The 115,343-nt window shown below is 42.2% G+C and carries 104 protein-coding genes, 1 tRNA gene, 3 rRNA genes, 1 pseudogene and 1 riboswitch (2 of these 110 running past the window's edge); of the genes and pseudogenes, 32 read left to right on the top strand and 77 right to left on the bottom strand.

Features of this window, described 5'->3' with window-relative positions; translation table 11 throughout:
• Positions 1-140: the end of a GGDEF domain-containing protein gene (locus AC0L4E_RS19815; protein ID WP_473681333.1), read on the top strand. Its footprint begins 1,051 nt before the window's first position; the window shows 140 of its 1,191 coding nt (coding positions 1,052-1,191); the start codon falls outside the window, past its left edge; it ends in the stop codon at positions 138-140.
• A gap of 6 nt (positions 141-146) precedes the next feature.
• On the opposite strand, the gene AC0L4E_RS19810 is transcribed toward AC0L4E_RS19815, so the two are convergent.
• The 11 genes from AC0L4E_RS19810 to moaA form a co-directional block, all read right to left on the bottom strand.
• The gene (locus tag AC0L4E_RS19810; RefSeq protein WP_473681331.1) at positions 147-818 is read right to left on the bottom strand and encodes a TIGR01621 family pseudouridine synthase; all 672 of its coding nucleotides are present in this window, start codon (positions 816-818) and stop codon (positions 147-149) included.
• Positions 819-869: 51 nt separating this feature from the next.
• Positions 870-2,108: a sensor histidine kinase gene (locus tag AC0L4E_RS19805; RefSeq protein WP_473681764.1), complete on the bottom strand. Its 1,239-nt coding sequence runs from the start codon at positions 2,106-2,108 to the stop codon at positions 870-872.
• A 67-nt stretch (positions 2,109-2,175) separates the two neighbouring features.
• Positions 2,176-2,853, bottom strand: a complete 678-nt coding sequence (locus AC0L4E_RS19800) for a response regulator transcription factor (RefSeq protein WP_220754018.1) — start codon at positions 2,851-2,853, stop codon at positions 2,176-2,178.
• Positions 2,854-2,911: 58 nt separating this feature from the next.
• The gene (locus AC0L4E_RS19795; protein ID WP_473681328.1) at positions 2,912-3,436 is read right to left on the bottom strand and encodes a PepSY domain-containing protein; all 525 of its coding nucleotides are present in this window, start codon (positions 3,434-3,436) and stop codon (positions 2,912-2,914) included.
• A gap of 83 nt (positions 3,437-3,519) precedes the next feature.
• Positions 3,520-4,626 carry an ABC transporter ATP-binding protein gene (locus AC0L4E_RS19790; protein ID WP_473681326.1) on the bottom strand — a complete coding sequence of 369 codons (1,107 nt, stop codon included), beginning with the start codon at positions 4,624-4,626 and terminating at the stop codon, positions 3,520-3,522.
• Complete coding sequence (gene modB / locus AC0L4E_RS19785; protein WP_473681325.1) at positions 4,607-5,287, bottom strand: molybdate ABC transporter permease subunit; 681 nt, start codon at positions 5,285-5,287, stop codon at positions 4,607-4,609. The genes AC0L4E_RS19790 and modB overlap by 20 nt, the downstream gene beginning before the upstream one ends.
• Before the next feature lie 3 nt (positions 5,288-5,290).
• Positions 5,291-6,241, bottom strand: a complete 951-nt coding sequence (modA, locus tag AC0L4E_RS19780; protein WP_473681323.1) for a molybdate ABC transporter substrate-binding protein — start codon at positions 6,239-6,241, stop codon at positions 5,291-5,293.
• A 91-nt stretch (positions 6,242-6,332) separates the two neighbouring features.
• A complete protein-coding gene (moaE, locus tag AC0L4E_RS19775; protein ID WP_473681321.1) occupies positions 6,333-6,818 on the bottom strand; it encodes a molybdopterin synthase catalytic subunit MoaE in 486 nt (161 codons plus the stop codon).
• Between the two features lies 1 nt (position 6,819).
• A complete protein-coding gene (moaD, locus tag AC0L4E_RS19770) occupies positions 6,820-7,068 on the bottom strand; it encodes a molybdopterin synthase sulfur carrier subunit (protein WP_102527601.1) in 249 nt (82 codons plus the stop codon).
• Between the two features lie 74 nt (positions 7,069-7,142).
• Positions 7,143-7,625: a cyclic pyranopterin monophosphate synthase MoaC gene (moaC, locus tag AC0L4E_RS19765; protein ID WP_473681319.1), complete on the bottom strand. Its 483-nt coding sequence runs from the start codon at positions 7,623-7,625 to the stop codon at positions 7,143-7,145.
• Positions 7,626-7,723: 98 nt separating this feature from the next.
• Complete coding sequence (gene moaA / locus AC0L4E_RS19760) at positions 7,724-8,704, bottom strand: GTP 3',8-cyclase MoaA (RefSeq protein ID WP_220754010.1); 981 nt, start codon at positions 8,702-8,704, stop codon at positions 7,724-7,726.
• Positions 8,692-8,825, bottom strand: a riboswitch (molybdenum cofactor riboswitch). It overlaps the preceding gene by 13 nt.
• A gap of 209 nt (positions 8,826-9,034) precedes the next feature.
• On the opposite strand from moaA, the gene AC0L4E_RS19755 reads away from it, so the two are divergent.
• Both AC0L4E_RS19755 and AC0L4E_RS19750 read left to right on the top strand, forming a co-directional pair.
• On the top strand, positions 9,035-10,684 hold the full coding sequence (locus AC0L4E_RS19755) for an electron transfer flavoprotein-ubiquinone oxidoreductase (protein WP_473681317.1): 1,650 nt from the start codon (positions 9,035-9,037) through the stop codon (positions 10,682-10,684).
• Positions 10,685-10,839: 155 nt separating this feature from the next.
• Complete coding sequence (locus tag AC0L4E_RS19750; RefSeq protein ID WP_473681316.1) at positions 10,840-12,762, top strand: methyl-accepting chemotaxis protein; 1,923 nt, start codon at positions 10,840-10,842, stop codon at positions 12,760-12,762.
• Positions 12,763-12,842: 80 nt separating this feature from the next.
• On the opposite strand, the gene AC0L4E_RS19745 is transcribed toward AC0L4E_RS19750, so the two are convergent.
• From AC0L4E_RS19745 to AC0L4E_RS19665, 17 genes are all read right to left on the bottom strand, one after another.
• A complete protein-coding gene (locus tag AC0L4E_RS19745; protein ID WP_473681314.1) occupies positions 12,843-13,193 on the bottom strand; it encodes a DUF4870 domain-containing protein in 351 nt (116 codons plus the stop codon).
• Between the two features lie 41 nt (positions 13,194-13,234).
• Entirely contained in the window at positions 13,235-13,939 is a 705-nt protein-coding gene (locus AC0L4E_RS19740) for an MOSC domain-containing protein (RefSeq protein ID WP_473681313.1), read from the bottom strand.
• 59 nt (positions 13,940-13,998) lie between these two features.
• The gene (locus AC0L4E_RS19735) at positions 13,999-15,456 is read right to left on the bottom strand and encodes a sensor domain-containing diguanylate cyclase (protein ID WP_473681311.1); all 1,458 of its coding nucleotides are present in this window, start codon (positions 15,454-15,456) and stop codon (positions 13,999-14,001) included.
• 397 nt (positions 15,457-15,853) lie between these two features.
• Positions 15,854-16,693, bottom strand: coding sequence for a PfkB family carbohydrate kinase (locus tag AC0L4E_RS19730; protein ID WP_473681309.1), 840 nt, complete (start codon positions 16,691-16,693; stop codon positions 15,854-15,856).
• 169 nt (positions 16,694-16,862) lie between these two features.
• The gene (locus AC0L4E_RS19725) at positions 16,863-18,200 is read right to left on the bottom strand and encodes a coproporphyrinogen III oxidase family protein (RefSeq protein ID WP_473681307.1); all 1,338 of its coding nucleotides are present in this window, start codon (positions 18,198-18,200) and stop codon (positions 16,863-16,865) included.
• Positions 18,201-18,511: 311 nt separating this feature from the next.
• Positions 18,512-19,501, bottom strand: coding sequence for a formate dehydrogenase subunit gamma (locus AC0L4E_RS19720; protein ID WP_473681305.1), 990 nt, complete (start codon positions 19,499-19,501; stop codon positions 18,512-18,514).
• 74 nt (positions 19,502-19,575) lie between these two features.
• Positions 19,576-20,145, bottom strand: coding sequence for a formate dehydrogenase FDH3 subunit beta (gene fdh3B, locus AC0L4E_RS19715; protein ID WP_065110515.1), 570 nt, complete (start codon positions 20,143-20,145; stop codon positions 19,576-19,578).
• Positions 20,146-20,173: 28 nt separating this feature from the next.
• Complete coding sequence (locus tag AC0L4E_RS19710; protein ID WP_473681302.1) at positions 20,174-23,029, bottom strand: formate dehydrogenase subunit alpha; 2,856 nt, start codon at positions 23,027-23,029, stop codon at positions 20,174-20,176.
• A 17-nt stretch (positions 23,030-23,046) separates the two neighbouring features.
• Positions 23,047-23,244, bottom strand: a complete 198-nt coding sequence (locus AC0L4E_RS19705) for a twin-arginine translocation signal domain-containing protein (RefSeq protein ID WP_473681300.1) — start codon at positions 23,242-23,244, stop codon at positions 23,047-23,049.
• A gap of 846 nt (positions 23,245-24,090) precedes the next feature.
• The gene (locus AC0L4E_RS19700) at positions 24,091-25,101 is read right to left on the bottom strand and encodes a formate dehydrogenase subunit gamma (RefSeq protein ID WP_473681298.1); all 1,011 of its coding nucleotides are present in this window, start codon (positions 25,099-25,101) and stop codon (positions 24,091-24,093) included.
• Between the two features lie 49 nt (positions 25,102-25,150).
• The gene (gene fdh3B / locus AC0L4E_RS19695) at positions 25,151-25,747 is read right to left on the bottom strand and encodes a formate dehydrogenase FDH3 subunit beta (protein ID WP_248985132.1); all 597 of its coding nucleotides are present in this window, start codon (positions 25,745-25,747) and stop codon (positions 25,151-25,153) included.
• Between the two features lie 26 nt (positions 25,748-25,773).
• Entirely contained in the window at positions 25,774-28,623 is a 2,850-nt protein-coding gene (locus tag AC0L4E_RS19690; protein WP_473681762.1) for a formate dehydrogenase subunit alpha, read from the bottom strand.
• A gap of 17 nt (positions 28,624-28,640) precedes the next feature.
• Positions 28,641-28,841: a twin-arginine translocation signal domain-containing protein gene (locus AC0L4E_RS19685; RefSeq protein WP_153912917.1), complete on the bottom strand. Its 201-nt coding sequence runs from the start codon at positions 28,839-28,841 to the stop codon at positions 28,641-28,643.
• 136 nt (positions 28,842-28,977) lie between these two features.
• Positions 28,978-29,667, bottom strand: a complete 690-nt coding sequence (locus AC0L4E_RS19680; RefSeq protein ID WP_473681295.1) for a TorD/DmsD family molecular chaperone — start codon at positions 29,665-29,667, stop codon at positions 28,978-28,980.
• 10 nt (positions 29,668-29,677) lie between these two features.
• On the bottom strand, positions 29,678-31,351 hold the full coding sequence (locus AC0L4E_RS19675; protein ID WP_473681293.1) for a 4Fe-4S binding protein: 1,674 nt from the start codon (positions 31,349-31,351) through the stop codon (positions 29,678-29,680).
• 161 nt (positions 31,352-31,512) lie between these two features.
• A complete protein-coding gene (locus AC0L4E_RS19670; protein ID WP_473681291.1) occupies positions 31,513-32,142 on the bottom strand; it encodes a DUF3306 domain-containing protein in 630 nt (209 codons plus the stop codon).
• Positions 32,142-32,606 carry a DUF3305 domain-containing protein gene (locus tag AC0L4E_RS19665; RefSeq protein WP_248985128.1) on the bottom strand — a complete coding sequence of 155 codons (465 nt, stop codon included), beginning with the start codon at positions 32,604-32,606 and terminating at the stop codon, positions 32,142-32,144. Before AC0L4E_RS19665 ends, AC0L4E_RS19670 begins: the two co-directional genes overlap by 1 nt.
• 414 nt (positions 32,607-33,020) lie before the next feature.
• Between AC0L4E_RS19665 and AC0L4E_RS19660 the strand changes: the two genes are divergently transcribed.
• Positions 33,021-33,869: a formate dehydrogenase accessory sulfurtransferase FdhD gene (locus tag AC0L4E_RS19660; RefSeq protein WP_473681760.1), complete on the top strand. Its 849-nt coding sequence runs from the start codon at positions 33,021-33,023 to the stop codon at positions 33,867-33,869.
• A gap of 133 nt (positions 33,870-34,002) precedes the next feature.
• On the opposite strand, the gene rlmF is transcribed toward AC0L4E_RS19660, so the two are convergent.
• Together rlmF and AC0L4E_RS19650 are read right to left on the bottom strand one after the other, a co-directional pair.
• Positions 34,003-35,124, bottom strand: a complete 1,122-nt coding sequence (rlmF, locus tag AC0L4E_RS19655; RefSeq protein ID WP_473681289.1) for a 23S rRNA (adenine(1618)-N(6))-methyltransferase RlmF — start codon at positions 35,122-35,124, stop codon at positions 34,003-34,005.
• A complete protein-coding gene (locus AC0L4E_RS19650; RefSeq protein WP_473681287.1) occupies positions 35,124-35,525 on the bottom strand; it encodes a flagellar basal body-associated protein FliL in 402 nt (133 codons plus the stop codon). The genes rlmF and AC0L4E_RS19650 overlap by 1 nt, the downstream gene beginning before the upstream one ends.
• 78 nt (positions 35,526-35,603) lie before the next feature.
• On the opposite strand from AC0L4E_RS19650, the gene AC0L4E_RS19645 reads away from it, so the two are divergent.
• The gene (locus AC0L4E_RS19645; protein WP_473681286.1) at positions 35,604-36,167 is read left to right on the top strand and encodes a chorismate--pyruvate lyase family protein; all 564 of its coding nucleotides are present in this window, start codon (positions 35,604-35,606) and stop codon (positions 36,165-36,167) included.
• 126 nt (positions 36,168-36,293) lie between these two features.
• Here the strand turns inward: AC0L4E_RS19645 and AC0L4E_RS19640 are convergent, their stop codons facing one another.
• The 3 genes from AC0L4E_RS19640 to AC0L4E_RS19630 all read right to left on the bottom strand — a co-directional run bounded on the left by AC0L4E_RS19640 (position 36,294) and on the right by AC0L4E_RS19630 (position 40,283).
• The gene (locus AC0L4E_RS19640) at positions 36,294-39,173 is read right to left on the bottom strand and encodes an immune inhibitor A domain-containing protein (RefSeq protein ID WP_473681283.1); all 2,880 of its coding nucleotides are present in this window, start codon (positions 39,171-39,173) and stop codon (positions 36,294-36,296) included.
• Between the two features lie 2 nt (positions 39,174-39,175).
• Positions 39,176-39,445, bottom strand: coding sequence for a hypothetical protein (locus tag AC0L4E_RS19635; protein WP_473681281.1), 270 nt, complete (start codon positions 39,443-39,445; stop codon positions 39,176-39,178).
• 244 nt (positions 39,446-39,689) lie between these two features.
• Positions 39,690-40,283 (bottom strand): YhgN family NAAT transporter, encoded by a 594-nt coding sequence (locus AC0L4E_RS19630; protein WP_102527576.1) that lies wholly within the window; start codon positions 40,281-40,283, stop codon positions 39,690-39,692.
• 216 nt (positions 40,284-40,499) lie between these two features.
• Between AC0L4E_RS19630 and AC0L4E_RS19625 the strand changes: the two genes are divergently transcribed.
• Both AC0L4E_RS19625 and AC0L4E_RS19620 read left to right on the top strand, forming a co-directional pair.
• Positions 40,500-42,074 carry a metal transporter gene (locus tag AC0L4E_RS19625; protein WP_473681758.1) on the top strand — a complete coding sequence of 525 codons (1,575 nt, stop codon included), beginning with the start codon at positions 40,500-40,502 and terminating at the stop codon, positions 42,072-42,074.
• Positions 42,075-42,577: 503 nt separating this feature from the next.
• Positions 42,578-43,345, top strand: coding sequence for an NRDE family protein (locus AC0L4E_RS19620; RefSeq protein ID WP_473681279.1), 768 nt, complete (start codon positions 42,578-42,580; stop codon positions 43,343-43,345).
• Positions 43,346-43,379: 34 nt separating this feature from the next.
• Here AC0L4E_RS19620 and AC0L4E_RS19615 read toward each other — a convergent pair whose 3' ends face one another.
• A complete protein-coding gene (locus AC0L4E_RS19615; protein WP_473681756.1) occupies positions 43,380-43,802 on the bottom strand; it encodes a YybH family protein in 423 nt (140 codons plus the stop codon).
• Positions 43,803-44,455: 653 nt separating this feature from the next.
• Between AC0L4E_RS19615 and AC0L4E_RS19610 the strand changes: the two genes are divergently transcribed.
• Positions 44,456-45,040 carry a lysophospholipid acyltransferase family protein gene (locus AC0L4E_RS19610; protein WP_473681277.1) on the top strand — a complete coding sequence of 195 codons (585 nt, stop codon included), beginning with the start codon at positions 44,456-44,458 and terminating at the stop codon, positions 45,038-45,040.
• A gap of 110 nt (positions 45,041-45,150) precedes the next feature.
• On the opposite strand, the gene AC0L4E_RS19605 is transcribed toward AC0L4E_RS19610, so the two are convergent.
• Complete coding sequence (locus AC0L4E_RS19605; RefSeq protein ID WP_473681275.1) at positions 45,151-46,419, bottom strand: mechanosensitive ion channel family protein; 1,269 nt, start codon at positions 46,417-46,419, stop codon at positions 45,151-45,153.
• A 233-nt stretch (positions 46,420-46,652) separates the two neighbouring features.
• On the opposite strand from AC0L4E_RS19605, the gene AC0L4E_RS19600 reads away from it, so the two are divergent.
• On the top strand, positions 46,653-47,195 hold the full coding sequence (locus tag AC0L4E_RS19600; protein ID WP_473681273.1) for a TonB-dependent receptor: 543 nt from the start codon (positions 46,653-46,655) through the stop codon (positions 47,193-47,195).
• A gap of 72 nt (positions 47,196-47,267) precedes the next feature.
• On the opposite strand, the gene hutH is transcribed toward AC0L4E_RS19600, so the two are convergent.
• From hutH to hutC, 3 genes are all read right to left on the bottom strand, one after another.
• Entirely contained in the window at positions 47,268-48,812 is a 1,545-nt protein-coding gene (gene hutH, locus AC0L4E_RS19595; RefSeq protein ID WP_473681271.1) for a histidine ammonia-lyase, read from the bottom strand.
• Positions 48,812-50,485: a urocanate hydratase gene (gene hutU, locus AC0L4E_RS19590; protein ID WP_473681269.1), complete on the bottom strand. Its 1,674-nt coding sequence runs from the start codon at positions 50,483-50,485 to the stop codon at positions 48,812-48,814. The genes hutH and hutU overlap by 1 nt, the downstream gene beginning before the upstream one ends.
• A gap of 75 nt (positions 50,486-50,560) precedes the next feature.
• Positions 50,561-51,268: a histidine utilization repressor gene (gene hutC, locus AC0L4E_RS19585; protein ID WP_473681267.1), complete on the bottom strand. Its 708-nt coding sequence runs from the start codon at positions 51,266-51,268 to the stop codon at positions 50,561-50,563.
• Between the two features lie 218 nt (positions 51,269-51,486).
• Between hutC and hutI the strand changes: the two genes are divergently transcribed.
• A complete protein-coding gene (gene hutI, locus AC0L4E_RS19580; RefSeq protein WP_473681265.1) occupies positions 51,487-52,713 on the top strand; it encodes an imidazolonepropionase in 1,227 nt (408 codons plus the stop codon).
• Positions 52,714-52,778: 65 nt separating this feature from the next.
• Here the strand turns inward: hutI and AC0L4E_RS19575 are convergent, their stop codons facing one another.
• Positions 52,779-53,267, bottom strand: coding sequence for a DUF2846 domain-containing protein (locus AC0L4E_RS19575; protein WP_473681263.1), 489 nt, complete (start codon positions 53,265-53,267; stop codon positions 52,779-52,781).
• Positions 53,268-53,861: 594 nt separating this feature from the next.
• Here AC0L4E_RS19575 and AC0L4E_RS19570 point away from each other — a divergent pair.
• Positions 53,862-54,233 carry a metalloregulator ArsR/SmtB family transcription factor gene (locus AC0L4E_RS19570; RefSeq protein WP_473681261.1) on the top strand — a complete coding sequence of 124 codons (372 nt, stop codon included), beginning with the start codon at positions 53,862-53,864 and terminating at the stop codon, positions 54,231-54,233.
• Positions 54,234-54,340: 107 nt separating this feature from the next.
• Here the strand turns inward: AC0L4E_RS19570 and arrB are convergent, their stop codons facing one another.
• The 3 genes from arrB to AC0L4E_RS19555 form a co-directional block, all read right to left on the bottom strand.
• Positions 54,341-55,045 (bottom strand): arsenate respiratory reductase iron-sulfur subunit ArrB, encoded by a 705-nt coding sequence (gene arrB / locus AC0L4E_RS19565; protein ID WP_473681259.1) that lies wholly within the window; start codon positions 55,043-55,045, stop codon positions 54,341-54,343.
• A gap of 11 nt (positions 55,046-55,056) precedes the next feature.
• Entirely contained in the window at positions 55,057-57,621 is a 2,565-nt protein-coding gene (arrA, locus tag AC0L4E_RS19560; protein WP_473681257.1) for an arsenate respiratory reductase molybdopterin-containing subunit ArrA, read from the bottom strand.
• Between the two features lie 370 nt (positions 57,622-57,991).
• Complete coding sequence (locus AC0L4E_RS19555; protein ID WP_220753977.1) at positions 57,992-58,435, bottom strand: dCMP deaminase family protein; 444 nt, start codon at positions 58,433-58,435, stop codon at positions 57,992-57,994.
• A gap of 207 nt (positions 58,436-58,642) precedes the next feature.
• Here AC0L4E_RS19555 and mtnC point away from each other — a divergent pair, with 207 nt between their 5' ends.
• Entirely contained in the window at positions 58,643-59,323 is a 681-nt protein-coding gene (gene mtnC / locus AC0L4E_RS19550) for an acireductone synthase (protein ID WP_473681255.1), read from the top strand.
• A gap of 96 nt (positions 59,324-59,419) precedes the next feature.
• Here mtnC and AC0L4E_RS19545 read toward each other — a convergent pair whose 3' ends face one another.
• Together AC0L4E_RS19545 and AC0L4E_RS19540 are read right to left on the bottom strand one after the other, a co-directional pair.
• Positions 59,420-60,418 carry a Solitary outer membrane autotransporter beta-barrel domain gene (locus AC0L4E_RS19545; RefSeq protein WP_473681253.1) on the bottom strand — a complete coding sequence of 333 codons (999 nt, stop codon included), beginning with the start codon at positions 60,416-60,418 and terminating at the stop codon, positions 59,420-59,422.
• 2 nt (positions 60,419-60,420) lie between these two features.
• Positions 60,421-61,662, bottom strand: coding sequence for a hypothetical protein (locus AC0L4E_RS19540; protein ID WP_473681251.1), 1,242 nt, complete (start codon positions 61,660-61,662; stop codon positions 60,421-60,423).
• A 153-nt stretch (positions 61,663-61,815) separates the two neighbouring features.
• On the opposite strand from AC0L4E_RS19540, the gene AC0L4E_RS19535 reads away from it, so the two are divergent.
• Positions 61,816-62,247 (top strand): acyl-CoA thioesterase, encoded by a 432-nt coding sequence (locus tag AC0L4E_RS19535; protein WP_473681249.1) that lies wholly within the window; start codon positions 61,816-61,818, stop codon positions 62,245-62,247.
• A 111-nt stretch (positions 62,248-62,358) separates the two neighbouring features.
• Here the strand turns inward: AC0L4E_RS19535 and AC0L4E_RS19530 are convergent, their stop codons facing one another.
• The 7 genes from AC0L4E_RS19530 to AC0L4E_RS19500 all read right to left on the bottom strand — a co-directional run bounded on the left by AC0L4E_RS19530 (position 62,359) and on the right by AC0L4E_RS19500 (position 69,074).
• On the bottom strand, positions 62,359-62,772 hold the full coding sequence (locus AC0L4E_RS19530; protein WP_220753972.1) for an acyl-CoA thioesterase: 414 nt from the start codon (positions 62,770-62,772) through the stop codon (positions 62,359-62,361).
• 112 nt (positions 62,773-62,884) lie between these two features.
• Positions 62,885-63,673 (bottom strand): lipase family protein, encoded by a 789-nt coding sequence (locus AC0L4E_RS19525; RefSeq protein ID WP_473681247.1) that lies wholly within the window; start codon positions 63,671-63,673, stop codon positions 62,885-62,887.
• 73 nt (positions 63,674-63,746) lie between these two features.
• The gene (locus AC0L4E_RS19520; protein WP_473681245.1) at positions 63,747-64,358 is read right to left on the bottom strand and encodes a GyrI-like domain-containing protein; all 612 of its coding nucleotides are present in this window, start codon (positions 64,356-64,358) and stop codon (positions 63,747-63,749) included.
• Between the two features lie 178 nt (positions 64,359-64,536).
• Positions 64,537-66,330 carry an AMP-dependent synthetase/ligase gene (locus tag AC0L4E_RS19515; RefSeq protein ID WP_473681243.1) on the bottom strand — a complete coding sequence of 598 codons (1,794 nt, stop codon included), beginning with the start codon at positions 66,328-66,330 and terminating at the stop codon, positions 64,537-64,539.
• Between the two features lie 116 nt (positions 66,331-66,446).
• A complete protein-coding gene (locus AC0L4E_RS19510; RefSeq protein WP_473681241.1) occupies positions 66,447-67,772 on the bottom strand; it encodes a hypothetical protein in 1,326 nt (441 codons plus the stop codon).
• Positions 67,769-68,611, bottom strand: coding sequence for an ABC transporter ATP-binding protein (locus AC0L4E_RS19505; protein WP_473681239.1), 843 nt, complete (start codon positions 68,609-68,611; stop codon positions 67,769-67,771). Before AC0L4E_RS19505 ends, AC0L4E_RS19510 begins: the two co-directional genes overlap by 4 nt.
• A gap of 88 nt (positions 68,612-68,699) precedes the next feature.
• Complete coding sequence (locus tag AC0L4E_RS19500) at positions 68,700-69,074, bottom strand: GntR family transcriptional regulator (RefSeq protein WP_285163821.1); 375 nt, start codon at positions 69,072-69,074, stop codon at positions 68,700-68,702.
• Between the two features lie 92 nt (positions 69,075-69,166).
• Between AC0L4E_RS19500 and AC0L4E_RS19495 the strand changes: the two genes are divergently transcribed.
• The 4 genes from AC0L4E_RS19495 to AC0L4E_RS19480 all read left to right on the top strand — a co-directional run bounded on the left by AC0L4E_RS19495 (position 69,167) and on the right by AC0L4E_RS19480 (position 72,899).
• A complete protein-coding gene (locus AC0L4E_RS19495) occupies positions 69,167-70,708 on the top strand; it encodes an alpha/beta hydrolase (protein ID WP_473681237.1) in 1,542 nt (513 codons plus the stop codon).
• 5 nt (positions 70,709-70,713) lie between these two features.
• The gene (locus tag AC0L4E_RS19490; RefSeq protein WP_473681235.1) at positions 70,714-71,448 is read left to right on the top strand and encodes an ABC transporter ATP-binding protein; all 735 of its coding nucleotides are present in this window, start codon (positions 70,714-70,716) and stop codon (positions 71,446-71,448) included.
• Between the two features lie 106 nt (positions 71,449-71,554).
• On the top strand, positions 71,555-72,703 hold the full coding sequence (locus AC0L4E_RS19485; protein ID WP_473681233.1) for an ABC transporter permease: 1,149 nt from the start codon (positions 71,555-71,557) through the stop codon (positions 72,701-72,703).
• 67 nt (positions 72,704-72,770) lie between these two features.
• Positions 72,771-72,899, top strand: coding sequence for a hypothetical protein (locus AC0L4E_RS19480; RefSeq protein WP_473681231.1), 129 nt, complete (start codon positions 72,771-72,773; stop codon positions 72,897-72,899).
• A gap of 134 nt (positions 72,900-73,033) precedes the next feature.
• On the opposite strand, the gene AC0L4E_RS19475 is transcribed toward AC0L4E_RS19480, so the two are convergent.
• The gene (locus AC0L4E_RS19475) at positions 73,034-74,041 is read right to left on the bottom strand and encodes a GlxA family transcriptional regulator (RefSeq protein ID WP_473681229.1); all 1,008 of its coding nucleotides are present in this window, start codon (positions 74,039-74,041) and stop codon (positions 73,034-73,036) included.
• A gap of 150 nt (positions 74,042-74,191) precedes the next feature.
• Between AC0L4E_RS19475 and AC0L4E_RS19470 the strand changes: the two genes are divergently transcribed.
• On the top strand, positions 74,192-74,368 hold the full coding sequence (locus tag AC0L4E_RS19470) for a hypothetical protein (protein ID WP_473681227.1): 177 nt from the start codon (positions 74,192-74,194) through the stop codon (positions 74,366-74,368).
• A gap of 241 nt (positions 74,369-74,609) precedes the next feature.
• Here the strand turns inward: AC0L4E_RS19470 and mog are convergent, their stop codons facing one another.
• Positions 74,610-75,143, bottom strand: coding sequence for a molybdopterin adenylyltransferase (gene mog, locus AC0L4E_RS19465; RefSeq protein ID WP_473681225.1), 534 nt, complete (start codon positions 75,141-75,143; stop codon positions 74,610-74,612).
• A gap of 203 nt (positions 75,144-75,346) precedes the next feature.
• A complete protein-coding gene (locus AC0L4E_RS19460; RefSeq protein ID WP_473681223.1) occupies positions 75,347-75,841 on the bottom strand; it encodes a C40 family peptidase in 495 nt (164 codons plus the stop codon).
• 364 nt (positions 75,842-76,205) lie between these two features.
• On the opposite strand from AC0L4E_RS19460, the gene AC0L4E_RS19455 reads away from it, so the two are divergent.
• The gene (locus AC0L4E_RS19455; protein ID WP_473681221.1) at positions 76,206-77,204 is read left to right on the top strand and encodes a LysR family transcriptional regulator; all 999 of its coding nucleotides are present in this window, start codon (positions 76,206-76,208) and stop codon (positions 77,202-77,204) included.
• 107 nt (positions 77,205-77,311) lie between these two features.
• Here AC0L4E_RS19455 and AC0L4E_RS19450 read toward each other — a convergent pair whose 3' ends face one another.
• Positions 77,312-78,277, bottom strand: a complete 966-nt coding sequence (locus AC0L4E_RS19450; protein ID WP_473681219.1) for a LysR substrate-binding domain-containing protein — start codon at positions 78,275-78,277, stop codon at positions 77,312-77,314.
• Between the two features lie 519 nt (positions 78,278-78,796).
• On the opposite strand from AC0L4E_RS19450, the gene AC0L4E_RS19445 reads away from it, so the two are divergent.
• The 5 genes from AC0L4E_RS19445 (at position 78,797) to AC0L4E_RS19425 (ending at position 81,807) form a co-directional block, all read left to right on the top strand.
• A complete protein-coding gene (locus tag AC0L4E_RS19445; protein ID WP_473681217.1) occupies positions 78,797-79,294 on the top strand; it encodes a DUF2726 domain-containing protein in 498 nt (165 codons plus the stop codon).
• Positions 79,295-79,378: 84 nt separating this feature from the next.
• Entirely contained in the window at positions 79,379-79,852 is a 474-nt protein-coding gene (locus AC0L4E_RS19440) for a nitrite reductase (RefSeq protein WP_473681215.1), read from the top strand.
• Positions 79,853-79,868: 16 nt separating this feature from the next.
• On the top strand, positions 79,869-80,558 hold the full coding sequence (locus AC0L4E_RS19435; protein ID WP_220755300.1) for a 4Fe-4S dicluster domain-containing protein: 690 nt from the start codon (positions 79,869-79,871) through the stop codon (positions 80,556-80,558).
• Complete coding sequence (gene nrfD / locus AC0L4E_RS19430; RefSeq protein WP_473681213.1) at positions 80,555-81,496, top strand: cytochrome c nitrite reductase subunit NrfD; 942 nt, start codon at positions 80,555-80,557, stop codon at positions 81,494-81,496. Before AC0L4E_RS19435 ends, nrfD begins: the two co-directional genes overlap by 4 nt.
• 20 nt (positions 81,497-81,516) lie before the next feature.
• Positions 81,517-81,807, top strand: coding sequence for a cytochrome c3 family protein (locus AC0L4E_RS19425; protein WP_473681211.1), 291 nt, complete (start codon positions 81,517-81,519; stop codon positions 81,805-81,807).
• Between the two features lie 298 nt (positions 81,808-82,105).
• Here the strand turns inward: AC0L4E_RS19425 and AC0L4E_RS19420 are convergent, their stop codons facing one another.
• The 7 genes from AC0L4E_RS19420 to AC0L4E_RS19390 form a co-directional block, all read right to left on the bottom strand.
• Positions 82,106-83,149 (bottom strand): inorganic phosphate transporter, encoded by a 1,044-nt coding sequence (locus AC0L4E_RS19420; protein ID WP_473681209.1) that lies wholly within the window; start codon positions 83,147-83,149, stop codon positions 82,106-82,108.
• A gap of 11 nt (positions 83,150-83,160) precedes the next feature.
• Complete coding sequence (locus AC0L4E_RS19415; RefSeq protein WP_473681207.1) at positions 83,161-83,829, bottom strand: DUF47 domain-containing protein; 669 nt, start codon at positions 83,827-83,829, stop codon at positions 83,161-83,163.
• Between the two features lie 111 nt (positions 83,830-83,940).
• Positions 83,941-84,765 (bottom strand): hypothetical protein, encoded by an 825-nt coding sequence (locus tag AC0L4E_RS19410; protein WP_473681206.1) that lies wholly within the window; start codon positions 84,763-84,765, stop codon positions 83,941-83,943.
• Positions 84,766-84,782: 17 nt separating this feature from the next.
• On the bottom strand, positions 84,783-86,129 hold the full coding sequence (locus AC0L4E_RS19405; protein WP_473681204.1) for an OprO/OprP family phosphate-selective porin: 1,347 nt from the start codon (positions 86,127-86,129) through the stop codon (positions 84,783-84,785).
• A gap of 331 nt (positions 86,130-86,460) precedes the next feature.
• Positions 86,461-87,783, bottom strand: coding sequence for a hypothetical protein (locus AC0L4E_RS19400; protein WP_473681202.1), 1,323 nt, complete (start codon positions 87,781-87,783; stop codon positions 86,461-86,463).
• A gap of 10 nt (positions 87,784-87,793) precedes the next feature.
• Complete coding sequence (locus tag AC0L4E_RS19395) at positions 87,794-88,264, bottom strand: CYTH domain-containing protein (protein ID WP_473681200.1); 471 nt, start codon at positions 88,262-88,264, stop codon at positions 87,794-87,796.
• Between the two features lie 53 nt (positions 88,265-88,317).
• Entirely contained in the window at positions 88,318-88,953 is a 636-nt protein-coding gene (locus AC0L4E_RS19390; RefSeq protein WP_220755291.1) for a hypothetical protein, read from the bottom strand.
• Positions 88,954-89,273: 320 nt separating this feature from the next.
• Between AC0L4E_RS19390 and AC0L4E_RS19385 the strand changes: the two genes are divergently transcribed.
• From AC0L4E_RS19385 to gltS, 3 genes and pseudogenes are all read left to right on the top strand, one after another.
• Positions 89,274-90,875, top strand: a complete 1,602-nt coding sequence (locus AC0L4E_RS19385; protein WP_473681198.1) for an SLC13 family permease — start codon at positions 89,274-89,276, stop codon at positions 90,873-90,875.
• 41 nt (positions 90,876-90,916) lie between these two features.
• A pseudogene (locus AC0L4E_RS19380) lies at positions 90,917-91,929 on the top strand (helix-turn-helix domain-containing protein).
• Between the two features lie 174 nt (positions 91,930-92,103).
• Positions 92,104-93,333: a sodium/glutamate symporter gene (gene gltS / locus AC0L4E_RS19375; protein ID WP_473681196.1), complete on the top strand. Its 1,230-nt coding sequence runs from the start codon at positions 92,104-92,106 to the stop codon at positions 93,331-93,333.
• A gap of 143 nt (positions 93,334-93,476) precedes the next feature.
• Here gltS and AC0L4E_RS19370 read toward each other — a convergent pair whose 3' ends face one another.
• The 8 genes from AC0L4E_RS19370 to AC0L4E_RS19335 form a co-directional block, all read right to left on the bottom strand.
• Positions 93,477-95,096, bottom strand: coding sequence for a methyl-accepting chemotaxis protein (locus AC0L4E_RS19370; RefSeq protein WP_473681194.1), 1,620 nt, complete (start codon positions 95,094-95,096; stop codon positions 93,477-93,479).
• 132 nt (positions 95,097-95,228) lie between these two features.
• On the bottom strand, positions 95,229-96,026 hold the full coding sequence (locus AC0L4E_RS19365) for a phytanoyl-CoA dioxygenase family protein (protein ID WP_473681192.1): 798 nt from the start codon (positions 96,024-96,026) through the stop codon (positions 95,229-95,231).
• Entirely contained in the window at positions 96,019-96,849 is an 831-nt protein-coding gene (locus AC0L4E_RS19360; protein WP_473681190.1) for a PhzF family phenazine biosynthesis protein, read from the bottom strand. Before AC0L4E_RS19360 ends, AC0L4E_RS19365 begins: the two co-directional genes overlap by 8 nt.
• 121 nt (positions 96,850-96,970) lie before the next feature.
• A complete protein-coding gene (locus AC0L4E_RS19355; protein ID WP_473681188.1) occupies positions 96,971-98,632 on the bottom strand; it encodes an ABC1 kinase family protein in 1,662 nt (553 codons plus the stop codon).
• Positions 98,633-98,997: 365 nt separating this feature from the next.
• Positions 98,998-100,182 (bottom strand): BaiN/RdsA family NAD(P)/FAD-dependent oxidoreductase, encoded by a 1,185-nt coding sequence (locus tag AC0L4E_RS19350; protein WP_473681186.1) that lies wholly within the window; start codon positions 100,180-100,182, stop codon positions 98,998-99,000.
• A gap of 145 nt (positions 100,183-100,327) precedes the next feature.
• The gene (gpsA, locus tag AC0L4E_RS19345; protein ID WP_220755283.1) at positions 100,328-101,344 is read right to left on the bottom strand and encodes an NAD(P)H-dependent glycerol-3-phosphate dehydrogenase; all 1,017 of its coding nucleotides are present in this window, start codon (positions 101,342-101,344) and stop codon (positions 100,328-100,330) included.
• 5 nt (positions 101,345-101,349) lie between these two features.
• On the bottom strand, positions 101,350-101,838 hold the full coding sequence (gene secB, locus AC0L4E_RS19340) for a protein-export chaperone SecB (protein WP_153916651.1): 489 nt from the start codon (positions 101,836-101,838) through the stop codon (positions 101,350-101,352).
• Positions 101,839-102,048: 210 nt separating this feature from the next.
• The gene (locus AC0L4E_RS19335; RefSeq protein WP_220755281.1) at positions 102,049-102,483 is read right to left on the bottom strand and encodes a rhodanese-like domain-containing protein; all 435 of its coding nucleotides are present in this window, start codon (positions 102,481-102,483) and stop codon (positions 102,049-102,051) included.
• Positions 102,484-102,846: 363 nt separating this feature from the next.
• Between AC0L4E_RS19335 and gpmM the strand changes: the two genes are divergently transcribed.
• The 4 genes from gpmM to AC0L4E_RS19315 all read left to right on the top strand — a co-directional run bounded on the left by gpmM (position 102,847) and on the right by AC0L4E_RS19315 (position 107,567).
• Positions 102,847-104,379 (top strand): 2,3-bisphosphoglycerate-independent phosphoglycerate mutase, encoded by a 1,533-nt coding sequence (gene gpmM / locus AC0L4E_RS19330; protein ID WP_473681183.1) that lies wholly within the window; start codon positions 102,847-102,849, stop codon positions 104,377-104,379.
• A 10-nt stretch (positions 104,380-104,389) separates the two neighbouring features.
• Complete coding sequence (locus AC0L4E_RS19325; RefSeq protein WP_473681181.1) at positions 104,390-105,523, top strand: murein hydrolase activator EnvC family protein; 1,134 nt, start codon at positions 104,390-104,392, stop codon at positions 105,521-105,523.
• 76 nt (positions 105,524-105,599) lie between these two features.
• Positions 105,600-106,802, top strand: coding sequence for a S41 family peptidase (locus tag AC0L4E_RS19320; protein WP_473681179.1), 1,203 nt, complete (start codon positions 105,600-105,602; stop codon positions 106,800-106,802).
• Positions 106,803-106,814: 12 nt separating this feature from the next.
• Positions 106,815-107,567, top strand: a complete 753-nt coding sequence (locus AC0L4E_RS19315; RefSeq protein ID WP_473681177.1) for a divergent polysaccharide deacetylase family protein — start codon at positions 106,815-106,817, stop codon at positions 107,565-107,567.
• On the opposite strand, the gene AC0L4E_RS19310 is transcribed toward AC0L4E_RS19315, so the two are convergent.
• The 6 genes from AC0L4E_RS19310 to AC0L4E_RS19285 all read right to left on the bottom strand — a co-directional run bounded on the left by AC0L4E_RS19310 (position 107,542) and on the right by AC0L4E_RS19285 (position 114,009).
• Positions 107,542-107,997, bottom strand: coding sequence for an Rrf2 family transcriptional regulator (locus tag AC0L4E_RS19310; RefSeq protein WP_473681175.1), 456 nt, complete (start codon positions 107,995-107,997; stop codon positions 107,542-107,544). The genes AC0L4E_RS19315 and AC0L4E_RS19310 overlap by 26 nt on opposite strands.
• Positions 107,998-108,072: 75 nt before the next feature.
• Positions 108,073-108,324, bottom strand: a complete 252-nt coding sequence (locus AC0L4E_RS19305; RefSeq protein WP_473681173.1) for a YkgJ family cysteine cluster protein — start codon at positions 108,322-108,324, stop codon at positions 108,073-108,075.
• 367 nt (positions 108,325-108,691) lie between these two features.
• Positions 108,692-108,768 (bottom strand) — tRNA-Asp (locus AC0L4E_RS19300).
• 109 nt (positions 108,769-108,877) lie between these two features.
• Positions 108,878-108,993 (bottom strand): 5S ribosomal RNA (rrf, locus tag AC0L4E_RS19295).
• A 207-nt stretch (positions 108,994-109,200) separates the two neighbouring features.
• Positions 109,201-112,092, bottom strand: a 23S ribosomal RNA gene (locus tag AC0L4E_RS19290).
• 374 nt (positions 112,093-112,466) lie between these two features.
• Positions 112,467-114,009, bottom strand: a 16S ribosomal RNA gene (locus tag AC0L4E_RS19285).
• Together the 16S, 23S and 5S rRNA genes with 1 tRNA gene alongside form the textbook arrangement of a ribosomal RNA operon.
• 590 nt (positions 114,010-114,599) lie before the next feature.
• On the opposite strand from AC0L4E_RS19285, the gene AC0L4E_RS19280 reads away from it, so the two are divergent.
• Positions 114,600-115,151 carry a gamma carbonic anhydrase family protein gene (locus tag AC0L4E_RS19280; RefSeq protein WP_220754354.1) on the top strand — a complete coding sequence of 184 codons (552 nt, stop codon included), beginning with the start codon at positions 114,600-114,602 and terminating at the stop codon, positions 115,149-115,151.
• A gap of 14 nt (positions 115,152-115,165) precedes the next feature.
• Here AC0L4E_RS19280 and AC0L4E_RS19275 read toward each other — a convergent pair whose 3' ends face one another.
• A protein-coding gene (locus AC0L4E_RS19275; RefSeq protein ID WP_473681171.1) for a DUF1488 family protein crosses the window boundary here: on the bottom strand, positions 115,166-115,343 show its 3' portion. It continues 83 nt past the right edge of the window; the window shows 178 of its 261 coding nt (coding positions 84-261); the start codon falls outside the window, past its right edge; it ends in the stop codon at positions 115,166-115,168.

The raw sequence follows: 115,343 nt of genomic DNA, 5'->3' as shown, positions 1-115,343 counted from the left end.
GTATTGGTTGCGCTACGATTCAAGAGGACTTGCCAGTGGAAGCATTATTACATTTAGCAGATAAGGCCATGTACCAAGCCAAAGCCAGTGGTCGTAATTGCATTAGAGTCGCTGATACAGCAAAACCAAATTACAACTAAAAATGGTCATTTAGGCCAAGGTAAATCTGCTGGAGTTTGCCAAGCATCTAGCAGTTGTTGTTCTACTAATGGATTTAAAAAAGCTGTGCCTATTTGTGGTAGTTGCTTAAATTGAAATCGCTCACCTTGATATTCAAAATCTAGCGCCATTGCATGCAAATAGCATCTGTCAGCCGCTTCACCACCGTAAAGTTCATCACCTAAAATTGGCACCCCGATACTGCTTAGTGCTACACGAAGTTGATGAGTTTTACCGCTTAAGGGTTTAAGTAAATATAACCGCAAGCCATTGTCGATGGACTGGGAGAAAAACTGGGTAATTGCAGGGTTAGTTTTAGTGCGAAGTAGTTTGTACATACTACGACGGGACTTAGCCATATCACCAATAATTCCACCTTGTTTCTTTTTAGGTTTACCTTTAGCTATCGCCACATAAAACTTTTGAATTTTATGCTCACTAAACAGCGCTGTGAATATCGCAGCCGCTTGGGAAGATTTAGCTAAAATGATCAAGCCAGAGGTGGGAGTATCAAGACGATGAACAGCGAACAATTTAATTTTTAGGTCAGCCTCAACCTTTGCTACCACACCCGCGGTGCCATCTTGGCTATGGAAATGCACATTTGGTGACTTATTGATAACGATGAAGTCTTGATGCTGTTGTATGATTTGGTACATAGTCTCGATTCTAGGCCTATTGAAGTCACTTAACGGTATAAGCGACAAGGACTAGAATCGAATATCGACTATCAGTCCAGGATGGTTATCTTTCAGTTCGATTTTAGCATGGTGACGAGATAAAATCGCTTTCACCATAGATAAACCAAGGCCTGTGCCTTTGTGGTGACGGCTCGGGTCTAACCGCACTAAGCGCTCAAATACTCTTTCTTTGTCTTCATCACTAATACCTGGGCCATTATCAATAATTTGAATTTTTCTGCCCGACTGTACAATCTGAATCCTTGCATCTTCAGGGGCATATTTAATCGCATTATCGACCAAGTTAAACAGTGCTTGGAATAATAAGTATTTATCACCAGATATGGTCACATCTTTCTCAACGGCTAAGGTCAATACTTGCTGTTTTGACTCAGCAACCACTTCGGCCATTTCAAATAAATCTTCACATAAAAGCTGCAAGCTAACAGGTTGCTTATCTAAGGTTTGCTGACCTTCTTCAATTCGCGTCAATGATAGCATCGCATCAAAAGTCGCCAGACAATGATCTAGCTCTTCAAGCAACATAGCTGTGAGCTCTGGTACTTGCTCTGTGGGCTTATTAGGGAGTTGTTCAATACCTATTCGTAAATGCGATAACGGTGTTCTTAAATCGTGGGCAATATTATCGGTCACGCCTCGAACAGACATTAGGTTGTGTTCTAAGGTATCAAGCACTCGATTAAACTGCCCAGCAAGCATATCAAATTCATCTTGATTATGGCTGACAGGTAAACGGGTATTGTACTCACCCTGTTCAATCTTTTCGCAGAGTAAATTGTATTGTACTAAGCGCCTTAAAATTGCTTTAGAAAATACAAAGCCAACCGCTAAGGTTATCCCTAAAGTAAATGCCACCGCCCAAAAAGCGGCATTAATAAACTTATCGATTAATGCTGCTAAGTTATCGGTACGAGTCGCAATTAGCACTGGCCCGTAATGGGTCATTACTATGCCGCCGGTGAGAATATGTAGCTTATCTGGGCCACCGGTTAAAATGGGGAAATCTCGGGTTTTAGGCAACACGGGCATGTTGTCGGGCACAAAACTTAATGCACCCACCATATCAACGCTATTTCGCCATGCAATAAGCGCTGTTTTGGGGTCTGCTGCGCGAATTTGTGCAGCAAAGCTTCGACGGTCAACCGTTAAAGCCAGTTGCTGATAACGCTGCATTTCAGTAGCAAGATGCTGCTCAACCTGATTCTCTTGCTCAATCACGAGCTGGCGGTATAAACCAAATACCAGCATCACAATCAACAAGGTCACTAAGGTTGAGAAGATCAGCGTTATCCGCCAAGCACTACTTTGGTAGGGTTTAATTCCCTTTGCAAAGGCGATATCCAGCCCCTCGAACGGTTTCGATAATTTCAGGGTGGCCTAGCTCTTCAAATTTACGGCGAAGTTTAGCGATATGTACGTCAATTACATTGGTGCGAGGGTCAAAGTGATAATCCCATACTGCTTCAAACAATAAGGTACGACTGATCACTTGATTAGGGTGTTCCATTAGATATTTAAGCAACTGAAACTCTTTAGGCTGCAGCATTAATTCGTGCTCATCTAATGTCACTTTACGTGTCAGCAATTCCATTCTTAAATTGCCCACTTCAAGGTCGGTATTCGCCGCAGAAGGCGCATTACGTTGAATAAGCTTTTCAGCGCGTACTTGCAGTTCAGCAAAGGCAAAAGGCTTAGTCATGTAATCATCACCACCAGCACGTAAGCCTTTAACACGTTCATCAACATGACTTAGCGCAGAAAGGATTAATACTGGAGTTTGATTGCCATTATTACGCAATGCCGTCAGCAAAGTCAGTCCGTCTAGCTGGGGTAGCATGCGGTCTAAAATAATAATGTCGTATTGATTATGTTTTGCTTGGTGCAAGCCGTCATGGCCATTGGTCGCAGTATCAACTTGATATTGCTGCGCGGTAAAACCTTCAGCAACATATTGTAGTGTTGTCGCATCGTCTTCAACGATTAATACTCGCATAGTGCTATTCCTTAGTTTTACAGCTAGTTACTGTAAAAATACTTATTGCCAAGTCAAATTAGTCCCACTGCAGTAAAGGCAGCGGACGTAAATCTTCAATATCAAAGGCAATTGTGTGTTTGCTTGAGAGATTGAGTAATTTTAATTCTAGGTAACTGATTGCTAAGTCGTGTTCTAACTCAGCTTCGATTAAATAACCTGTCTGGCCTTGTTTTGCCATTCTGACTAATTCAGTGAAGGTCATATTTTTCTTGATTAATACACGTGCAGCTTTGATTTGATCTAAGTCATCAGATTCAAACGCAGATAATTTTTTAGTAATTAAACTGCCATCAGTTGCATCAAAGGAGAATTCAGTAATTTCACTATCATCGAGGTTCAGTAAGTCAATTTCATAAATTAACTGACCGTTTTCAACATCCATATCGAACGATGAAACGATACCGCTATATTCTGTTTCTATTTGTTCAATCACCATAAGCGGTTGTACGTATTTTCCCTCCGAGAGCAAGGTGTGCATACTCGGGGTTGCCATCACCATAGATGGAAATACGACTAACAACGACAGAACGATTCGGAACATGAAAGCCTCAAGATGAGAATTGGAATAGTGTTACTTTACCTAAGCCCAGCAAAAGACCCAAGCATTGTAAGATTAATAATTGATCATGATTCTAGAATATGAACTTGCTCAGATTTAAGTGCTATCGTGGTCGCAAGCCCTGCTTTTAACGAAAGCTTTTCGGCCAAATGAGATGGAATATCCATATTAAACACTTCATCCACATCTGCCATTTTCGCTTTGACGCGTACAGACTCACCCATGATTAACATCGACTCAATGACAATATCGAGCTTGTTGATGCTACGACATAAACGACCACTAGAAATCGCGTTAAAACGTATACCTTGATTAGGAATAACCCAACGAACTTGCTGACCTATGGTTAACTCTGGCGCACTGTCACTGGCAATAATCTGTTCGCCCATTTTAAGCCAAGTAATATTGGCTTCGGCGTCTCGGCCACTGACTTCAGCGTTAAAGATATTTCTCAGCCCCATCTGTCTTGCAACAGTTTCGTTGCGAGGGTGTGATAAAACTTCAAATGGTTCACCTTGCTGCAGCATATTACCTTGGCTAATTAAAATCATTTTATCAGCAAGCAATAACGCTTCGTTCATATCATGGGTCACCATAATCACAGGTATCGATAACTGCGATTTTAATCTGGCTAATTCTATGTATAAGCGCTCGCGGGTTTCTCTATCAACTGCAGAAAACGGTTCATCAAGCAATAACACCGAAGGTTCGCGGGCTAATGCCCTCGCTAAAGCCACACGTTGACGCTGACCGCCCGATAACTGCGCAGGCAACCTTGCAGGCAGTCCATGTAAGTTAACCCGCTCAAGCCAGTCTAAGGCTCTTGCCTTGCGTTCACTTTTAGGAATGTGGTCTAACCCTGAAATGACATTTTCAAGCGCTGTAAGATGGGGGAATAAGCCGAAATGTTGCGGCACATAACCAATATGTCGCTGCTGAGGTGATAGATGAATATTGTTTTCATCATCAAACCACCGCTGCTCACCACATTCAATTAGCCCTTTTTGTGGTGAACTTAACCCTGCAATCATCCGCAATAGTGTTGTTTTACCGCCACCGGATGGCCCAACGACAGCCAGCACTTCCCCTGCTTTACAACTAAATTTAGCCGTTAAAGGGATTGGCGATTGTTGTGATATTTCGCAGTGTAGATCAGCGCTGTTGGTTGGCATTATGGCCTCCTAAACGCTTCGACAAACTGGTCGTAATGGCAAGTACACTCACAGCGAACACCAATAGCACCAGCGACATTGTCCCAGCTGACTCGAAATCAAATGCCTGCACACTGTCGTATATGGCAATCGAAATGGTCTTCGTCTCACCAGCAATGTTACCGCCAAGCATTAATACCACACCAAACTCACCTAACACATGAGAAAAACACAGCACCACGGCTGTCAATATGCCAGGCCAAATCATCGGCAATTCGATTTTGGCAAAAATGCGCCACCAGCTCATGCCGCAACATGCTGCAGCATCAGGAATATCATGGGGAATAGTTTCAAAAGCGCGCTGTATCGGCTGCACCGCAAAAGGAATATTAACTAGAATAGAAGCTATCACTAAGCCTGAAAAATTAAACACAAGTTGAGTACCAAAAAGCTGCTCAACCCATTGCCCTATCCAGCTCTGACTACCTAGACCAACAAGTAAGTAGTAGCCAATAACGGTTGGCGGCAATACCAATGGCACCATGATCAGTGCTTCAACCCACGACTTGCCACGAAATTGCTTGTACGCCAAAAAGCGGCCAACAAAAATAGCCATTGGGATCAAAATTAACACTGTAACGGTACTTAACTTGGCGGAAAGCCACAGTGACTGCCAGTCCATAAGTTACAACTCCGCCACTTGCTGTCTTGGCCTTGGCGCGCGAAGTTTTGGTTGGTGTAAATGATGCTTATCGCTGATGTTGGCAGGAAAACCAAAACCATACTGTTTTAACACTTGTTGAGCTGCATCTGATTGCATGTACTGATAAAACTGTTTGGTGATATCACCCGCTTTAGGGGTCATGACCATGCGCTGATTAATCGGTTGATATAAAGCTTGCGGGATCTCAACATAGCGACCCATCTTGGTAAATTGCGGCGCAGATGCAAGAGATAACGCCACAATGCCGCCTTGGGCTGAACCACTTAAAGCAAACTGCGCGGCTTGGGAAACATTTTCACCCATGATGATAGTGGCCTGTAACTCAGACCAAAGGCCTTTGTTTTCTAGCAGAGCTTGAGCACGTTCGCCATAAGGAGCGTGGGCAGGATTGGCAATAACAAAGCGTTTTATCTCACCTTGGGAGACAGCCTTAGCAAGTCCCGTTAAATCGGCATCGAGCTCTAGTGAAGAGTTATTTGGCGCGACGATAGCGAGTTTGCCAACCGCGTAGATATCGCCATCAGAGTCGGTTTTTCCGGCTTTATGTAACTGCTGCACATAAAACTCATCGGCACTTAACAGCATTTCAAACGGTGCACCATGCTGAATTTGTGCAACGAAGTTACCTGAAGAACCGTAGGACACTCGAAGGGTTAGACCCGTTTCAGCAGTGAAGTTAGTTACAATTTCATCTAATGCAAATTTTACATTCGCTGCTGCTGCAATCGCCGGCGGTTTGGCGGCTTGTGCCGAAAATGGCACTAAACTGAATAAAGAAATAATGAATAATGCTAGGCTCAGCACAACGAATTTAACTGAGTTTAGTTTGATAAAATCTAAGTTTGCTAAACCTAACTTAGCACCCGAAATACAATGCTGAATACCAAATAGCTTATGGCGACTCGCGGTCATAGGTTTAGCGTCCTTCTTTTTAGACACAACACATTTTGTTGTTTCTAGCAGTCTTTCTGTAGTTGATATAGACAATCACTTGATGGATAAATTACTTAGCGTCATTCCACATTGATGCAGCTTGTTCATCTGAATCACGGGCTTCAACCCAGTTATTACCTTCTTCGCCCGCTTCTAACTTCCAAAAAGGCGCTTTGGTTTTCAAGAAATCTATTAGGAATTCACACGCTGCGAAAGCGGCTTTACGGTGCATGCTGGTCACGCCAATAAACACAATTTGCTCGCCTAACTCCATACGACCAACACGGTGAATAATGGTGACGTAATTTAACGGCCAGCGCTCATAAGCTTGCTCAGCTAATTGCACTAATACCGCTTCAGTCATACCTGGATAATGCTCAAGGGTCAGATCGGTTACTGCACTGCCGTCATTAAAGTCGCGCACTTTACCTGCAAACGTCACAACTGCGCCGTCGCTGTTATCGTTAGCAATAGCCGCATACTCATCAGCGACACTGAAATCTGCCGTTTGCACACGAACCACTTGTCTTGGGTTATTGTTAGCCGTTACCGTCATATTAGCCACCTGTTACTGGTGGGAAAAAGGCAACTTCATCACCATCAACTACAGCTGCATCCCATGCACTCATGGTTTGATTAACGGCAACCAGTAGCTTGTCTGATGACAAGACTTTAGCCCATTTATCATCTTTAGCCGCTAATGCTTCACGTAGTTGCTCAGTATTGGTAATACCTTCTGCTGCAACTTCAACTTTAGCTGTGCCGAGTAACTCTCTAACTTGTGCAAAAAATAGAACTTGGATCATGTCAATGTCTCGTATTGATGTCGTCTTACAATTAACGTTTTACGCTGCTGGTTGCGCTCAATTACCAGCAAAAATTAGTCTTCTGCTTGGAAATGACCTGACTTCCCACCGCGCTTTTCAAGTAAACGGACTTGGGAAATAATCATGTCTTTTTGAACAGCTTTACACATGTCGTAAATGGTTAATGCGGCAGTTGATGCTGCAGTTAATGCTTCCATTTCCACACCGGTTTTACCAGAAAGTTTACACAAACTCGTGATACGAACGCGGTTAAGTTCTGGTTGAGCCTCAAGATCAACTTCTACTTTGGTCAACATTAAAGGATGACATAAAGGAATTAAATCAGAGGTTTTTTTGGCAGCTTGAATACCTGCAATACGTGCAGTTGCGAATACATCACCTTTGTGATGACTGCCACTCATGATCATTTCAAGCGTGCTAGGTGCCATTTCAATGAATGCTTCCGCGCGGGCTTCACGCTCAGTGACATTCTTTTCAGTCACGTCGACCATGTGGGCGTTGCCATCGGCATTGATATGGGTAAAACAATTGCTCATGCTAACTTGCCTTCTTAAGTCTTAAACTCTATCGGACAAAGGAATACTGTTTTGCAGCGTCGCTGCAAACACCTTAAGCCGCCAAACTCAGCGCTAGGCTAACCGCCAATAGACGCTAAATGTTTGGTCACACCCGTAATCCCTTGATGTAAATAATGGGTTTCTTCTTTCTGTGCTAATTGGCTATGCAGACGTTCAATTAATTCAGCGCGTTGAGATTCATGCTGTAATAAGTCACGTAAATCAAGACCATTTTCAGTAAACAAACACAAATGCAGCTTACCTTTCGCTGATACCCTCAAACGGTTACAGCTGGCACAGAAGTTTTTGGCATACGGCATAATCAAGCCGATACGACCTTGGTAATCTGGGTGGCTAAAGTTTTGTGCTGGACCGTCATCGACACTCGGTAAGTCATATAACCAACCTTCAGATTCAAGTTTTAACTTGATATCTAAGCCCGCTAAATGATGTGCATTAAAGTAATCATGACCTAAGCCTGTTTCCATCAATTCAATAAAACGCAAATCTATCGGCGTGCTTTTGATCCAATGTAAAAAACGTGGCAAATCTTTGTCATTTAAGCCTTTAAGCAATACTGCGTTGATTTTAATCCGTTCAAATCCAGCCTCAAGCGCTGCGTCGATACCGCGCATTACTTGATCAAACTTATTCTCGCCAGTGATTTGGTAAAACATTTTAGGATCTAAGCTATCAACAGAGACGTTAATGCGGCGCAGACCTGCGTCATACCATTCTTTAGCGTGCTTCTCGAGACGATATCCATTGGTTGTTGTGGCAACGGTATTAATGTTGTCATTATCAGCAACGACACGAATGATATCGGTGAAATCTTTGCGAAGGCTCGGCTCACCACCGGTAATGCGGATTTTTTGGGTACCGACTTCGCCAAAAGCTGACACTAAATTTTCGATTTCATTTAGTGCTAAAAACTTAGGCTTACCATCAGGTCTATAACCGTCAGGAAGGCAATAGGTACATTTGAAATTACAAACGTCAGTGACTGACATCCGCAGATAGTGAAATCTTCGACCAAAACTGTCTTGTAGTTGGGACATGTTAACCTTTCCAAGTGTGGGAGGTAAGCGCATTTCTTTGCTCACCCCGGTGGCATTATTACCACGGCTAAATACCCGTATCTGTGGACGTAGGGAATAAAGCTCGGAGAACCGTCAACCTTGATTATAGGCCTAAATTCGCTCTAATCAGTACCTTTTTATGACATTTTGTCCCAGTTTGTACAAAATCTGTAAAGAATTGCGAGCTAGCTCACGAGCTCAAAATCGCAGTTGCTACTGTGACCTAGGTCATTTTTAAGGTAAGGTGAGTAAAACAAAAAAAACAACAAACCCGCCAAAAACCGGGATACGAAGATCAAAGGTGAGATGATGGAACGCGAATCTATGGAATTCGATGTAGTAATAGTCGGTGCAGGACCTGCCGGACTCGCTACTGCATGTCGATTAATGCAAATATCACAAGATGCAGACAAAGAAATGACTGTCTGTGTTGTCGAAAAAGGCTCTGAGGTTGGAGCGCACATATTATCTGGTGCGGTTTTTGAACCTAAAGTATTGGATGAATTGTTCTCCGATTGGCGTGATTCCGATATCCCACTGAATACTAAAGTGACTCACGATGAGATTTACCTGCTAAGTTCAGATTCTAAATCTCAATTGATGTCTAACAGCTTAGTCCCTAAAACCATGCATAACGAAGGGAACTACATTATTAGTGTAGGTAACTTAACCCGCTGGTTAGCTGAAAAAGCTGAAGGATTAGGTGTCGAAATTTTCCCAGGTTTTGCTGCAAGCGAAGTGCTATTTAACCAAGATAATAGTGTTAAAGGCATTTTGATTGGTGACATGGGCGTTGGTGCTAATGGCGAAGAAAAAGACAGCTACATGCCAGGTATGGAACTGCATGCCAAATACACCGTATTCTCAGAAGGTTGTCGCGGCCATTTAGGTAAAGAGTTAATTGCTAAATACCATCTTGATAATGGCAAAACGCCACAACACTATGGTTTAGGTTTTAAAGAAATCTGGAAAATCCCAGCAGAGCAACACCAAGAAGGTAAAGTGGTTCACACTGGTGGCTGGCCTCTAAATCAAGGTACTTCTGGTGGTGGCTTCCTTTACCACATGGAAGATAACCAAGTGGCTGTAGGTTTGATCATTGATCTTAATTATAAAAGTCCGCATGTGAGCCCATTCGACGAGTTCCAACGTTATAAGCAGCATCCAGTTATTAGCCAAACCTTAACAGGCGGCGAGCGCTTAACATATGGCGCCCGTGCGATTGCCAAAGGCGGCTTAAATTCATTACCTAAAATGAGTTTCCCTGGCGGCCTATTGATTGGTTGTGATGCTGGCACTTTAAACTTTGCCAAAATCAAAGGCACACATACTGCGATGAAGAGCGGTATTGTTGCAGCGCAAACCTTAGGTGAGGCGCTAATGGCAGGCGTTGAAGCAGGCAAAGATTTAGACTGTTTCCAAACCCGCATTGAACAAAGTTGGTTACACGAAGAGCTATTCCAGTCTCGCAATTTTGGCCCAGCTTTACATAAGTTTGGTACTTATTTAGGTGGCGCATTTAACTTTATCGACCAAAACTGGTTTGGTGGTAAATTCCCAATCACATTGCGAGATGAATCGCCTGACCATGCGGAGATGGGACTGGCTAAAAACTTCACGCCAATTGAATACCCTAAACCTGACGGCAAGTTAAGTTTTGATAAATTGTCATCAGTATATTTATCGAATACGTTCCACGAAGAGGATCAAAAGTGTCATCTGCAGTTAAAAGATGCTTCTATTCCAATCGCGGTTAACTTAATCAAATACAATGAACCTGCACAACGTTATTGCCCTGCTGGCGTATATGAAGTCGTCGCTGAAGGCGCTGAGAATAAGTTTGTAATTAATGCACAAAACTGCATTCACTGTAAGACGTGTGATATTAAAGATCCAAGCCAAAACATTACTTGGGTAACCCCAGAAGGCGGCGGTGGACCAAACTACCCTAATATGTAAGTTACTCATTAGATAAACCAATAACGCACCTATCTAGGTGCGTTTTTATTTCTATTACATCACAAAAGCATAATCTCCCTCAGATGAAATAAAATCCATTCATTTATTCTGGCAGTTGCCGATATTACAGATATCGAACTAAATAGGCTGTACACATGAATCTGTTAAAAAACCTAACCATTAAACAAAAAATCTTATTTTCGGTGATATTTGGCGTGGTATTTTCAACCATGCTTGTCGGAGTGCTTAGCCAACGCAGCGCAAAAATGGTTGTTGAACAGCGTATGGTAGATTCAGAGCTGCCCAGCTTATTAATGCAGATCCGCCATAAAATAGAGCTTGATATAAACAACTTATTGAATGCTGCCGAGCAACTCGCTAAAAGCCGTATGCTATTGGACTGGATTGAACAAGGTCGTCCAAGCGATACTGAAGCGAATGTTGTCGCTCAATTAGGTGATATCCAAAAGCAGTATCAATTAGTGCAAGCATCTTATGCCGACAGAGAAACTGCTGCTTATTACACACAAGATGGATTTCTTCGTGTACTAAATCCGCAACAGGATGATTGGTTTTTCGATTATCTCAATAGCGGGCAAGAGCGAATGCTCAATGTATTCACTGAATCAAATGGTGAAGTCAAACTGTTCATTAACTATCAACAACCTAACGGCCGTGGATTGGTTGGTTTAGCCAAATCACTTGATGATATGGTGCAACAGCTTGCTTCGTTCCAAATTGAAGACAGCGGGTTTGTGTACTTAGTCGATTCAAATGGTGATGTAAAACTGCACCCAGAGCCAAACCAAATAGGTAAGGCAAATTTAAGAGGTTATTACACAGACGGTAATACTCAGTCTTTATTGGCACAAAATGATTTTAACCTTATGCGCATCGACGTAAATGGTTCAAGTACGATTGTTGCAAGCAGCTATATTCCAGCGATGGATTGGTATCTAATCGCTGAAGTTCCTGAGTCAGAGATTTTTGCCCTATTAGATAAAGCCGTATACCAAATTATCCTCGGTACAATTGTGATTGCGATATTTTTTATTGTGATCGCCACTATCGTTGCCTCATCGGTTAGCCGCCCAATTGCTAAGGTGGCCGAGTTATTTAAAGATATTGGCGAGGGTGAAGGTGATCTACGCCAGCGTCTTCCCGTTGAAGGGCATGATGAATTAGCTCAACTTGCTAAGGGTTTTAATAGTTTTATTGCCAAAATCCAAGAGTCAGTAATCGAAGTTGCCAGAACCAGTGAGCAATTAAGCTTGTCGGCAAAAGATGTTTCAGCTCAAGCGAATCAGACGTTAGATGATAGCCAACAACAAAAAGACAGAACGATCATGGTTGTCACGGCGATTAATGAAATGGGCGCTACGGTTAATGAGATTGCCAGCAATGCAGCTCAGGCAGCTGTTACCGCAAAAGAAGCCGATACAGAATCATCAGATGGGCAACAGGTTGTTATGAGTGCCAGAAGCACCATTAATCAATTATCCAATGATGTTGAGCAAGTTGGTGAAGTCATTGAGTCACTCGCGACCCATACTAAGTCTATTGGTGGTATTTTGGATGTGATCCGCGCAATTTCTGAGCAAACTAATCTACTCGCTTTAAATGCCGCAATTGAAGCTGCTCGTGCGGGTGAGGCTGGCCGTGGATTTGCTGTAGTAGCCGATGAAGTTAGGAATCTTGCGTCACGTACTGCTGATTCAACTAACGAAGTACAAACCATGATTGATAAGCTGCAGTCTGAAGCAAGTCGCGCTGTCGTTGCAATGGAGACATCTCGGAACCGCTCACAAGAAGGGGTTAACGCCGTAGATGAAGCCAGTCAGTCACTCAGTGGCATAAGCCAGCAAATAGCCTCTATTAGTGATATGAACATTCAAGTTGCCGCCGCAACAGAAGAACAATCAACCGTGGTAGAAGATATCAACCGCAATGTCACTGAGATTAACGATATCACTCAACGAACTGCTGATACAGCTCAAGCCGCTGCACAAGCAAGTGAGTCATTAAATAGCTTAGCTGCACGTCTTGATGTGTTAGTCGCACGGTTTAAAATTGAATAAACGACTTTAAGCAGTTTAAAACCAAAAAACGCACTTATCAGTGCGTTTTTTTATGACTTATATCTATGTATAGAAGAGCCTTATTTAATGAAGTTAATCGTCATCGGATAACGATAAGCAACACCCTCGCCCGCTTTAATTATTGCGATAATAGTGCAAATGATATCAGCTAGGGCTAATGCCATAAGCAGTATAAAACCGATGCCAACAATCGCTAAAATGCTGCTGATAATCACATATATTAGTAGGCTCAATTTAAAATTAATGCAATTTTTGCCACATTCATTAACGAACTCAAATTCATCACGCTTCATTAGCCATACGATAAGCGGGCCAATAATACTGCCAAGTGGAATGATATAACCTGCAAAACTCGCTGCATAAACCAGTAACCCCATGTCTCTGGCTTCTTTCTCAATCACTTCACTCATTTTTGTTCCTTGTCGTTATTAATTTTATCTATCAAATATGCTTAAGCAGGCTCACCTTCTGGGCCATATAATCGGTATTGCCAATTCTCTATTTTCTGAGTGTCAATACGGTTTTGCATGCTCGCCACCCAGTTTTTAGCCAAGCCTTCACATTGCATCAATTGTTGATACTGCTCTTGGTCTATTTCAGCTAAAAAATAGATTTTCATGGCTTGCGCAATACTGATGTCTGATGTTCTCTCAATCAATACCACACTGTCGCTTGCCTTGATCTCACCTTCTCGCAAGACTTTATAAAACCAGCCACACATGCGACTTTCTTGCATGGCTAATGCAAATTTAGGGTGGCCAAATTGTAGATTAAGTTTAAAGCATGGCGAGCGCGGTTGTGTCACTTGCAAAAGCACTTCACCAATTTGAATAATATCGCCTATATTCACCTGCGACTCATCTAAACCTACCGTACTGATGTTCTCGCCCATGGCCGGCACATCTTTAAAGTTAGTCATTAAATCCCAGCGACGATATTGACCATAATGTTCTCGTGGAAAGTGATGTAATACACGCTCTTCACCGCCGTGATGAATAGGGTCAGCTTGAGTATCGCCATAAACCCCAAACTTAGTGACCTTAAGACTTGGCACTGCAAGCTTGCTATTCATGGCCGTTTCAATACCCTTTGTGGTATCAATTTTATCACCGCGGAATAAACCTGAAATCTTCTTTGCTAATACTTGGCCTGCCATTACTACTCTCTCGTTATTGAATTTGTATTAACGTTTTCGTTTAACCATAAAACAATTAATTAATAGGATAATACTACCTGATTTCGTCCCTGCTCTTTAGCTTGATATAAGGCGATATCTGCACGATTAATTAGCTCTTCAGGTGTTTCTGTTTTACGGTACTCTGCCACACCGCAGCTGATGGTGATATTAATATCATTGCCATTAACTTTTATGTTTCTGACCGCAACGGCTTCGCGTATTTTATCTGCTAACTCATGTGCTTGGCTGGCATTAGTATTCGGCAATAATATCAAAAACTCTTCGCCTCCCCAGCGACAAAGTAAGTCGGCACTGCTTAGATGTGACTTAAGCACATTGGCAGCAGATTGAATAACGAGATCGCCAATATTGTGACCATATTTATCATTCACTTGTTTGAAATGATCGATATCGAGTATCACAACCGCCATGGGAGTCGACTCGACCACCGCATGGGATATCGAGCGGGTAAAGTACTCTTCAAATGCTTGTCTATTTGCCGCCCCCGTTAACTTATCGGTAGAAGCCATCACCTCAAGCTTTCGTTGATATTTACCAAGGGTCATATTGGCAATAAGTAATATTCCAAAGGTCACCACCAAACTCAGGCCAATGTTCAGCCAAAAGGTGGTCAGTAATTTTTTCTCCGCTAACACTTCATCTTGTTCTACCATCAAATACCACTGGAACTCTTCCACTAATCGGCTATTGAGGTATATGGTGCGGTTATCCCTTAAATAAGAAAAGGAAGCACTTGGACTGGTTAAAATGCGCGTGGCTAATTTTTCTAAACCTTGGGTAGACTGCAATGTTGAAGCGCCATCAAATCCTTCACTACGTAGAGTAATGTTGCCTTGCCTATCAGAAAAGTACACTTTACGGTTATAGCGAGTTTGATAAAGCTCAATCATCTTTTTAACGCTTTCAACCGCTAAGCCAACACCTGTGACACCAATAAAGTTTCCATCAAAGTCATACACTTTATAGTTCACATAAATAACCGTGCGATTTTTATTGGCTGTGTCGGTATCGATATTTATTTCATAGTCTTCAGACGTTGGTAATGAGCGCACTCTAAAGTACCAAGCATCATCAATAGATACGTCTTCAATTTTTCTTAATACACCCGTGGAATGGTAATAATTTCGACTAGCTTCTGACACAAAAAAACTGGTGACAGTATTGTATTTTTGTTGAATTTCTTTGAGGTATCGAACCAATTTTTCAGGTTCTTGTTCATCATTAATGGTCCAGTCTCTGACAAAAGTGTCTTGTGCCATTAAGGAGGATATAAAGATAGGTCGTAGTAGGTCTTGTTGAATTTCGGAATAGATATTGTCACTGGTCAGTGGCAATGTATTGTCTTCAATTTGTTCGCTTAATGACTCATGAGCAACTTGATAACTGATGCCGCTGGTGACAATAAATGCGGCTAATAGCAATATAGATAGCATCCAAATAAAACGCTTCTTATCGTTCCAAACTTTATTTCCCATAACGCCCCTACTAAATCTTAGCTCTTCAAAGCCACAAACGATGATGGCGTCTATAAGAACTGGTATATGCGAACATGTTAAACCAATGTAAATACTAACTGAAAAGCATTAAAGACGCATCGACTTTTACCTACAAGGCTGAGTATTTATAGACCAAGGTTGTTTTGGTTGGTTTTTTTCAGACAAAAAAGACCCTGTAAATGGGGGATACAGGGTCATAAATTCAAACAAAATAAATAGGATTAACTTCCAGGAAGTAGGAAGGATGTTTAGAACATACCTCTAGCGGAAAAGGTCTGTCTTTCAACAAATTACGGCGAGATTATAAATACAGTTCATGACAGAACAGAGACAGTTATATGACGGAATAATGAACTTGTTGGTATGACTAGTTTTGTTATTTCTCGAGGTAGGTTTTTAAGCCATCACCAGGCACAGAGCTTGGCGTTGCAACAGCAAATGCTGCCCATCTTGCGCCTTCTTCCATCGCTTCAGTTATGGTTTTTTGCTCACATAAGTAATGAATCAAGCCTGCGGCATAAGCATCACCAGCGCCTGTGGTATCAACCACTTCAGAGATGACTGCAGGCACATGAACTTGATCTTGTTCACTGTAAGCAATAGCACCATTTTCGCCATCTGTGACAACAAAGTAGCGTAAAGACTCTCCAGCAATGCTTGCTGCAAAGCCCCACTTATCACCATTACAACGCCCTTCCATATCAGTGATTGAGGCAATCAAAATATGGCACGGTCGTACTCGCTCATCTTTAGCTAATTGAGATACGACCAAGCAAGAATCCAGTGCAGACTCTGTCCAACGGCTAATACCTTTTGCTGAAGAGTTAGTGTATAAGGCATCAAATTGCTGCCACTTTGGCGGGGAAGATAACTCAAAAATGGGTCTTTCTGGACGGATAATCGTGCGTTCGCCATCAGGTGTCATCACCAATAACATTTCACAGGTATTACCTTGAAAGCGTTCTACTAAGCGACAATCTAAACCTTGGGTGCTTGCTTGAGCTAAAATCCAGTTGCCAATTTTGTCATTTCCCACTTGGCTCACTAATGAAACCGAATGACCTGCCCACACAAGGCCAATACCAGTATTAGCACCGCCACCGCCTAACCTTAAGCCACCATCTTGATAATGAAAGCGTCCACCTGTTTGTAGCGGTTTATCAAGTTGCAGTAGTCGGTCACAGTTAATATTGGCAAGAAGTAAAATGTTGGCCATAGCAGTCTCTATATTCAGCGTTCAATCTCAAATTGAAGGTCTTAAAAAACGCCTAAAATGAATAGCACCTTCGGTCGATATCAAAGTCAGTATACTGCAAAAAACAAAAAAGGCAGTGATGATTATCACTGCCTTTATTCTAGCTATTTAGAAACAACTGCTGTCAGAATTACATATCTTCAGGTGTCAGTGGCTTACGCAGTTGTGCGCGCACGTTATCCATACCTGAGTAGAATTCTTTCATCATCAATAAGCCCATCATTTTACCGTTATCAGTCCAAATAATTTTATCAGGGTCATTCGGGTCATTTTTAATGGCGCCCATTAACTTCATTGATGCCATTTCTTTAAATAACGCAGTATCTAAATTTACACCGAACGTATCGCGGAAATACTTACGAGATAAACGACCAGAGAACATGCCCAACAAGAAGCGATATTGCATGACTTCTTTTTTGCCATATTGCTTTTGTTGCTCAACACCCATTAAGCCATTTTCAATACGTTGTTGGTATTTTTTAAGCGAGAAGGTATTGACGTACAAGGTGTCATCCAAGAAGCTGAATGAACCAGAACCAACACCTAAATACTCATCGAAATCGATAACGTATTCATCGAATCCTTCGTTATTTGCTTTACCAAATGCCCAACCTGAAAGCTGGGTGTATTGACCATTTAAACTATTCAAAATCTGACGATACTGACGAGCCATATCACCATGGGGCGCAGCAAGTTTACCTTTAACACTCTTACGTGTTTGGTGAGTAATCATCAACGGATATGTGGTAATTTGGCGAGGGTCTAATTTAGACGCCATGTCTAAATCGTGCTGAATGATTTCATCGGTTTGACCACGGAAACCGAAAATCAAATCAACGTTAATAATTGGGAACAATTCTTTTGCCGCCATGATGCGGTCAAAAGTTTGCTGGCCATTACCAAATTTTTCAATTCGGTCTGTCATAGTTAAAATGTCATCATTAAAACTCTGAACACCGATAGACATACGATCCACTAAGCCTTTTAATTGCTTAAAGCCATCGCTATCTAAGTGTTGTGGATCTGATTCACACGACACTTCTTTAATGTTTGGGAATAAGGTTTTAGCATGTTCAATTGTGCGTGCTAGTTCGTCTTCGAGTACCGTAGTCGTTCCACCACCGATATACATAGATTCGAAGTCGTAACCTAGGTTTTTGACCATATCCATTTCTTTACGTAAAGAAACAAAATAGCTGCGCGCTTTTTCTTCTTTAAATAGGAAACGATGGAAAGTACAGTATGAACACAAGGTATGACAAAAAGGCACATGCGCATAAAGCATGTACTTTTTACCTTCAACCGGCTTTGGCATCATTTCAGCAGATACAGTATCTAATCGTAAATTACGATCGACATAAAACTGCATCACTTTTTCCATCCCACTAATCATCCAATCTGGGGTGGTAATATTCGCTTGATAAGGCGATTGGATAATTTTATCTGATGGTTTAATTATTGATGACATAGCACTTCCTATCTAAAAATATGTACACAGTAGCAACGCTAATTGATTGCCGATTGAGCAGAGTACTCTCAAACGAGTAACCATTATGTGAACTATCTATAACTTAAGGGTTAATCACAACTATGACAGTTGATTTTTACCAAGGAGATCACAGATTAGCACCCATTAAACAATCAATACCTAATGTACACTATCCGCATGTTAAATATAACAAAGATTAATGTTATCAGCTTGAGTTTCACATTCCAGATATAAAAACACCCTCAAAAGCACTGCCTTCAAGGGTGTTTACGACTTAATGTTAAGACTAATTAGTCTCTATATTTAAGCTCGCCTTTTTCTTTGATTTCATCATACCAAAGGTTGTGATGCTGCTTAGCCCACTGCTCATCACAGTAGCCTGACACCATACAATCCATACCACCTTCAGACATAGCTGTTGCCATGAAGATATGTACGATAGAGAAAGCACAGATAACGATAGCACTTACTGAGTGAACAACAAGAGCAAGTAAGCTTAGGTTACGGCTAGGTTCAAATAAGTTCGGGAATAGTAATAACATTCCTGATACTGAGATGAATAGTCCGAATAGAGCAAATGCCCAGAACCATAGTTTTTCACCTGCGTTAGCAAAGCCAGCGTCAGGGTGCTTACCTTTGAATGGACCGAAGTTAATGTAACCACCAACAACCATCATCCATTTAATGTCGTACATTTTTGGCATTTGGTTTTTAGCCCAAAGTACTACCATTAACGCCCAACCCAACATGAATGGGATAGCCATATAGTCATGGATAACTTTAGAAGCATTTACCATACCGGCCCACATTCCTTCACCGATATACGGTTGTAGGAAGTAACGACCCGCTAAAAGTACCAAACCAGTCAGAATCAATAACAAGCAAGGAATCGCACCTAACCAGTGAATTGATACGTCAAATTTAGACCAACGATATACCATTTTACCGGTGAAACCACCGTGTAACTTTGAAATGCCGTTAATTTTGATAAACAGTATGAAAATGATGATCATGCCAAATAGCGATAATGCTAAGGCAGGAGCAAGCCAGTCACTACGTAAATCAAATACACGTAAATCGTAGGTATTAATTGGTTGTGCATGGAACTCACTTGTCGATGTGGTACGTCCCTCTACGCCGTCTTTAAGCTGTGCCCATAACTGTGCATTGCCATCTTGAACGGTAAGAGATTCTTCACCACTTCCACTAGCGTGAGCGAATGTCATAACACTGAACATCAGTGCGATAACAACGCCAATTTGTTTGAACCACTTGTTCATAATACATCCTCTATGCTACTCGATGCCTGAGTAATCTCAGGCATCATAGCTAAGCTGACTAACAAGTTTGGAGGTTAACCCCAAACACCTTTGTTAGAACCGCGATAAGCAACACGCTCACGGAAGATGGCAGAAACGATTTCTGCATCACCAGCAAGTAATGCTTTGGTTGAACAAAGTTCAGCACACATAGGAAGTTTGCCTTCTGCAAGACGGTTAGCACCGTACTTTTCACGCTCTTCATGAGAGTGATCAGCTTCAGGGCCACCGGCACAGAAAGTACACTTGTCCATCTTGCCACGGCTGCCAAAAGCGCCTGACTGAGGGAACTGTGGAGCACCGAAAGGACATGCATATAAACAGTAACCACAACCGATACAAGTATCTTTGTCGTGAAGTACGATGCCGTCTTCTGTTTTGTAGAAACAGTTTGCAGGACAAACCGCCATACAAGGTGCATCGCTACAGTGCATACATGCAACTGAGATTGACGCTTCGCCTTTCATACCATCATTGATAGTTACTACGCGACGACGTTGAATGCCCCACTCAAGAGCAGAGTCATTTTCGTTTTTACAAGCTGTGACACAACCATTACATTCAATGCAGCGCTTGGTATCACATAAAAATTTCATTGTAGCCATTTGGCAATTCTCCTAGCTTAGACTGCAGTTATGCTTTCTCAATTTGACAAAGCGACGCTTTGGTTTCCTGCATTTGTGTTACAGGGTCATAACCATAGGTCATTGCAGTATTACAAGACTCACCGATAACGTAAGGAACAGTTCCTTCCGGATAGTTAGGCTCAAGACTTTCACCACTCATCACACCAGCGAAGTGGTAAGGCATCCAAGTAACACCAGGCTTAACGCGAGGAGTCACCATAGCTTTAATCTTAATACGGCCGCCTTCAGCACCTTCTAACCAAACATTGTCACCATCACGAAGACCGCGATCAGCTGCATCAGCAGGGTTCATTTCAACAAACATTTGTTGTTGAAGTTCTGCTAACCAAGGGTTAGAACGAGACTCTTCACCACCACCTTCATACTCAACTAGACGACCAGAAGTCATAACTAGTGGGTACTTAGCACTGTTGTCATTGTCTTGAATAGTCTTGTACAACGTAGGTAGACGATGAACTTGCATATCGTCATGCGTTGGGTACTTAGATACAAGGTCACGACGAGACGTGTATAGCGGCTCACGGTGAACAGGTACAACATCTGGGAAGTTCCAAACGATACAACGTGCTTTAGCATTACCGAATGGGATACAACCATGTTTGATTGCAACGCGAACGATACCGCCAGAAATATCAGTTTTCCAGTTTTTACCTTCAGCTGATGCTTTTTCTTCAGCTGTTAGTTCGTCCCACCAGCCTAATTGCTTAAGCATTGCAGCAGAGAACTCTGGGTAACCGTCAGTGATTTCAGCGCCTTTAGAGAAGCTGCCTTCAGCAAGAAGGTTTTCACCTTTATATTCCACACCGTAACGTGCACGGAAGTTACCACCACCGTCTTTAACGTGTTTGTGTGTGTTATATAAAATTTGAGTACCAGGATGCTTGTGCTCTGGAGTACCCCAACAAGGCCAAGGTAAACCGTAAGTTTCGCCTTTAGCAGGTCCGCCAGCAGCTTCAAGAGTCTTGTTGCTGAACGTGCCCCAGTTTTGAGTATGTTGTTTGATACGCTCAGGGCTTTGGCCTGTCATACCAATCGTCCACATACCGCGGTTAATTTCGCGAGTAATGTCTTCAATCACTAACACATCATTGGCATCTTTTTCGATACGCTTAGTGTACTCATCAGCAAAACCAAGCTTTTGAGATAGACGGTACATAATCTCAAGGTCAGTTTTTGATTCAAATAAAGGCTCAACAACCTTTTCACGCCATTGCTGTGAACGACCAGAGTTAGAAACAGAACCTTCAGTTTCGAACTGAGTACAAGCTGGTAGCAAGTACACGCCGTTTTGACGACGATGCATAACACCTGCCATAGTTGGGAAAGGATCCACAACCACTACAGTGTCCATCTTGTCTAGTGCATCACGAATGTCATTTTGACGAACACCAGTGTTAACTGATTGTCCCCAGAAGAATGCCATACGGATGTTATCTTTCTGAGCTAGCTTGCTCTTGTCTTCTAACACACCATCGTGCCAGCGAGAACAAGGCATACCAGGAGTCGTCATTGGCTCACGACCTAAGTAAGTGCCATGGTCGAAACGACCATTAACCCACTCTCTGTCTAGATCCCAAACGTTTGTCCAGTGATCCCATGCAGCAGAAGTCAGACCGTAGTAACCAGGAAGGTTATCAAACAGTAGACCTAAGTCAGTTGCGCCTTGAACGTTATCGTGACCACGGAAAATGTTAGTTCCGCCGCCAGAAACACCCATGTTACCTAGGGCTAGTTGAAGTAAACAGTATGCACGAGTGTTAGCATTACCTACGTGATGTTGAGTACCACCCATACACCAAATAACAGTACCAGGACGGTTATCAGCCATTAATTTAGCAGCTTGGTAAACTTCTTCTTCAGTACAACCCGTTACGTTAGCAACTTCTTTCGGTGGGAATTTTTTCGCTTCAGCGCGAATTGAGTCCATTTCGAAAACACGTTCTGCGATGAACGTTTTATCTTCCCAACCATTTTCAAAGATGTGCCAAAGCATACCGTAGATGAATGGGATATCAGTACCAGGACGTAGACCACAATGTAGGTCAGCGTGCGCTGCAGTACGTGAGAAACGAGGGTCAACAACGATAATTTTTGCGTTGTTTTTCTCTTTCGCTAATAAGATATGCTGCATTGCAACTGGATGCGCTTCAGCCGGGTTTGAACCGATGAAGAAGATTGCATTTGCATTTTGAATATCGTTGAAAGAGTTAGTTTGCGCACCGTAACCCCAAGTGTTAGCAACACCGGCTACCGTGGTAGAGTGACAAATACGTGCTGAGTGATCGACGTTGTTGGTGCCCCACATAGCCGCAAACTTACGGTACATGTAACAGCCTTCGTTCGAGAACTTGGCACTACCCATGAAGTAAACTGAATCAGGACCTGACTCTTCACGGATATCTAGCATCTTGTCACCGACTTCGTTGTAAGCCTGCTCCCAAGATAATTTCTTCCACTTGCCATCAACAAGTTTCATTGGGTACTTAAGACGCTTCTCACCATGACCATGTTCACGGATTGCTGCACCTTTAGCACAGTGACCACCAGCATTAAATGGATGATCGAAAGCAGGCTCTTGACCTGTCCAAACGCCATTTTGTACTTCTGCGTATAAACCACAACCAACAGCACATGCAGAACATACAGTACGTTTGATTTCAGTAGGCGCATCATGTGGTACATCATGAGCTTCAGCTCTACGCATCATGCCAGTGCCCATTAATGAAGCAGCGGCGATACCACCAGTAGCAATACCTGCATTCTTCATAAATTGACGACGGTTGATACCGAGCGACTTGCTTGCAGCTTTAGGAGCTGCGGTAGACTTGCGAGTTAACTTCATCGCTTATTTCTCCTGAATTATCCGCGTAAGCTATCGTAGTAGCTACGAATATGCGCAGTTTCTTTGTAACCTTTAGCATCTTTGCTGCTAACGTTACTCTCGGTTGCTTGAGCCACACTCACACCTGATACAGCGATTGCTGCAGTAGCAGCGCTACCTACGGTGATGGCTTTCAGCAAAGATCTGCGGTTCAGATCAGGCTGTTGCTTCTTCATCTTTACTCCCGGTTTAAATCACATCAACTCTTTGGTTAATGCCCTAATAGGCCTTTTCGATTACCAAAAACCAGTTGTTAACAACGAGTTAATAAAAGTAGACCAAAAAGGTAAAAACACTTCTAAATGAATAATGTTCAAAAATTTACCGGGCTAATATATAGAGAGATAGGCTGAAATAAATTGATCTGACCCCAGTTCATAATCCAAAAAATGGTACAAAATCGGCAAAGCGTTAACTGGGTCATACTTTAAAATGAGTACCTCTTTTGACACCGATATCCAATCGTAAATCAGCCGAGAAACGTTTGTTAAAAACCTTAACATCTCATCAAGTTACTGCTTATTGTCATACTTAATGAGTAGTGATAATCCTTCTTATTTGCTTATAGCTTTTGGTGCTTAAAACCAGATAGGGTAGTACTTTTAGCTATTAAAACTAGCTCTCAAAAAATGGGGCGTAGCCATTATTGATCCCATTAACAATCGAATGACGTAGTTATTTAAAATTAGGCAAAATGAAAGAGGTTAAATGTCCAAACAGCAAAGTCGAAAACGACAATAGTGATGTGTCCATCACAGCGAAGGGAGAGCACAATTTAGAGGAAGGTCACTTTTTAAAATAGAGTCACATTTATTTGAAGTTTTAGCCCATGAATATGGTCATTGAAAATAGCTGGCTGTTTACAAATTAAAAACCTTAATCGGGAATATTCACCATACAACTATGATTGAAGAGCTTATCGACATATCAACAAAAAATAGCTTAAAAATAAAAACACCCCAACGAGATAATCTCAGTTGAGGTGTTTTTTTACTGCTTAAGCGTTAAAGGCTTTAGTTAATTTACTTTTGGTATTTCAATGTACCATTGGCTTTGATTTCATCGTACCAAAGGTTGTGGTGCTGAACTGCCCAGTTTTCATCACAGTAGCCAGAGATCATTGACTCTAAACCACCTTCACTTAAGGCTGTTGCCATCCAAATATGCACAATAGTAAATGCAATTAAGATTGCCGCACTAACACCATGAACCAGTAATGCCATCATTGATGCTTCACGTGGTAAATCTAAACCAGGTAATACAAGCATCATGCCTGAAACGCTGATAAATAGACCGAACAACACAAGTGTCCAAAACCACATTTTCTCACCAGCGTTAGCAAAACCACTGTCTGGATGCTTACCTTTAAATGGACCAAAGTTGATGTAACCACCAACCACTAGAAACCATTTCAAATCGTACATCTTAATTGTTTGAAGTGGCATCCATTTAACGATACACAGTAACCAAGACACGATGAATAATGGACCAGTCCAATCATGTACCAATTTACTAAAGGCGATGATGCCAGCCCAAATACTGCTGCTCACATAAGGTTGTATTACAATTTTACCTAATATGATCACCAGACCTGTCAGCATCAAAGCTAAACAAGCAATCGCCATAATCCAATGCAGCCAAATATCTGCTTTAGACCATCGCTCAACCATTTTGCCTGAAAAGCCTTTGCTTAGTTTTGCTGGGCCATTTACAAAATAAAATACTAAAAATGCACCGAATACACCTACTAGGGCTAATGCCACCGCAGGAGTAATATAGTCATCTCTGATTATTCTACCTTCATTACCGCCAACATTAATCAGCACACCCGGCTCAATACCTTGAGCAGTAGTACGGCCGGTTTCACCGCCCTTAACCGCTCGCCATAACTCAGCTGGATTATCCTTTGCTGCCTGCTGCTTACTTGATTGTTCATCTGCTGCTAAAGTTGTGGTTGAAAACCCTAACCCCATCACCAGAACCAACAGTGCAAACAAGCTACGCAGTGATTTGTTTAACTGTTTGTTTAACATTGTCACTCCTTGCTTGGTTACGGACTAAGTCCGTAACCTTATGCACTGCCTAAACCATATCACCCGTTTTTGGGTCATAGCCCCAGATAGCATCTGGGTTACCACGTTTTGCCATACGCTCGCGGTAAATAGTCGATACGATATCTGCATCACCAGCTAACAATGCTTTGGTTGAACAAAGCTCTGCACACATAGGTAATTTACCTTCAGCAATACGGTTTGCACCGTATTTCTGACGTTCGGCATCTGAATGGTTCTCTTCTGGGCCACCGGCACAGAAAGTACACTTATCCATTTTGCCTCGGCTACCAAATGCAGTCTTTTTCGGGAACTGTGGAGCACCGAAAGGACAAGCATAGAAACAGTAACCACAACCGATACAAGTATCTTTATCATGCAATACAATGCCGTCGTCGGTTTGATAAAAACAATCCGCCGGACATACGGCCATACAAGGTGCATCAGTACAGTGCATACATGCAACTGAGATAGATGCTTCGCCTGGTTCACCATCATTGATAGTAACCACGCGACGACGTTGAATACCCCACTCTAGAGCGGAATCGTTTTCGTTCTTACAAGCTGTGACGCAACCGTTACACTCGATGCAGCGTTTTGTGTCACACAAAAATTTCATGACTGCCATAGTGGCTTATCTCCTCATCAAGTTAATTAGGCTTTGCTGATCTGACACAAGCTAGACTTAGTCTCTTGCATCTGAGTCACAACGTCATAACCGTAGGTCATTACGGTATTGGCTGCTTCACCAATAATGTAAGGAACCGTGCCTTCTGGGTAATTCTTCTCTAGGCTCTTGCCTTCGAAAACACCCGCGAAGTGGTATGGCATGAAACATTCACCAGCAATGACTCGTGGAGTCACCATTGCTTTAACTGTGATTTTAGCGCCTTCTGGACTGTGAACGAATACGTCATCACCATCACGTAAGCCGCGATCTGCTGCATCAGCAGGGTTAATCTCAATAAACATTTCTTGCTGTAATTCTGCAAGCCATGGATTTGAGCGCGTTTCTTCACCGCCACCTTCGTACTCAACTAAACGACCCGTAGTTACTGCTAATGGGAAGTCTTTTGCAAAGTCTTTATCTTGAATAGACTTATACAGAGTAGGAAGACGTGCAACCATACGATCTTCGTAAGTTGGGTACTTAGACACTAAGTCACGACGAGGGGTATATAATGGCTCACGATGGATTGGGATATCATCTGGGAAGTTCCAAACGATAACACGCGCTTTCGCGTTACCATAAGGGATACAACCGTGATTAATCGCAACACGTTGGATACCACCAGAAATATCTGTTTTCCAGTTTTTCCCTTCAGCATGAACTTTTTCTTCAGCGGTTAAATCATCCCACCAGCCAAGCTGTTTAAGCATGTCTGCGGTAAATTCAGGATAACCGTCTTGGATTTCACTGCCTTTCGAGTAAGAACCTTCAGCAAGAATGTTGTTACCTTCATGCTCAACACCGTAACGTGCGCGGAAGTTACCGCCACCATACTTAACTTCACGTCCAGTACGGTACAGAATTTGTGTACCTGGATGTTTGTTTTCTGGTGTGCCCCAACAAGGCCAAGGTAAACCGTAAGTTTCACCTTTAGCTGGGCCGCCTGGTGCTTCTAAGCTTTCGATATCGAACGTGCCCCAGTTTTCTTGGTGCATTTTCAAACGCTCAGGGCTTTGGCCTGTGTAACCAATGGTCCACATACCTTTGTTGAACTCGCGAGTCATATCTTCAATCAACGGCTCATCGCCATTCACTTTGATATGCTTACAGAATTCGCCTTCGATACCCCATTTTTTCGCCAGCTTGTACATAATAATGTGGTCAGCTTTTGACTCAAATAATGGTTCGATAACCTGTGTACGCCACTGTAGTGAGCGGTTTGAAGCCGATACAGAACCATAAGTTTCGAACTGAGTTGCTGCTGGCAATAAGTAAACGCCATCAGTACGCTCGTGCATAACACCCGCCATTGTTGGGAAAGGATCCACAACAACTACTGTGTCCATTTTGTTCAATGCTTCACGCACTTCACGGCCACGAGTTTCAGTGTTTACAGATTGACCCCAGAAGAATGACATACGAATGTTGTCGTTCTGAGCAATCTTAGATTTGTCTTCAAGTACACCATCATGCCAACGAGAACATGGGATACCTGTTGAGGTCATTGGATCTTGACCTAAATGTTGAACTTGGTCGAAACGGTTTTTAACCCAATCGAAGTCAAGGTCCCACACATTACACCAATGTTTCCAAGAACCTGTTTTCAGGCCGTAGTAACCAGGTAATGTATCGAATAATAAGCCAAAGTCAGTTGCACCTTGAACGTTATCATGACCACGGAAAATGTTAGTACCACCACCTTCAACACCCATGTTACCAAGGGCTAATTGCAGGATACAGTATGCACGAGTGTTTGCATTACCAACGTGATGCTGAGTACCCCCCATACACCAAACCACTGTACCTGGTTTAGTTTCTGCTAGTAATTTAGCTACACGATGCATTTGCTTTTCAGGTACACCAGCAACATTTTCAACTTCTGCAGGGTTCCACTTTTTCACTTCCTCACGGATACGTTCCATACCGTATACACGTTGGTCGATGAAAGTTTGGTCTTCCCAACCGTTTTCAAAAATATGCCACAACAAACCATAAATGTAAGGAATATCCGTACCAGGACGAATATGCACGAACTCGTCAGACTTAGCTGCAGTTCGGGTGAAACGAGGGTCGACTACGATAATTTTCGCGCCGCGCTCTTTACCTTCAAGGATGTGTTGCATTGAAACTGGGTGAGCTTCACAAGGGTTCGAACCGATGAACATCATCGCTTTCGATTTACGAATGTCATTAAATGAGTTCGTTTGCGCACCGTAACCCCAAGTGTTTGCAACACCGGCTACAGTGGTAGAGTGACAAATACGTGCAGAGTGGTCGACGTTGTTCGTGCCCCACATTGCCGCTAATTTGCGGTACATATAAGCTTGTTCGTTAGAGAACTTAGCACTACCCATAAAGAAGACTGAATCTGGACCAGACTCTTGACGGATATCTAAGGCTTTTTGGCCAACTTCTTCAATCGCTTGATCCCAAGAAAGTTTCTTCCACTTTCCGCCTTCCAGCTTCATTGGGTATTTCAGACGTTTTTCACCATGGCCATGCTCACGTAATGCAGCACCTTTTGCACAGTGACCACCAGCGTTAAATGGATGATCGAATGCAGGCTCTTGACCAGTCCAAACACCATTTTGTACTTCAGCATAAATACCACAGCCCACTGAACAGTGAGAACAAATAGTACGTTTTACTTCAGTTGGCGCATCATGTGGTACATCTTTGGCTTCTGCTTTACGCATCATTCCAGCACCAAGCATTGATGCCGCAGCAATACCGCCTGTAGCGAATGTAGCTGACTTCAAAAATTGGCGACGATTCAGTCCAAGTGCAGGTTTTTCTGCTACTTCAACTTTCTCTGTTTTGCGGGTTAATCGCATCACATATTCTCCTTTAATTACTTACTACGTAACGTATCGTAGTAACTACGTACATGGCTTGTTTCTCTATAACCATCACTTTTACCCACAACTGGTGTGGCTTCTGGTGAGGCAGCTAGAGCTTGTCCGCTAACAGTAGCAACTGCGCCAGCGGCACTACCGACAGCCAATGCTTTTAGCATTTGACGACGATCCATGACGGAAGCTTGCTTCTTCATAGTCTCTCCTTAATAAACATAAATAACAGGGTGATGACACCCTAGATTGAGTGGGAGTTGCCTCCCGTTTCGGTCTATGCCACTGAATTAATATTCAGCGGCATAAATCTTTGCACCTGCAATAACGATGGCTAAATTACGATGCCAATTCGTTCGTTGAAGGTTCAATTTTTTCAACACTTTCTGATGCTGCAGCTTCTGCTTCACTACCAGGGCAGTTCACAGGAATGTCTAAGCTTAATTGCTCAAATTCATTCGCTTCAATTTCAAAAAATGCTTTTGCTAACTGTGCAACAGGTGCGTAAAACGCCGCACTTGGTGTCTTTTCTAACGTGTCACAGAAACGTGCGATCCAACTGCCAATATGACGTTGGTAGAAAGCTAACTGGCGGTAACCAGGCGCTTCTAAAATCAAGGTACCCATGACTTCACATAATGCAGCAACATGATCTTCAGGTTCTTTGACTTCATCTTCACGAGCAAAACCTAATTGCAATAGGTCTTGGCGTAACAATGCTAAAGGCTTGTCCATTAATGAACCTGTCATGAACCAACTACCGTAAGGCAGTACTTCACCACGCCCCACACCATAGAAAATGTTGAAGTACTCTTCTTCAAGTTCTTTTTCTGTGTATTTGGTTGCAGCAACTTTCAACGCAGCCCAAGCAACGGTGATGTCATTTTCTTCTTCTGCATCAATTTCTAGTTCTGCTAAAAATGCAAGCAGTTCAGCACTTGGCTGACGACGTAATAAGGCTGCTAATATTTGGTAAATATCTGCCCGTAGCTGATCGTTTTCTGAAATTTCTCTAACTAATTCGGTCATATCGGGTCTCTTATCGAAGTTGCTTCTCAGGGTCTTCAAGAATGTCTTCAAACATATCTTTTACGCGGCAATCACCACACATTTTTAAACGCTCAATATTGGCGTTAAATGCTGAGTGACCTCCAATCATATCAATCATGCGATGAACCATAGATTGAGTCGCAAACGCTGTACCACAGCGAATACATTCAAACGGAGGCTCTTCTTTTAGCGTTTGACGTTGTTGACGTGATGCTTGGTCTAAATTGATTTGCGAGGTAATGCTAATCACATCTTCAGGACAAGAACTTTCACATAAACCACACTGAACACAGTCTTGCTCGACAAAATGTAGTGCAGGTTTATCACCGCCATCGGTTAATGCTTGTGTAGGACAAGTCGCAACACACGACATACACAAGGTACATTTGTCGGCGTTAACTTCGACTTTACCGTAAGGCACATTGCTAATTGCAATGCTGGTATCAGTCGCTGCTGCTTGTTCATTTAAATGGTCGATTGCTGCGTATAAGGTTTCGCGCTTGGTGCTTGGCGTGAACGCAGCAGGTACGATTAATGGCCAATCTAAGCTAATAGCCAATTTGTCATTTAACGACGCTAATGTTTGGGTATCAATTAAGCTAATACGCTGAGGCTGACCCATTTCATCTAAAATGGTGTTAGCTAATGACAACTCACCATTCAACATTTGCGTCAATGTCGGCGCTGTCGCATCAGTATTTAGAATTAATACCTGACGAGCACCCCACGCTAAAGCAGACATCCAATGATCAATGCTCGCGACCGTGATTTCTTCCAATTCAACCGGAATGATGTCACCCACTAAATCAGCGGTAATGTGCTCTGCACCAACGGCACTGTCATGGAATAAGATGACAGGCGCAGCTTGTGCTTGCTCAAGGTAACGACTAACAAGTTTTTGAATGTAGCTATGAAGTGCCTGCGGTGTTGGTAAATCAAAAGCGATTGCGCCAGTTGGACAAGCATTAGTACAACTGCCCGCGCCATGACATAGGTAAGGATCGATTTCGATTTTTTGTTCAATACTGCTAATAGCATCAGCAGGACAGAAATTCAGACAACGGTTACAACCATTGACACCATTACGGTTATGAGCACAGATATCACTGTTCACTTTCACATAACGCGGCTTATCAAACTCACCAACCAAATCTGGAATTTGATCCAATGCGTCCGCTAATTTCTCAGCGTCTTGACCAACGTAAAAGTAACCCGGTGGCAGCATTTCAAGGTTTAAACATGGGCTCATGCTCAAATCGAGCACGATATCAAAGTGTGGTTTACGGATAGCCACTAGGCTCAATTCAGCAGCGTTGCTGTCTTGACCTTCACTTTCTACCGTGACTTGGAATTGGCCTAAAAAGCCTTTTACTGAGATAAGTTTGTTGTAATAGCTTTCGCTATTCACGGCAGCATTCATTACCGCTTCAAGATGTGCTTCATCTTGGCTAGTAATGGCTTCATTGGCCAAAATCACGGTATTGGCCATAGTAGACAATTTGTCTGCAGCTAATCGAGCCAAATCTTCTGGGCCGATGACTAACACATTACCTTCAGTTGTGTAGCTCACTGTCGGTGGAATCAAGTTTTGAATCACTTGAGTCTGCGCTAATACCTGCTGACGAACTTGTTGTAGTTCAAGCGGGGTTTGACTATTGCTCACATTGCGTTCCTGAACAGTTTTAGCGTGCAAAAGACTTATTTTGTGCTGTAAATCCATTAGTGCTTGAGGCTTTCATCTTTAAGCATCAATCACATCAGCTCGAAATCTATAAGTTCTTTATCTGACACACTAAATAGTGGACATAAAATTATTTGCTATGACTAGACTTTAGTTTGGTCTTGAAGCGGTTGTTCCGCGTCCTGTGCCATAACCAGATCATCACTCTGATTAACTAAGTCAGTCTCAGCGACTAATTCACTCTTCTCATTTAATACTTGCGGGGCATCAGTTGCATCACCAACTGTGTCATCTCCCTCGCTTGCTAATAACGTTTCATCTTCAGCTGTTTCTTCTTCGTCTTTAATGACATTACGGAAGATTTTTTTCGCCAACTCAGCAGAGACTTCAGGGCTCAACTTGGGTTGGTTGCTGTAATCAAGGGCATACTCGAGTAAACCATCAATTTCGTTATACTGCGGCTGTTTCCATAACGCTTTTAACGCTGCTGACTTGGCTTCAGGAGAAACATTTGCTCCCATAAATGAAGCAAAACTTCCGCCAACTTCAATTTTTTCTGGATCCGGTAAATCTTCTACTTCAAGTACTTTTTCAGGCTGTTCAGCTTCAGCAGCTGTTGCCTGAGTATCGATACTTTCATTGTCATCTGCTGACGCAATTTTGGCTTGTTCAGCGAGTTGCTCTTTATTTGCTAACTCTTGAGCAGCTTCTGCTTCAACCTGCTCACGACGCTCAGTCCAACGCGAGAAAAAACCTCTAGGTTTATCGCTCATTAATGACTCCGAAGGTGATCTGTACTTGGGCCTTGATCCTTGCGGCGATTAACGTGCTTACGACGACTAGCTGAAATAACAACCTCGCCATGACGCGTAATAAATGCTTCAACCCAACAAGCCAGCGCTTCTGGCATTGGAATATTGAGCACTGGCGTTTCAGATTCTAAACAGCCTGCTGCGACATTTTGGTCACAAGAGATAGCTGCAGGAACCCAGGTTCCATCACTAAGCTCATCACATACGATGTAAAGCATAGTGTTATCCATATCTAAATTGATGCGGTAACTGCCACGCTCATCTTTATGTAATTCAAATAAAACCAATTTCGCGCCTTCAGGAGCTTCATGTGTCGCAGGAAGTATTTGGTCAACTTCCCAAGTGACAGATGGCCAGCGACCAACCATCTTCTCGACTTTCTTTAGCGAAACATACATAGGCCAAACATCTTCAGTGTGTTGCATAAAAGCTTTGCCCTTAAAAACATAAACCAACGAGGAATAACAAAAACACAATAAATACATCAAGTTGATTAACAACTGTGTGACCTAAAATATTGAAATAAACAGGCTTATTCCTCTAATTAGTCATTAAAATGCAATAATGATGCCAGATAAAATGAAACCAAAAATTTGACCTAGATCGCTTAATTAACTCTAAGAGTAGGACAATTTGTCCATATTACTAATTTTACTAGGACATAAGGCTACGTTAATTAGCGGTTACTGATTAACTTTAGTGTTAGATCACGCATTTACAATCTACTTACTGTGGGAGGAACAAAAGTTGCTATGCTGATATCCAGTTAGTTTTAATCACGATTCTCATCTTTTTGCCGATGATGGCGATAGATGACACTGTCAGAGGCCACAATATCAATGACGCAAACCAATACACGCACCAAAGCCCCACTAAAACTGGTCAAAACCCAAGCTGAAGTACCATTAACTCTGCCCGTAAAAGCCATTAACGAACTCGGTGAGAGCATTGATAAATTTGTCGCCTGTGAAAGACCATTAACGGTTTATTTGAATTGGCAGCCGATTGTGACTTTGATGACATTAGGCGCTAAGCCTGAGTCGTTGGCGCTGGGGTATTTAAAAAACCAAGGTTTTGTAAGTGATGCGAATTTGCTTGAGTCGATTATTGTTGATTGGGATGTCAATTCAGCTGCGATTTTAACTCAAGAAAAAACAGCCGATTTAGATGAAAAACTTTCAGAAAAAACAGTAACATCAGGTTGTGGGCAAGGCACAGTCTACGGTGGTTTCATGCAAGGGCTTGATGACATCAACCTGCCTAAACCTGAACTTAAACAGTCTACTCTGTATAGCTTGCTAAAAAATATTAATGCCTACAATGACACCTACAAAAATGCCGGCGCAGTGCATGGTTGTGGTATTTGTAAAGACGATCAAATTCAAGCATTCATTGAAGATGTCGGTCGTCACAATGCTGTTGATACGTTAGCTGGTGATATGTGGTTAGAAGGCGAAAGTGGTAACGATAAAATCTTTTATACCACAGGCCGCCTTACATCAGAGATGGTGATCAAAGTGGCTAAAATGGGTATTCCAGTACTGCTTTCTCGTAGTGGTGTCACTCAGATGGGGCTTGAGTTAGCACAGAAAATGGGTATTACCATTATTGCTCGTGCTAAGGGGCGTCATTTCCTTGTGTATCATGGCGCCGAAAACATTGAGTTTGATGCCAATAAAGAAAAGTAAAAGTATATCTAAAGGTTAACAACCTCCATTCGTTGAGGTTGTTAACTCGGATAAAGAACTGGTTAGCTTCAATATCACTGCCAGTCACTTCACAGCTACATATTCACTGAATATGCACTTACAGAATAAAAAATCACTGCTTATTTCTAAATTTTGCCCACTGTCCTCGCTGACTCTCAGTCAAAAAGCTCCAAGCTAATACTCGAGTAATTTTGTTTCCTTGTTGCATTTCAATGGTTTTAACACTGTCTGCAGATAGCTTTTCTAGCAAAGCATAACAAGGCTTCAAGTTTTCAAACTTAGAGACTAAAGAACTGAACCACAAACACTGTGATGCAAACTGTTGGCTTTCAGTAATCATATTAGCTAAAAACTGTTGCTCACCACCTTCGCACCAAAGCTCAGCTTTCTGGCCACCAAAATTCAAACTGCTGGCAGTCTGTTTGTTAGTGTTTGCAGTTTTGGCTGTTTGCGACTTGTTTACGCCTTTTTTGGCTCTGTTAGCAGCTAAATTGATATTCTTTTTAATACTGCCTTGTGTTGCCTCTTCCAGCGAACGATGAAACGGAGGATTGCACAGGGTGATATCAAAACGTTCATTATCGGCAATAATACCGTTAAAGATATGGTTAGCGTCAGCTTGCAGTCGTAAACTAAGCTTTTGGTTAATAGGTTTATTTTTATCAGCGATACGGGCTACATTCGCAACTGAAGCTGGATCAATGTCGCTTGCTACAAACTGCCAGCCATATGATTGGATGCCTAATAATGGATATATGCCATTAGCCCCTGTACCGATATCTAATGCCTTTACTTTTTGACCTTTTGGTACCTTGCCATTCACACTTAATAAATCAGCAATGTAGTGCAAATAGTCCACTCTACCGGGCACTGGCGGACATAAGAAGCCTTCAGGTATATCCCAGTGTTCAATCTGATAATCGGTTTTTAATATCGCCGCATTGAGACTTTTCACCGCTTGTGGATCGGAAAAATCTATTGATAAATTACCGTAAGGATTAGGCTTAACAAAGTGGGACAATTTGGGACACTCTGAAATAAGCTTTTCAAAATCATAACCTTGATTATGCTTATTACGTGGATGCAGCGCCTTTGAGATAGGTTTTACTGTTTTTGCATCTGTTGGGAGGTTCTTTTTGTGCTGATTTTTCACATGCTTGGCACTCTTCGCGCGACTTTCGGACTTGCGTGCAGTGCCAGTTTTAACAGGTTTTGATTTACTTTGAGATTTCATTAATCGTATAAGTACTTGGTAAATAATAAATTAACTACGATTTGCTGTCCGGTCTCTTCTTCTAAAAGCCTATTGACGGTTTCATAGCACTCACGGCGAATGTCTTCACGACCCGTTAATGATTTCACTTTATCTTCAGCTTGATTACCTAAGACTTCAACAATCGCGGCACGCAGTAACGGATCATGATGTTCAATCAATAAAAGATGATCGGGGTCTTTCACCATCAGTTCGACACTGATTTTTACAAAACCTAATTTTTTACGATTTGAAATGTAGTTGGTGACAATGTCTGGCTCAAAACCATAATAAGCAAAATTTTCGACCGCTTTTTCATCGGCACTATATACATTCATTGAAAACATCATTGAAAGTAAAATTGCGTATACGTACTTTGCCATAGTTAAACAAACTCCATTATTGATATATGCGCTGTCGTGATAAACTGCACCCGTTTTATACATTGTAACGAGTAAAGAATGACAGTGACCAGCCTAAGCTTTCCCTACGGTGAATCAATCCAGTGGTTTTCACCTGAGAAAATCCATTCTATGCCAAAAACAGCTCTAAAAGAATGGTTACTTGCCACGGGCAGTTTAACTCAAAAATTAAGAAGCTGTTGCCAACATTTTGAAGTAAAAGTTCTTGGCGAACATCTTACTGCTCCACTCGCTGGTGAATGCCCTAATCAAAGCCGAGTTTGGGTCCGAGAAGTTTTGTTATGCCTTGATGGTGAACCATGGGTATTTGCCCGCACCTTAATACCTGAAAGCTTAACGGCAACTCAGCAACATAACTTTAAAGGATTAGGTACTAGGCCTTTAGGTGAACTGCTATTTTCAAGTGGTGATATTACTCCAGGAAAAATTGAAGTCGCAGAATTTGAAAGTTGCAGTAAATTAGCCAAGCTTGCCACCAGTTTATCTCAAGAGGTGGACTCACCACTATGGGGACGTCGCCGCTATTTCAATTTAGCTGAGCAAGACATTATCGTCAGCGAAATTTTCTTACCTGCTGCTGTCGCTAAAATTAATCTTGGCTAAGAGAAGCTAATACTAAAAGAAGCTATGAGCCTCTTAGGCGATGCTTATTTAATTCTTTAACTTTCTGTAAAAACAAAGGCATGGTATTCACCATGCCTTTTTCCTACCTAGTGATGACTTTGAACACTAAATCTTTCTTTTAATATTGAGTCTGTTACGAGTCAATAAACTCAGTATCAATAAGGTGTACCAGCCTAAGCTACCACCGCTACTGCCACCACTATCAACGTTTTCTTCGGTAACAACAATTGGAAGAGTTAAGCTTACAGCATGAAGGTGCTGGTTGCCTTTTTCGTCTGTTACTGTCAGTAAGATGGTATAGCTTCCATCGGCAGCATAGGTGTAATCTGCAGGGCTCTCACCGGTTACAGTGTTGCCATCCCCCATATCCCATGAGTAGTTCAATTCACCAAAGCCACCTGAAGTGTTATTGGTTAAACGAACCGTCATATCATTATCACCCACTATTGCAATGTCAAAGTCTGCTGCGATAGGTATAACTACTTCAACGATTCGACTATAAGTCGCAGTATCACCTGCTGAGTCTGTAACGGTTAGTGTGACAACAAAACCGTCTGAGCTCGTGTAAGTATGCGTTGGGTTTGCTAATGTGCTTGTTGCACTAGCCTCACCAAACGCCCAGGCATAAGTGTAATCACCCTCGCCACCTTCAACGTTAGCGGTAAACACAGCGGTATAATCGCTAACGGCAGCATCAAAACTTACTTCGAGAGACGTTTCGCCTGGGTCAGTGATACCAATACTGCGTGCAAACTCAACCGTTGCGGTATCGCTGTTGGTCGACTGCGCCGTCACATTCATGGTTAAGCCTAGCTCTCGCAATACCATGCCTGACTGCGGTTGTAATGGCGCACTATAGTCACGACTATCATCAAACAAGCTGATATTACTTAGGTGTGCGTCAGACGGATAAGTAGCCTGTGGATATAAGCTAAAGCTCGCATCGCGAATTTGCACATCAGTTGAGCCATTCGTGATTAAATTTTGATCCGCATCAACCAGACCAATTAAACCGTAACCCGCATGCTCAGTAACGTTATTATCCTCATAATTCTCATTTTCAAGCCATAAGAGAACACCAGGTTCATAGCCGATGTTAGCTAAGCCTTCGTCAATTCCTTGATAGTTTCTCAATTGGACAATATAACGTTGCGACAGACCCGGTAAGCTGTCATCAATTCGCGCAAAACCATCTAGGGTAACGGCATCAACAGTTTCTGCACCGTCTTGATAAACCACACTGCCTTGATGGGTCAACGCAATATCGTCAATGGCTATCCCGTATCCGCCAACGGCTTCATCAGTGATGTAATTAATTTCAACTTGTACATTTTGACCCGCATAAGCAGCTAAATCGTAGGTCAGCTCGACCCATGAATCAGCGCCACTAGCTGAACTAATATTACTTGATAAGCCTGAAATATAATGGGAAACATTACTGTAAAGCGGATTAGATGCAGCTGTAAGATTACCTTCAATCGCAACACCGTTAATTAATACTTGGGTGTAGTCATAATCAACCTCAATATCCCAATGGGCTTGAAATGACAGCGATAACGGCGTCCCTTCAGGTAGATCAAGATTAAAACTCATGGTGTTCGTCATTAAATGACCTTTACCTGAGTGGTATTGATATTCACCTGTCAACGGTTGTTTAAAATCTATTGAGGCTGTTGGCAGCTCAATTGAAAGTTGATTAACTTCATCAGCATTCACCGCCGAAACTAAATCGGCTGAAAAGCCTGTTTCATCAATATCAGTCCAATTGATGATTTGTTCGTTAACCCACTTACCTTTGTAGCGCTGTTGCAAATAAGAGCGTGCATAAGGGCTAAAACCAGAAGGCCTAGTACCAGCAATATAATTGCCAGCCGTTGCTTGGCCAACCCAAGAGCCGCCTGACATTAATGACCAGCTACCTACAGGAGAGCCTGAACCTGCTGTACCTGAGGTGTCATATTCATCAGGTAATCCAAGATCATGACCAAACTCATGGGTAATCACCCCTGTAGCTGAATCAATTGGTTGAACCGTATAACCATAAACTTTCATTGATGTACCTGGCAGCGTAATACCAAACGTGCTCACACCAACATAGTATCTGTGAGACCAAATAGCATCTGTACCTAAAACGCCACCACCGGCCTCTTCACCGACACTTGAATGGAAAATAACAATATGGTCAATGATGCCATCTGGCTCATCTAGATTGCCGTTATTGTTAATATCATACGGATCTTCAATATCGTATTGCGCTAACTCAGCTGTGGTCATTCCTGCCACGGCTTTTGTCACCGCTTCCATAACTAACTCAGGCGCGGCTTTATCATCATCGTTATTGTTAGCGTCATTGCCGCCATAAAATGCAGCATTGTTATCCGCAGTCACCCAACCTTTCACTTCACCATCAAAGGTAAATGTTTCGCCAGATGCCTGATCAAAATACTGATATGCAGTTTCTAGATTCTCACCATTAGGACCAGTAAAGCCCGTTTTCGAAAATAAAATATCTTCGTAGTGCTCCACAGAATAGTTGCTGTAATACATCCCGGTATCGGCAGAAGTCAGCCTATTGTCGTTGTAAGGCAAGTCAGGAAAATCCACCAGAACAGCAAGCACATTAACCGCTTTTTTGATGTCGCTATCAGCGAAGGCCACCACAGAGCTAGCATTCTGTTGCTGTTTAGTGCGCGCAATTTGATTAACTCGTTTTGTTTGCTCTGCTGGCACAGCATGGTTATTAGCACGGGCTTTGCGGGTAAAATTCTGCAGTGCGATTTGTTTTTCGGCATCAGATGCATCAACACTTAATTCACCGCGTTTGGTTAGCCAATAAATAATCTGTTGCGGGTTTATCACGCCAGCATCGGCAGGAGATGTATGTTTCACTGGAGCCGCTATGGAAGATACGCTGAACAATGCCGCCAAAGTGAATGCTATCGGGGTAATCAAAGATGCTCGGGGTTGCTTAAATTTATTAGCCATAACTACTTCCCTTGTTTACATTTTTTGTAGGCATTATTGCGTTTAGCGATATATTCATTAACAACAGCTTGTTGCTCTGCTTCAGTCATATCGGGGGTGATATCCCCACGCTCAAGTAAATTATCTCTTATCCCTTGAGTATCAAGTGGTGGCGGAGTGGCACCACACTGTATTTTAGGTGGCTTAACCTCTGCATGGGTATTTTGAACTGCAGCTTGGTGGCTGCATGCCAGCAAAGAACCGCTTAAAAGTACTGCTAAAATCCGTTTCATAATTCAACTTACAATATTGTAGATTAACCGAACATTAACAGTTATTACTCGACGGTTACAATTTGAATGTGAGAATTTTTGACCACATTTACACAACCAATGTTCGCACCAATATACATAGACCCGAAGGGATAGGTTAATATCATTTAATTACAAAAGCTTAACAATGAACACTAGGCACAAAAAAGGCCGCTGTTGCGGCCTTAATATACGAAAACTATCCCTATAGGGATCATCGCTAATCTTATGCTGTACTCTTCAAGTAACTCGATACCCCATCCAGAAACATTTGCACCGATATCATTACTAGTACCATTCCCATTAGTCGCTCTACCGCGGTAAGGCCTTTTTCACCCAATAGTCGAGTGAAGACTTTATAAAACAGCAAAATAACAGCACTTACGCCCCACGCAGCCAATAAAGCTATCGTCCAATCAGTCATTCGAGAGCTATCACTATGGGCAAGTAAAATTAACGCCGCTAATACAGAGGGCCCAGCCATAAGTGGAATAGCCATAGGTACGATAAAAGGCTCTTCACCAGCAGCAAGCCCTACGACACCACCCGGTTGAGGAAATATCATTTTAATTGCTATTAAAAACAGGATAATACCACCAGCAATACTCACCGACTCTTGGCGTAAATTTAGAAAGTTAAGAATCGCTTCGCCAGCGAATAAAAACAGCAGCATAATGGCAAGCGCAATTAATAACTCGCGGATTAGTACTCGGCGACGCTTTTTAGGTTCGATATGTCTCAAGATCGATGCAAATATTGGCAAGTTCCCTAACGGATCCATGATCAAAAATAACATCACTGCAGCTGAAAATATGTCCATTACATTTATTCTATTAATAATTAACAAAGAGTCGCTATTGTATACTTAATACAGCTATTTAGGAGGTATGAGCAGTATAATTAGTTATTTTTCTATTAGGCTTTACCGTGTAAATCCTCATGATGATGAATAATCAAGCGCAGCAAGTATTAAGTTAAACGAAATACTAGGATATACTTGATTGTTTTTTCCGTTTCTTAGATTCTTTTGGATTCCATGCTCTATCTTGTCGCTAGTTGTATCGCACTTTTATTTGGGCCGCTTTGTTATCGCTACTTTTCTTCGGGAAGTGGGCTACATAAAGGCCTAGATGGATTTATCTTCGTCTCTTTAGGCGGACTAGTGCTTATCCATATTTTGCCAGAATTGCTCGAGCATGGTGGGATCCTCACCCTATTGTTTGTTGTGCTTGGTCTTTGGGGGCCAACCGCTAGCGAAAGACTATTTCACCGTTACTCTGACATTACTCATAATGTCACCCTGACCTTAGGAATCGGCGGGCTACTCCTTCATACCATTACTGATGGTGGTGCGATGGTATTAGCCCAACAAGAGGGCAATTCCATTTTGCTGGCGCTTGGCGTAATCATGCATCGTTTACCTGTAGGAGTAGCGATTTGGTGGCTGCTGAAACCACAAGTAGGTACCCGATGGGCGAGTGCAGTCCTTGCCGCAATGATGATTTTAACCGGTGTGGGATATTTTACAGGCGAGCAGCTTCTTCAACATATTAGTATCGACAATACCGTTTACTTACAAGCCTTTGTGACTGGTTCAATCTTGCATGTTGTATTGCATCAACCTCACGGAAATCATGATGAAGATCAGCAAGGGCGCTATCAATATCAAGCAGGCATTGGCAGCTTATTGGGTGTCGCTTTACTTGCCGTGTTAGTACTTGTTGATACTGGTGGTCATGATCATGTCCATCATAGTCATGGCTCAGGCCAGTTTATTAATTGGTTACTGACCGTTTCACCTGTTGTCATTATTAGTTACTTGATTGCGACTGCTCGCTTTAAAGCTGGGTTATCGCCTCAAAATAACAGTTTAGCCAGCCGTTGGTTGCAACGCCTAGCAGGCCCCGAAGCTTTATTTATTACATTACTGTTGCTTGGCCCTTGGTTTGCTCTGTATCAAGCTATTGGTTTACTGCTTGTAGGCGCATTATTAAGTTTAGGTAAAGTCGAACTGACCGACCCTCATGAGAACTTACCGACTTCATGTTGGCGTTTTGGTTTTGCCCATCTCGTTGACCGAAGTGCCCCTTGGATTGCATTAAGCCTTATTTTGGCAAACCTGATTGGTCACCCATCTGTGCACCTTGAGCACCCTGCATTGCAAGTGATGATATTACTGGCGGTATTTTTGCCGATGCGTTTCTGTAATCTCGGCGCTGCAGTATTAGCTCTGTCTTTGGCTTATAGTGGCTGGAGTAACGTTGCCGTCGCTTTCGCATTGATTGCTGCACCAGTACTTAGTATCAGCCAGCTTAAATTAATGAATTGGACTATGCGCGCAGCATTAACAGCAGTATTAGCTATCGCGTTAATATTTGCAGAACAGTTATTAGTCGATTGGCATCAGCTATTAATCTTACCGAATAGCATCAATATTGCCGGCGTAGTGATAGTTGGGTTAATTTTCAGCGCTAGCCTACTACGTTTAGGCCCAAGAGAGTTTCTCAGCCGTTTGATGATCAAGTTTAAAGGCCACAGCCATGATCACGAACATGATCACAACCATGGCTCTGATTCAGGTCACAAGCACAGCCATAAACATCACCATTAATTGATGGTTAAATCGCTCATTGCCCTAGCTAACCTTCGGCATTGAGCGTATGTCTTCGCTAACAACTCATCAAAGCTATGATCTTACAACTAAGCCCTCTCAACTCAGCCCTCTCATCTAAAATATCTCAGCTAGTTACCTTCAAAGACTCCATAAAGTGAGTAATCTTCTTTTGCTAATGCTCAGGGCCTGTTGATCTTTCAAGGTTATTTTTGCAGCGAATTGTTGGCCATTTATACAAGGTAGAGACTTTGTGGTGTAGTTATTCTACATAAAAAGTCGATAACGCAGTAAAAATGGCCAACAAACGCTGCCCAAAGGGTTCGACTAAAAGTCGTTTTACTCTTTGTTGGATGAATTTTGCTTAGATGACTAGGCATCAATCCATCCGCCTCAATTAAAACGACTTTTATTTCGAACAAAACTTAACCGGCAGAGATCAACAGACCCTAGCCTTTAAAAATTAGGTTATGATGTTTTATCATCTTCTTTTGGTAGAGCTTATGTGCATTTTATTTATCGCTGTCGACATGCATCCTAAATGGCCATTAATCGTTTGCGCTAATCGTGATGAATTCCATCACCGCCCTACTGAGCCAGCCCACTATTGGCCACAAACAACCAATACATCACAGGTTCTTGCAGGTAAAGATTTACAAGCAGGCGGCACTTGGTTAGGTGTTAACAAGCTCGGACAGTTCGCTGCACTCACCAACATCCGTCACAATACTGAAAACGAAGGCATGCGCAGTCGTGGCGAGTTAGTGCTTAAAGCCCTATCCAGTGATATCGGTTTTAATGAGCAATGGCTAAAGCAACACAGTGACAATTACAGTCCATTCAATGTGGTTTATCAGCAAGACAATAAACTCTGGTGTTTTAATAGCTCCACAGCTGAAAATCTACCTTTGAATAAAGGCTTTCATGCTGTCAGCAATGGCGCTTTAGATGATGTATGGCCAAAGATGGCTAAAGGCCAGCAAGCATTAGAACAGCATGTATTGAGCCATAATGAGCCAGATATAGAACAAATGCTGACCTTGATGCGTGATGAATCTGAAGCGGATGATGCCAGCTTGCCCAATACTGGTATCGATCTAGAATGGGAAAGGCTACTGTCAGCCATTTTTATTAAGCATCCAGAATACGGCACTCGCTCCACCAGTATTGTGATGCAAGATCCCCAAGGAAATATCCAATTTACTGAAGTACGTTTTGATGGCAAAGCGAGGAATTTAGGGCAACAAAAATTCAATATTAATCTTGAATAGTTGCCCTAAGCTCTATAGTTCATGTCGATAATGACTAATCTGATGAATGGTCGTGAGTAATAACCCATTTATCATCAATACGCTCGATTAATAAGGTAAACACACCGCTAGGTTTATCTTTGGCTCGTTCTAGTGTCCAGCGACCAACCACTAACGCCGCGTAGTTACTCAACATTTTAATTTCACGAACATTGAAGCTGAGCTTTCCCATGCGTTGTGGTGTGGGATAACTCCGCTTATAACTGGCAAGAATAGAATCCCAACCATAGTTATATTTACCATTTGATACGAAACGTAATTTGTCACTTTTCCAGTAACCTTCCATGTAGGCATCAATATTGCCACTATTCCAAGCTTTTTCTTGGTTCGAAATCACCGAACGAATACGATCGGTTGGGATAGCACTATCAGAGTTCACTTCATCTAATGAAATAGGTGCTGCATCTTCAGGATTAATATCGACTGCAGCTACAGGAGTAATTGGTGTAAATGTTTCAGGCTGCTTAACGACTTCGTCTGCAGTGCTTTTAACAACATCGCTCACAGTTGCGGCATCTGGTTCGCTGGCTTTCGCTTTTTTAATATCAGCGCCATCAACAGGCTCAATTGAGCCCACTTCGACTTTTTCGGTGGTCGAAGGCTTTAGCGGCACAGTTTTCAATGCTTGCTCGGTTTTTGTTTGGCTAACCGTTTCGCTTGCAGCTTGTGCTTCTGTAACCTGTTCATCGGCAACATTCGCTGCTGTAGCTTTTGTAATAGTCGCCATTGAAAACAGCATACAAATGACACTAATACTGATTATTGTAAGGTGCTTCACACACTCTCCTTGCTCATTGCCTAATTGCCATTTCACAAAGAAATAATCAATTGGCACTTTTGTATTACGGCAATGAATACGATAGGTTAGTTAACTATCACAGCACTGACGTTGATACTCATTAATGGCTCAACTTGTCTTTCTACCTGACATTTTTCAGATAAAACCGACACTGTTGCTAAAGCGATATCACCTTGAGTGTTTATAGTCCTCAATATGATAATCGTAAAATATTTCATTATCTTATCGCTAGATTCTAGCGTATCAGATACAAATAAACTGGAAAAAAGTCCATGTTTCGTAAAATTAGTTTATGGCTACTTAATATTAATGGCTGGCGGTTTGAAGGCTGTGCCCCTCATGATGGTCAATTCATCATGGTTGTTGGCCCTCATACCAGCAACTGGGATTTTATTATTGGGATTATAGCCCGTTCAGCATTAGGGATAAAAATTCATTTTCTAGGTAAGCATCAATTGTTTATTCCACCGTGGGGATGGTTTTTCAGATGGCTAGGCGGTAGTCCAGTTAATCGCAGTAAAAATAACAATATGGTCGATGCCGCAGTGCAACTTTTTGAAGCTGATAGCCAATATAAGCTGGCGTTAGCACCAGAAGGCACTCGCAGCGCCGTTACCCGTTGGAAGACGGGGTTTTATCATATTGCAGTAAAGGCCAAAGTTCCTATTATTACCGTTGGCTTGGATTTTTCACGCAGATCCATAGTGCTAAATACTCCAATGGAAACGAGCGGTGATATGACCGCAGACATGAACCAAATTATGGATTTCTTTCGAGGTATAACGGGGCATCATCCTAAAATAATCCCTTCGTATGAGCCCAGAATTGAGCCTACAGAAACAAAAAAACCAAACTAAGCCGTGATAGCTTAATTTGGTTTTAACAGCTTGTTATTAATCGTTGTGTTTAACAGCATTGAACTCATCAGTGGCTTTGAGTCAATATCATAAAAAACGATAACACTTACTTAATGAACCTTTGTTTCAGGCTTAATACTGCGAATGTCATTGCCTGTTGGGTTTTGAAATGCCTTTAAGCCAAACTCTGGCAATATGGCAAACACATGATCAAAAATATCCGCTTGGATCCCTTCATAAAATGCCCAGCGGGTATCATTGGTAAATACATACAGCTCAATAGGTAAACCTTCAGTGGTTGGCGCAAGCTGACGTACCATTAAGGTCATGTCTTTATGAAGCTTATTGTTGTGACGTAAATATGCATCCAAATAAGCTCTAAAGGTACCTACATTCGTTAAGCGGCGACCATTCACTGGCATATCGAAATCACTAACTTGCTCATTAGAATGGCTAATTTCAGAAATGATTTTTGGGAAGTAATCTTTTAGGTAATTCACCTTAGATAATCTCACCATGTCTTCGTCAGTTAAAAAATGAATGCTATTCACATCAAGGTTAATCGAACGCTTAATACGGCGGCCGCCTTTTTCAGACATTCCACGCCAGTTTTTAAACGCATCGGATACTAGAGCATAGGCTGGGATCATCGTAATGGTGTTATCCCAATTACGTACTTTAACCGTGTTAAGCGAGACTTCATCTACCGCACCATCAGCGCCGTACTTATCCATTTGGATCCAATCGCCTTTGCTCACCATGCGGTTTGCAGCAAGCTGAATTCCAGCAACAAAGCCTAATATGGTGTCTCTAAACACCAACATCACCAAACCGGTCGCAACACCTAAACCACTTAAAAAGTAAATTGGCGACTGATCTGCAAGCACTGATACCGAAATAATGGCACCAATGAAAAATAAGAATAACTTGGTCAGCTGTACAAAGCTTTTAACAGGCAAACGACGACTGATTAATTTGACGTCGGCAATTTCGTTCACGGCATCAAGACCTGAATACAATGCACGAATGATAAAAATCACCACCAGTACACTTAAACTGCGGTCAAGTATGATGCCTAATAATTCCTGATGAGTTAATACAATAGGCACAAACAAGTCGAGAATGAATGCTGGTACTAACAAAGCCAACTTTTCCAATACGCCATAGCGCATGAAAATGTCATCCCAAGTTACCGCAGATTTTTGGATGACAGTGTTCACTGCTTTTACAAACACTTTTTTAGTGATGTAGTAAGCAATGGTTGCAATCAAAAAACTAGCAAACAATAAAATCGACGTCGCCAAACTGTCCGAGGGCTGACTATTTACACCCGCTTCCAATAACCATTGGGCAATATCTGTGCGTAACTCGTTATCCACTACTTTTATTCCTTTAATGACCTACAAATCATCGGCTAACATACCATATTTCTTGTTTTAAACGATGACAATCAAATATATGACAAAAGCTTATTAAGCCACCCACTGACATAAAACAAACTCACAACAACAATAGAACATTCCATGACATCTGTCGTAAATCTACGAGCAAATATTGACCTCTGATTCTCAAACCCTAACAATAGCGCCATCCAAACAGGTAGAGGTACTCAATGAAACAATTCTGGCTTACCATCGCGGTTACTCTTAGTTTAGTGGCTTCTAGTCAACAAGCTCAAGCAAACACAACTGAAGAAGAACAAAACTACACTCCTTCAGTAGCCTTGTTAGTGGATTACATTGATACCCGTGGCGATATGTTTGGTGTCACTATCGCTGCGAGACATTTTGACCCAGATTATGCTGATTGGGGCTACTACATTGGCTATGCATGGGGCAGTGAATACGACATTGACGTACCTGAACCGGGCGAAGGTTACGCCAAAGAATACATGTGGCGCTTTGGTTTAAGTTACAGCTTAACCCAAGATTTAAGTGTTTATGGTGGTGCGACTGTATTCATTTACGAAGAAAATACCACAGATAATATCGTACCATTAATCGTAGGCGCAGAGCCTGTATGGGAACGTGACCGCCAAAAAGATTGGGGCGCAGAATTTGGTATCCGTTACACCTTTATGGAAGGTTTTGTGATTGGCGCAGGTTATGACACCAGTGCAGAAGCAGCGATAATTTCATTTGGTTTCACTATATAATTTTATTAAAGCTCCCTGTTTAATGACAATAAAAAAAGGACCCGAAGGTCCTTTTTTATTAACAGTAACTTATTAGAAACTGGCTAATAGTCCAGCTGGCAAATATCGATTAAAGCTCGCGCTATAAAGCAGGTCGGTGGCGTTATCGATATCTGGGGCAAAGAAACGGTCTTTATCATAATAATCGACCACTTCACGTAGCTCAGCTTTAGCACTTGCCACCGCATCACTTGGGGCTAAAGGCTTACGGAAATCTAATCCCTGCGCAGCAGCAAGCAGTTCAACAGCTAACACTCCACGGGTATTTTCAGACATATCACGTAAGCGACGCGCCGCGAATGTGGCCATCGACACATGATCTTCTTGGTTTGCTGAAGTCGGTAAACTGTCTACAGATGCTGGGTGTGCATAGGTTTTGTTTTCAGATGCAAGCGCTGCAGCGGTAACCTGAGCAATCATAAACCCAGAGTTCACTCCGCCATTTTCAACTAAAAATGGGGGTAGTTTAGATAAGCTTGAATCAATTAGCAGGGCAATACGGCGCTCAGATATTGAACCTAATTCAGCAATGGCAATCGCTAAATTATCCGCTGCCATGGCCACTGGTTCTGCATGGAAGTTACCACCTGAAATAATATCGCCAGTGTCTTGGAAGACTAATGGGTTATCAGTTACGCCGTTTGATTCAACAGCGAGTACTTCAGCCGCATGACGAATTTGCGTTAAACATGCGCCCAACACTTGCGGCTGACAACGCAGTGAATAAGGATCTTGCACCTTTTCACAGTCAACATGACTGGTACTGATTTCAGACTCATCACCCAGTAGATTACGGAAGATAGCCGCGGAATCAATCTGACCTTTTTGGCCACGAGCGGCATGAATACGTGCATCAAATGGGCTACGACTGCCCATTGCAGCTTCAACACTCATCGCACCAATCACCGAACTAGCTGCAAATAAATCTTCTGCATGGAATAAGCCTTCAAGGGCTAATGCAGTTGATGCTTGGGTACCATTTAATAATGCTAACCCTTCTTTAGCGGCAAGTTCAATTGGCGTAAGACCTGCAATTTCAAGGCCTTCAGCAGCAGTAATGATTTGGCCTTGATAGCTCATCTCACCTTCGCCTAACAGTGGTAAACACATATGTGAAAGTGGCGCTAAATCACCTGATGCTCCTACTGAGCCCTTTTCAGGAATACATGGGTAAACACCCGCGTTAACTAGCTGAATAAGGAAATTGATCACCTCTAAACGTATGCCCGAGAAACCACGACTTAATGAGTTAATTTTTAACACCATCATTAAACGTACAGTTGCATCTTGCATGTATTGGCCAGTGCCCGCAGCATGTGATAATACAATTGAACGTTGCAGTAATTGTAAATCTTCAGGGGCGATTTTAGTGTTCGCTAACAAACCAAAACCGGTATTAATGCCATAAACGGTGCGACCTTCATCCAGCACTTGTTGCACAAGTCCTGCACTGGTGTTGATATCCGCTTTCGCTTCTTCCACTAAGGTAATATGAACCGAACCACGACCAATTTTTCGTAATTGAGCTAATGATAAAGTACCTGGGTTTAGCAGTAATCTATGTTGTGTCGCAGTCATTACTTGGCTCCTTGCATTGGTAGATCAAGACCTTGCTCTTTGGCACAGTCAATGGCGATATCGTATCCAGCATCAGCATGGCGCATCACACCTGTTGCAGGGTCATTCCATAACACGCGCCCCAATCTTTGGGCAGCATCATCACTACCATCAGCCACAATAACCACACCTGAATGTTGGCTGAAGCCCATACCGACGCCGCCACCATGGTGTAATGACACCCAAGTTGCGCCACTGGCAGTATTTAATAAGGCATTCATTAATGGCCAATCTGATACCGCATCAGAACCATCAAGCATTGATTCAGTTTCACGGTTTGGACTGGCAACAGAGCCAGAGTCTAGATGATCTCGACCAATCACAATCGGCGCTGATAACTCGCCATTTTTAACCATTTCATTAAACGCTAATGCCAAGCGTGCGCGGTCTTTTAAGCCCACCCAACAAATTCGCGCTGGCAAACCTTGGAACTCAATACGTTCGCGGGCCATATCTAACCAGTTATGTAAATGTGGGTTATCAGGAATTAGCTCTTTCACTTTGGCATCTGTTTTATAAATATCTTCAGGGTCACCAGATAAAGCTACCCAGCGGAACGGTCCAATACCTTCACAAAACAGTGGACGAACATAAGCGGGAACAAAACCTGGGAAATCAAAGGCATTTTCAACACCTTCTTCAAATGCCATTTGGCGGATATTGTTACCGTAATCGGTTGTTGCTGCCCCTGCCGCTTGCAGTGCTAGCATGGCGTTAACTTGAACGGCCATCGATTTTTTAGCCGCGCTTACTACTGCAGCTTCATCAGTTTTACGCATTTCAGCAGCTTGCTCTAGCGTCCAACCTTGAGGTAAATAACCGTTTAACGGATCGTGCGCAGAAGTTTGGTCAGTCACAACGTCTGGCGTTACACCACGTTCAACCAATTCAGCAAAGATATCGGCAGCATTACCTAATAAACCGACTGATACAGGGTTACCAGAAGTATTGGCTTCATCAATAATTGCTAACGCTTCATCTAATGAAGTAGCTTTTTTGTCTACATACCGGGTGCGTAACCGAAAATCAATACGGGTTTCATCAACTTCACATGCCAGTACTGAGTATCCCGCCATGGTGCCAGCAAGAGGTTGTGCACCGCCCATGCCACCAAGGCCACCGGTTAAAATCCACTTACCAGCAGCACTGCCGTCAAAGTGTTGTTTTGCCATTGCCACAAAGGTCTCGTAAGTGCCCTGTACAATCCCTTGAGTACCAATATAAATCCAAGAACCCGCTGTCATTTGGCCGTACATTGCCAAACCTTTCTTATCGAGTTCGTTAAAGTGTTCCCAATTAGCCCAATGTGGTACTAAGTTTGAGTTTGCAATAATCACTCGTGGTGCGTTGCTATGGGTGGTAAATACGCCCACAGGTTTGCCTGATTGCACTAATAAAGTTTCGTCATCTTCAAGGCGTTGCAGCACTTCAATAATTTTGTCATAACACTGCCAGTCTCGGGCGGCGCGGCCAATCCCACCATAAACCACTAAGTCTTCTGGGCGCTCAGCTACATCTGGGTGCAGGTTGTTCATTAACATGCGCATGGCAGCTTCTGTTAACCAGCTTTTACAGGCGAGTGTTGTACCGTGTGGCGCAATAATATTGCGGCTAGGATCATGTCTATTATTCATGCTTTTTCCTTTTATTAATCTTCAACCACAACACCATTTAATGGAGTCGTTAATGAGGCTGTGGTTTGACTGTTTTTATTGATTAAACGTTAAATGGCCACCCAAGCTGAACTTACTGCCGGGATGGATTAATCGGGCAAAACTCACCACACCTTTACGGGACCAGGTGCGACGTAAAATTTGTAGGCAAGGCTCAGTTGCTTCAATCGCTAATCGTTGTTGGGTTTGCTCATTGGCAATCACTGCCTCTACTGTATGGCGCGCCTCAGTTAACGGCGCAACTTTAGATAAATACTCATGAGGCGTCAGCAGATTGAAATCTTGCTTTAAATAATCGGGGATCATGTGCGGATTCACATAACGCTCTTCCACTTGCAAAGGTTGGTCTTGCTCGCAATGAACTAATACCGAGTAAAACACCGGACTGCCCTCTGCTAACCCCAATGAAATTGCCACCGCACCTTCTGCTGCAACTTGGGATAGTTCTAATTGTTTAACGCTATAGCCATGACCACGGTCTTTAATTTCGTCAGCAATGTTTCGAATCGCCAACAACGAAGATTGCGACTTAAGCCCCGCGACAAATGTACCTAAGCCTTGGCTTCGCTCTAACACACCAGATTCAACTAATTCAGTTAACGCGCGGCGAGCTGTCATACGGCTGCAATCCATTAACTCGGTTAACTGATTTTCAGATGGCACACGGTCATTTTCTTGCCACTCTCCCGCTTCAATGCGAGCTAGAATGTACTGCTTAATTTGTTCAAATTTTGCTAGTGCCATCGTCTTATCCATAGGTGGTTGTCTGTCTAATGTCATCAGTGACAATGGTTTAAAACCGCTCTTTATTGCTGTAAACAACACCGATATCATGGTGCTATTGCCGATAAAAGCCACTGACTGACTAAAAACTCGGCTTTAACCTTACCTTGTATATACAAGTAAAAACAAGTATTGTTTTGTCACTATTAGAATAAAATTTTACAGAGAACGGAGTTGCTATGTCGTGGGATCACGTTTGGATTGACGTCAATATCGCTACAATGGATCCAACTAATTCAGCCGCTTATGGCGCAATTACCGACGCAGCTTTAGCAGTAAAAGATGGCAAAATTGCTTGGATTGGACAGCGAAAAGATTTACCAGAATTCGATGTGTTTGATATTCCTGTCTACCGCGGCAAAGGCGGTTGGTTAACACCAGGCCTCATTGATGCTCACACCCATTTAGTTTTTGCCGGTAGCCGAGCAAATGAGTTCGAAATGCGCTTACAGGGCGCAAGCTATGAAGACATCGCTCGCGCTGGCGGCGGTATTATTTCTACCGTAAAGGCCTGTCGTGAAGCCGATGAAGCCGAATTATTTGAATTAGGTCGTCAACGCTTAAATGCCTTAGCCAAAGAAGGTGTCACCACTGTTGAGATAAAGTCTGGTTATGGCCTCGATACCGACACTGAAGTAAAACTATTAAAGGTAGCTCGAGAGTTAGGTAAACATCACCACGTTGATGTTAAAACGACTTTCTTAGGTGCCCACGCGATTCCACCAGAATATAAAGACAATGTTGATGCCTATGTGGATTTGGTTATTAATGACATGCTGCCAACAGTGATTGAACAAGGTTTAGCTGATGCCGCTGATGTATTTTGTGAAAATATTGCATTCAACTTAGACCAAACTGCGCGAGTATTAACTGCCGCGAAAGAAGCAGGTCTTGAGATCAAGCTCCATGCAGAGCAATTATCCAATATGGGTGGCTCGGCAATGGCAGCCAAACTTGGCGCAAAGTCCGTTGACCATATTGAATACTTAGATGAAGACGGCGTTAAAGCCCTTGCAGCCAGCGGTACCTGTGCCACCTTATTACCAGGCGCTTATTACTTTCTGCGTGAAACCCAAATGCCGCCAATTGATTTATTGCGCAAACATCATGTGCCTATAGTCGTCGCCAGTGATTTTAACCCCGGTTCATCCCCTATTTGCTCAACGCTACTAATGCTAAATATGGCTTGTACCCTATTTAGATTAACCCCTGAAGAAGCGCTAAAAGGCATTACTGCCAATGCAGCTAAAGCATTAGGAATAGAGCACAATGTCGGCGTATTAGCACAAGGTATGCAGGCAGATTTTTGCTTGTGGGATATCACTACACCAGCACAACTCGCTTACTCATACGGCGTGAATCCATGTAAAGATGTCGTCAAAAATGGCGTTGTAGTTCATCAGTAACTGAGTCATTTCGCCATAAAATAAAAGCCGACGTTATGTCGGCTTTATATTGCATACATACAAAGTTAAAGTTTCGATTTTTCTTCTGTAGCTAAGTAAATCTCTTTATCTGTTTCTTTAGCTAATTTGCATTGCAGAACATTATTTTTCCCAGCAGCTGAATCAACAACTTTCAATCCTGCCCCACCGACAAAAACACCCATTTTAATAAATTGTTCTACATAATATAGCTCACCCGGTTCTGCGACTAAATCGATGTTATTTTCACTAAACTCTGACTCTGTCGATAAAGTATGATTTCCAGGTTCTAAAGTCTTGTAAAAGAATACCTTATTGGCAGTTTCACCAACTAGTTTACCGTTTAAGTAAACATTCTTTTTCAAAGCCTGCCCAACAAATGAGTTACGGTAGATATATAATCCCGCTTTACCTTCTACTGGTGTTTTAAATTCTTTGAGTTGACTATCTTGCTCAGTAGAAGCCATTGGCACTGTTGCACAACCAGAGAAAAAACTGACAGCAACAAAAGCGATTACAATTGAGAGTTTATTCATTTTATATCGTCCATTGAAATTTTGAATAGTGTAAATGCACTAACTAACGCACACTTCAAATGAACTTTGAATTGAAGGAATAGAAAGGTAAATAACATATTTAATGTGTCATCCTGACAAAACCACAAAGTCCATATGTAACAATACGTTAAAGAAATAGTAATGTACCTTACTTCTTTGATTCATACAATAGTATGACTAGCCGTTTTGCTTTAAAAATTTCTTTTACACACCATTAACCCCGACAGACAGCCAATTGTGCAGCAATACTGACTGGCCAGTGGTAATTGTTGGCAGAAACACTAAACTGCACTTCTAAATATACGCCTCAGATTAGGTTATTTAATCAGCTTCAACTCCAATTTGAATAAAAAACAACCACAATCAATGTGTTATAAATTAGCTATTTAAATAGAGCAACTAACGCTCAAAATGAGAAGCACCTCGATTGCAATATCGACACTTTAACCTTGAAGATTCCTATCAACTGGTTCAGCGAAATTCTGATGTAAAGTCATCACTTTCAGCGGCATTAGAATTGACTCAACAGGGTAAAAAACATAAGGTAGGCCAAATTTTCAATCAGTATGAATCATGACTTCTCAGTTCGAACCAATTAGCCTTTTTAAATCCTTAACAGACCCGATTCGTCTATCTATTGTGATGCTGTTGATTGTTGAGAAAGAGCTGTGCGTCTGCGAATTTACTGAAGCTCTAGATGTAATCCAACCCAAGATTTCTCGTAATCTAGCCTTATTAAAATCGGCAGGCATTGTTGTCAATCGACGACAAGGACAATGGATTTATTACTCGATTGATGAGCAGTTGCCTGCATGGGCAAAACAAGTGTTGGCTGACACTTATTCAGGTAATAAATCATTAATTGAAGAAGCGTTATCCAAGCTTAACTTAGTTGGTAAAAATCAGGATCGCCCAAAAATCTTGTGCGGCAATTCGACTAAGTAGCCATTCCCTCGATTCTATTTCAGGCATAAAAAAGAGATGCGGCGTAACACCTGCATCTCATTTCTAATCTTCAATACGACTCACTAAAATCTAAATTTTAATGCTGTTTAATACAAAGTTTTCACGTTAAAACTGCGAATATAATAAACATTCGGCTTCGTACCAGCATCTAGATTTAGCTGCTGAGCCTTGTTCATTTTTATCAAACGTGACGCTTCACTATTCGGATCGTCAAAGTCACCAAATACTCTCGCTCCAGATGGACAAGCCGTCACACAAGCAGGACTCAACCCTTGATCTAAGCGATGATCACACAAGGTACATTTTTCAGTGGTTCTTCTTGGGCGAACTTCAGGATACGTATCACCTCGCTCAGGGTTCATATACGGGAAGGTTTTAATATCTACTTTTTTCAATAAAGCATGAGGAGAGCCAGTAGCGCCTGCCACTAATGCTTTATCATCCTGCCACTCACGATGAGGAACTTGTCGGTTATAGCTAATTACACCATAAGGACATGCTCGCTCACACTTTCTACAACCAATACACTTATCGTTATCCTGTAAAGTTAGCCCACGATCATCTTTATACATTGCACCTGTAGGGCACACGTTAACACAAGCAGCATTGGTACAATGGTTACACATGGTTGGTATGTAACTGTATTGCACATCTGGAAAACGTCCTTCCGTTTTAGTTATATGATCCGACCATTTAACGCCATCAGCAGTGTTATTTTCGGTTTTACAGGCTAAATCACAGCCGCCACAACCTACACATTTTTGTAGGTCAATTACCATTCCGAGTCTCATAATCTCTTACCTCAGGCTTTTTTTACGTTAATGCGAATATGACCATAGTACGCTGATGCGCCACTCAATCTGTCATATCTGTCAGCGATAAGATCGTTATTTGAACCACCTCTCGCCTCCTTACCAAACTGCTTACTCGCATGGCGACCATAAACCCAATGCCCTTGACCATAACATTTCGCCACAGTGCCAGGTCTAACCCCTTCCCAAAGTGCAACAGTACAAGTTAACTCACCTACAGGGCTCGATATGACAATCTTGTCACCGGATTTAAGCCCCAGCTTTTCACCGTCGATAGGGTTGATTTTGGCAGTATCCTCATTGGCAAAATCCCCAGGATCAAGATCTTTAAATTCATGGAACCATGGTGTATTAGCTGAGCGACCTTCTTTACTTAAGCGCGCTTTTTGGTCCACCAGTAATAATGGGTATTGTTTCTCATCACCAAAACGATAAGGGTCTTCATAATGCGGTACGAAAGCGACTTTACCTCGGGCTTGGTAATCACATGCCTCCATGACCTCATCAACACTGACATGATGGTTCTTCGCATGTTTATTAAGGGCTTTCTCAAGGGTTTTACTATAAAACTCAAACTTATGGGTCTCAGTTTTAAATTTACCCCAGCGGCTTTTCAGTTCATAAGGATGACTGTTCCACACGCCTTTATCGGTAAACTCTTTCCAAGAAGTCATGTTATCGCCATATTTGGCAGCACCGTCAGTCCATAATGGCGAGGTCACGTATTTCACTAGTAGCTCACCAAAGTCTTTTTCGCTTTTAGCTGGCTGCTTAGTTTCAGGATCAAGTAACTGTTCATTGATATAGCGCCAAGGCATATCAAAGCCTTTATCAGCTAACTTTTTAGCTAATAAATATGGGATTTCTGACTCATCTTCTTTAGTGTTCCATATGCGTTCAATTGAAGGTTGCTGTACTGAAACTTGATGCACGCCATTACCAATTGAATCCAACACCCCCCACTTTTCAAACATGTGGTGATTGGCAGGCAAAATGATGTCGGCAAACCAACTAAACTCAGAAATATTGGTGGTCACGTGTGCCATAAAATCAAGCTGACTTAACGCTTCATTCCAACGCTGGCCTTCCGGTGATGAGAAATTAAAGTTATTGAAGTAAGCAAGCATCACCTTAATGTCGTAAGGATCTGCACTTAGCATGCCATTGGGTGTGTTGCTGGTAACTACACCACCACCCGGTTTACCTTTCTTAAGCGCTGGGAAAGCTAACGTACCGCGCTGGTCAATCTTAGGGTGCTTAACTCCTTTTTTAGCAACGGCGTCTAAATAAGGCTTAGAGTCAGGGAACTTCTTGTTCAATTTGATTTTATTAGCAGGGAATACTCCTCCTTTATTATCAATGCCACCGAATAAACCATTTAATGCATGGCACGATAGTGACGTGTAAGTCCCGCGGGTATGCATCACAGCCCCACGCGATGTCCACACTTGCACCGCAGGTGCAGCTTTGCCCATATCGCGAGCAATATTTATAATCGTTTCTGCTGGAATTTGCGTAATCGATGCTGCCCACTCAGGCGTGCAGTCTTTTAAGGTGATATTCCACCAATCAACTAAACCATGGGTATGTAACTCATTAAATGCTGCACTATCAACCTCTTTGCCCGCTACAAACTGATTTTTCTGGTTAGCAAAATCACCAACAAAAGGCTTATGCCATAAGCCTTCAGTTAATGCCACATGAGCAATGGCTAACGCCAATACACTGTCTTGTGACGGTTCGATTGGAATCCATTTGTGAGCCTTACTCGCTGATACCGATAAACGAGGGTCTACTACGACCACTTTTGCGCTATCCAGCGCTGCTCCCCAAGTTTTTGAGTAATAGGAAACTTGGCGATTACTCGCAATGGGGTCAGCACCAAATGAAAGAATAAATTTGGCATTTTCAACATCGTACTGGTTATAACCCCAGTTACCATCTTGGTAGTATGGTCCCATTTTATGGGCTTCTGCACATATTGAACTATGGGAAATATTATTTGGAGAACCAATCATTTGAGTAAGATGCTTGTACATCAGCTCATTAATATGTGAGTAACGGCCACGCAATAAAGCATATTTATGAGATTCATCGGCAGCTCTTAATGCTAAGATTTTATCCGCGAGCATATCTAATGCTTTATCCCAAGAAATCGGTTTAAACATAGGATCATGCTCTTTGCCTTTCTTAGGATTCGTCCGCATAAGCGGTGTTTTCACTCTATCTGGATCATAAACTTGCTGGAGACTAAGGTGCTGTCTTGGGCAACTTGCTTCACCGTGAACGTTAGAGTTAACGTTGCCTCTTAATTTAATCGCACGCCCATCCATCACATAAACTTGCTTGGCACACCAAGAAGTACAACCTTGGCACGTTGTACCTACCCACTGACCAGTGCCAGTAACTGTATCTTTATTCGGTAACTCTTGTTCAATTCCCTTCATAACAGGTTCAATTGAACTCGAACTACTACAGCCTATTCCAGATAGTGCAGCACCTGCTGCAGAGGTTTTTAACAACGCTCTTCTACCTGTATCTATTTTATTGCTCATCTCAATCCCCTTGAACACACTACATTTCACCAACCGTATATACGCTTATCTATATATATACATTTATGAATAAGTATTTAGAAGCCAAATTAAAGGGCATGAATCACAGAATATAAGTTTAACAATGGCTAATACTTCAACTGTTTTTGTGCTGATCAAATCTTAAGCAATTGAAATAAAAATGAAATATATGTTAAAAACCAAAAAGTAGAGAGAATGAACATTGGCTTGTCGAATATCCCTTTAGGAGTATTAGTTGACTATTTTAGTGCGGAATAGAATGTTGAGATAAAACGCAGATACAAAAAAACCGACTTAACGTCGGTTTAATTGCACTGAAAAATGAAAAGATAAATGATAAGTCTCAATACTATTCAAGCTCATGAACCGGAAGCCAGTTCACTTTTACTCCTGCTTGCAAAAACATATCTTGGCTGACTTTAATCTTATCGCCCCAACGTGATAAAAAATCTTCACTTTGCTCAGGACAATACACACCCGTAATACCCGTTTGAATGATTTTAGCGGCGCAGTTAGGACAAGGAAAATGGGTAACCCAAATATCACAATCGCCTAAATCTCGCTTAGCGAATAAGATGGCATTCTCTTCAGCGTGCAAGGTTTTCAGTAATTTCATTTCACGATCGTCAGTTTCTGCGCTATCAGAAATCCCATGGGGATAGCCATTAAACCCGACAGATACGATACGATTATGTTTAGTGATCACCGCGCCCACTTGCGTTGACGGATCTTTACTCCATGAACCAACAAGTTCAGCCATCTGAAAGAAACGTTTTGCCCATTTAGAAATCATAGCCTGTCACCTTTAAGTGGTTGGTTTAATTATCACTGCTGTGTCTATTCATAATACCTAAACTTAGCGGCATTGGCAGCTAATAACAGTGGAATATCATTGATTTGAGTAATCCTCACCTTTGTTGTTCAATTTGACTAGCCATCAGACCTAATAAAGCTTAGGATCTTGGTCAAGCACATTTAAGGATTGGAGTACGTAGACATTATGGGTATTAGAGCGATTATCGTAGATACAGCTGGCACCACGACTGATCTAGATTTTATTCAAGATGTACTATTCCCGTATTCAAAAAAAGCCATGGGTGATTTTCTTGATAAAAATCAACATAACCCGCTTGTTGAATACTGTATCAGCGACGTTCGCGACCTTGCACTAGAGCAAGACGCCTCAGTTGAACGCGTAACAGAAATCCTATCCCAGTGGATTGATGAAGACCGTAAAGCAACGCCACTTAAAACCCTTCAAGGTCTTATTTGGAAGCAAGGTTACGCAAGCGGTGAGTTTACCGGTCATATTTACCCTGATTTCATCGATGCGATTCCGCGCATTGAAGCAGCTAACATCCGCATTTATAGCTTCTCTTCTGGCTCAGCTGAAGCGCAAAAAATGCTATTTAGCCACAGCGATGCAGGTGACTTAACACCTAAGTTTAATGGTCATTTTGATACGCGTACGGGTAACAAATTAGATAAGCAAGCCTACTGTAATATCCTCAATACGGTAAGCTTAAGTCCGAAGCAAGTCTTGTTTGTTTCTGATGTGGTTGAAGAGCTAAAAGCCGCCGAAGCTGCTGGGCTACATACTGTGCAAATGGTGCGTTTTGATAATCAAAAAACCGCTAAGTTTACTCAAATTAACGACTTCTCTGCGCTGAAAATTGATTAATTAAATCTCATTTAGCGCCAATAAAAAACGACCTTCTAGGTCGTTTTTTATTGGGTGTTACTCAAGCTCAATTAAATATTATCGTCAAAATTTCAGTTAAATATCTTCATTAAAAAGCAGCACCACACTGCCGCCACTTAGTGCACTATCAATATTCACTATAACCCCAATACCAATATTGGTGAGCCACGACGATAATGACGGAGTTTCAACTATCCAGCCCAAACCCGTCTCGTAATAATGACTGGTGCCCATAGAATCGATGGCGTCCCCAGATAAATCGATACGTTTAAACAAAAAGCGCATTTCATTTTTATACGCCATCAACTCAGGCAAAGGATAATGATATATGAAGGTATTACTAAATCGACTCACCTTAGGAGAGCCAGACTGGAGGTCAGTGTCCGTTTTAATAATGTCACCGAAGGCATAACTAAAACGGCTCATATACTGCCACTTATTGCCCCAAAGGGTATTTTGATAATGGAATTGAATTGAAGGGTCGATCATCCATGCTCCGTAACTTGTATTAAACAAGCTTCCGTCTAGCAAATCGCGATATACGGCGACATCATCACTGTAGTCAAAGTCATTGTCGTACCACACAAAATGAGCGCCTAAACCAAATTGCAGCTGCCAATCCTGATTTAATTGATACCTCCAGCGCTGCTCAGCAAACAATAGGTAGCTTTTCTCACTCAGCTTATCGATTTGATTTTCTTGATCTGAAATCTCTAATGACTGTTTTGAATTAATGTATGAGAACTTTATAAAGTTGGCAGTTTGTAAGTTATCAGGCTCACCAACCCAATCGCTTTCCCAAGGGATAGAATAAACATTCAGTTCTTTACGACGTTGAACTGACTCTGGAGATCCTGCATCAAGACCATCAAGGTCAACTATATTATTAGGGTCAAAGTTGACCACACCAAGTGTTACCAACCCGGCATCAGACAACACAATCGCAGAAGCAATATTCCCCTTGGTAATGTCGCTTAAACTCTGCTCAATCGTCACATCAACATTTGCCGATGCTGACTTGCTCGCTAGCACAAACCCTAAAAAGAGTAATACAGCGCCATTAAGTTTATTCATTACTACCCTTTCGCTGGAAACGCTGGTGAAACACAAGCTTTTACCAAAAAGTCATAACCGTACCGACTGTCTTGTGCATCGGCTGGGGTGATTTCTAATATCTCATAGTCATTTAACTCAACCACTTTACTATCAGCTTGAGATTCACAGCGTGAAAACTGGTTACCCTCAAAATAATAAATAAAATTAGCAATCGTCATTCTCACCATCAGGCGATAACTTTCACGAATAATATCGTACCTCCGCTCAGCGACTTCATCAGCGCCAACATTTAATCGAATCGGCTCATTTTCCTGCACCTGCTTAATAGACTGTTGAACCGCATCTTCAATAACTTTTTGGGTGGTAGAGGCCATATCAGGCTCTGCATCATCAGTCGAAATCAGCGGGACTTGAACAGATTCAGAGTCGTTAATCGTGAGGCTTTCGCTATTGTTAGTTTCAACGATACTTTGGTCATTACTTTCAACGTTACTGTCATCACTACTTTCAACAGCTTTCTCTTTTTCTGAAGTTAACGAGCCAACGGTTGTGAGCTTCTGTAAACCGGCATCAATATCTTCAGTTTTACGCCCTGTTTCCGCTTCTAGTAGCTTGATCATTTTGGCTCTGGGATCACTGGTTTCAAACGTGTTTTCAATATCACTCAATAAATACAGATTAGCTAATACGACATAAGCCAATATCATCCGAAGAAATATAGTCCGTTTCCGATAATGCTCACTGTTAGTAAAGCGTATTGATTTGACCCCAAGTAAATTGAATAACGGCATCAACACAAAGTAAATTGGAATAACCGCTTGCAGCAGCATTAGCGCCACTCCGCTCACCAGTACAAACCATACTGGCATATAAAGCAGAATAACCAGATTGTGCGTATAGGTTAAATGATCGGCATCAACACCTGAGACTTCATTGACGACAGATGCTGCCCACACTAATGAAAAGTTAGCGATAATGGCGTAAAACAACAGCAAGAAAGCTTTACCCGCTAAGCTATGCCAAGTTTTAGTAAACAAAGGCCAAAACTCAATCATCATTGCAATCATGGCAATGACCCCCACCATCGTCACTCCCTCCGTGGTAAACATCAGCAGGAAGGCAATGAAGTACAGCTTTTGCGCCACAGTTAACTTAGCGATGATGGTCTTAATATAACTGAGTATCACTCTAGGCAAGGCCGATACACTCACCACAGGGCGATAAAGTAACTTCTGTAATCGTGGGTAGTTAAAAGAGTTCAATCGGCGCATTCCATAGCAAATAGTGGTTTAACATTATCAAAACATATTGCCCAATTGATAGCAAAGCATTCCATGCTTGTTGAACTAGGTTTTGCCTGTTAATCTGAATAAAAATCAAACAGGCGTTTAACTTTATTAGGGAGCAAGATTTATATGGAACAGTTTATTAAGCAGCATGCGATTATTACCGAAATTCCAGTGGCATGGGGCGAGATGGACGCGCTCAATCACGTCAATAATGTGGTGTATTTTCGCTATTTTGAAACTGCTCGAATTGATTTTTTTAGTCAGATAAACATGATGGCCGATCTTGAAAAAACCGCAATTGGGCCTGTTTTAAGTGAAACCCACGCGCGCTATAAGCGCCCTGTGACATTCCCAGATACTTTATTAGTCAGCGTCAACATCAGTGATATAAAAGAAGACCGCTTTATCATGCATTACCGTATTTTCAGTAAAGCGCAGCAAGCGGTAACCACAACAGGTACCGCCAATGTGGTGATGTTTAACTTTAAGACGGGGCAAAAAGCTAAGTTGACACCTGAGTTGCTTGAGGCGTTGAATCAACACTTAGAACAAGCATAAACATCAGATTTATGGCTAAAACTTTACAGGGTAGCCACCCAAGATGAGTTAGAAACTTTGATCTGTGCGCGAGCTTTTTATTACTAGCTCGCACTTTATCACCCATTAATCTTAAGCCGTCATATCTCCGGTTAATGCCGCCAGTTGTTCCTTCACTTCAGCAGTCATCGGTTGGCTTTTTTCGGCCTGATAATCGTAATGCACCATAGTGGTTTTAGCCTCAGCAGTTTGGCGTCCGTTTTGCCAGCAACTTTGAGCAATTTCGAAACTGCTATTGCCCACTCGGCTGATATGAGTTTTAACGAGTACATCTTGGCCGTAAAAGGTTGGCGCATTAAATGCGATATTAAACCCAGCAATGATCATGTTCCACTTTGATAAATCTTGGCCTGGATTAACAATTTCAAAAATCGGATCACGTGCCGCCTCAAACCACACAGGAATAACCGTGTTATTGATATGACCCAGTGCATCGGTTTCACAAAATCGCGGCGTTAGGGTTAGGCTAAATTGGGTTTCTGACATGCTGACCTCTTGTTATTATTGGCTTTACTGGCTATTGCTTAGTTTTGTCATTTGTTGAATAAATAACAAATCTGCCCGCAGTGTAAGTCAGCCAAGGGATGGGGTCAAAATATTAGATATCATCAAAGAAGTCTTTATTGCGAATGTATTTATGCATGTAATGAAAGGCAAACGGTGACACTATCCAGCTAAAAAAGCTCAAAACAAAACGCTTTACGGGTGAGGTATTTTCGTAAATACGTTCGTTATGTAGCCACAACATCTTGCCCACATGAAAGAATATCCCCGGCAGTGGCGGCAAAAAAGTCACCACATCAATATCGCAGCAAATACGGTAGGTACGTCGATGCAATAAATAGGCTTTTTGAAAGCTTCTGAATCCCGGTGACGGCTGACCAAAAGTAACTACCCGCTTGATGGAATTAGGATGTAAACGCTCTAACCTGTCAGCGGCTAAAATCGCCATAACGCCACCTGATGAATGACCCGTTAACGATATCCGTTTACCCGCAGCAATAAGTGGCGTTAATATCTGCTGCAGTTGAGCAAATAAACTCACATTGGCATCATAATAAGGTGGGATGGGATTGGTTTTTTGTTCCAGTAAATAGTCATAACCTGCATGAACATTGTACGTACAGTCAGCAAATTGTTTAGCTTTGGGCCAGCATTGACAGTTAAGTAGCCACTCATTGACGGTTTGTGAGCCACGAAACACCACCAGCACTTCTTTTTTGTTTTCTCGCCACAAAATACGTGCACAAACATTGCCCCAACGATTGGCAATTTCACGGTAATGTTCGGTAGAAAAACCTAATTTCTCAGGAGCAAAATCAGCACGGTAAGTCACCTTACATAACACAGCATAACGTTCGTATTGATAGCGTTTAAGTTTCTTCAAAGTGACTGATTCAGTTAGGCAAACTGAATTGAGGATATAACCCTTTTATGACACTACTGTGATGGCTTACTGTTTACATTTTATATGGCTGCCTAATGACAGTTTTCCAGTTTTCTGGGGCTGCGCGGCGAATGTCAGACAAATATATCTCGTGATGTTTACCCGATAAAGTAAACCCTGCAGACTCAATAAAGTTATGTACTTTAGCAACTGTTGGGCCTTCTTCAGAAAAGGGGCCCACATGCAGGATCTGCGCACATAAACCTTCACTGAAAGATTCAAAGCGTACCAATTCTATCCCCGCTAAATCCTTTTTCAATTTCACTTGGCTAATGGCCGCGTCAACTAATGCCTTATCAACCCAATCAGGCTGCATGATCATCATAGTCCATTGCCAGTTATGTTTATTGTCGTTGATAAAATCATCCATATCATCAGCCCACCATAAACCCTCAAGTGGGAGTACACCGTAATCAACCTCAGTGATGCCCTTTTTGATCATAAACTTGATGGTATAAGCGACTGAATATAGTGCCTCTATCGCCTCCGCATACTGTAGGCTTCCAGGCTCGCCCTTGCCGTCGACCATCAAGTAGTGCATTGGTGGCACTTCAACACTGACGACCTGTTTTTTCGACGGCAGATATAAGTGTTTCAGTTGTTTTTTAACATCGATTTTAGCCATGGTTTACTCGGGTAATTTCAAATAAGGCATGTAGAACTGATCATAATAACTATAACTGATTGCTGCTTGAATGCTTTCCTCAAAATACAGACATAAAAAAGGACACCATAAGGTGTCCTTTAAGCAATTCATTTTACGCTAGACGAGATTAATTCGCGTACTTTTATCTCGTATACCCTTATTTCGCGTACATAGCATCAATTTCGTTGACGTATTTTGAGTAAATCTTCTTACGGCGCAGTTTCATCGTAGGCGTAATTAAACCTGACTCCATCGAGAACGCTTCTGGCAACAAGGTGAACTTCTTAATTTGCTCGAAGCTGGCAAGTTCGTGCTGCATTTCTTTCAAGCGTTGCTCAAAATGCTCAACAACATGTGAATGACGAAGCAATTCAAGCGGTGACTCGTAACTAATGCCTTTTTCTTTCGCCCATGCATCTAATGATTCAAATGCTGGAACAATTAACGCAGACACATAGTTACGTGCATCAGCCACAATCGCGACTTGTTCGATGAATGGACAACAGCTCACTTTGCCCTCAACACGTTGCGGTGCAATGTACTTACCGTTTGAGGTTTTCATTAATTCTTTGATGCGGTCGGTGATGTATAAGTTACCTTCGGCATCTAACATACCCGCATCACCAGTTTTTAACCAACCATCTTCAAACGCTTCAGCGGTATCTTCAGGGCGGTTGTAGTAGCCACGCATCACCGTGTCACCACGGACTAAGATTTCATTGTTGGCACCGATTTTCACTTCCATTGCTTGAAGTGGTTTACCGTTTGAACCTGAAACGCGGTTATCTAGCGTGTTACAGGTAACGGTAGCACTGGTTTCTGTCATGCCGTAGCCACACAAAATTGGCACACCAATACTGTGGAAGAAACCACCCACATTCACGTCTAACGCGGCGCCGCCAACAGGCATAAACTTCAGGCGACCACCTAATACATTCTGTAATTTACTGAATACTAGCTTGTTGGCCAATTTCCATTGTACCGATAATGCAGTGCTGGCTTTTTTACGGCCTTGATTCACTTCAAATTGACGTGAACCGACTCCAATAGCCCAGTTAAATAGTTTTTGGCGTATTGCTGGTGCACTGTTCACTTTATCGTGAACTGCGCTATACACTTTTTCTAAGAAACGCGGCACAACACAAAGCGTGTGTGGACGCACTTCTGCAATCGCTTCTTTAACGCGGTTTGTGTCAGCAAGATAGACATTATGGCCACCACGACATAATACGTAGAAGCTCCAACCACGCTCAAATACATGACTCAGTGGTAAAAATGCTAATGACACATCGCCTGCTTTAAACGCAATTTCTGCATCGTGCTGCTCAACCATTGAGGCAATATTGCGGTAATCCAGCATCACCCCTTTAGGGTCGCCAGTGGTACCAGAGGTATAAATAAGGGTCAGTAAATCATCCAGGCTGGTTTGCGATAAGCGCAATGTAAGCTCAGCTTCACTTGCAGGCGTTGTCTCTGCAATTAACAGGTCATCAAAGTGGAAATGTTCGTCAGAAGCCAATTTAACTTGGCTATCAAACACGACAACATGCTCAACACTTGGACACTGAGCTTGAATTTTACAGGCGGTAGCATATTGGCTTTCGTCACCTGCAAAAATCACTTTGGCGCGAGCATCATTGGTAATAAATACCGCTTGCTCCATTGGGCTGGTTGGGTAAACAGGTACCACAACTGCGCGGGCTTTTAATGCACCGATATCAGCACAGCTCCATTGCGGGCTGTTTTGCGCAACGATAACGACTTTATCTTGGGCTTGTAGACCAAAATCAATTAACAGCTGTGCCACTTTATTAGTAATGGTATCAAACTGACTCCATGAAACTTTGTTCCATGGTGCTGCCATCTCAAATCCTTCGAGTGCGATGTTATCTTCTAACGCTTTACTTTGCTGTTGTAGAAGTCTGACTAAATGAAATTGTTCGAGAGACATTAATAATTACCTTTTAGCTTACAAGTGTTCCGCTTTTAGCATTCTACTTTAAGCCATACAGAAAAATAAGAGTTTTTAGTCTAAATTAGCGACAATTCACAGATTAGCGCCACATTTTACAAACTAGCAACACCATTTTTCCATAATTTGTTTCTGCTGATAACCAGTAAAACAGCCATTAACAGTAATAACCCTAAATCTCCCCAATAATATCCGAGACTTATGCCACTCTCTTCTCGCAAGGTAACAAGCGACGTTGATAACCATACAGAGCTAAAGATCACGATAAGCATTGAGAAACTCACTTGAAGCACCGAACGACTCATCGCACCAAAAGCAAGCGCTAAGCCAGATGCCCAAGTGGTAATGGCGACGACATGTAAGCCGACCATTAACGTAATTTGTGAATTAAACTGAGCTGAGAGCAAGGAAATCAGCGACATAATGACAATCACAACGGCCAATAAACGTAATTGCGAATTAAAAAACTGACCTATTAAACCCGCTTTACCACTAAAACTGGGCAGCATATAAAGGGTTTCAGCAGAGCGCCAACGCTGAACACGTGTCCAGTGAATTAAACAACTCACCATAATCATCAGTTGCGACAGCACCATTAATACGGGTATATCAGCTTCCATATAGGCAGACAGAAAAATTGCGCCAACACTTAAAATAGGAGCAGCAATTAATATCATGCCGAGCATAGGGCCAACAAAATAGCTGGCTGGATGCAGATAACGACTCAACTTAATAAACCAGCGATTCTGCCCTGCAATGGGCCCCACCATCCAGCCGGTTTCTATGCCGTTCAAATAAATAGCTCTAGCATCGTCATTCCAGCTTAAGCGTATTAATTGTCTATCAATTAAAAAACCGACTAACACAGGAAGAAGCACTAAATAACTCACAACTGCTTCAGGTAGATACACGATCACTTCGGGTGCCAGAGGGATAAATACAAACACAAATACCGATAAGTTAAATCGCTGTGGCTTGATTAAACACGCATAAATGAATCCCATACCAATACTGTAAAACAGCATTAGTGTTGCCAAAGACTCCTGCCCTGATAGCGTAAATAGCAAAAGACAAATCAAGGTCATTCCCGTAAAAACACTAACGGCTTGAATCATTACTTGCTTACGATAATGTGGAATAAGCGCGGCATGCTCACTAGCAGTCAATTTAATAAACTGCCAAGCAACTGAAGCAGAGACAGATAAAATACACATTCCCAAGGTAAGATTAATCACTTCAACTTTCTCAGGCTTAGTCAGTAACGTCAGTACGGCAAGCCCTAACCCAAGTAAAGCCACCAGTAAGAAGCTCAAACTGCCAAAATCGCGGATCCATATCGAGTAAAAACCTTTATATGGATTACGAAATGCACCTTTACCCAGCTTAGCTTGTGAGTTGGTCATGGGATGTCGACTATTCATCGGTGTAATTCCATGAATAGTTGCTCTAAATTGAGCGTGGTTTTGTTTAATGTGCCTGTTATTTCAACTTGATCAGCATTGTCCACCAGCACTTGTTGTTGATTTCGATTCAATACCCTTACACCATCAGGTAAGGTTTGGTTTTCAGCAAGCTGTACTAACGTCACTTCTTCACGTAGTGCATCAATTTCTTTAAATAGCACGAGTTCACCTTGCTTTATTAAGGCCACATGACTGGCAACACGCTCTAAATCTGAAGTAATGTGTGAAGAAAACAACACAGCAGAACCTGACTCCAAGGCAAGCTCAAACAAGTCCCCCATAAACTGACGACGAACGATAGGATCTAAACTGGCAACGGGTTCATCAAGGATAAGTAGTTGCGGGCGGTAGGCCATGGCCATGATAAGTGCTAAGGATTGGCGTTGACCCACTGATAATTTTTGCACTTGTTGGTTAGCTTCAAGCCCAAAGCGATTTAACCAATCTAACTCGAGCGACTTATCCCATTCAGGGTAAAAGCTGCTGTGCAGTTCAAGCGCACTAGCAATGGTAAAACCCTCATAGCCAAAAGGTTGCTGCGGCACATAACCAATTTTAGACTTTGCCTCGATAGACAGTTCAGCAGCTTGCTCACCTAAAGCCGTAATTTCGCCCGCATCAATATTCAGTATGCCAAGGGCTGTGCGCATTAAGGTAGATTTCCCCGCACCGTTTTGACCCAATAAACCCACGACCATCCCAGCCGAGAGGCTAAAGCTCAGTTGCTTTAATACTGCCTTGTCATCAAATCGTTTATCGACTTGCTTAAACTCAAGAATTACTTCAGAGCTGTCCATTAACTTATTCCTTGTTATCTTGGCCGAAATATCTGTTTTTATAGGGTGTTATTCAATACTTCGGACTCATCACGATTAACATTACTGATCACTTGTCCCACTGCTGACTTAGCAAAGCTTGTAAGTCTTCTAGGTTGATACCTAGTTGCTTAGCTTGGCTAATTAAATCATTGGTTTGCGGTGCTAATAATTGCAAACTTGAAGTAGTTGGCGCATCTTGCTTGTTGGCAACTCGGGTCGGTTGACCACGACGACGCTCAAGCCAGCCTTGTTCTACTAATTGTTGAATAGCACGTGAAACTGTCATTGGATTCACGGCTAAATGTTCGGCCAGTTGTCTCACTGATGGCAACACTTGATCCACTTGCAGTTGACCACCCACGATTAATCGCACGATTTGCTCATGCAATTGTCGATATATGGGTTCACCACTACTGGGGTTGACTTTTATTAGTTCTAGCATTAGCCTTTACTTACTGTATTAATACATTGATACACCGATACACTAATGTTAAGTTACCACAATCATCCTGAAATGCAAAAAGGAAAGATGTTATGAACATCGGGAAAGTTATGTTGCAAGGAACGTTTAATAAAGACGGCAAGCCAAAAAGACAGCTGCGCCAGTCTAGATTGATCAGCGCAATTCAAGTTGGTTTACTGTCAATGATGAGCCTAACCGCCACGGCAGAAGAAACTGAAACTAATTCGGCTCCACTCTCTGCTTGTTATGTCGATGGCTTATCAGAGCAGGTGCAATGTGGCTCGCTAATGGTGGCTGAAAACCCAGCCAAACCAGAAGGCAAACAAATTACCATTCATTACGCAGTACTGCCTGCGATTAAGCCGAGCTTTAAAACTCAAGCCATGCTGGCCATTGCTGGCGGCCCTGGTCAGTCAGCCATTGAAAATGCAGCTGGATTTGACCGAATGCTCGCTAAAGTACGTCAAGACCGCGACATTCTTCTTATTGATCAACGCGGCACAGGCCAATCAAACATACTCGCTTGTGAAGACGACAACTTATCGGCGCTGTCATTTAATGATGACGACATGGATTACGTCGCAGATACTCAAAAGTGTCTCAATGAGATTGATGCTGACGTGACTCAATACGGCAGCTTAACTGCCCTGACTGATTTTGAAGCCGTGCGTCAGCATTTAGGTTATAACAAATTACACCTTTATGGCGTGTCTTATGGCACACGTATGGCGCAACTTTATATGCGTGAATACCCACAAGCTCTTGCAACTGTCACCTTAGATGGTGTGGTGCCAATGCAGCAAAGTGTCATCGCCATTGGTAGCGCCATTGACCGAGGTTATGACTTACTGTTTAGAGATTGTCAGCAAAACAGTGGCTGCCAGCAGCAGTTCCCCACGTTAGAGCAAGACTTTAATCAAGTGGATAGCGCATTAGCTGACGCTGCGATTATCACTCAAACTCGCGATCCACAAACCGATGAAGTGGCCAGTTTCACATTAACGCGTGGCAAGTTTAACGGTGCAATCCGTATGGCGTTATATATGCCAAACATTCGCGCCTTAATTCCTCATGCCATCCACCAAGCATCTATAGGTAACTACCAACCAGTATTAGGCATTTATGCATTAACTGCCGACAGCACAGGTATTGCGATGGGCATGCACGCTTCGGTTGTTTGCGGCGAAGACATGCATCGTATTACTGAGGATATTCGTCAGCAGTCTAAAGGCTCTTACATGGGCAGCACCATGATTGAAGGCTTAGAGGGAACCTGTAGCGTCTGGAATATGCCACAAGTTGATAGCAGCTTTAGCGACGCCATCGACAGTGACATTCCAACCTTATTACTGTCAGGCGACCTCGATCCTGCGACCCCACCAAGCTGGGGAGATATGGCCACTGAAAAGCTGAGCAATGCAAAACACTTTACCTCTAAATTTGCCACTCATGGCGTGGCTTACCAAAGCTGTGGTAACGAGTTAATTGCCGATTTAGTCAAAAGTGGTTCGCTAGACAAAGTTGATGGTGAATGTTTAGAAAAAGATGTGAGCCGAAGCTTTTACTTAAATGCCAATACAGTTGAAGTCATCCCAACTGCAACTGAGGAATAATAATCATGATTACTGTAACGAATCTTTCTAAAAAAATTGGTGACGTACAAGCGCTTGATAACCTCAGTTTTAGCGCCCACGACGGACACATTACTGGTTTACTCGGGCCTAATGGTGCGGGTAAAACCACCTGTCTTCGCACGGTATTTGGTTTGTTGGCAGCGGATGAAGGTCATGCTGAAATTGATGGCATTGATGTCGCTAAAGAGCCTACTAAAGCCAAAGCGCAATTAGGCTTATTCCCTGACCCGTTTGGCTTGTACGAACGTTTATCACCAAGAGAGTACATCAGCTACTTTGCTGAGCTCAGTGGTATGTCGCGAAATGACGCCAAACAAGCCACTCAAAATGTGATTAATCAGCTCAAGCTAGAAGATATTGCCGACCGTCGCTGTAAAGGGTTCTCCCAAGGACAGCGAATGAAAACCGCGTTGGCGCAAGCCATTGTGCACCAGCCAACCAATATCATTTTGGATGAACCCACTCGTGGTTTGGATGTAATGAGCACACGTTTACTGCGTGACATTTTGTTATCACTCAAAGCTGCTGGTCATTGTGTGCTGTTTTCAAGCCACGTCATGCAAGAAGTTGCCGCATTATGCGACCAAGTAATTGTCATGGCTGACGGTAAAGTGGTTGCTACAGGTAGTCCTGAAGAGCTTTGCCAGCAGACTGGTAAAGAGTCACTTGAAGATGCATTTATCGAATTAATTGGTACTGACGAAGGGATCGCAGCCTAATGAACAAGCAAGTTATTTTAGCAGCTATGGTTTCGATACCATTGCCATGCCTATTGAACAATATGTCGACTCAAGTGTTAATGACTGACGAAGGGATTTCAGCATCATGAAAACTATCCTAGCAATGGTTCGTAAAGAACTTATCGACGCCATGCGTGATAAACGCTCTGTGATGGCAGGTCTGTATTACGCCATCGGTACGCCGTTATTAATGTGCGGCATGTTTATGGTACTGATTGGTCAGCTTTCAAGCCCTGAAGATTTAAGTATCAAAATCACCAACGGCGACAATGCCCCCGATTTAGTGCGATTTTTAAATAATCGCGGCATTAACGCCTCTACAGATGAAGGCGTTGCAGCAAAAGATGTCAAAGACATCGAGCTTATAATCAGTGATGAATATGCAGCGCAAATGGCAAAAGCTAAACCGGCTGAAATTACGCTGATTGCTGATAACTCAAATGAGAAGCTGCAACAGTCTATTCGCCGTGTAGAGCAACAACTACAAGCCTACAGTGGTGAAATGGGCAGTTTGCGCTTAATCGCCCGTGGCATTAACCCTGTAGTCGTGCAACCGATTAAGGTGATAGTTGAAGACCAAGCAACGCCAGATTCAAAAGGCGGCTTTATCTTAGGCATTGCCATTTTCACTATGATTTATTCAGTGTTTATCTCAGGCATGAACTTAGCCATTGATACCAGTGCCGGTGAACGTGAACGCAACTCGCTTGCACTGTTACTTAGCCATCCAATCAGCACCAGACAGTTAGTGTTAGGTAAGATTATTGCAGTCACCTGCTTTGCTTTACTGGGCTTACTGCTGATTTTACTGGTGTCTAAGTTCGCTTATACCTTTGTGCCGTGGCAAGAACTTGGTTTTAGCGTGAATATTTCACCTGACTTTATGGGCCTCATGTTATTTATCGGTATTCCGTTAGCAATAATGGCGGCAACCTTACAGCTTTTTGTGTCCTTCATGGCGAAAAGCTTTAAAGAAGCTCAGTCCTACTTAACCATGGTGTTATTTGTGCCATTGGCTTTATCAATGGCTGCCAGCTACAACATTGCACCAGATGTATTGGAATGGTTGCCTGTATCAGGTCAGCAACAGGCACTAATGGCCTTTATTAAAGGTCGTGAAATTCCAATGCTGCAGCTATTGGTGTCTTCAGGTGCCACATTAGTCTTGTCAGTTGCACTGGCATTAGGGCTAGAAAAGCTACTTAAGAGTGAAAAAGTGGTATTTGGTTTATAAGCCAATACCCAATCGCTGGCAACGATGAGTTGCCAGCAATCATAAATCCGCAAACAAGGAGTCTGTTATGGAACAAGAATATGCCATTGTGGCGCTAGTTGTTGTGATTACCCTTGGCACCACTGCCAGTGAAATTTTCAAGCACTATATAAAGTCAAAAAAATCGGTTTGTCAGGTCATCAATCTGATGAAATAAAATTATTACGCCAGCAAAATAATGAACTCAAGCAGCGCGTGGCAACACTTGAAAAAATTGTCACCCAGCCAGAGTATGAGTTAAAGCAGCAAATTAACTCACTTTAATTGGTGCTCAAAGCCCAGAAAGTTACGCTAGCAGCATGTATGAGTATTAAATTTTTGTCGGTAAGCTCGCGGGCTTAGACTGGTGAGTTGAATGAATAGTTTTCTAAACGAACTCGCATCTTCATAACCGACCCGCTCTACAATTTGCTCAATTGCCAGCCCTGTTGTTTCTAGTAACCTTTTGGCCTCATCGACCCGCAGACGCTGCATATAACTTGCTGGAGTTTCATTAACCGCTTTTTTAAAGCGTCGAATTAAGGTTCGTTTGCCCACAGCAAACTTGTCGGCAATATCATCTAACAACCAATGCTGACTCAAGTCAGCTTGCATCCACTGTTGCACCTTTTGAATCAACTCGTCTTGATGTTGCTCCGGGTTAATTGCCATTGTCATAAAGGGTTGCTGAGAACTACGATTGGGGTCGATCAGCAATATCTTCGCCATCTGCTGCGCCATTTGCTCACCAGCTAGAATCGAAATCAGATGTAATGCCAAGCTTAAATTTGATGTAGTCGCGCCAGCTGTATGTATATGACCATCAGACACGACTAACGAATCCATACATAACTGCACATCTTTAAAGTTTCGCTCAAACATCTCACTGAGCCACCACACGGTTGTCGCACGCCTTTGGTTCAGTAAGCCAGATGCAGCAAGTAATAATGTTGCCGAGCAATAGGCGGCAACCGGCTTTTCGGCTGCAGAAAAGCGCGATAGGGGTTCGACTAAAGGTTCAAAGTCAGTTAGAAAGGCTTGGAACTCTTCTCGATTGGTCACAAATGCCGATGCTAAAATAACCGCATCAGCTGCCAAGATATCATCAGGATGCTCAAGCCCTATTGCTGGCACTTCAAAACCTTGATTAGTTTTTACATTTTCGCCATCACTGGAAATCACATGACAATGAAATAAGTCTTCTGTCACCTCCGGATTCATGCGGCGCCAATAGGTATTACAAAAACTAAATACATCTAAAAAGCTAACCAAGCCGCTCGCCACCACGTTACCCGCAGCCAGAATATAAATCGTTTTCATCATTCCTCCACACTCTCACACAAGCAAACACACTCACAACCTATAAATGTCACTTTTGACATCATTACTGTCAATAATGACACTTACAGTGAGTTTGTCCAGTTTTTATACTAATGATTAGTTGATTCATTAGCAGTAAGGAAACACACCATGAAAAAAGTCAGCCAACATATTATTAGCTTGAGTTATCTTCTAGTCAGTTGGGGGTTATTGCTGTCACTCAACTTCAGCACAGCACCCAATGTGTTTGCGCATCTCATTGCCATCCCATTTTTAGTCATATTTACTGGCTACAGTGCGCATTTGATCTTTAGAAAAGGACTGTAGTCATTACCTATAAATCCTCAGTTATGCCTAAAATATGCAACTAGCGATAATAGAGAAAACCACAATAGATAAGCTCACAGTGTTCATTTCAACCATGTGGATTATGATTGATAAATGGCGGGCTAAGCGCTGAGGAATACAGAGGAATTTAGCTTCAACGAATGATTTGAAGTGTAGCTATAGGGTGAAGCAAGAAGCATTTCACCCTAGGATATACAAATATTAGATTACTTTTATTAGGTTATTTTGCTTTCGGTCTAAACGGCTTAATCACTGATTCATCACATTCTAAAAATGGACCATCCATCAAGTCGATACAGTAAGGGATCGCTGGGAATACCGCGTCTAAACATTCACGGATTGATTTAGGCTTACCAGGTAAGTTAACAATCAGTGAGTCGCCACGTAAGCCTGCTGTTTGGCGAGACAAAATAGCTGTCGGGACAAACTTTAACGATTCGGCGCGCATTAACTCACCAAAGCCTGGCATCATGCGATCGCACACTGCTTCTGTCGCTTCAGGTGTCACGTCACGCTTAGCAGGACCAGTACCACCAGTCGTGACAATCAAGCTACAGTTTTGCACATCTGCCATATCAATTAACGTAGCTTCAATATCTGCTGTTTCATCAGGAATAACCTTATAAACAGGTTCCCAATCTGACGTTAAGTATTCATTTAGTACATCAATAATGGCTTTACCTGAAATATCTTCGTAGATACCTGCACTTGCGCGGTCACTTACCGTAACAATACCGATTTTAGCTTTGGTCATGACAAAATCCTTAAACTTGGGCATTTAATTGCTGTACGTCTAAATAAAAAATTTAGACTTTAGATGCGGCTAAAATACCACAATTTTAATCATTAGGCGGAGAGATTGATCAAGAGTTAACAACACAGCCCAGCAGATCTGACGCATAGATAACTTCTAAAGTGAGGATAAAGCTAAAACTTTAGTCAGGGATAAAATTGGCACTATAAACGACTCGCGAACCAATAACGGGGTTTCCAATAGACGTTATCCATACTAGAAATCATTACCCCTTTTTTAGTCGACACATGCAAAAAACGATGGCCGGATAAATAGACCCCCACATGGCGGCCACTACCTGTGGTTTTAAAAAACACTAAATCACCACTTTGTAGATCACTTTTGGCAATACGGGTGCCCAAGCTGGTTTGCCCCTGCACCGTTCGTGGAATACTTGGGCCAACAAGATCTTGATAAGCAACATACACTAATCCAGAGCAATCTATGCCTTTTTTGGATAATCCGCCTAAACGATATGGCGTACCTTGCCATTGCTGATGAAACTGCAGTAACTGCACCTCATTCCACAGTGTACTATCAGCCTTAACGGGGATAGTCCCTTGGCTACCACCATGGGCCTGTGAGCTATTTGTATCAGGTTGGCTCGCACATGCTGATAAAAAAAGGCCAATACACATTACCAGACTCAATCTGAGCATGCTTTATTTCCACCTAGCTAATGGTTAAAAACTAGCATAAACCCATGCTAGAACAAGAACTACCAGTGTAATGCGGTTTTGCTTGAAATTCAGTGCTAAAGATCGACCATTTGCCAAACGTGATCCATTTAACAACCGAACAAAAAACTACCAGTTTTTTATACTTTATTGTCACCAATGGTACACAAATCAATAAATTGCACCTCATTTGTATTTATTATCTAGCTGAATAATATAGTATTTAGGTCATACAATAGTGCAAAATACCTCTAAAGAGGTAATTTGTGAGTTGAACACGGTTTAGACACTAATTGTTATGATAAGTTCCCAAAATCGGAATAACTCAAGCACTTGGTAAAAATGAATGCAAAAGCAACTATCAAGATTAGATTATTTTACTCTTAAGGTCCTTATTGGCCTCTTTGAGTTTAAAAATGGCAGTGTGGTAGCTGAAAAGCTCAACAGCACTCAGCCAAAGGTCAGTCGCGCACTTAGTACCATGCGTGAAGTGATCCATGATGAGTTATTTATCAGGCAGCAATATGGCTTACAGCCTAATGCGATGGCCGAACGTCTTTACCCTCTCGCAAAAAATATTGTGTCAGCCTATGAGCAAATGGCTGACGTGGCTAACACAAAGCCAGAGCATCATCGTATGTTGCATATTGGTGCCCCAGAACAAATGTCGACCTTCATCTTAAAGTCGATTGAAGAAGCCAGTGAGATCCTCGGAATAAGCCACACAGTTGATATTCACCCTTGGGTTGAAAATGTGGAGCAAATGATTGTACAAGGCAAACTGGACTACTCCATTTCTTCTCGTGAGTTTCAACACGAAAGTGTCGTCAATAATAAGCTAGGCGATGTTGAATTTTGGTTTTTGGTGGTACGTAAAGATCACCCCATTCTTCAAGGTGAAATCACCCTAGAGGCGATTCTTAGTAATAAGCTAGCCTTCATTCATAATGGGCCGACTTCAGAGCTCAATGAACTCGTTAGTCGCTGTTGCGAAGACGTCGATATTAAAGCGGATATCAGCTTAATTACGTCAAGCTTGTTAATGGCTTTCGAGCGAGTCGTTCACTCTGATGATGTCTGCTGGGCACCATCAGTATTCCCGTTCGAATTAAGTAAACACCGTGACGATATTGAGTTAGTTGATATGACCGCATTCTATAAAGAACACTTTAAGAATAGTGATAATTTACGTCACCCTGGCCATTTCTTGCAATTTCACGAAACTCACCAAAATGAATTTACCTCTCTGTTATCCAGTATCATGCAAGATAATTTGAAGGCATATCAAAATTTATATAAAAACCTCAGCGTTAATGAATTAACTAAAACTGGCAATATTAAATAATAGAATTAGCTATTTCAGTTTTTATTTATTTTTATATATAAATTAAACCCAAATAAAAAAGCCACTCGTAATTGAGTGGCTTTTTTATTTATAAATAACCAGTAAGTTTAATGCAAGGCAGAGTGAACTAATCCTTGAATTCTTTCTGATAACCACTGGAAGTTAGCTTCATGATTATTCTTGTTATAAACCATATATAGTGTTGGTGCTTTGACTTCCATAAATAATCTTTCTGATTCAACTTCTGCTAGTCGGCAAGCATGCAAGCCTGGCGTCGTATTGATCATGTTATATATAGAGCTATAAGGCAGTAACGCAACGGCGTTAGTTTGTCTTAGGTATTCGAATAAGCTAGAAACACCATTTAAATCCATTTCTGTATTGAGTGATATCTGTTTACGGTAGCAATACTCTTGAAACGCACTCATTTTCTGTTCCGCATCACCGACATTACTATTAACGTATGGATATTTAGCAATTGACTCTAAGGTAATTTCTTCTTTTAGAATTGGGTGTTTATCATCACAAATCAAGAAAAGTTTATTCAATTTCATCAAAGGTAATATAGCAAGGTTATCATCAATTTTTTCTAATTTATCTAACGCTTTACTGCAGCATATTCCAATATCAATATCACCAGACACAATACTATCAAGAGAAGACTTATTCCAAGCAGAGATATTAAAATTGACATCTTTACCTGCATCTCTAATAGATGTTAATAGCATCTTAGGAAAAGGAAATGACACTAAATCAGGAGCGACAATTTCAAAGTTATGAACATTATCAGCAATAGCCTCACCATGCAGCAGCTGCAGGCTATTAGAGCATTCCAAGATCTGCTTAGCAATGGGATAAACCTTGCCTGCGAACTCGTTAGGTACTAGGCCATACTTCTTACGTATAAACAGCTCATTGCCAAAAATTTCACGAGCATGTTTAAGGCAACGGCTTATCTTGGGCGCTGGTACGTTCAATTTATTAGATACATATGTCGCGGATTTGTTTTCATAGAGATTCACTAGAATATTAATGCTTAATAAATCTAGGTCACTATAGCTAATATCTCTCATCTAAATACCTCCCAATGATAAGTTCAATTTCATAATACCCAATTTACATTTAATTTTGTTATTTTATTTTAATTGTTTTATGAAAATGTTTACCACGTCACTTATCCGGTTATACAGAAAATGAATAATAAATATTTGAAACCTGCAATACTAAAAAATATAGCACCTTTTATTAATAAAAACCTATAAATATAGAAATAAAAATGTCATAAAAGTCCCTCAAGCCTTGCTGGGACCGTTTTTCTTTAATTCAGAACAATAATAAAAAGAAACCTACTAAAGATAATTACATTAATTAAAATACCCCATTCAAATATTCAAAAATTGAAATTCGAAATATAACTTTTAAAATTTGTAAAATACAAATAATAATAAACAACCTCGAACCAGAGTTTTAAATACAAAAATAACCATCCAAATATTTAATTGATTTAAATCAATGTTTGCAATCCCACTCAGGGAAATACTGAATGTGCTTTAAAAATAAATTTAATAATCAATGAAAGTTTGGAGGCGTTTATGAACACATCAGTCATATTAAGCTATGCTTTTGTCTACTTTGTATTGTTCCTGGTTGTCCCTTTTGTTTTAGTGACATTTACTATGACCTGCATAAAGTTTTTCAAAACAAGCCATGTAGAGAATGTGGGAGTTAATATTAAATTAAACCCAGATAAAATTGCTAATAAGCCAGTCGGTATTTTCAATAAACTAAATACAATAGTTAAAGGGAAATACAACATCTTATACGGCACAACAATGGACACCATCGTTGATATCGAGAATACAGACCGACCTGAATTTGCCCATCAGCATTTACAGCACTGTCACCTTGATTATGTGGTTGTCGATGATAAGTCATCAGTGAAACTGGTCATTACTGACCCTCAGCACAACACGCCTGAGAATAATGAGTTTATCGACCACTCATTAGCAGAAGTCGGCATCAAAGTGATTCACCTTGCGAGTAACCAACAATGTGATGAAACCCTAATCCGTAACTCTCTCGCTGCATAACTCTATCGAGTGCTGAAGAACCTCTTCAGCACTCCAATCCTTAACAAGACTCAACTGTATCACTGAATTATGTGAGGGCTCATTATGTCCAAAATTTCAAAAATTACCCTTCCCCTGCTGACCTCCATTTTGATGGTGGTACTTAGCTTTACTGCTCCCATAGCTAAGGCCGACACTCCTGAGCTAAAAATGAATCAAAATCGTCAGTGCATCATGTGCCATAAGAAAAACGGCAATATGTATGGCGTACATGCCAACGATGCTTTAGGCCAAACCTGCCAGGACTGTCATGGTGAAAAAGGTAAGCATCCTCGCGGCGAGTCAGAACTCATTGGTTTTGGCGAAAGCTCACCAGCTACAGCAGAACAACAAACAGCAGCTTGTATGGCGTGTCACGGTCAAGAAGAACTTGCCGAAGCTGATTGGACCCACAATGTCCACTCAGACAAAGTGAACTGCGCAGACTGTCATCAGCTCCATCCAGAAGTCGATCCAATTATTGGCCAAACAGAGAGTGTTCGCATCAAGTCATGCGTTAGCTGTCATGAAAGCAAATAATTAGGAGGATAAAACAATGAAAAAAGAAAGAAGACTATTTTTAAAAGGTGCATGTGTAGCAGCGGTTGGCGTTGCAGGCGCATCAGGTCTGAGCATTGCTAACTCTAGCACCAGCAAAGACGATGGCACCCCAAACTGCAAATATGCCCTAATCCATGATGAAAATAAATGTATTGGCTGTGACGCTTGTTCTGTTGCCTGTCGAGAAACTAACAATGTACCAGAAGGTGTAAGTCGACTCGATATTGAGCGTGAAGGACCCTTTGGCGAATACCCTAACCAGTTCTATCGTTTCACTCGTAAGTCTTGTCAGCAATGTGAAGGTAAGCCATGCGTGAATGTTTGCCCAACAGGCGCCGCTTACCATGACCCTAAAACTGGCATTGTCAGTGTGGATGAGTGGAAGTGCGTCGGCTGCTTATATTGTATTGCTGCATGCCCATATCAAATCCGCTTCATTAACCCAGTGACTAAAGCTGCTGATAAATGTGATTTCTGTAAAGAGACGCGTTTAAAGGAAGGTAGACAACCTGCTTGTGTTGAAGCCTGTCCAACCAAAGCACTGACCTTTGGCGACCTTAAAGACCCACATTCACAAGTAGTGGAAGTGCTTAAGACCACGCCTAATTATCGCAGTAAAACAGAACTAGGCACTCGTCCAAAAGTGTTCCGTATTGCTTCGCAAGAGGGAGAAATCAAATTATGAGCCCATTCCATTTTGACAGCCTCATTTGGCACTGGCCAATCGCCATCTACTTATTCTTAGCTGGGATTTCAGCAGGTGCAATTTGTTTTGCTGTGTTATTAAAACACTTCAAGCTAGGCAAACACGCCTATAAATCAAGTTTTGTGCAGGCCGCCTGTTTGATTGCGCCGCTGGCAGTATTTGCAGGCCTTGGGATCCTAGTCGTCGATTTAACTAAGCCGTTCGATTTTTGGAAAATCTTAGTGTTCTACAACCCAACCTCAGTCATGTCTGTGGGTGTAGCAGTACTAATGGTTTATCAAGTGGCATTGTTTTCATGGCTTGCCTGCTTGTTCAAAGAGCCGATTTTACAATGGTGTGACAACCGTTGGCCTATCGTTGAAAAAGCCTTAAATATCTTAATGAAATTTGAAGCAACAATTACCGGTTTATTGGTCATCCTGGCACTTTCGTTGGGGGCATACACAGGGTTCTTATTGTCAGCACTAACAACATTCCCAATGCTCAATAACCCAGTACTACCGATGTTGTTCTTAATCTCTGGTATTTCATCTGGCGCAGCGGGCACCTTGCTTGGCGGTGTATTAATGAAAGGTAACCCAGACGGTAAAGAAGTGCATTTCATTCATAACATTGAAATTCCATTGATTTTGCTTGAACTAGCACTGCTATTTACCTTCTTCTTAGGACTTATCCTATCAGGTGGTCAAAGCCAAGTTGCGGCGCTCAATGCCATTGGCGAAGGCTTCTGGGGCTGGGTGTTCTGGGCAGGGATCATTGTGGTCGGCTTAGCGATGCCATTAGCGTTTAACTTGTTCATGACCGCATCAGCTAAACGTAAGTTCTCGTATGTCGCCATCACAGCAAGTTGTAGCTTATTCGGTGTGCTATTACTGCGTAATTTCATTCTTTATACCGGTCAAATGACCGTTGCTTAATCATTATTTAGGAGTTAACCATGCTTAAAGTTTTAGGATTGTCCATTTTATTAAGCTTCTCAGGTGCAGCACTTGCAGAATCAATTGCAGATACTCATACGGAAATGGCTGGATGCGAAGCTTGTCACATGGACGGTGAGCCATCTGCAGATATGGCCTATGAAAATCAGACTTGTATCGATTGTCATGGCGACTTAGATAGTATCGAGGGTGAAATTCACCAGCAACATGATGGTGTTTTAGATTGTGGTACTTGCCACATCGTACATGAAGTACAAGATCCAAATGATACTTGTGCCGACTGTCACTAGCAGGACGCTTTTAAATAGCATCAATCACTTAATAAAAATGGATGCTCAGTCTTTATCTAGAACTGAAAGTGATGATTGGCCTCTTAGGAGGCTAGCAAATCGAAGAAATGACTTTAGACATTTCATCGTATTAACAAGGAAGTCATTGGGCAGGATGCCATTTTATTATCCACTTTGCACAACTCTTATCATTGCCTAAGAAAGTGCACCCAACCTCCAAATGGGTTCGCCACCTTTAACCAGGTGGCTTTTTTATGTCAGCTTGTTCATTTCACTTGCTACAAAGATCAAAACAAGCTTAAACCACCACTTGTTTAAACAAGTTCTGCACGATGAATAACCCAATAAAACATGCTATCGCCGATAATATAGGAGTAATAACCCAACCGACTAATATCTTACCTAATACAGGCCATTGAACCGGTAAGCGCTTTAACAAAGCGATACCAATCACCGCGCCAATTACAGCTTGCGAACTTGAAACAGGTACTAACGGTATCGCAGGTAATCCCATGTTCACAAAACCATTAGACAACGACTGAGAAGAAAAAATAAACAACACAATAGAGTGTGCCATCACCACTACCCATGCGGTTACAGGCGTCATTGAGATAAGGTTGCCACCAACCGTCATCATCACTTTTTTAGAGTAAGTAAACACCCCAACACTAATAGCCACAGCACCTAAAAAGAACAACTGCATTGCGCCAGTAAACTCAATACCCGCAAACTCAAATGCATCCAGCGGCGCACTCAGCACAAACACGCCCATGACATTAGCAATGTTGTTCGCCCCTAAACTATAAGCACCGAATGCGCCCGCTAATATCAAACCAATACGGGTCCATTGATCAAGCTGAAACAGGCCTGGTCGCCACCAATTGATTAACCGAGTCACGGCTTTATATAAAATAACCGCAGTGATCGCAGCAAGAATTGGACACATCACCCATGTGCTCAAAATTTTAGTGAGTACCTCAGGGTCAGTTGCCATACCGCTAAAGAGGTTCCAGCCGATAATGGCTCCAACAATGGCTTGACCAGTCGATACGGGTAACCCTGACTTTGTCATCAAATATACGGTTGTCGCCGCCGATAAAGCCACAGTAAAAGCGCCGCCAATGGCTGACACTTTACCTAAAGCCCCTAAAGTATGTGATGCACCAGCGCCACTGATCACCGCGCCCAGAATCACCATCACAGAGCAAATCATTGCCGCAGTGGAGAACTTAACCATCTTAGAGCCGACAGCAGTACCAAACACATTAGCTGCATCATTGGCGCCTAATGACCAACCTAAAAACAAACCACTCGATAAAAACACCCAAATCGCAATATCCATATTATTCCCTCCTACTGAACCCGTTTGAGAGTAAATATGGCGACCCGATCACTGATGTCTTCTGCAAGATTCGCCACCTGATCAATGCGGTCGAAAAAATACCGCAACTGCACTTTATTTATCAGCGGTAAGTCGGTGTCGAATAAAATCGTTTTAGCCCGAGTACAGGCTTTATCGGCATCACTTTCAAATAAAATGACTTTTTGATGATATTCCTGCACCCGTTGTAGATCAGTGAAAAAGCTTTTAGCACAAAGTAAGGTGTGATCTATGGTATTGCCAACCGCGGCCAGTAATCTCATTAAATCTTCTTCTACAGCTTGGGGGATCAAGGGTTTTTCAATTTGTAGGTGTAAGCCAATGGTTTCTTGGCGGTTGATCAAACGGTCGGTTAAATCAATAAGTGAAGCAACATCGCTGCGTAAATCGGGAATTAAGGTTTTGCGATACAGCGTTTGCTCAATTTCCCGCTTTAACACATCGGCTTCATGCTCAATGGCTTGTAACTCTTTCAATGCTTGAATAAATTCGTCGCTATTGGGCCCATGAGTTAAATACATCTGCCACATGTAAACGAACTTATGTTGTGCGAGAGTCACTTGATCGAGAAATAAATATACATTGGTTTCAGTGGACTGACTCTGAGAAAGAAGCGTAGAAATACGAGAAAAACCAAACATGGCATCTCCTTAATAAAGGTAATGTTGAGAAGAGGAAAGATTAAGAATGACTGAGCACTACCAATGGGAGTGAGGGTGGTAATACCCAGTCATGGGGTGAGCGCGTGGAACTTAATTGAACCCTTTGCTCATTTTAAAGGTAGAGCTTGTTTTCGAACCAGTATGACCATGCTCAAAACCAACGGCTTCAACTTGTTCATATAAGTGTTGATACACTTGCTCTAATTGCGCTTTATCTTTTACGTGCCCTTTGAATGAGAACTCGTTAAAGCTAATGCGCGGTTTACGGTAATAAGGCGTCCATAATTGATAGTCGATTTCGATATTATCAAAACGTTTATCATTTAATGTGCCTTCCCAGCCATGAGTACGCATGACCATGGTTTGAGTCACATCTTGCTTATTGGCTTCGTAGATTTCACCAACAATGTCCCACATCACTGAGTTGCGCTTAAGAATGGCAAACACAGCATTAATGTCGACATTCTTTACGTCAATTTCTGCTGGTGAATATGGCACGTCATAACTCACGCTGTAAGCTGCTTTGCCATCGGTGTAATCAATTTCAGCTTTACGGAAATTGGATAACTCTCCAAAGCCTTCTGGGTTTTCAGCACGCAGTTTGACGGTAATTTTACTCTTACGTGGCTTACCTAAATCTTCACGCACGCGGATATTAATATCTTTGGCCTTAAAAGCGCGGTTTGGCGTATCGAGATAGGTCACTAACTTAACTCTGACATCCTCTTTCAAATTGATAAAATTAAACGCTTCTTTAAATTCGTCAGTTTGCTTCGAGGCTGCATAAGGCATGGTTTTCGCCGTACCTGTATTCACATGGTATTCAAGCGAGGTAAACGCATCTGGCGATAAAGCATAAGCACTAGAACTTAGGCAGAGGTTTACCAAACCGATTAAAAATAGATTATTTCTCATCAAAAATTATCCTTAAATTAGAATGTAAACTGGAGTCTGGCTTGGAAGATATTGCCATCTTGCTCATACATTTCTATGCCGTTAATATCTGTATAAGGCTTCTGGTAATCAGCTTGAGTGTGCACATAGTTAAACTGGGCTTTAAGGTTGTTTTCTAAGTACCAGTTCACACCAAGGATATAATCGGTTTTCTCACCGCCAGTGATACCAGCATCGGTGTCATCGAAGTTTGCCACATCAATACGCGCCGCAACTTCCCAGGCACCGTAGCCACCAGCAGAGATAGCGTTGGCAGGCTTAACCGCCTTGAAAGTGCCTTTTTTACTGCCGTAGTTCCATTGCTCGCCCGTTAAGGTATAAACCGCTTGCAGATAATAGGCATCAACAGACACAGACTCATCATCGACTTGATCCGCTTTTGAGGTCACATACTCACCTTGAATCAACAGGTTTCGATGTTGATAAGCCATTTCTAAGCCATAGCTTTGTACAGATTCGGCATCAAACTTGCCAGTATCAATAGTGCGACTCACAGGTTTACTGCTTGGACGGGCGCGATAGCGCATTTCTTCGGCTTGGCTATTGTTGTTGGTGTACATACCACTGACACCTAAGTGTAAGAGATGATCGCTTGTTTTAATTGGGGCTATGGTAAAGCGGCCGTTGTAGACATCTTGTTTGAAGTTCAAGTCATCGTCGTTGATATTTGCGGTGGTGCCATAACCCAACATCAAGTTGTAGTCATTGCCCTTGTATAACCACTGCACACCGACATTTCGATCTGGTGAGAAAGTATCAGTACTCGCACGCTCTAAAAATGCTAAATGCGCTGAGCTACCGCTGGCTTCAAGGCCGAAACCATACTTTTGGAAACCCATGGTGAGTTCTGAATTTTCCCAGCCGCGGTAGCTAACATTGGCATCTTTCACTTCAACTTCTGACTCGCCATCAAAATCAAACTCTAGTGAGTATTTCCATACATTTGAGAAGTAGCCTTCAACCCCAAATCGAACTCGGCGAAAATCAACCGTATTAGCCCCACCTTCAAATTGACGTTTACTACCTGTATAAAAATCATCTGAATTAACATAGTCCAATTGAATACGACCCGAAAACTCCATGGTCGATTTGCCATCCTGAGAAATAAATTCAGGTGAAGGGCTACTGCTTGAAAACTTTAATCGGTCTGTTTTATTAGCTGCATCTTTGGCTTCAATTAATTCCATTTCTAATGCATCTAAACGTTCTTCTAATTCTGTGACTCGATCAGTATCCGCAGCAGTAACTGCACCTGAAAAACAAAATAATGATACTGCAACAGCTTTAGCAACGCTTGTAACTGAAAACACATTTTCTTTGCTCATCTTTCTCTTCCTTAGATTATTTTTAATACTCAATGTGGAACAAAAATGTTTCTATCTTGTTAGCCATAGATTAGGTCTTGGCTTATAAAAAAAACATGATCAACATCAATTAATCACGACTTAATCTTACAATTATTATTTATTAGTGAACTCCAACAACATCCTCATATTTCACGATTTTATTTTCTTCAAGCCAGCAGAATTCGCCCGATAAGCACAGCTTGCTCATTAGAAAAAATAGATAAAGTTGCCTACTGTTTTATAGCGTTATTTTGATGTAAACCAAGAGAGTTAACATCGTTACTCAACCCATCGACGAATGACAAATCAGTTAATTAACTTGCTCTAACCTATGAATACCTTTACGGCTTGTTGTCAGTTTATAACGATGGTAAATACAGTCATTATTAGTATTAATCACTACAATAACGTTTATAGGATAGACACTATGTACGTGGTGATTTTTTATATTGTTATCGGTTTCTTGCCAATAGTTTCGCACCATTCTTGGCAGCAACCGCAACCGCTTACTTAGATTTACTGTCAGTTTATCTTTAAACTTAAATGACTTCTCTGAGGGGCTAGTTATATGTGAGTGATATATTCGCTTATAGACCAACGCCTCTTGAAAGCTATGGCTATCGGCTCGATAAAAACGCTTTCGCAATACATTCACTTTATCGGGTAGCTCAGTTGGTTTTTGTCGATATAAGGCTTCTTTAACGTCATACACCACATGACTCAAACCGTGTTGATAAAAACGATAGTGATGCTGCGAATACTTTGAAAAATATTTCTCCATTAAGTAATTACGCCCCAGTTCTTTAATCCGGTCTTTAAAGATGTACGACAACACCAGTGAAAAGAAAAAGGGAGTTGAAAAATTACCGAATGCCTTTTGAGTGGCGAAAGCAATTGCTGTAGCAAACGCCATGGCTAATGCAGCCGCAAAACCAAAAATCAATTGCTCAGCAACTTCACCATTTTTAAGCTTTTTACGTTCTAACTGATGGGGGCGATGGATCACCCGTTTGGCAATATGTAATCGATTTAGCAATTTTTCTTTGCCAGCTTCAGATGTAGGTGCGAGCTTAAGTTGCTGAATGTCAGCCTCAATACGCAAGTGTTGAATTTGTAGCGTTAGCCAGGGCTTATCTTCTTTACTGGCTTGGTGTTTAGCTTGTAATAGCGATTGATGATAGTGATACAGCAATAAATGCAGGGCTAACTTATAAAGCTTACTTTGAGTAAGTAACTTTTCATTGTCATGGATCCGTGAAAATTGCTCAATACGGTCTCCAATATATGCCAATTGCTTTAAATCAGCATTTGCTTGCAAGTCGACAATACCGCTGACAAATTCAGATAAAGCTAAAACATAACGGCTTTGGTTAGCTTGTGCTGACGCATAAGCCGTTTGCTTGATAATTAATAAGTCACGATCAATGGTGTGGCAGCTGATGGGGTCAACTTTGACTAACTGTTGTTGCTGCAGCAAATTATGGTAAAAGCTGCTTTTATTCATCACGTCGCTATTGTCAGCTAACTTTGCAGGAAAGAAAAAATAGGCCTGCAGTTGCACACGAGTTAATTCAGGCGGGATTTCCACCTGAATAGATAAGTGGTACTGATCAGCTATCGATAGCGACAACATAATAGTCAGCCTACCATTGAGTAAATGGTTGCTTCATTAGCATTGAATTATAGTAACGGGCATCGCCTGTCACTTCTTCAGCTAACCAGCTTGGCTTATTAACGGTTTGTGCTTCATCGGTTAATTCAACTTCTGCGACGGTCAGTCCTTGGTTACTGCCGTAGAATTCGTCGACTTCAAAGATGTGTCCTTGATGATCAACGAGGAATCGGGTTTTATCGATAACACCCGGTTCGCAGATTTTCAGTAGCTCTTGCGCCTCTTCAACAGAGATTTCTTTTTCCCATTCATAACGCGACGCACCCGATTCATTGCCAATTCCTTTTATGGTTAAAAATCCTTTGTCGCCTTTTACACGTACTCGTACTGTGCGCTCAGGCACGCTACTTAAATAACCTTGAATAATACGAACAGACTTACCCGCTTGAGCTTTAAATTCGTCACTTGATACTAAATATTTACGTTCAATTTCTTGTGCCATGATAGCTATACCCTATTTATAAATAAGTATGATGATGTAATGCGCATGCAAACTTAATTAGCTAACGGTAGGTTCTTCATACCGATCACACGCTTAATTGCTTGAAGGTAATTAATGTTTTCTACGCCCGCTAAACGTAAATCTTTAACGGTTGTGTGGATATCATCTAACTCTGTAGACTCACTGTTCACACTGACTAAGCGCGCACCATTAACCAGTACATTTGCCACTTCACAAATGGTGTTATTCACCATGTAACCAAAGCGTTCTTTATGAATTTTCACTGCTTGTAGGTCAGGGTGGGCGTCGATGATAGCGATAAACTCTTCGAAGCTATAGCTGTCTTTCGCTAATGCTGGTTGCTCAACCATAAACGCAGGAAAAATCTCTTGTTCTAGCTGCTGCTTACTAATTGGGAACTCTGCTTTTAACTTAGGATCCCACTGCTCTAAACCATCTACCGTTTGCACGTAGCTTTTTACATCCATTTTGCCATCACGGATTTTGGTGTTATTCAAATCATTCGTGCGAGACATGATATAAATTTCATCACTTTCGCGACGCCACACTTTTTCAGGTACCGGAACAGATAAGCGTGCCATGCGTTCAGCAGCTTCAGTAAAGTCCTGCCCAAAAGTACGGAACTCAAAGCGTGGTTTAGAAATTTCACCAATCGTTAATTCAGACATACTGTTTCCTTTCGTTTTAAATCGTTTGTGATTAAGTACCCATTTACAGTACTCCTGTGTTTGATAAAAAAATAGATCTAGATCATGTTTTATTTATTTTAGTCCCAACCTAATCTTACAGATAAAAACAACACCAAACCAACGCAAAAAGAAATACCAACTAAAAACAACACCTTACCATGCACCACCAAAAACCTAGAGAAAGCAAATTATGATCAATTAAAAACTAATAGTGCATTTTATTGATCTTGATCCATTTTCACTCACGCTTTAAGGGGTATGGTAATCGCATATGGAATTACGCTTAAGGTCAGAAAAATATGAGCAAAGAGATAGCGGATAAAGTCGATCCACTGGATATGAACCAGTACAAAATGGAAAGGCTACCTGTCAGATCAAAAAGTAACTTCGAGTTGTGGCTGGCAAGAAGTGGTGTATGGATAGCTTTAGCTGCATTTATTTTTTTACTGACTGGCAATCCAACTTCTTTCCTCACTGACTTTGACCCATCAATGCTAAGTAAGTCTGCAGCTGAACACTTTCACGAGGTGGGTCTGACTGAATTTAGCTGGCACGGTCAGGCCATGTTAGCCATCTTCTGCACCGCGGTGATTTTGTGGATTACAGAGCCTATCCCTAACTACTTAACCTCATTAATGGTGATTATTGCTTTAGTACTGACTGGCGTATTACCAGAAAGACAAGCTTATGCTCAATTAGGCCACCCTATTATGTGGCTAAACATTTTGTCTTTTATTCTAGCTTCCATGTTGGTGTCTTCTGGCGCTGCAAAACGCTTTGCATTGTGGTTTATATGCCGTTTTGGAACCAGTGCGACACCGATTTTTTATAGCTTCATGGTCATCAACTTAGCGTTATCAGCATTTATATCTGCAACCACAGCAAAAGCGGCAATATTAATGCCCATCTTTATGGTGATTGCGGCGGTATATGGCGCTCGAGGTGGAGAAAACAAAAATAACTTTGGCCGTAATTTAGTCCTGCAAAATCTATTACAAATTAACTTATGTGCCGGTGCTTTTGTTACAGGCTCTGGGGCAAATTTATTGGCAGCAAGCTTAATAGCAGGTGCAATTGGTGGCAGCTTCTTCTTCGCTGATTGGATGATCGTTGCGATGCCGATTGTCATTTGCATGATCGTCATTGGCTGGTTATTAGCAACTAAGGTGTTTTTCCCTCTTTCGCCAGAAGAACGTTTACCGCAAATTGAAGGCGGGATGGAACGCTTACAAGAAGAGTTAGCCAAAATGGGCAAAGTCTCTTTTCGTGAGATAAAATCCCTCATTATCTTCGTGACGATTTTATTCTTTTGGGCCACCGACAAATACCACGGCGTTAGTGCCACTGCGATAGCGTTTATTGGTGCTATTGTTGCACTTTGTCCTCGCATCGGTGTGGTTAACTGGAACCAGGTCGATGTGCCTTGGCATTTATTGTTATTCTCTGCAGGTGCCTACACTTTAGGTGCTGGCTTTAAACAGACTGATTTACCTAATCTGGCAGTTAATTTCAGTCTAGAATATTTCGGTTTAGATGAATCAACCTCGTTCAGCGTATTTTATATCGGCCTAACAGGTGCCATGCTATTGAGCTCTTTGGTTTTTCAATCTAAAACCATGCGTACCATGCTATTTGTCCCCATTGCGATTGGTATTGCTCAGCGGTTTGATTTCCCCATCATGAGCCTAGCTTTACCAGTCGCACTGTTAATCGAACACGTTTACGTGCTGCCATTTAACAGTAAACCAGCTCTGTTACTTTACTCAACCGACCAATACAGTTTAAGTGATAGCTTTAAGTTTGGCTTTACTATGCTGATGATAGGCTGGGCCACCAGCATTTTAATGGGTGAAACTTGGTTTAAGTGGTTAGGATATGCCCCTAACGGCGTTTTTTGGTAAGATGAGTCTAGTCGATAAATACGTAACGATAATAAGCAGATATGAATTCAAATAAAAATGAAATTCGCAGCAAACTCGCTCTGCTTCAGCTAGCAACTGAACTGGGTAGTATCAGTAAAGCCTGCGATATTATGGGTTATAGTCGCGACAGCTATTACCGCTTTAAAAAACAGTATGAAGAAGCTGGCGAGCGAGGCTTAAAAAACCTTTCTCGCAAAAAGCCTGCCCTCAAAAATCGAGTGTCGCAGGAAGTTGAAGATCAGGTTATCGAAATTGCCCTCGATTATCCTAATTATGGCCAAGCAAAGGCAGCCGAACTGCTAACAGCAAGAGGCTGTACTATTTCAGCCAGTGGCGTGCGTACTATTTGGGTAAGACATAACCTTGAAACCAAAAAAATCGCTTAGTCGCGCTGAATAGTCGCTTGCGTCAGCAAAACCAACTCAGCTTTAAAAGCCAGCACGATATGGAGCAGCTTTATAAACTAGAGCAAGGTGAAACGGCACTAGACTGTAAATTTCCTGGTGATGTTTGCGTACAAGACACCTTTAGTATTGGCAATGTTGAGCCTCTAGGTCAGTTATACCAGCACACTTTTATTGATGCTTATAGCCAATATGCTATTGCTGTGGTGAGTGATAACAAAGAATCCTCAACAGCTGCGGCATTTTTACAATCTGATGTGATGCCTTGGTACTTACAAAATAATATCGATATAAACAGCCTGCTAACCGATAGAGGTGCTGAATTTTCGGGTAATCAAAGTGCACCGTTTAGAATGGTGTTAGAGCAATCAAACATTAACCACATTCAAATGCGTGCCTACAACGGCCCTGTGGTTAACGGATTGGCAGCTCGCTTTCAACAGCTTGCCTATGATGAGTTTTATGCCCCTTTTTTAAAGAGCCATAAAGTCACCGATATTGAGCAACTGAATCAACAGCTACAAAAATGGTTAACCCGTTATAACCACCAATACGCTATTGCTGGTCGATACACTTTAGGCAAAACAGCGGTTGAAGTACTGCAATTGAGTCAGCACTTATTAAAATAATCACAACTAACCGCACTTAAAGGCTTCGATTAACCCGAAGCCTTTTTATTAGCCACCCCCTAATACTCATATTTGAATCCCCGCCAAATTATTTTCACATCGACCAATAAAACATGTAAAGATACGATCACAGATGTATCCGAACTCGCATAACAATATTATCAAGGAAGGTTTATGGAATTTACCGACGGCATTGTCCAGTTGAACTCGTTTTTTACTGTGACAATTGGAATAATTGTGTTGTTTATTGGCCGACGCTTAAATCAAGTAGTAGGATTTTTAAAAGAGTTTAGTATTCCCGAACCTGTATCTGGCGGGATTATTTTTTCCATCCTGTTCACCCTCATTTATGCCTTATTTAGCATTGAAGTTAATTTCGACTTAATGGCGCGCGATATATTGCTGGTGTACTTTTTTACGACTATTGGTATTAACGCCAGCCTGTCTGATTTATTTAAAGGTGGCAAACCATTAGTCATTTTATTGGTTGTTACCATCGGCTACATGATCCTGCAAAACCTTACTGGTATTGGTGTTGCGACTCTATTTGGTCAAGAGCCAATTGTAGGCTTACTCGGTGGCAGCGTATCGTTAATTGGTGGTCACGGAACAGCGATAGCATGGGCACCTAAAATCCAAGAACAATTTGGCTTAAGCAGTGCAATGGAAATTGGTATTGCCAGCGCCACCTTCGGTTTGATCCTCGCAAGCTTAATGGGCGGTCCAATCGCCAAGTATTTAATCAATAAACATAACCTTAAACCGTCCGCAGAAAATCAAGCGGCTGCGACTCAAGGTCAAGAAACCAATACCCCGGTAAAAATGACCTCATTTGATTTCTTGGATGCCTTACTCGCTATTCATATTTGTGTCATTTTAGGGTTTGTCTTAAACGAAGTGATCAGCGGTTTAGGATTAGATTTACCCTTATTCGTGACCTGTTTATTTGCCGGTATTGTAATAACTAATCTGATCCCTAAAAATTACCCTCGTTTTTCAGGTACAGCTTGGCCTACACGCACCGCAGCCATTGATTTAATTGCCGATATGTCTTTGGGTACATTTTTAGCGATGTCGCTAATGAGCATGCAGTTATGGACCTTAGTGGATTTAGCAGGGCCTATCTTTGCAATTTTAGGTATGCAATTTATTGTAGCGATTGTGGTGAACCTGTTTATCGTATTCCCTGCGATGGGTAAAAACTATGATGCCGCAGTAATTTGTTCAGGCTTTGGCGGGATTTCATTAGGCTCAACGCCTACGGCAATGGCTAACATGTCTGCAGTATCACAGCGCTACGGTTATTCAGCCCAAGCCTTTATTATTGTGCCACTGGTTTGCGCCTTCTTTATCGATCTCGCAAATGCGTTAATTATTCCGTATTTTATTGGCTTAATGCAGTAGAAACGAGTGCAGTAAAACGGCCTCAATAATTGCCCAATTACGATAAATAAAAAGGTAATCGAAAGATGACCTTTTTATTTTATTGCAATATGACATTCAACTTCTGGAATCAAGCAACCGAGATTAAAGGTACTCAAAAAATCTTAAACAGAAAACTTATCAATCTCTATCTCTAAGCTGCTAATCAACTGCTGAGTTTCGTCAGTGGCCGTATGCGCTTTGACTGAGACTTTTGAAGTATTCTGGGCAGTATCAGCAATGATACTAATTCGTTGAGCTGAGTCCTCGCCAGCCGCCAACTGTTCTTGTGAAGCCTCTAATATCTGCTGACTCATTGACGAAATAGCCGACAGTGATTGAGCAATATTACTCAATTCATCTGCTACCTGTTTCGACTTCTCTACCGTATTACTACTGGTTTGTACGCTTTGTGAAACCGACTGCTTTGCATCTTGGGTAGCATTTTGTAGTTTGGAAATCATTTGATGGATTTGTTCGGTGCTTGATTGAGTTCGCTGGGCAAGTTGCCTTACTTCATCAGCTACAACAGCAAAGCCTCGTCCTTGATCTCCAGCTCTTGCAGCTTCAATCGCCGCATTAAGCGCTAATAAATTAGTTTGTTCAGCAATACTCTGAATAACCGACAACACACTGGCAATATTATTTACTTCATCATCAAGTAATTGAATATTTTGCCCAGCATTGTCTATTTGATGCTCCAACAAACTAATGGTTTCAGAAGACTGCTGAGTCAAAAGGTAAGCTTGCTGGCCTTGCTGTTCAGCTGCAGAAACTGACTCGGCAGCATGCTTCGCAAGTTCTGCGACATTTGAAGAAGATGCAGTCAGTTCTGTAATCGACGATGCTACCATCTGACTTTCATCACTCATTGCATTTGTTAACGAATCAAGCTCTACAGCTTGGTTCTCAGCTTCTTGAGCTTGATGGCTTAGGTGCTGTGTAACATCACTTATGCCTTTAACCACACCTTGCAGTCCAATTTGCATATAGTTCATTGCGCCTACAACGCTATCTTGACCAGCTTCAGCAAATTGCGGGTTATGCTTTAAATCACCCTTTGAAACACCCAACACAAAGTGACGAACTTGCTCAATTTCAGCGCCTAGTGCATTACGTAGATTAAGGCCAAAACGCACGAGTAAAAGGGAGACTAGAAAGGCAATAATGATTGAAAACGTCAATAACCATTTAGCCACCGACCAGTATCGAGTATCGGCCTCGGCATAACTGATGCCCGTACCCACATACCAATTCCAAACCGGAGTTTGTTGAACAACAGAGGTTAAATCGACAACCTGTCCATCACGCTCTGAATTCCAATGATAGGTAATAATTTTAGATGTTTGCTGACCCACTAACTGCTGCACCATCTCACCGATACTGTTGCCTTCGGCATCTCTAAAATCATTAAAACTTGTCCCATGAAGCTGGGGATCGTGCGGTGCAGCAATAAAGTCTAAACTTTCATCCACCACATACACATATTCAGAGTTATGGTATTTATTTTCCCTCAATAACTGACTGGCAAATAATTTGGCTTGGGATTCAGAAAGTTGACCTGACTGGGCAAGCTTTTCAAATTGCTCAACAATATTGACAGTACTCTTCATCAGTTGATTAATCCGCGCGATATTGTCACTTTCGCTGGAGTTAGATAGGGCTTGTAACCCCCAAAAAGCAGTACTAATAAAAGCGAGAAAGATACCTAGTGAAAAAACGAAAATTTTGCGGCCTAAGGTCATATGACATCCTTTAATTATTGTTATTAGCAGGTTGTGTAAAAAACCACCTCCACTAGTAACATAAAGAACAATTGACATAAGATGCAAGCACTAAATGACATCGCTGTCATTTAGTGCCGAAAACAAAATATGTCATTTCTTAGTTAAAAGAGTTTCTTTGATAACTAAAGCACGTTCAAAAGGCTCTGGCCATTCAAGGGTCGAACACTGATGAGTATCTGGTAAGCAGCTCGAATCAGTAAACGCAACAAACTCTGCAAGCGCCTCGCAAAATAATAAATCTAACGCTAATCGGTCTTTACCGTATAAACCTCGATGGATCATATTGGCAGAAAACAGCAACACATCACCTTTGCTCAATGGCACTATGTGGCCATTCGATAGCGAGTCACTGTTTTGTTTACCCTCTTGCTCAAGCCTTACCGCTAGCTCTTCATCATTATCAAATCGTTTATGAGTGCCTGGTATCACTTCAATTCCGGGTTCATCACTCAGCGCAATACGACAATGGATAACATCATTCCCTTGCAGCGCTTGGCGTTGTTCATCAACCGATAAGTGATACTGCGGATCCCGATGCCAATAGTTTGCCTGATTAGGATTAACAGGATTAAAAAATAGTTGGCTGTTCATGAAGGCCACTTTTTCAAGCGGCGTAGCATTGATTAACTGTCTCACTTTATTAGAACCAATAAACTCAAATAACCGTCTGTTTTGCTGGCGGGCTAAGTATTTACCAGAGGTCAAATACGCTGAGTTAACTGCTTTCGCTTGATAGAAGTCTTGATTGTCAGCAATCCATGCTTGATGAAACTCATCGATTATCACTTTTATATCGGCAATTTCTTGTGCCGAAAAATACTGACTTAGTTTGACAAAACCATCTCGCAGATAAAGCTGTCTTAGGTCTTCAGCAAGCGCTTTAGACATAAATTTTGCCTTTGAGGTACAAGTTGCCACAGCCAGAAACAAACACTCGGTCATCACTGACACGACAACGTAACTTTCCGCCTCGAGTTGATGCTTGATAAGCCGCCAGCTCAGTCTTATTCAATTGCTCAGACCAATAAGGTGCAAGCCCTGCATGAATGGAGCCTGTAACGGGATCTTCATCACCGCCATTGGCTGGCCAAAAGTAGCGCGAGATAAAGTCATATTCACTCGCCGCATCAGCTTGCGAAGTGACGACAACATCTAAAGGCGCCAGCAAGGCTAATAATTCAGATTGATACTCAAGATTAACCACATCCGCGGCCGAGTCCATTACTGCAAAGTAAGCCTGCTGATTTTTAAGCACAGCTTTTGGCGTAATCGACAACCCTGCGGTTAATGCATTAGGAACCGCTTCAACTATCTCAGGTTTTAAATTAGGGAAGCTCATTTCGATAGCTTGATCAGTCTTTGAATTAGCCGCACCTGAACAGGCTTCGAGTTGCTTAACGGTCAACTCGCCCACCTTTACAGTTTCAAAACATACATCGCCAACACAACCTAATTGGTTAAACAGCACATGGGCGGCCGCCAATGTCGCATGACCACAGAAATCTATTTCAGTTATGGGCGAAAACCAACGAATTTGATAATGGTTTGCGTCAACGGGTTTAATAAACGCGGTTTCAGGTAGGTTATTTTCAATGGCAATCGACTGCATTAAATCAACAGTGAGCCAATCTTCTACTGGTACCACTGCCGCAGAATTGCCACCAAATTGCTTATCGGTAAACGCATCCACCACAAATATATCTAATTCCATTTAATTAACTCCATGTGGCTAATTCAAAGTGACTCATTCCAAGTGACTGGCTGAATTTGTGTTGTTCCTTGCACTTAATACCCATGAATAAGCCGTTTGCGCTTAACATCTATAGAGTGCGCTATTGCTTATTAGATAAATCCCCTGAACGCCAGACAGCTAATAGTAATTTAGCTGCTAGCCAACTGCCGATAGCGGTAATGCCAAACCCGATAATAGACACCCCTTCATAAAGTGGCGGTACTTTACTACTTAGCACCATACAGCCACCAAGGAAAATAGCGCCACTTAGCACCCCATAAACAAGACGGTTAATAATGGTGTCTAAATTACGGTGGTTAAGATTGATATCAAAATGGTCGTTAGTGATTTTTTGAGTCAACAGCTCGATATCTTCAGGCAACTTATTGATAATTCGTTGCCAACGCGTTGACGATGCAATGGTTTGCTTAAGTACATTTTTAGGGGCAAATTGCGCCGCTTTCATCTTAAGCGCATAAGGACTAATGGCATCAGCAAGGCTGATACTGCTATCGATTTGTTTCGACATACCTTCGAGCATGATTAATACTCGAATTAGCATGGATATTTCAGTTGGGATGACTAATTTGTGATGCTTAATAATACGAATAAACTCAGTGAGCACCTCAACTAAGGCAACTTCATTCATTTCCACTTCTAAGTATTCGTAAACAAACTCACCAATATCTTTTTCAAGAATAACCTTGTCCAGCTGTGGTTGAGCCTGACAGATTTGAATCACTTGGTAGGTCAGCTCTGCTGCATCTTTCTCCGCTAATGCAATCAGCAAATGTTGTAAGCGTTGTTGAATGCCCTGACTCAAACGTGCGGTCATTCCCCAATCAAGGATCCCCAACTGATTATTCTCAAGTAGCCATATATTACCGGGATGAGGATCTGCGTGGAAAAAGCCTAGCTCGAAAATCATATCTAAATAGACTTTAACGCCCGTAGTGGCAATTTTATTGGTGCCGCGCTCAGCTTGATGTGTTTGGAGTTTAGCTATGCTCTCGCCCTTTAGACATTCCATCACCAACACTCGCTTACTTGAATACTGGCGATAAACTTCAGGAATATGCACATCAGGGTTATTGCTAAAGAAGCTACTTGCCCGCTGCATACTGCGCGCTTCTTTGATGTAATCAAGTTCGTTGAGTAGGGTTTTGGTAAACTCAGCAATCAAGCGAGAAGGCTGATAAAATTTCAGCTCCTTTTGATACACCTCAGCTAACGGCATTAAGCGTTTTAAAATCTCTAAATCGGCAAGAATTTTATCTTCAATTCCTGCATGCTGAACCTTCACTACCACCTCCTGCCCATCAATCGTTGTAGCTTGATGCACTTGGCCCACTGAGGCCGATGCTAGAGGCGTAAAGCTAAACTCACTAAAGATGCCATCAAAGGAATGTTCGAATTCAGATTCAATAGTTTGGATAACCAAGTCTTGACTATCTGCAGGGGTATCTGCTTGTAACCGAGTCAGTTCATCAGCCACTTCTTGCCCAACTAAATCAGCGCGAGTACTGAGGATCTGACCAAGCTTAATAAAGGTTGTGCCTAACTCGCTAAATGCCAGCCTTAGCCGAACTGCAAATGATAAAGACACCAAACGTTGGCCAGAGTCACCAACAAAAACACTCTTAATAAACTCCGGGTTATGCTCTTTAATCCAGTTAGCCAAGCCGTACTTAACCAATACCGTGATAATTTGCCGAGAGCGCTCGGAATGATTCATCAGTTGTTTAATATCGGATAACTTCATCAAATCTCCTTGTTACATTCTCATTATGTAGCGAAGCATCTCTTGGTATCAGTGAGATTTTTCATAAATTTCCTAGTAAATACTTTAATAGATATAACCACAAACAAATACAAAAACTTAGAGATATAAGGTAAAAGAATAATCCCCAAAAAAGAAGCTAATGATTAAACTGAAGGCAGGTGTTATCAAGAAAAGCTAGGCAAAATTTAAGAAAGGGTTATGAAAAGACGATGAAAGAACTAAAAGAATAATAAAGCAGAAAACAGACATAGGTTTGGCTGCAATTACAGCCAAACACACTTTATAAAGAAAAGATTATCGAGTTTGAGAGCTTATCGCTGCTACACAAAACTAGACCATAAAAGTTAAACCGCCATACCTGCAGCAACGCCAGAAGACCAAGCCCATTGGAAGTTAAAACCGCCAAGCCAACCGCTGACGTCCATGACTTCACCAATGAAATATAAACCAGCAACGTTTTTGGCTTCCATGGTTTTCGATGACAACTCATTGGTGTCAACGCCGCCCAAGGTGACTTCGGCAGTGCGATAACCTTCGGTGCCATTCATGACAATTGACCATTCATTTAGGTCTTTTGCAATTTGATCTCGCTCGCCATGGCCAAGTTGATTAAGCGCTTTATCAAGCTGTGCAGTTTCAAATAATGTTTCAACTAAACGCTTAGGTAACCACTGACTTAGGGTGTTACGTAAGCTTTGCTTAGGGTTATTCACTAAGGCTGTTTCAATCTTATCTTTAGCACTTTCATTAGGTAATAAATCAATCTTGATTGCCTGACCCGCTTGCCAGTAATTGGATATTTGCAATACCGCAGGGCCTGATAAACCACGATGAGTGAATAGCAGTGCTTCACTAAATTGAGTGCCGTCCTCTGCGGTTATAGTGGATGGTACAGCAATACCAGAAAGTGGCTCAAAGCGCTCTTTTTGCTCAGTGTGCCAAGTAAAAGGCACTAAACCTGCTTGGGTTGGCAGGACTGATAAGCCAAATTGTTCAGCCAGTTTATATCCATAGGGTGATGCACCTAACTTCGGCATTGATAAACCGCCAGTAGCAATCACTAATGAATCGCAAGTGTAGTCGCCATTTGAGGTTTGCAGTTCAAACTGACCTTGGTCATTTTTGCTCACCTTAGTCATTTCGGTACGCAGTTGGACTTTAGCGCCTGCCCACTCACACTCAGTCATCAACATGGTGACGATTTCTTTCGCTGAGTCATTACAGAATAACTGACCATGATCACGCTCGTGATATTCAATACCATGACGTTCAACCAGTTCAATAAAATCATTTGAGCGATAACGAGCTAATGCTGATTTAACAAAGTGACTGTTGCCACATAAGAAGTTATGCGGCTCAACTTTTTGATTGGTAAAATTACAACGACCGCCACCACTGATCAGAATTTTTTTCCCAGCTTGTTTGGCATTATCTAATACCAATACATCACGACCTCGATAGCCTGCGGTAGAAGCACACATTAATCCTGCTGCGCCTGCGCCAATAATAATTACATCGTGATGTGTCACTAGGTTACTCTCTTATTCAGCTGCTACCTTTACGGCAGCAAAATTTTCAAACAGATAATATGCAAACTGCATGGGTGGCGGATTTTTCATCAGCCACAAAAAAGGGCGCTATATTAGCACCCTTTTAGTCGTATTCACACTGACGTTATTCTGAGATAGTTTCAGACTTTTGCTCACGCCCTAGCAGCTCTTTAGCCGCATCTACAGGTGCTTTACCTTGATAAAGCACTTGGTAAATTTGCTCGGTAATTGGCATTTCAACACCAAGACGTTTAGCTAAAGTGTAAACCTCTTTAGTATTGCGATAACCTTCAACCACTTGGCCAATTTCTTCTTGGGCGGTATCGACATCACTGCCTTTACCTAGCGCCAAACCAAATCGACGATTACGTGATTGATTATCGGTACAAGTCAGTACTAAATCACCAAGACCCGCCATCCCCATAAAGGTATTGGCATCAGCATTTAATGCCACACCAAGACGAGTTAGTTCAACTAATCCACGAGTGATAAGCGCTGTACGAGCATTAGCACCAAAGCCAATACCGTCAGACATACCAGCACCAATTGCGATAACGTTTTTAACCGCGCCACCTAATTGCAAGCCAGTAAAGTCATCGTTGGCGTAAACACGTAAACGTTTCGGGCTATGTAATAGCTCTACTAAATCATTAGTAAAGTCAGCACATGTACCCGCAACCGAAATCGCTGTCGGCATACCGGCAGCCAGTTCTTTGGCAAACGTCGGCCCTGATAATACTGCTAGCGGGAAAGCATCCCCAAGTTGCTCACGAGCAACATCTTGCAGTAATCGACCTGTTTCAGGCTCTAATCCTTTAGTGGCCCAGACAATGCGAGCATCATCTCGTAATAAAGGTTTGGCCTGCTTGAGTACTAAACCAAATACATGGCTTGGTACCACAACCAAAACATTTTTACTCGCTGCAAGTGCTTTACCTAAGTCGGTTTCTAATTCAAGTGTGTCAGGAAAAGTAATTCCTGGCAGAAATGCATTATTAGCACGTTCTTTGGCAAGGGTTTCCATGTGCTCAGGCTCATGGCCCCAAAGCAAGGTCTTGTGACCACTGCTTGCGAGAGAAATAGCAAGAGCGGTGCCGTAAGACCCCGCCCCTAGTACCGTAATTTCGGTCGTATTATTCATATTGATTAAGCGTTAGCTTCTTCAGCAGCTGGTGCTGCAGCAGCGTCTTGCTGACGTTGTTGAACATATTGCGCGAATAATGCGTCAAAGTTCACAGGAGCAAGGTTAAGCTGTGGGAAAGTACCGCGAGATACTAAGTTACCTACTGTTTCACGTGCGTATGGGAATAATACGTTAGGGCAGTAAGCACCTAATGAATGAGCAAGTTGCTGTTCAGTTAAACCAGTGATTGAGAAAATACCAGCTTGTTGAACTTCACATAAGAAAGCAGTTTCTTCACCGTTTTGAGCAGTAACAGTTAAAGAAAGAATCACTTCATACACGTCATCAGAAAGTTTGTTGCTACGAGTGTCTAGATCAAGCTTAACTTCTGGGTTCCATTCTTTTTGGAAAACAGCTGGGCTGTTTGGCGTTTCAAAAGAAACGTCTTTAGTGAATACGCGTTGAATGTTGAATTGTGGTGCTTGTTCTTCGTTGTTAGCTACTTCAGCCATGATTTTCTACCTTCAAATTGTGTTTTAGCTCTTCTATGAAGCTAATTTTAGATTTGGGCTTTTATTCCTAAAACGAGGCAAGTCGCCTTATTTTAGTTCATCCCGATTAAAGTTGATCTAACTCGTTAACAAAACGCCTGTAAGCCCTTTATAAAAGTAGGATCTTGTTGTACTCGCTAACGTTTAGCATCAGCGAGTAGCTGGTTATCTTTACTTCTTACCTTTAACAGTTGGTAAGTTTGCTGCTGTCCAGTCACCCATACCGCCTTTTAGGTTACTCACATTTTCAAAGCCTTGGGTTACAAGAAGTTGAGCAGCTTGCGAAGACGTCATGCCAGCACTACATACAGTAATAATGGGTCTGCTTTTAAACTTTTCAAGGGCAGTCGCTTTATTATTTTTAATTTCAGACAAAGGTACATTTATCGCATCCACGATGTGGCCTTTACGAAATTCTTCTTGAGAACGAACATCAATGACTTTACCGTCTTGTTTGTTCATTAACATGGTCAATTCTTGGGTATTGATATTAACAACTTTCGAGGTTGCCGCTTTAATCGTAGTGACTACAACAGCAATGAACAAACCAACCCACGCGATACTTAAAACTGGGTTCGCTTGAAAAAATTCAATATATTCTTGCATCTTCTCTGCCTACTTTAAAAATGGCTAAAATTAATAAGCCACAGAGTATACCGATTGCGTCTTTATAATGCAGCAAGTTCGCACCTATTCCTCGACTCTGATGATTTATTAGTGCCACTTTAACGATGAAAGATTGCATTTAATTAACAAGCTTTGCTTAAAACCACAGTATTAGCGCTTTTATTGCAAATAATTCATCAAGTCCCATAGACGCTAGGGCTATACCCTTATTGCAATAATCTTTGTCTGAAACCCATAGATGAAAGTAAATTACTTTTTCAGCGCCTGCATAAGTAGTAATATTCATACAATTAAAATTTTAACCTTCTCATAAACTTTAAATTTTCATATAGAGGTATTTCCATGGCGACTCAAAAGCGTCCATTGGCACTCCTTATCTTAGATGGCTGGGGCTATCGCGAAAATACGCATCAAAATGCAATTTTTCACGCTAATACTCCGGTTCTAGATAAATTGAATGCTACATATCCACACAGTTTGATTTCCGGTTCTGGTTTAGATGTTGGCTTACCTGATGGGCAAATGGGTAACTCAGAAGTGGGTCACATCAATATCGGTTCTGGCCGAATTGTGTATCAAGAGTTAACACGTATTAGTAAGTCTATTGCTGATAACGAATTTACTCAAAACCAAGCCTTGTGTGAGTCTATCGACAAAGCGATTAGCAATAATGGCGCTGTGCATATCATGGGACTTATGTCTCCAGGCGGTGTTCACAGCCATGAAGACCACATTGAAGCCATGTGTCGTATGGCAGTTGAACGTGGCGCAACTAAAGTTTACTTGCACGCATTCCTAGATGGTCGTGATACACCTCCTCGTAGTGCCAAAAACTCACTGGCTCATTTCGAAGCGTTATTTGAAAAATTAGGCTGCGGTAAAGTTGCTTCACTCATTGGTCGTTACTACGCCATGGACCGTGATAACCGCTGGGATCGTGTTGAAAAAACTTACAACCTTATTACTCAAGGTAAAGCTGAGTTCAATTACCCTAGTGCGGTTGAAGCTTTAGAAGCGGCATACGCCCGAGATGAAAACGATGAATTTGTCGCAGCGTCAACCATTGGTGAAGCTGCAACCTTATCTGATGGTGATGCGCTGATTTTCATGAACTTCCGCGCAGATCGTGCTCGTCAAATTACCCGTAGTTTTGTTAACGCTGACTTTGATGGTTTTGAACGTGTTGTTACACCTGCAGTTAACTTCGTCATGCTCACCAACTATGCTGATGACATCAAAGTGCCAGTGGCATTTCCATCGACAGATTTGGTAAACACCTTAGGCGAAACCTTACAAAATCAAGGTAAGACTCAGTTACGTATTTCAGAAACAGAGAAATATGCACATGTGACTTTCTTCTTTAATGGCGGTAAAGAGCAGCCATTTGAAGGTGAAAACCGTGAATTAATTAAGTCTCCAGACGTAGCAACTTATGATCTTCAGCCAGAAATGAATTCAACCGAGTTAACCGACAAACTGGTTGCTGCAATTGAATCTACTGAGTATGACGTTATCATCTGTAATTACCCTAATGGCGACATGGTTGGCCACACGGGTAACTTTGACGCCGCAGTTAAAGCCTGTGAAGCCGTTGATGCCTGTATCGGTCGAGTCGTTGATGCACTGCAAAAAGTAGGTGGCGAATGTTTAATTACCGCTGACCACGGTAACGCAGAGCAAATGACGAATGAAGAAACCGGTCAAGCACATACAGCCCATACCAGCGAGTTAGTACCGTTCATTTATGTTGGACGTGATGCCACTATCGAAGACGGTGGCCGATTGAGCGATATAGCGCCAACTATGTTAACCTTGATGGAACAAGAAGTGCCATCAGAAATGACAGGCCACTCAATCATTAAACTCAAAGAGTAAATAGCCACTCGTGAAAAAACGACTATTGTTTAAAGCCAGCATACTTGCTGGCTTTCTGATACTTTCATCATCAGTTCAAAGTGCCGATCTGGATAAGCGTCAATCTGAGCTTAAAGCCATTCAAGCGCAGATTAACCAACAGCAAAACTCTTTGAAAGACAGCAGTCGTCAACGTGAAAAGCTCATTTCATTACTTAAACGAGATGAGCAAGCTATTTCAAGCGCCGCGCAAAAAGTCAACCTCACCCAAGCTTCACTGACTGAAGTAAACACCAAACTAGGTGAGCTAGATGTTGAGCAAGTTCAATTAGATAAACGCCGTATTACTCAACAAAAAACCTTATCAAAACAGCTTTCCAGTGCATATTTAGCAGGTAATCACGATTACTCTAAAATGATGTTAAATCAGCAAAACCCAGCCACGGTTGAACGCATGCTGGCTTATTATCAGTACTTAAACAATGCTCGCATTGCGGCTATTACTAATCTCAAAACCACCATTGAGCAATTAGAGGCAATTAAAAGTCAGCAAATCAGTGAGCAACAAAAACTCAATGCTTTAATCATCGAACAAAAACAACAAGCTCAGCAACTTAATAAAGAACAAAGCCAACGCCAACAAACTCTAGCGCAAATTCAGCGAACCTTAACCAGCAAAGGCGCAGAGTTAGAGCAAATGCAAATAGAAGAGGCCAGCTTAAAACGCCTTATCGAGCAAGCCTTGCTAGCCGCTAAAGATAATCCACAAATGGATGGTTTAGCTAAAAAGCGTGGTCAATTAACATGGCCAACTAAAGGCCATTTAGCCTCTAAATTTGGCAGTCGACGCTCAGGACAAATACGTTGGAAAGGGGTCGTTATTGCGGCGCCAGAAGGACGTAGTATTACTGCAGTAGCCCCTGGTACTGTCATATATGCCGACTGGCTTCGTGGTTTTGGTATGGTAATGGTGGTTGATCATGGCGAAGGCTATATGAGTCTATATGGCCATGCTCAGGCACTATTAATTCAACCAGGTGAGACAGTTCAAAAAGGCGAATCAATTGCACTAGTCGGGAGTTCAGGCGGACAAACAGAATCTGGCCTATACTTTGAGATACGACACAAAGGGCAAGCCGTTAACCCAGCGAAATATTGTCGATAAACAATAGACTAGGAATGCCGAGTTCGCTGACTTAACCGACGCCCTGACTATACCTTTATGGTATTTAGGGGCGGTTATGATGCAATTTGCACGTTATTTATTATGTTTTTTGTTAGGTATTTCGGTGGCGCTTTCAATGAGCCTATCCAGCTCTGAGCAGCACTATAAATACGAATCTGAATACAGTTACACTCTGCTTTTAGATGTTATCGACACCATCCACACCTATTACTTCAATGATGTTGACCGAGAAGATTTAATCGAATTCGCTATAGATGGCATTTTTACAAACCTCGATCCTTACTCAGGCTTTTTAGACTCGGACGACTACCAAAGCATTAATGACAGTAATAGCGGTCAATACTATGGCTACGGATTTGAAGTCGCCACCGACGATGACCAAATCACCATCATTACCCCTTACCCAAATTCGCCTGCCGCCAGAGCAAATCTGCAACCAGGTGATAAAGTACTTCAACTTAACGATACTGTGATTGATAGCAGCAACTTGACTGACGTACTCATGGATATCAAGCAAAACAGTAATAACAAGCAAACCATCAATCTGACTATTGAGCGTGATACAAATAAGCCATTTAAACTTGCCTTAAACCCTGAGCTGATTCATATCGAATCGATTAACGCTAAAATCATCAAAGATGACATTGGTTATATACAGTTAAACTCGTTTCAACACGACGCAACTAGCGCCATCATCAAACAAGCTAAACTTTGGGAAAACGAACAGTTGAACGGCCTGATTTTAGATGTGCGTAACAATCCAGGTGGCTTATTGGGTCAAGCGATTAGTATTGCTGATTTATTTTTGGAGAAGGGGTTAATCGTCTCTACGGAAGGCCGTTTCTTTGATGCCAATGAAGTGTATTACGCGTCACAGCCAACCATTTTTGAAGATATTCCAATGGTGGTATTAATTAATAAAGGCTCAGCTTCTGCATCAGAAGTACTCGCTGCAGCGCTACAAGAAAATAACCGAGCAACCTTAGTGGGTGAAACCAGTTTTGGCAAAGGCACAGTACAAAGTCTTATCCCAATGTTAGAAATGGGTAATGCAATTAAGCTAACGATCGCAAAGTACAGTACCCCCCATGGCAACGATATTCACAGCAAAGGTATTGAGCCTGATATTAAAATTTCAAACGAAGCTATTCTAAATTCTGATTATCTGGATATAATTGAGCAATCAACTGCGCAATATGATGAACCACAGGATGGTCAGATTTCTTCAGCTATTGCATGGATAACTACTCATAACTAAAAAGCAGACTCTGTGCGCACTATATTTTTATTAATAGCTTTACTCATATGTGGTTCCGTTCAAGCAACAAACATCGCTATCATCATTGACGATATTGGATATCGTCAATCTGATGAAGCTGTGTTGTCGTTACCAAATACCGTCACCTTATCAGTATTACCTCACACTCCTTTAGGTCAAACTTTGGCTCAACAAGGTCACCAGCAAGGCAATGAAATTATGCTGCATATTCCAATGCAGGCACTTAATGGCAAAAAGCTTGGGAATGGTGGTTTAACCAACGACATGGATGAGCAACAACTTAAAAGCCAACTGAAAGCATCGATTGATAACATCCCATATGCCAAAGGCGCCAATAATCATATGGGCAGTTTACTAACCCAATTAGATAGTCCAATGAACTGGTTAATGGAAAGCTTGAAGAAAAAAGACCTGTATTTTGTCGATAGCGTGACCACTCGCTTTAGTAAGGCAAGTGACAAAGCACAGCAATATGGCGTGCCATTATTGAGAAGAGAAATATTTCTAGATAATGATGTCAGTGAACATGCTTTAGAAAAACAATTTAGCCAAATTATTAGTAAGGCGAAAACAGATGGCAATATTGTAGTCATAGCGCACCCTTACCCAGAAACAGTGCGCTTTTTAAATAAGAACCTTCACCGACTAGAAGCTAAAGGTATTAACTTAGTTCATACTTCCAAGTTATTACCTGTCGCAATGGCTAAAAATGAAGGAACTAGTTCAGCTCAAGTACTGAGATAGAGAGATCAGGTAATGTCTCCATTAACTCATCAGCATTCTTGACGATATCAGCCAAAGTACATTCATTTAGCACTTCCATATACGCAGCTACGGCCTTTGCTAGAATACCCTTTAGGCTACATGCTGGCGTAAAACGGCAGTAAGGCTCGGTACAGTTAACAGGGGCTAATGAAGGTTCGAGTTCACCCACTAATTTCCCTAAATTTATCTCAGCAGGCTTCACCGCTAATTTAAATCCACCACTTTTACCTCGGATAGTTTGAATATATCCAAGCTTTCCTAAATGATGAATGATCTTAGCAACATGATTTGATGACAGCTCAAAAACAGTCGTCACTTCGGCAATGCGAAATAACGTTTCTCTTTTCGGTTGTGCAGCAAGGTACATCAAAATACGTATGCCATAGTCTGTGTATCGTGTTAGTTGCATAAGTTTGTTCCAGCGTTAAATAGTACTTCTTAAATAATATTGCTTTGTATGTATAGTAACTTTGTCATTAGCAGCTTAGGAGGTAGATGACTCTAAGTCGGTGATCAACCATAAAGCTTGCTCATTGCTCGTGCTACATACATCTATCGTTGCTGTAAAATCAGTGCATACCTTAGGTCTTGAAGGCTCACCAAATATCTTACAAAGATTATCATCATTTAGCTGAATACAGCGCTCACCTGCAGGTTTACCATTGGGCATTCCAGGTATAGGACTAGTAATAGAAGGTGCAATGCAGCATGCACCGCAACCAAGACGACAATTCATAATTTTACCTAAGCGTTAAAGCAGCAATATATCTTACTAATGCCTAATATAAAAACATCTTTGCTATAAAAAGCACATAAAATACATCTTTAAGTTTAAAGTGAGAGTTGTGTACAATTTTTAGCTAATATACACGGGCCTATAATTTCCACTCATACAAATTTACCCCACCTAAAACTGTTAGCTAAAATCGATTTTAACAGTAACCCATATCAAAACGCATTAATCTAGGTCATCAATTACGCTTAAAGAAAGCCTTAGATAGCAAAAAGCCCTATCACTCTGTATAAACAAGAAGTAATAGGGCTTTATCCAAAAGCTTAAACGAAAAAAGCCTCATCTTTCGATGAGGCTTTCGTCTTTGTGTTGGCGGAGCGGACGGGACTCGAACCCGCGACCCCCGGCGTGACAGGCCGGTATTCTAACCAACTGAACTACCGCTCCTTTAGCAAAATGCTTGCGCGTAATGCTAAATGCTTTTTAAGTCGCTAACTTGTCAGGGTTAGTAGACTCGCTTTATCGTAATAAAGCTACTCTTTCGAGTAAATTAGGCGCTTGGCAATGACCTACTTTCACATGGGGAGACCCCACACTATCATCGGCGCTATTGCGTTTCACTACTGAGTTCGGGATGGGATCAGGTGGTACCACAATGCTATTGTCACCAAGCAAATTTGGCTGTTAACTGCTGTCGCAATTAACTAAATTCGGAAAGCTGGTTTGTTTCTTTGAGTTCACACTTCATTAAGCGCTTTAAATTCTTCACTAAGTCTTTTGTAATAAATCTAGTTACCATCAACTCAGATACACCTACATGGATGTAGGCAGTGCCAAGAAATGATTGGACTCATTTCTGGTAAAACTTATCTGGGTTGTATGGTTAAGCCTCACGAGTCATTAGTACAGGTTAGCTCAACGCCTCACAACGCTTACACACCCTGCCTATCAACGTCCTAGTCTCGAACGGCTCTTTAGAGGAATTAAATTCCTAGGGATGACTCATCTTAGGACTCGCTTCCCGCTTAGATGCTTTCAGCGGTTATCGATTCCGAACGTAGCTACCGGGCAATGCTATTGGCATAACAACCCGAACACCAGCGGTTCGTCCACTCCGGTCCTCTCGTACTAGGAGCAGCTTCCTTCAATCATCCAACGCCCACGGCAGATAGGGACCGAACTGTCTCACGACGTTCTGAACCCAGCTCGCGTACCACTTTAAATGGCGAACAGCCATACCCTTGGGACCGACTTCAGCCCCAGGATGTGATGAGCCGACATCGAGGTGCCAAACACCGCCGTCGATATGAACTCTTGGGCGGTATCAGCCTGTTATCCCCGGAGTACCTTTTATCCGTTGAGCGATGGCCCTTCCATACAGAACCACCGGATCACTATGACCTACTTTCGTACCTGCTCGACGTGTATGTCTCGCAGTTAAGCTGGCTTATGCCATTGCACTAACCGTACGATGTCCGACCGTACTTAGCCAACCTTCGTGCTCCTCCGTTACTCTTTGGGAGGAGACCGCCCCAGTCAAACTACCCACCAGGCACTGTCCCGAACCCCGATAAGGGGCCGCGGTTAGAACATCAAAACTACAAGGGTGGTATTTCAAGATTGACTCCACTTCATCTAGCGACGAAGCTTCAAAGTCTCCCACCTATCCTACACATGTAGGTTCAATGTTCAGTGCCAAGCTATAGTAAAGGTTCACGGGGTCTTTCCGTCTAGCCGCGGGTATACGGCATCTTCACCGCAATTTCAACTTCACTGAGTCTCGGCTGGAGACAGCGTGGCCATCATTACGCCATTCGTGCAGGTCGGAACTTACCCGACAAGGAATTTCGCTACCTTAGGACCGTTATAGTTACGGCCGCCGTTTACTTGGGCTTCGATCATGAGCTTCTCCGAAGATAACCCAATCAATTAACCTTCAAGCACCGGGCAGGCGTCATACCGTATACGTCATCTTGCGATTTTGCACAGTACTGTGTTTTTGATAAACAGTTGCAGCCACCTGGTATCTGCGACTGCCAGCAGCTTAGGGAGCAAGTCCCATCACCGCCAGCAGCGTACCTTCTCCCGAAGTTACGGTACCATTTTGCCTAGTTCCTTCAGCCGAGTTCTCTCAAGCGCCTTGGTATTCTCTACCCGACCACCTGTGTCGGTTTGGGGTACGATTCCTACTAACCTGAAGCTTAGAAGATTTTCCTGGAAGCATGGCATCAACTACTTCATCCCCTTGGGGACTCGTCATCAACTCTCAGCCTAGTGTTCACCCGGATTTGCCTAAGTGAACAGCCTACAGTCTTAAACGCGGACAACCAACGCCGCGCTAGCCTAGCCTTCTCCGTCTCTCCATCGCAGTTAGCAGAAGTACGGGAATATTGACCCGTTTCCCATCGACTACGCCTTTCGGCCTCGCCTTAGGGGTCGACTCACCCTGCCCCGATTAACGTTGGACAGGAACCCTTGGTCTTTCGGCGTGGGGGTTTTTCACCCCCATTATCGTTACTCATGTCAGCATTCGCACTTCTGATACGTCCAGTGTGGGTTACCCCTTCACCTTCAACCGCTTACAGAACGCTCCTCTACCGCTTGCTCATAAGAGCAAACCCATAGCTTCGGTGTATTGCTTAGCCCCGTTAAATCTTCCGCGCAGGCCGACTCGACTAGTGAGCTATTACGCTTTCTTTAAATGATGGCTGCTTCTAAGCCAACATCCTAGCTGTCTAAGCCTTCCCACATCGTTTCCCACTTAGCAATAACTTTGGGACCTTAGCTGATGGTCTGGGTTGTTTCCCTTTTGACGACGGACGTTAGCACCCGCCGTCTGTCTCCCGAGTAGTACTCACTGGTATTCGGAGTTTGCAAAGGGTTGGTAAGTCGGGATGACCCCCTAGCCTTAACAGTGCTCTACCCCCAGTGGTATTCGCTCGAGGCGCTACCTAAATAGCTTTCGAGGAGAACCAGATATCTCCGAGTTTGATTGGCCTTTCACCCCCAGCCACAAGTCATCCGCTAATTTTTCAACATTAGTCGGTTCGGTCCTCCAGTTGATGTTACTCAACCTTCAACCTGCCCATGGCTAGATCACTCGGTTTCGGGTCTACACCTTGCAACTAAACGCGCAGTTAACACTCGGTTTCCCTACGGCTCCGCTATTCGCTTAACCTCGCTACAAAATGTAAGTCGCTGACCCATTATACAAAAGGTACGCAGTCACGGTCTCAAGAACCGCTCCCACTGCTTGTACGTACACGGTTTCAGGTTCTATTTCACTCCCCTCACAGGGGTTCTTTTCGCCTTTCCCTCACGGTACTGGTTCACTATCGGTCAGTCAGGAGTATTTAGCCTTGGAGGATGGTCCCCCCATATTCAAACAGGATGTCACGTGTCCCGCCTTACTCGATTTCATCTATGGTTAGTTTTCATGTACGGGGCTATCACCCTGTGCCGCTGTGCTTTCCAACACATTCCACTAACACCCCATAGACTTAAGGGCTAATCCCCGTTCGCTCGCCGCTACTAGGGGAATCTCGGTTGATTTCTTTTCCTCTGGGTACTTAGATGTTTCAGTTCCCCAGGTTCGCCTCATAACGCTATGTATTCACGTTATGATGACCACTTATGTGGCCGGGTTTCCCCATTCGGACATCGTTAGCTCAAATGCTTGTTACTAGCTCGCCAACGCTTTTCGCAAGTTACTACGTCCTTCATCGCCTCTGACTGCCAAGGCATCCACCGTATACGCTTAGTCACTTAACCATACAACCCAAATAAGTTTCTAAAAGAAACAAACTGTTGTTAAAGCCCATAGCCTTAACAGTCGTACCGTAACTAGCTGGTTTATTACTAATTTGCATCTCTTACGAGTACACAAATTCGCCTTAGTTTTTAGAATATTCAAGACACTTAATAAAGTGTTTTGAGAACTCAATGTATTACTGAAAAGGGATTAACTTCCCAATAATACGATTTGTATTAATTAACATGACAGACTCATGCAATTAAATACTATCAGCTTTCCAAATTGTTAAAGAACAATGCTAACCGGCTGGCGGCGCATTTCGCTCAACTCCATCAAGGAGTAACAAGCAATCTGTGTGAACACTCAACAAACATTAAGTTAGTCGTATAGGTAAGGAGGTGATCCAGCCCCAGGTTCCCCTAGGGCTACCTTGTTACGACTTCACCCCAGTCATGAACCACACCGTGGTAAACGTCCCCCCGAAGGTTAGACTATCTACTTCTGGTGCAGCCCACTCCCATGGTGTGACGGGCGGTGTGTACAAGGCCCGGGAACGTATTCACCGTAGCATTCTGATCTACGATTACTAGCGATTCCGACTTCATGGAGTCGAGTTGCAGACTCCAATCCGGACTACGACGTACTTTGTGAGATTAGCTAGACCTTGCGGCTTTGCAACCCTCTGTATACGCCATTGTAGCACGTGTGTAGCCCTACTCGTAAGGGCCATGATGACTTGACGTCGTCCCCACCTTCCTCCGGTTTATCACCGGCAGTCTCCCTAGAGTTCCCACCATAACGTGCTGGCAAATAAGGATAGGGGTTGCGCTCGTTGCGGGACTTAACCCAACATTTCACAACACGAGCTGACGACAGCCATGCAGCACCTGTCTCAGAGTTCCCGAAGGCACTAAGCTATCTCTAGCGAATTCTCTGGATGTCAAGAGTAGGTAAGGTTCTTCGCGTTGCATCGAATTAAACCACATGCTCCACCGCTTGTGCGGGCCCCCGTCAATTCATTTGAGTTTTAACCTTGCGGCCGTACTCCCCAGGCGGTCTACTTAATGCGTTAGCTTGGGAGCCCAGTGCTCAAGGCACCAAACTCCGAGTAGACATCGTTTACGGCGTGGACTACCAGGGTATCTAATCCTGTTTGCTCCCCACGCTTTCGTACATGAGCGTCAGTCTTTGTCCAGGGGGCCGCCTTCGCCACCGGTATTCCTTCAGATCTCTACGCATTTCACCGCTACACCTGAAATTCTACCCCCCTCTACAAGACTCTAGTTCACCAGTTCCAAATGCAATTCCCAGGTTGAGCCCGGGGATTTCACATCTGGCTTAATGAACCGCCTGCGTACGCTTTACGCCCAGTAATTCCGATTAACGCTTGGACCCCTCGTATTACCGCGGCTGCTGGCACGAAGTTAGCCGGTCCTTCTTCTGTAGGTAACGTCACAGTAATGGCGTATTAAACCACTACCTTTCCTCCCTACTGAAAGTGCTTTACAACCCTAGGGCCTTCTTCACACACGCGGCATGGCTGCATCAGGGTTTCCCCCATTGTGCAATATTCCCCACTGCTGCCTCCCGTAGGAGTCTGGGCCGTGTCTCAGTCCCAGTGTGGCTGATCATCCTCTCAGAACAGCTAGGGATCGTCGCCTTGGTAAGCCATTACCTTACCAACTAGCTAATCCCACCTAGGTTCATCCAATCGCGAAAGGCCCGAAGGTCCCCTCCTTTCCCCCGTAGGGCGTATGCGGTATTAGCAGTCGTTTCCAACTGTTATCCCCCTCGACTGGGCAGATCCCTAGGCATTACTCACCCGTCCGCCGCTCGTCAGCAAAGAAGCAAGCTTCTTCCTGTTACCGCTCGACTTGCATGTGTTAGGCCTGCCGCCAGCGTTCAATCTGAGCCATGATCAAACTCTTCAATTAAAGTTTTTTTGTTATTACCCGAAGGCAACAACGGCTCAATGAATTCTGATTACATTATGCAGACTCGGAAGAATCTACATCCTGTTTGTTACATATTGCTATGAACACTCATCGTTACATTGATAATAATTTTGATTGCTACCTAAGCAGCAATTTCGATTAACTCAACACCTGTGAGTGTCCACACAGATTTACTTGTTTGATTGTTAAAGAGCGTGATATCAATTTTTCAGATATCGCCGTTAGACGCTAGGTCGTTGGCTTGAGGAGGCGTATTCTACACTTCCCGTTGTTGGCGTCAAGCGTTTTTTAAACTAATTTAAAAACTCTTTTCTGCCCGTTAATTATGAAGTTTAAAAGCTTCTTAACTAACCCTGATACGTTGAGCCTAGTGGCCTGTCGCCGTGTCAGTGGATGCGCATTATAGGGAGATTATGAAACCGTGCAAGGGCTTTTTTGAAGATTATTCACTTTTAAGGTTCGCTTGCTGAGATTTTAAACTAATCAGCTATTTTTTATGCTTTTTTAGCAGCAAAGCAGCCCTTTTAGGCCTTATACTTAATCTAATTACATTAATCAGGGATTTTTATATGTTTAGCTCAATTCGTTCTTATCAGGGAATTCATCCTACTTTAGCTGATAATGTCTATGTAGATAGTGCAGCAGTCATCGTTGGTGATATCACATTAGATCATGATGCGAGTATTTGGCCGATGGTTGCAGCTCGTGGTGATGTCAATGTTATTAAGATTGGTAAACGCAGCAATGTTCAAGATGGTTCGGTATTACATGTAACTCGTAAATCACCTTCTAACCCTGAAGGTAATCCATTACTAATAGGTGATGATGTTACGATTGGTCATAAAGCTATGTTACATGGATGCAGTGTGGGTAATCGCGTTCTTGTTGGTATGGGTGCAATCATTCTTGATGGTGCGGTGATTGAAGATGATGTGATTTTAGGTGCTGGCTCATTGGTTCCACCAGGAAAGATATTACAGAGCGGCTATTTATATGTTGGCAGCCCTTGTAAACAAGTGCGCCCATTAACTGAAAAAGAACTCGCTTTCTTACCGCAATCTGCCGACAACTATGTAAGATTAAAAAACGAGTACCTCGTTGACTTGCAGCAGTCGAGCTAATTTACACTCAATCATTAGACATGAATTAAGCCTTGCTCATCGAATGATTCTGATTCGATGAGTGTTTCAGCTAAATCCTCTATATCAAATCGAACAAGTTCAAACGCTGCAATTGCTTGTTGTTCATTTTGAATGTTCATCGATGCCAACTTTTCTAGAGTAGTAAGGCTAATCATACACGTCACATTCATG

It is taken from the genome of Shewanella sp. GJ50-10 (genome assembly GCF_055808815.1).
This window is presented reverse-complemented; position numbering and strand designations above follow the sequence as displayed.

Excerpts from the sequence above, each read along its gene's own strand:
- AC0L4E_RS19810 (WP_473681331.1), bottom strand. The coding sequence starts at position 818 with ATGTACCAAATCATACAACAGCATCAAGACTTCATCGTTATCAATAAG.
- AC0L4E_RS19805 (WP_473681764.1), bottom strand. The coding sequence starts at position 2,108 with ATGCTGGTATTTGGTTTATACCGCCAGCTCGTGATTGAGCAAGAGAAT.
- AC0L4E_RS19800 (WP_220754018.1), bottom strand. The coding sequence starts at position 2,853 with ATGCGAGTATTAATCGTTGAAGACGATGCGACAACACTACAATATGTT.
- AC0L4E_RS19795 (WP_473681328.1), bottom strand. The coding sequence starts at position 3,436 with ATGTTCCGAATCGTTCTGTCGTTGTTAGTCGTATTTCCATCTATGGTG.
- AC0L4E_RS19790 (WP_473681326.1), bottom strand. The coding sequence starts at position 4,626 with ATGCCAACCAACAGCGCTGATCTACACTGCGAAATATCACAACAATCG.
- modB (WP_473681325.1), bottom strand. The coding sequence starts at position 5,287 with ATGGACTGGCAGTCACTGTGGCTTTCCGCCAAGTTAAGTACCGTTACA.
- modA (WP_473681323.1), bottom strand. The coding sequence starts at position 6,241 with ATGACCGCGAGTCGCCATAAGCTATTTGGTATTCAGCATTGTATTTCG.
- moaE (WP_473681321.1), bottom strand. The coding sequence starts at position 6,818 with ATGACGGTAACGGCTAACAATAACCCAAGACAAGTGGTTCGTGTGCAA.
- moaD (WP_102527601.1), bottom strand. The coding sequence starts at position 7,068 with ATGATCCAAGTTCTATTTTTTGCACAAGTTAGAGAGTTACTCGGCACA.
- moaC (WP_473681319.1), bottom strand. The coding sequence starts at position 7,625 with ATGAGCAATTGTTTTACCCATATCAATGCCGATGGCAACGCCCACATG.
- moaA (WP_220754010.1), bottom strand. The coding sequence starts at position 8,704 with ATGTCCCAACTACAAGACAGTTTTGGTCGAAGATTTCACTATCTGCGG.
- AC0L4E_RS19755 (WP_473681317.1), top strand. The coding sequence starts at position 9,035 with ATGGAACGCGAATCTATGGAATTCGATGTAGTAATAGTCGGTGCAGGA.
- AC0L4E_RS19750 (WP_473681316.1), top strand. The coding sequence starts at position 10,840 with ATGAATCTGTTAAAAAACCTAACCATTAAACAAAAAATCTTATTTTCG.
- AC0L4E_RS19745 (WP_473681314.1), bottom strand. The coding sequence starts at position 13,193 with ATGAGTGAAGTGATTGAGAAAGAAGCCAGAGACATGGGGTTACTGGTT.
- AC0L4E_RS19740 (WP_473681313.1), bottom strand. The coding sequence starts at position 13,939 with ATGGCAGGCCAAGTATTAGCAAAGAAGATTTCAGGTTTATTCCGCGGT.
- AC0L4E_RS19735 (WP_473681311.1), bottom strand. The coding sequence starts at position 15,456 with ATGGGAAATAAAGTTTGGAACGATAAGAAGCGTTTTATTTGGATGCTA.
- AC0L4E_RS19730 (WP_473681309.1), bottom strand. The coding sequence starts at position 16,693 with ATGGCCAACATTTTACTTCTTGCCAATATTAACTGTGACCGACTACTG.
- AC0L4E_RS19725 (WP_473681307.1), bottom strand. The coding sequence starts at position 18,200 with ATGTCATCAATAATTAAACCATCAGATAAAATTATCCAATCGCCTTAT.
- AC0L4E_RS19720 (WP_473681305.1), bottom strand. The coding sequence starts at position 19,501 with ATGAACAAGTGGTTCAAACAAATTGGCGTTGTTATCGCACTGATGTTC.
- fdh3B (WP_065110515.1), bottom strand. The coding sequence starts at position 20,145 with ATGGCTACAATGAAATTTTTATGTGATACCAAGCGCTGCATTGAATGT.
- AC0L4E_RS19710 (WP_473681302.1), bottom strand. The coding sequence starts at position 23,029 with ATGAAGTTAACTCGCAAGTCTACCGCAGCTCCTAAAGCTGCAAGCAAG.
- AC0L4E_RS19705 (WP_473681300.1), bottom strand. The coding sequence starts at position 23,244 with ATGAAGAAGCAACAGCCTGATCTGAACCGCAGATCTTTGCTGAAAGCC.
- AC0L4E_RS19700 (WP_473681298.1), bottom strand. The coding sequence starts at position 25,101 with ATGTTAAACAAACAGTTAAACAAATCACTGCGTAGCTTGTTTGCACTG.
- fdh3B (WP_248985132.1), bottom strand. The coding sequence starts at position 25,747 with ATGGCAGTCATGAAATTTTTGTGTGACACAAAACGCTGCATCGAGTGT.
- AC0L4E_RS19690 (WP_473681762.1), bottom strand. The coding sequence starts at position 28,623 with ATGCGATTAACCCGCAAAACAGAGAAAGTTGAAGTAGCAGAAAAACCT.
- AC0L4E_RS19685 (WP_153912917.1), bottom strand. The coding sequence starts at position 28,841 with ATGAAGAAGCAAGCTTCCGTCATGGATCGTCGTCAAATGCTAAAAGCA.
- AC0L4E_RS19680 (WP_473681295.1), bottom strand. The coding sequence starts at position 29,667 with ATGACCGAATTAGTTAGAGAAATTTCAGAAAACGATCAGCTACGGGCA.
- AC0L4E_RS19670 (WP_473681291.1), bottom strand. The coding sequence starts at position 32,142 with ATGAGCGATAAACCTAGAGGTTTTTTCTCGCGTTGGACTGAGCGTCGT.
- AC0L4E_RS19665 (WP_248985128.1), bottom strand. The coding sequence starts at position 32,606 with ATGCAACACACTGAAGATGTTTGGCCTATGTATGTTTCGCTAAAGAAA.
- AC0L4E_RS19660 (WP_473681760.1), top strand. The coding sequence starts at position 33,021 with ATGACGCAAACCAATACACGCACCAAAGCCCCACTAAAACTGGTCAAA.
- rlmF (WP_473681289.1), bottom strand. The coding sequence starts at position 35,124 with ATGAAATCTCAAAGTAAATCAAAACCTGTTAAAACTGGCACTGCACGC.
- AC0L4E_RS19650 (WP_473681287.1), bottom strand. The coding sequence starts at position 35,525 with ATGGCAAAGTACGTATACGCAATTTTACTTTCAATGATGTTTTCAATG.
- AC0L4E_RS19645 (WP_473681286.1), top strand. The coding sequence starts at position 35,604 with ATGACAGTGACCAGCCTAAGCTTTCCCTACGGTGAATCAATCCAGTGG.
- AC0L4E_RS19640 (WP_473681283.1), bottom strand. The coding sequence starts at position 39,173 with ATGGCTAATAAATTTAAGCAACCCCGAGCATCTTTGATTACCCCGATA.
- AC0L4E_RS19635 (WP_473681281.1), bottom strand. The coding sequence starts at position 39,445 with ATGAAACGGATTTTAGCAGTACTTTTAAGCGGTTCTTTGCTGGCATGC.
- AC0L4E_RS19630 (WP_102527576.1), bottom strand. The coding sequence starts at position 40,283 with ATGGACATATTTTCAGCTGCAGTGATGTTATTTTTGATCATGGATCCG.
- AC0L4E_RS19625 (WP_473681758.1), top strand. The coding sequence starts at position 40,500 with ATGCTCTATCTTGTCGCTAGTTGTATCGCACTTTTATTTGGGCCGCTT.
- AC0L4E_RS19620 (WP_473681279.1), top strand. The coding sequence starts at position 42,578 with ATGTGCATTTTATTTATCGCTGTCGACATGCATCCTAAATGGCCATTA.
- AC0L4E_RS19610 (WP_473681277.1), top strand. The coding sequence starts at position 44,456 with ATGTTTCGTAAAATTAGTTTATGGCTACTTAATATTAATGGCTGGCGG.
- AC0L4E_RS19600 (WP_473681273.1), top strand. The coding sequence starts at position 46,653 with ATGAAACAATTCTGGCTTACCATCGCGGTTACTCTTAGTTTAGTGGCT.
- hutH (WP_473681271.1), bottom strand. The coding sequence starts at position 48,812 with ATGACTGCGACACAACATAGATTACTGCTAAACCCAGGTACTTTATCA.
- hutU (WP_473681269.1), bottom strand. The coding sequence starts at position 50,485 with ATGAATAATAGACATGATCCTAGCCGCAATATTATTGCGCCACACGGT.
- hutC (WP_473681267.1), bottom strand. The coding sequence starts at position 51,268 with ATGGCACTAGCAAAATTTGAACAAATTAAGCAGTACATTCTAGCTCGC.
- hutI (WP_473681265.1), top strand. The coding sequence starts at position 51,487 with ATGTCGTGGGATCACGTTTGGATTGACGTCAATATCGCTACAATGGAT.
- AC0L4E_RS19575 (WP_473681263.1), bottom strand. The coding sequence starts at position 53,267 with ATGAATAAACTCTCAATTGTAATCGCTTTTGTTGCTGTCAGTTTTTTC.
- AC0L4E_RS19570 (WP_473681261.1), top strand. The coding sequence starts at position 53,862 with ATGACTTCTCAGTTCGAACCAATTAGCCTTTTTAAATCCTTAACAGAC.
- arrB (WP_473681259.1), bottom strand. The coding sequence starts at position 55,045 with ATGAGACTCGGAATGGTAATTGACCTACAAAAATGTGTAGGTTGTGGC.
- arrA (WP_473681257.1), bottom strand. The coding sequence starts at position 57,621 with ATGAGCAATAAAATAGATACAGGTAGAAGAGCGTTGTTAAAAACCTCT.
- AC0L4E_RS19555 (WP_220753977.1), bottom strand. The coding sequence starts at position 58,435 with ATGATTTCTAAATGGGCAAAACGTTTCTTTCAGATGGCTGAACTTGTT.
- mtnC (WP_473681255.1), top strand. The coding sequence starts at position 58,643 with ATGGGTATTAGAGCGATTATCGTAGATACAGCTGGCACCACGACTGAT.
- AC0L4E_RS19545 (WP_473681253.1), bottom strand. The coding sequence starts at position 60,418 with ATGAATAAACTTAATGGCGCTGTATTACTCTTTTTAGGGTTTGTGCTA.
- AC0L4E_RS19535 (WP_473681249.1), top strand. The coding sequence starts at position 61,816 with ATGGAACAGTTTATTAAGCAGCATGCGATTATTACCGAAATTCCAGTG.
- AC0L4E_RS19530 (WP_220753972.1), bottom strand. The coding sequence starts at position 62,772 with ATGTCAGAAACCCAATTTAGCCTAACCCTAACGCCGCGATTTTGTGAA.
- AC0L4E_RS19520 (WP_473681245.1), bottom strand. The coding sequence starts at position 64,358 with ATGGCTAAAATCGATGTTAAAAAACAACTGAAACACTTATATCTGCCG.
- AC0L4E_RS19515 (WP_473681243.1), bottom strand. The coding sequence starts at position 66,330 with ATGTCTCTCGAACAATTTCATTTAGTCAGACTTCTACAACAGCAAAGT.
- AC0L4E_RS19510 (WP_473681241.1), bottom strand. The coding sequence starts at position 67,772 with ATGAATAGTCGACATCCCATGACCAACTCACAAGCTAAGCTGGGTAAA.
- AC0L4E_RS19505 (WP_473681239.1), bottom strand. The coding sequence starts at position 68,611 with ATGGACAGCTCTGAAGTAATTCTTGAGTTTAAGCAAGTCGATAAACGA.
- AC0L4E_RS19500 (WP_285163821.1), bottom strand. The coding sequence starts at position 69,074 with ATGCTAGAACTAATAAAAGTCAACCCCAGTAGTGGTGAACCCATATAT.
- AC0L4E_RS19495 (WP_473681237.1), top strand. The coding sequence starts at position 69,167 with ATGAACATCGGGAAAGTTATGTTGCAAGGAACGTTTAATAAAGACGGC.
- AC0L4E_RS19490 (WP_473681235.1), top strand. The coding sequence starts at position 70,714 with ATGATTACTGTAACGAATCTTTCTAAAAAAATTGGTGACGTACAAGCG.
- AC0L4E_RS19485 (WP_473681233.1), top strand. The coding sequence starts at position 71,555 with ATGAAAACTATCCTAGCAATGGTTCGTAAAGAACTTATCGACGCCATG.
- AC0L4E_RS19480 (WP_473681231.1), top strand. The coding sequence starts at position 72,771 with ATGGAACAAGAATATGCCATTGTGGCGCTAGTTGTTGTGATTACCCTT.
- AC0L4E_RS19475 (WP_473681229.1), bottom strand. The coding sequence starts at position 74,041 with ATGAAAACGATTTATATTCTGGCTGCGGGTAACGTGGTGGCGAGCGGC.
- AC0L4E_RS19470 (WP_473681227.1), top strand. The coding sequence starts at position 74,192 with ATGAAAAAAGTCAGCCAACATATTATTAGCTTGAGTTATCTTCTAGTC.
- mog (WP_473681225.1), bottom strand. The coding sequence starts at position 75,143 with ATGACCAAAGCTAAAATCGGTATTGTTACGGTAAGTGACCGCGCAAGT.
- AC0L4E_RS19460 (WP_473681223.1), bottom strand. The coding sequence starts at position 75,841 with ATGCTCAGATTGAGTCTGGTAATGTGTATTGGCCTTTTTTTATCAGCA.
- AC0L4E_RS19455 (WP_473681221.1), top strand. The coding sequence starts at position 76,206 with ATGCAAAAGCAACTATCAAGATTAGATTATTTTACTCTTAAGGTCCTT.
- AC0L4E_RS19450 (WP_473681219.1), bottom strand. The coding sequence starts at position 78,277 with ATGAGAGATATTAGCTATAGTGACCTAGATTTATTAAGCATTAATATT.
- AC0L4E_RS19445 (WP_473681217.1), top strand. The coding sequence starts at position 78,797 with ATGAACACATCAGTCATATTAAGCTATGCTTTTGTCTACTTTGTATTG.
- AC0L4E_RS19440 (WP_473681215.1), top strand. The coding sequence starts at position 79,379 with ATGTCCAAAATTTCAAAAATTACCCTTCCCCTGCTGACCTCCATTTTG.
- AC0L4E_RS19435 (WP_220755300.1), top strand. The coding sequence starts at position 79,869 with ATGAAAAAAGAAAGAAGACTATTTTTAAAAGGTGCATGTGTAGCAGCG.
- nrfD (WP_473681213.1), top strand. The coding sequence starts at position 80,555 with ATGAGCCCATTCCATTTTGACAGCCTCATTTGGCACTGGCCAATCGCC.
- AC0L4E_RS19425 (WP_473681211.1), top strand. The coding sequence starts at position 81,517 with ATGCTTAAAGTTTTAGGATTGTCCATTTTATTAAGCTTCTCAGGTGCA.
- AC0L4E_RS19420 (WP_473681209.1), bottom strand. The coding sequence starts at position 83,149 with ATGGATATTGCGATTTGGGTGTTTTTATCGAGTGGTTTGTTTTTAGGT.
- AC0L4E_RS19415 (WP_473681207.1), bottom strand. The coding sequence starts at position 83,829 with ATGTTTGGTTTTTCTCGTATTTCTACGCTTCTTTCTCAGAGTCAGTCC.
- AC0L4E_RS19410 (WP_473681206.1), bottom strand. The coding sequence starts at position 84,765 with ATGAGAAATAATCTATTTTTAATCGGTTTGGTAAACCTCTGCCTAAGT.
- AC0L4E_RS19405 (WP_473681204.1), bottom strand. The coding sequence starts at position 86,129 with ATGAGCAAAGAAAATGTGTTTTCAGTTACAAGCGTTGCTAAAGCTGTT.
- AC0L4E_RS19400 (WP_473681202.1), bottom strand. The coding sequence starts at position 87,783 with ATGTTGTCGCTATCGATAGCTGATCAGTACCACTTATCTATTCAGGTG.
- AC0L4E_RS19395 (WP_473681200.1), bottom strand. The coding sequence starts at position 88,264 with ATGGCACAAGAAATTGAACGTAAATATTTAGTATCAAGTGACGAATTT.
- AC0L4E_RS19390 (WP_220755291.1), bottom strand. The coding sequence starts at position 88,953 with ATGTCTGAATTAACGATTGGTGAAATTTCTAAACCACGCTTTGAGTTC.
- AC0L4E_RS19385 (WP_473681198.1), top strand. The coding sequence starts at position 89,274 with ATGAGCAAAGAGATAGCGGATAAAGTCGATCCACTGGATATGAACCAG.
- gltS (WP_473681196.1), top strand. The coding sequence starts at position 92,104 with ATGGAATTTACCGACGGCATTGTCCAGTTGAACTCGTTTTTTACTGTG.
- AC0L4E_RS19370 (WP_473681194.1), bottom strand. The coding sequence starts at position 95,096 with ATGACCTTAGGCCGCAAAATTTTCGTTTTTTCACTAGGTATCTTTCTC.
- AC0L4E_RS19365 (WP_473681192.1), bottom strand. The coding sequence starts at position 96,026 with ATGTCTAAAGCGCTTGCTGAAGACCTAAGACAGCTTTATCTGCGAGAT.
- AC0L4E_RS19360 (WP_473681190.1), bottom strand. The coding sequence starts at position 96,849 with ATGGAATTAGATATATTTGTGGTGGATGCGTTTACCGATAAGCAATTT.
- AC0L4E_RS19355 (WP_473681188.1), bottom strand. The coding sequence starts at position 98,632 with ATGAAGTTATCCGATATTAAACAACTGATGAATCATTCCGAGCGCTCT.
- gpsA (WP_220755283.1), bottom strand. The coding sequence starts at position 101,344 with ATGAATAATACGACCGAAATTACGGTACTAGGGGCGGGGTCTTACGGC.
- secB (WP_153916651.1), bottom strand. The coding sequence starts at position 101,838 with ATGGCTGAAGTAGCTAACAACGAAGAACAAGCACCACAATTCAACATT.
- AC0L4E_RS19335 (WP_220755281.1), bottom strand. The coding sequence starts at position 102,483 with ATGCAAGAATATATTGAATTTTTTCAAGCGAACCCAGTTTTAAGTATC.
- gpmM (WP_473681183.1), top strand. The coding sequence starts at position 102,847 with ATGGCGACTCAAAAGCGTCCATTGGCACTCCTTATCTTAGATGGCTGG.
- AC0L4E_RS19320 (WP_473681179.1), top strand. The coding sequence starts at position 105,600 with ATGATGCAATTTGCACGTTATTTATTATGTTTTTTGTTAGGTATTTCG.
- AC0L4E_RS19310 (WP_473681175.1), bottom strand. The coding sequence starts at position 107,997 with ATGCAACTAACACGATACACAGACTATGGCATACGTATTTTGATGTAC.
- AC0L4E_RS19305 (WP_473681173.1), bottom strand. The coding sequence starts at position 108,324 with ATGAATTGTCGTCTTGGTTGCGGTGCATGCTGCATTGCACCTTCTATT.
- AC0L4E_RS19280 (WP_220754354.1), top strand. The coding sequence starts at position 114,600 with ATGTTTAGCTCAATTCGTTCTTATCAGGGAATTCATCCTACTTTAGCT.